Origin of the sequence: Brevibacillus sp. HB1.1, from assembly GCF_013332445.1 — a bacterium.
Taxonomy (GTDB): Bacteria; Bacillota; Bacilli; order Brevibacillales; family Brevibacillaceae; genus Brevibacillus; species Brevibacillus porteri.
Genome location: NZ_JABMIV010000016.1, coordinates 1 through 99,658, shown reverse-complemented (window position 1 = coordinate 99,658; position 99,658 = coordinate 1). Strand labels below are relative to the sequence as shown.

107 protein-coding genes, 2 tRNA genes, 1 other RNA gene, 1 pseudogene and 1 other annotated feature are annotated in these 99,658 nt (G+C 47.5%); of the genes and pseudogenes, 22 read left to right on the top strand and 89 right to left on the bottom strand.

Annotated elements, in window-relative coordinates; translation table 11 throughout:
* Positions 1-2: 2 nt before the first annotated feature.
* Positions 3-95, bottom strand: a tRNA-Ser gene (locus tag HPY27_RS27835).
* Between the two features lie 755 nt (positions 96-850).
* On the opposite strand from HPY27_RS27835, the gene HPY27_RS27830 reads away from it, so the two are divergent.
* On the top strand, positions 851-1,282 hold the full coding sequence (locus tag HPY27_RS27830) for a GNAT family N-acetyltransferase (protein WP_017246975.1): 432 nt from the start codon (positions 851-853) through the stop codon (positions 1,280-1,282).
* Here HPY27_RS27830 and HPY27_RS27825 read toward each other — a convergent pair.
* From HPY27_RS27825 to HPY27_RS27795, 7 genes are all read right to left on the bottom strand, one after another.
* Positions 1,277-2,044 carry a type III pantothenate kinase gene (locus HPY27_RS27825; protein WP_069852630.1) on the bottom strand — a complete coding sequence of 256 codons (768 nt, stop codon included), beginning with the start codon at positions 2,042-2,044 and terminating at the stop codon, positions 1,277-1,279. The two genes, HPY27_RS27830 and HPY27_RS27825, sit on opposite strands and share 6 nt — an antisense overlap.
* Before the next feature lie 12 nt (positions 2,045-2,056).
* Positions 2,057-2,905 carry a carboxylating nicotinate-nucleotide diphosphorylase gene (gene nadC, locus HPY27_RS27820; protein ID WP_174226459.1) on the bottom strand — a complete coding sequence of 283 codons (849 nt, stop codon included), beginning with the start codon at positions 2,903-2,905 and terminating at the stop codon, positions 2,057-2,059.
* Complete coding sequence (gene nadB / locus HPY27_RS27815; protein ID WP_174226458.1) at positions 2,892-4,514, bottom strand: L-aspartate oxidase; 1,623 nt, start codon at positions 4,512-4,514, stop codon at positions 2,892-2,894. Before nadB ends, nadC begins: the two co-directional genes overlap by 14 nt.
* A 115-nt stretch (positions 4,515-4,629) precedes the next feature.
* Positions 4,630-5,055 carry a Fur family transcriptional regulator gene (locus tag HPY27_RS27810; protein ID WP_016740938.1) on the bottom strand — a complete coding sequence of 142 codons (426 nt, stop codon included), beginning with the start codon at positions 5,053-5,055 and terminating at the stop codon, positions 4,630-4,632.
* 39 nt (positions 5,056-5,094) lie between these two features.
* A complete protein-coding gene (locus tag HPY27_RS27805; protein ID WP_007729939.1) occupies positions 5,095-5,934 on the bottom strand; it encodes a metal ABC transporter permease in 840 nt (279 codons plus the stop codon).
* A 35-nt stretch (positions 5,935-5,969) separates the two neighbouring features.
* Complete coding sequence (locus HPY27_RS27800; protein ID WP_007729940.1) at positions 5,970-6,740, bottom strand: metal ABC transporter ATP-binding protein; 771 nt, start codon at positions 6,738-6,740, stop codon at positions 5,970-5,972.
* A gap of 132 nt (positions 6,741-6,872) precedes the next feature.
* Positions 6,873-7,853 (bottom strand): metal ABC transporter substrate-binding protein, encoded by a 981-nt coding sequence (locus HPY27_RS27795; protein ID WP_017246971.1) that lies wholly within the window; start codon positions 7,851-7,853, stop codon positions 6,873-6,875.
* Between the two features lie 192 nt (positions 7,854-8,045).
* On the opposite strand from HPY27_RS27795, the gene HPY27_RS27790 reads away from it, so the two are divergent.
* The 3 genes from HPY27_RS27790 to HPY27_RS27780 all read left to right on the top strand — a co-directional run bounded on the left by HPY27_RS27790 (position 8,046) and on the right by HPY27_RS27780 (position 10,276).
* Positions 8,046-8,540 (top strand): PCYCGC domain-containing protein, encoded by a 495-nt coding sequence (locus tag HPY27_RS27790; protein WP_174226457.1) that lies wholly within the window; start codon positions 8,046-8,048, stop codon positions 8,538-8,540.
* A gap of 111 nt (positions 8,541-8,651) precedes the next feature.
* Positions 8,652-8,987: a PadR family transcriptional regulator gene (locus tag HPY27_RS27785; RefSeq protein WP_017246969.1), complete on the top strand. Its 336-nt coding sequence runs from the start codon at positions 8,652-8,654 to the stop codon at positions 8,985-8,987.
* Positions 8,984-10,276: an FtsW/RodA/SpoVE family cell cycle protein gene (locus tag HPY27_RS27780; RefSeq protein ID WP_174226456.1), complete on the top strand. Its 1,293-nt coding sequence runs from the start codon at positions 8,984-8,986 to the stop codon at positions 10,274-10,276. The genes HPY27_RS27785 and HPY27_RS27780 overlap by 4 nt, the downstream gene beginning before the upstream one ends.
* A gap of 63 nt (positions 10,277-10,339) precedes the next feature.
* Here the strand turns inward: HPY27_RS27780 and nadA are convergent, their stop codons facing one another.
* The 30 genes and pseudogenes from nadA to glmU form a co-directional block, all read right to left on the bottom strand.
* On the bottom strand, positions 10,340-11,284 hold the full coding sequence (nadA, locus tag HPY27_RS27775; RefSeq protein WP_017246967.1) for a quinolinate synthase NadA: 945 nt from the start codon (positions 11,282-11,284) through the stop codon (positions 10,340-10,342).
* A gap of 88 nt (positions 11,285-11,372) precedes the next feature.
* Positions 11,373-12,029, bottom strand: a complete 657-nt coding sequence (locus HPY27_RS27770; RefSeq protein ID WP_254613006.1) for an alpha/beta hydrolase — start codon at positions 12,027-12,029, stop codon at positions 11,373-11,375.
* Between the two features lie 110 nt (positions 12,030-12,139).
* Positions 12,140-12,511, bottom strand: a pseudogene (locus HPY27_RS27765) (ABC transporter substrate-binding protein); the annotation flags it as partial.
* A gap of 13 nt (positions 12,512-12,524) precedes the next feature.
* Complete coding sequence (locus HPY27_RS27760) at positions 12,525-13,934, bottom strand: helix-turn-helix transcriptional regulator (protein WP_174226454.1); 1,410 nt, start codon at positions 13,932-13,934, stop codon at positions 12,525-12,527.
* Positions 13,935-13,938: 4 nt separating this feature from the next.
* Positions 13,939-14,808: a Cof-type HAD-IIB family hydrolase gene (locus tag HPY27_RS27755; protein WP_017246963.1), complete on the bottom strand. Its 870-nt coding sequence runs from the start codon at positions 14,806-14,808 to the stop codon at positions 13,939-13,941.
* Positions 14,809-15,157: 349 nt separating this feature from the next.
* Entirely contained in the window at positions 15,158-17,116 is a 1,959-nt protein-coding gene (gene ftsH, locus HPY27_RS27750) for an ATP-dependent zinc metalloprotease FtsH (RefSeq protein ID WP_017246962.1), read from the bottom strand.
* 69 nt (positions 17,117-17,185) lie between these two features.
* Positions 17,186-17,725, bottom strand: coding sequence for a hypoxanthine phosphoribosyltransferase (gene hpt, locus HPY27_RS27745; protein WP_017246961.1), 540 nt, complete (start codon positions 17,723-17,725; stop codon positions 17,186-17,188).
* Positions 17,722-19,152 carry a tRNA lysidine(34) synthetase TilS gene (gene tilS, locus HPY27_RS27740; protein WP_173624220.1) on the bottom strand — a complete coding sequence of 477 codons (1,431 nt, stop codon included), beginning with the start codon at positions 19,150-19,152 and terminating at the stop codon, positions 17,722-17,724. Before tilS ends, hpt begins: the two co-directional genes overlap by 4 nt.
* Positions 19,130-19,576, bottom strand: a complete 447-nt coding sequence (locus tag HPY27_RS27735) for a threonine/serine exporter family protein (protein ID WP_017246959.1) — start codon at positions 19,574-19,576, stop codon at positions 19,130-19,132. The genes tilS and HPY27_RS27735 overlap by 23 nt, the downstream gene beginning before the upstream one ends.
* A 5-nt stretch (positions 19,577-19,581) precedes the next feature.
* On the bottom strand, positions 19,582-20,331 hold the full coding sequence (locus tag HPY27_RS27730; protein WP_017246958.1) for a threonine/serine exporter family protein: 750 nt from the start codon (positions 20,329-20,331) through the stop codon (positions 19,582-19,584).
* 15 nt (positions 20,332-20,346) lie between these two features.
* Complete coding sequence (locus HPY27_RS27725; RefSeq protein ID WP_254613005.1) at positions 20,347-21,282, bottom strand: serine/threonine protein kinase; 936 nt, start codon at positions 21,280-21,282, stop codon at positions 20,347-20,349.
* The gene (locus HPY27_RS27720; protein WP_017246956.1) at positions 21,272-22,033 is read right to left on the bottom strand and encodes a vWA domain-containing protein; all 762 of its coding nucleotides are present in this window, start codon (positions 22,031-22,033) and stop codon (positions 21,272-21,274) included. Before HPY27_RS27720 ends, HPY27_RS27725 begins: the two co-directional genes overlap by 11 nt.
* Before the next feature lie 139 nt (positions 22,034-22,172).
* Positions 22,173-24,647: a stage II sporulation protein E gene (gene spoIIE, locus HPY27_RS27715; RefSeq protein ID WP_106836629.1), complete on the bottom strand. Its 2,475-nt coding sequence runs from the start codon at positions 24,645-24,647 to the stop codon at positions 22,173-22,175.
* 285 nt (positions 24,648-24,932) lie between these two features.
* Positions 24,933-25,304 carry a S1 RNA-binding domain-containing protein gene (locus HPY27_RS27710; protein WP_017246954.1) on the bottom strand — a complete coding sequence of 124 codons (372 nt, stop codon included), beginning with the start codon at positions 25,302-25,304 and terminating at the stop codon, positions 24,933-24,935.
* A 41-nt stretch (positions 25,305-25,345) separates the two neighbouring features.
* Positions 25,346-25,654, bottom strand: coding sequence for an FtsB family cell division protein (locus tag HPY27_RS27705; RefSeq protein ID WP_017246953.1), 309 nt, complete (start codon positions 25,652-25,654; stop codon positions 25,346-25,348).
* A gap of 18 nt (positions 25,655-25,672) precedes the next feature.
* Positions 25,673-26,245 carry a spore cortex biosynthesis protein YabQ gene (yabQ, locus tag HPY27_RS27700; RefSeq protein WP_174226452.1) on the bottom strand — a complete coding sequence of 191 codons (573 nt, stop codon included), beginning with the start codon at positions 26,243-26,245 and terminating at the stop codon, positions 25,673-25,675.
* Positions 26,242-26,526, bottom strand: a complete 285-nt coding sequence (gene yabP / locus HPY27_RS27695; protein WP_007726414.1) for a sporulation protein YabP — start codon at positions 26,524-26,526, stop codon at positions 26,242-26,244. Before yabP ends, yabQ begins: the two co-directional genes overlap by 4 nt.
* Before the next feature lie 183 nt (positions 26,527-26,709).
* A complete protein-coding gene (locus HPY27_RS27690) occupies positions 26,710-28,743 on the bottom strand; it encodes a copper amine oxidase N-terminal domain-containing protein (RefSeq protein WP_174226451.1) in 2,034 nt (677 codons plus the stop codon).
* A gap of 258 nt (positions 28,744-29,001) precedes the next feature.
* A complete protein-coding gene (locus tag HPY27_RS27685; protein WP_174226450.1) occupies positions 29,002-31,137 on the bottom strand; it encodes a GDYXXLXY domain-containing protein in 2,136 nt (711 codons plus the stop codon).
* Between the two features lie 109 nt (positions 31,138-31,246).
* The gene (locus tag HPY27_RS27680) at positions 31,247-31,540 is read right to left on the bottom strand and encodes an RNA-binding S4 domain-containing protein (protein WP_012683879.1); all 294 of its coding nucleotides are present in this window, start codon (positions 31,538-31,540) and stop codon (positions 31,247-31,249) included.
* Positions 31,527-32,999 carry a bifunctional methyltransferase/pyrophosphohydrolase YabN gene (yabN, locus tag HPY27_RS27675; RefSeq protein ID WP_174226461.1) on the bottom strand — a complete coding sequence of 491 codons (1,473 nt, stop codon included), beginning with the start codon at positions 32,997-32,999 and terminating at the stop codon, positions 31,527-31,529. Before yabN ends, HPY27_RS27680 begins: the two co-directional genes overlap by 14 nt.
* 9 nt (positions 33,000-33,008) lie before the next feature.
* Positions 33,009-34,673 (bottom strand): putative polysaccharide biosynthesis protein, encoded by a 1,665-nt coding sequence (locus HPY27_RS27670; RefSeq protein ID WP_173624225.1) that lies wholly within the window; start codon positions 34,671-34,673, stop codon positions 33,009-33,011.
* 109 nt (positions 34,674-34,782) lie between these two features.
* Positions 34,783-35,325: a stage V sporulation protein T gene (gene spoVT, locus HPY27_RS27665; protein ID WP_017246947.1), complete on the bottom strand. Its 543-nt coding sequence runs from the start codon at positions 35,323-35,325 to the stop codon at positions 34,783-34,785.
* Between the two features lie 235 nt (positions 35,326-35,560).
* Positions 35,561-36,628 carry a peptidylprolyl isomerase gene (locus tag HPY27_RS27660; RefSeq protein ID WP_017246946.1) on the bottom strand — a complete coding sequence of 356 codons (1,068 nt, stop codon included), beginning with the start codon at positions 36,626-36,628 and terminating at the stop codon, positions 35,561-35,563.
* Between the two features lie 40 nt (positions 36,629-36,668).
* Complete coding sequence (gene mfd / locus HPY27_RS27655; RefSeq protein ID WP_017246945.1) at positions 36,669-40,217, bottom strand: transcription-repair coupling factor; 3,549 nt, start codon at positions 40,215-40,217, stop codon at positions 36,669-36,671.
* A 146-nt stretch (positions 40,218-40,363) separates the two neighbouring features.
* On the bottom strand, positions 40,364-40,594 hold the full coding sequence (locus HPY27_RS27650) for an anti-sigma-F factor Fin (protein ID WP_007726431.1): 231 nt from the start codon (positions 40,592-40,594) through the stop codon (positions 40,364-40,366).
* A 61-nt stretch (positions 40,595-40,655) separates the two neighbouring features.
* Positions 40,656-41,225, bottom strand: coding sequence for an aminoacyl-tRNA hydrolase (gene pth, locus HPY27_RS27645; protein ID WP_017246944.1), 570 nt, complete (start codon positions 41,223-41,225; stop codon positions 40,656-40,658).
* A gap of 106 nt (positions 41,226-41,331) precedes the next feature.
* The gene (locus HPY27_RS27640; RefSeq protein ID WP_017246943.1) at positions 41,332-41,940 is read right to left on the bottom strand and encodes a 50S ribosomal protein L25; all 609 of its coding nucleotides are present in this window, start codon (positions 41,938-41,940) and stop codon (positions 41,332-41,334) included.
* An 89-nt stretch (positions 41,941-42,029) separates the two neighbouring features.
* The gene (locus tag HPY27_RS27635) at positions 42,030-42,980 is read right to left on the bottom strand and encodes a ribose-phosphate diphosphokinase (protein ID WP_017246942.1); all 951 of its coding nucleotides are present in this window, start codon (positions 42,978-42,980) and stop codon (positions 42,030-42,032) included.
* Positions 42,981-43,002: 22 nt separating this feature from the next.
* Positions 43,003-44,388, bottom strand: coding sequence for a bifunctional UDP-N-acetylglucosamine diphosphorylase/glucosamine-1-phosphate N-acetyltransferase GlmU (gene glmU / locus HPY27_RS27630; protein WP_173624227.1), 1,386 nt, complete (start codon positions 44,386-44,388; stop codon positions 43,003-43,005).
* Between the two features lie 196 nt (positions 44,389-44,584).
* On the opposite strand from glmU, the gene HPY27_RS27625 reads away from it, so the two are divergent.
* On the top strand, positions 44,585-45,601 hold the full coding sequence (locus tag HPY27_RS27625; RefSeq protein WP_174226449.1) for a CobW family GTP-binding protein: 1,017 nt from the start codon (positions 44,585-44,587) through the stop codon (positions 45,599-45,601).
* Between the two features lie 47 nt (positions 45,602-45,648).
* Here the strand turns inward: HPY27_RS27625 and spoVG are convergent, their stop codons facing one another.
* The 11 genes from spoVG to metG form a co-directional block, all read right to left on the bottom strand.
* Positions 45,649-45,936: a septation regulator SpoVG gene (spoVG, locus tag HPY27_RS27620; protein WP_007719936.1), complete on the bottom strand. Its 288-nt coding sequence runs from the start codon at positions 45,934-45,936 to the stop codon at positions 45,649-45,651.
* A 192-nt stretch (positions 45,937-46,128) separates the two neighbouring features.
* A complete protein-coding gene (locus HPY27_RS27615; RefSeq protein ID WP_017246939.1) occupies positions 46,129-46,509 on the bottom strand; it encodes a RidA family protein in 381 nt (126 codons plus the stop codon).
* Positions 46,510-46,515: 6 nt separating this feature from the next.
* Complete coding sequence (gene purR, locus HPY27_RS27610) at positions 46,516-47,349, bottom strand: pur operon repressor (protein ID WP_007719934.1); 834 nt, start codon at positions 47,347-47,349, stop codon at positions 46,516-46,518.
* Positions 47,350-47,404: 55 nt separating this feature from the next.
* Positions 47,405-48,283, bottom strand: a complete 879-nt coding sequence (gene ispE / locus HPY27_RS27605; RefSeq protein WP_174226460.1) for a 4-(cytidine 5'-diphospho)-2-C-methyl-D-erythritol kinase — start codon at positions 48,281-48,283, stop codon at positions 47,405-47,407.
* Positions 48,284-48,498: 215 nt separating this feature from the next.
* Positions 48,499-48,678, bottom strand: a complete 180-nt coding sequence (locus HPY27_RS27600) for a small, acid-soluble spore protein, alpha/beta type (RefSeq protein WP_017246937.1) — start codon at positions 48,676-48,678, stop codon at positions 48,499-48,501.
* 117 nt (positions 48,679-48,795) lie between these two features.
* Entirely contained in the window at positions 48,796-49,068 is a 273-nt protein-coding gene (gene veg, locus HPY27_RS27595; protein ID WP_005830485.1) for a biofilm formation stimulator Veg, read from the bottom strand.
* 216 nt (positions 49,069-49,284) lie between these two features.
* Entirely contained in the window at positions 49,285-50,178 is an 894-nt protein-coding gene (gene rsmA, locus HPY27_RS27590) for a 16S rRNA (adenine(1518)-N(6)/adenine(1519)-N(6))-dimethyltransferase RsmA (RefSeq protein ID WP_017246936.1), read from the bottom strand.
* Positions 50,179-50,181: 3 nt separating this feature from the next.
* Positions 50,182-50,730 (bottom strand): ribonuclease M5, encoded by a 549-nt coding sequence (gene rnmV / locus HPY27_RS27585; RefSeq protein ID WP_017246935.1) that lies wholly within the window; start codon positions 50,728-50,730, stop codon positions 50,182-50,184.
* Between the two features lie 170 nt (positions 50,731-50,900).
* Positions 50,901-51,998, bottom strand: a complete 1,098-nt coding sequence (locus HPY27_RS27580) for a resuscitation-promoting factor (RefSeq protein ID WP_069852563.1) — start codon at positions 51,996-51,998, stop codon at positions 50,901-50,903.
* A gap of 359 nt (positions 51,999-52,357) precedes the next feature.
* Positions 52,358-53,128 carry a TatD family hydrolase gene (locus HPY27_RS27575; RefSeq protein ID WP_017246933.1) on the bottom strand — a complete coding sequence of 257 codons (771 nt, stop codon included), beginning with the start codon at positions 53,126-53,128 and terminating at the stop codon, positions 52,358-52,360.
* A gap of 27 nt (positions 53,129-53,155) precedes the next feature.
* Positions 53,156-55,183: a methionine--tRNA ligase gene (gene metG / locus HPY27_RS27570; RefSeq protein ID WP_017246932.1), complete on the bottom strand. Its 2,028-nt coding sequence runs from the start codon at positions 55,181-55,183 to the stop codon at positions 53,156-53,158.
* A 58-nt stretch (positions 55,184-55,241) separates the two neighbouring features.
* Positions 55,242-55,496, bottom strand: a binding site (T-box leader).
* 444 nt (positions 55,497-55,940) lie between these two features.
* Between metG and HPY27_RS27565 the strand changes: the two genes are divergently transcribed.
* Positions 55,941-56,189, top strand: a complete 249-nt coding sequence (locus HPY27_RS27565; RefSeq protein WP_007719913.1) for an AbrB/MazE/SpoVT family DNA-binding domain-containing protein — start codon at positions 55,941-55,943, stop codon at positions 56,187-56,189.
* A gap of 60 nt (positions 56,190-56,249) precedes the next feature.
* Here HPY27_RS27565 and HPY27_RS27560 read toward each other — a convergent pair whose 3' ends face one another.
* The 13 genes from HPY27_RS27560 to HPY27_RS27500 form a co-directional block, all read right to left on the bottom strand.
* Entirely contained in the window at positions 56,250-56,900 is a 651-nt protein-coding gene (locus tag HPY27_RS27560) for a class I SAM-dependent methyltransferase (RefSeq protein WP_174226448.1), read from the bottom strand.
* A gap of 131 nt (positions 56,901-57,031) precedes the next feature.
* Entirely contained in the window at positions 57,032-57,904 is an 873-nt protein-coding gene (gene rsmI / locus HPY27_RS27555; protein ID WP_174226447.1) for a 16S rRNA (cytidine(1402)-2'-O)-methyltransferase, read from the bottom strand.
* Positions 57,901-58,176: a GIY-YIG nuclease family protein gene (locus HPY27_RS27550; protein ID WP_017246928.1), complete on the bottom strand. Its 276-nt coding sequence runs from the start codon at positions 58,174-58,176 to the stop codon at positions 57,901-57,903. Before HPY27_RS27550 ends, rsmI begins: the two co-directional genes overlap by 4 nt.
* Complete coding sequence (locus HPY27_RS27545; RefSeq protein WP_017246927.1) at positions 58,151-58,918, bottom strand: tRNA1(Val) (adenine(37)-N6)-methyltransferase; 768 nt, start codon at positions 58,916-58,918, stop codon at positions 58,151-58,153. The genes HPY27_RS27550 and HPY27_RS27545 overlap by 26 nt, the downstream gene beginning before the upstream one ends.
* Before the next feature lie 108 nt (positions 58,919-59,026).
* Complete coding sequence (yabA, locus tag HPY27_RS27540; RefSeq protein ID WP_017246926.1) at positions 59,027-59,398, bottom strand: DNA replication initiation control protein YabA; 372 nt, start codon at positions 59,396-59,398, stop codon at positions 59,027-59,029.
* A 28-nt stretch (positions 59,399-59,426) separates the two neighbouring features.
* Positions 59,427-60,242, bottom strand: coding sequence for a PSP1 domain-containing protein (locus HPY27_RS27535; RefSeq protein WP_017246925.1), 816 nt, complete (start codon positions 60,240-60,242; stop codon positions 59,427-59,429).
* A 3-nt stretch (positions 60,243-60,245) separates the two neighbouring features.
* The gene (gene holB / locus HPY27_RS27530; protein ID WP_017246924.1) at positions 60,246-61,226 is read right to left on the bottom strand and encodes a DNA polymerase III subunit delta'; all 981 of its coding nucleotides are present in this window, start codon (positions 61,224-61,226) and stop codon (positions 60,246-60,248) included.
* 16 nt (positions 61,227-61,242) lie between these two features.
* A complete protein-coding gene (locus tag HPY27_RS27525; protein WP_007719898.1) occupies positions 61,243-61,689 on the bottom strand; it encodes a YaaR family protein in 447 nt (148 codons plus the stop codon).
* Between the two features lie 90 nt (positions 61,690-61,779).
* Entirely contained in the window at positions 61,780-62,109 is a 330-nt protein-coding gene (locus tag HPY27_RS27520; protein WP_007719896.1) for a cyclic-di-AMP receptor, read from the bottom strand.
* Between the two features lie 171 nt (positions 62,110-62,280).
* Positions 62,281-62,922 carry a dTMP kinase gene (gene tmk / locus HPY27_RS27515; RefSeq protein WP_017246923.1) on the bottom strand — a complete coding sequence of 214 codons (642 nt, stop codon included), beginning with the start codon at positions 62,920-62,922 and terminating at the stop codon, positions 62,281-62,283.
* A 39-nt stretch (positions 62,923-62,961) separates the two neighbouring features.
* Positions 62,962-64,434, bottom strand: a complete 1,473-nt coding sequence (locus HPY27_RS27510; RefSeq protein ID WP_174226446.1) for an aminotransferase class I/II-fold pyridoxal phosphate-dependent enzyme — start codon at positions 64,432-64,434, stop codon at positions 62,962-62,964.
* 104 nt (positions 64,435-64,538) lie between these two features.
* The gene (locus HPY27_RS27505; RefSeq protein WP_007719893.1) at positions 64,539-64,721 is read right to left on the bottom strand and encodes a sigma factor G inhibitor Gin; all 183 of its coding nucleotides are present in this window, start codon (positions 64,719-64,721) and stop codon (positions 64,539-64,541) included.
* Between the two features lie 60 nt (positions 64,722-64,781).
* Positions 64,782-65,771 carry a hypothetical protein gene (locus HPY27_RS27500; protein ID WP_174226445.1) on the bottom strand — a complete coding sequence of 330 codons (990 nt, stop codon included), beginning with the start codon at positions 65,769-65,771 and terminating at the stop codon, positions 64,782-64,784.
* A 209-nt stretch (positions 65,772-65,980) separates the two neighbouring features.
* Between HPY27_RS27500 and HPY27_RS27495 the strand changes: the two genes are divergently transcribed.
* Positions 65,981-66,508, top strand: a complete 528-nt coding sequence (locus HPY27_RS27495; RefSeq protein ID WP_174226444.1) for a hypothetical protein — start codon at positions 65,981-65,983, stop codon at positions 66,506-66,508.
* A gap of 16 nt (positions 66,509-66,524) precedes the next feature.
* On the opposite strand, the gene HPY27_RS27490 is transcribed toward HPY27_RS27495, so the two are convergent.
* The 10 genes from HPY27_RS27490 to HPY27_RS27445 all read right to left on the bottom strand — a co-directional run bounded on the left by HPY27_RS27490 (position 66,525) and on the right by HPY27_RS27445 (position 75,206).
* Positions 66,525-66,791, bottom strand: coding sequence for a pro-sigmaK processing inhibitor BofA family protein (locus tag HPY27_RS27490; protein ID WP_007719887.1), 267 nt, complete (start codon positions 66,789-66,791; stop codon positions 66,525-66,527).
* Positions 66,792-66,803: 12 nt separating this feature from the next.
* Positions 66,804-67,034 (bottom strand): DUF2508 family protein, encoded by a 231-nt coding sequence (locus tag HPY27_RS27485; RefSeq protein ID WP_012683849.1) that lies wholly within the window; start codon positions 67,032-67,034, stop codon positions 66,804-66,806.
* A gap of 15 nt (positions 67,035-67,049) precedes the next feature.
* Positions 67,050-68,027, bottom strand: coding sequence for a CPBP family intramembrane glutamic endopeptidase (locus HPY27_RS27480; RefSeq protein ID WP_069852540.1), 978 nt, complete (start codon positions 68,025-68,027; stop codon positions 67,050-67,052).
* Between the two features lie 59 nt (positions 68,028-68,086).
* The gene (locus HPY27_RS27475; protein WP_106836613.1) at positions 68,087-68,560 is read right to left on the bottom strand and encodes an SRPBCC family protein; all 474 of its coding nucleotides are present in this window, start codon (positions 68,558-68,560) and stop codon (positions 68,087-68,089) included.
* Positions 68,561-68,635: 75 nt separating this feature from the next.
* On the bottom strand, positions 68,636-69,232 hold the full coding sequence (recR, locus tag HPY27_RS27470; protein WP_017246916.1) for a recombination mediator RecR: 597 nt from the start codon (positions 69,230-69,232) through the stop codon (positions 68,636-68,638).
* A gap of 28 nt (positions 69,233-69,260) precedes the next feature.
* Positions 69,261-69,572 carry a YbaB/EbfC family nucleoid-associated protein gene (locus HPY27_RS27465; protein WP_026042919.1) on the bottom strand — a complete coding sequence of 104 codons (312 nt, stop codon included), beginning with the start codon at positions 69,570-69,572 and terminating at the stop codon, positions 69,261-69,263.
* 45 nt (positions 69,573-69,617) lie between these two features.
* Positions 69,618-71,321, bottom strand: a complete 1,704-nt coding sequence (gene dnaX / locus HPY27_RS27460; RefSeq protein ID WP_017246914.1) for a DNA polymerase III subunit gamma/tau — start codon at positions 71,319-71,321, stop codon at positions 69,618-69,620.
* A 140-nt stretch (positions 71,322-71,461) separates the two neighbouring features.
* The gene (locus HPY27_RS27455) at positions 71,462-72,895 is read right to left on the bottom strand and encodes a PAS domain-containing sensor histidine kinase (protein WP_017246913.1); all 1,434 of its coding nucleotides are present in this window, start codon (positions 72,893-72,895) and stop codon (positions 71,462-71,464) included.
* A 230-nt stretch (positions 72,896-73,125) separates the two neighbouring features.
* Positions 73,126-73,390, bottom strand: an RNA gene (gene ffs, locus HPY27_RS27450) — signal recognition particle sRNA large type.
* A 55-nt stretch (positions 73,391-73,445) separates the two neighbouring features.
* The gene (locus HPY27_RS27445; protein ID WP_174226443.1) at positions 73,446-75,206 is read right to left on the bottom strand and encodes an HD domain-containing phosphohydrolase; all 1,761 of its coding nucleotides are present in this window, start codon (positions 75,204-75,206) and stop codon (positions 73,446-73,448) included.
* A gap of 214 nt (positions 75,207-75,420) precedes the next feature.
* Here HPY27_RS27445 and HPY27_RS27440 point away from each other — a divergent pair, with 214 nt between their 5' ends.
* Positions 75,421-76,311, top strand: coding sequence for an EamA family transporter (locus HPY27_RS27440; RefSeq protein WP_017246911.1), 891 nt, complete (start codon positions 75,421-75,423; stop codon positions 76,309-76,311).
* Positions 76,312-76,428: 117 nt separating this feature from the next.
* On the opposite strand, the gene HPY27_RS27435 is transcribed toward HPY27_RS27440, so the two are convergent.
* Positions 76,429-77,088, bottom strand: a complete 660-nt coding sequence (locus tag HPY27_RS27435) for a DedA family protein (RefSeq protein ID WP_174226442.1) — start codon at positions 77,086-77,088, stop codon at positions 76,429-76,431.
* Positions 77,089-77,100: 12 nt separating this feature from the next.
* Complete coding sequence (locus HPY27_RS27430) at positions 77,101-77,700, bottom strand: class I SAM-dependent methyltransferase (protein WP_017246909.1); 600 nt, start codon at positions 77,698-77,700, stop codon at positions 77,101-77,103.
* 238 nt (positions 77,701-77,938) lie between these two features.
* On the opposite strand from HPY27_RS27430, the gene HPY27_RS27425 reads away from it, so the two are divergent.
* The gene (locus tag HPY27_RS27425; protein WP_017246908.1) at positions 77,939-78,247 is read left to right on the top strand and encodes a DUF4870 domain-containing protein; all 309 of its coding nucleotides are present in this window, start codon (positions 77,939-77,941) and stop codon (positions 78,245-78,247) included.
* A gap of 78 nt (positions 78,248-78,325) precedes the next feature.
* Here HPY27_RS27425 and HPY27_RS27420 read toward each other — a convergent pair whose 3' ends face one another.
* From HPY27_RS27420 to HPY27_RS27385, 8 genes are all read right to left on the bottom strand, one after another.
* Positions 78,326-78,958: an NAD(P)-dependent oxidoreductase gene (locus tag HPY27_RS27420; protein ID WP_174226441.1), complete on the bottom strand. Its 633-nt coding sequence runs from the start codon at positions 78,956-78,958 to the stop codon at positions 78,326-78,328.
* A 188-nt stretch (positions 78,959-79,146) separates the two neighbouring features.
* On the bottom strand, positions 79,147-79,536 hold the full coding sequence (locus tag HPY27_RS27415) for a rhodanese-like domain-containing protein (RefSeq protein ID WP_173624237.1): 390 nt from the start codon (positions 79,534-79,536) through the stop codon (positions 79,147-79,149).
* A 24-nt stretch (positions 79,537-79,560) separates the two neighbouring features.
* The gene (locus tag HPY27_RS27410) at positions 79,561-79,827 is read right to left on the bottom strand and encodes a metal-sensitive transcriptional regulator (RefSeq protein WP_012683835.1); all 267 of its coding nucleotides are present in this window, start codon (positions 79,825-79,827) and stop codon (positions 79,561-79,563) included.
* Positions 79,828-79,941: 114 nt separating this feature from the next.
* On the bottom strand, positions 79,942-80,427 hold the full coding sequence (locus tag HPY27_RS27405; RefSeq protein WP_017246905.1) for a DsrE/DsrF/DrsH-like family protein: 486 nt from the start codon (positions 80,425-80,427) through the stop codon (positions 79,942-79,944).
* 84 nt (positions 80,428-80,511) lie between these two features.
* Positions 80,512-81,300 carry a sulfite exporter TauE/SafE family protein gene (locus tag HPY27_RS27400; protein WP_017246904.1) on the bottom strand — a complete coding sequence of 263 codons (789 nt, stop codon included), beginning with the start codon at positions 81,298-81,300 and terminating at the stop codon, positions 80,512-80,514.
* 327 nt (positions 81,301-81,627) lie between these two features.
* Positions 81,628-81,852, bottom strand: coding sequence for a sulfurtransferase TusA family protein (locus tag HPY27_RS27395; protein ID WP_007719853.1), 225 nt, complete (start codon positions 81,850-81,852; stop codon positions 81,628-81,630).
* Positions 81,853-82,069: 217 nt separating this feature from the next.
* A complete protein-coding gene (locus tag HPY27_RS27390) occupies positions 82,070-83,221 on the bottom strand; it encodes an MBL fold metallo-hydrolase (RefSeq protein WP_174226440.1) in 1,152 nt (383 codons plus the stop codon).
* A 13-nt stretch (positions 83,222-83,234) separates the two neighbouring features.
* Complete coding sequence (locus HPY27_RS27385; RefSeq protein WP_174226439.1) at positions 83,235-83,816, bottom strand: sulfurtransferase TusA family protein; 582 nt, start codon at positions 83,814-83,816, stop codon at positions 83,235-83,237.
* A gap of 175 nt (positions 83,817-83,991) precedes the next feature.
* Between HPY27_RS27385 and HPY27_RS27380 the strand changes: the two genes are divergently transcribed.
* Positions 83,992-84,420 carry a DUF4275 family protein gene (locus HPY27_RS27380; protein WP_173624242.1) on the top strand — a complete coding sequence of 143 codons (429 nt, stop codon included), beginning with the start codon at positions 83,992-83,994 and terminating at the stop codon, positions 84,418-84,420.
* 388 nt (positions 84,421-84,808) lie between these two features.
* Here HPY27_RS27380 and HPY27_RS27375 read toward each other — a convergent pair whose 3' ends face one another.
* The gene (locus tag HPY27_RS27375; RefSeq protein ID WP_100169641.1) at positions 84,809-85,390 is read right to left on the bottom strand and encodes a DUF3238 domain-containing protein; all 582 of its coding nucleotides are present in this window, start codon (positions 85,388-85,390) and stop codon (positions 84,809-84,811) included.
* A gap of 435 nt (positions 85,391-85,825) precedes the next feature.
* On the opposite strand from HPY27_RS27375, the gene HPY27_RS27370 reads away from it, so the two are divergent.
* Positions 85,826-86,284 carry a hypothetical protein gene (locus HPY27_RS27370; protein ID WP_217368928.1) on the top strand — a complete coding sequence of 153 codons (459 nt, stop codon included), beginning with the start codon at positions 85,826-85,828 and terminating at the stop codon, positions 86,282-86,284.
* A gap of 434 nt (positions 86,285-86,718) precedes the next feature.
* Here HPY27_RS27370 and HPY27_RS27365 read toward each other — a convergent pair whose 3' ends face one another.
* Positions 86,719-87,072, bottom strand: a complete 354-nt coding sequence (locus HPY27_RS27365; protein WP_173624243.1) for a sigma-70 family RNA polymerase sigma factor — start codon at positions 87,070-87,072, stop codon at positions 86,719-86,721.
* 676 nt (positions 87,073-87,748) lie between these two features.
* Here HPY27_RS27365 and HPY27_RS27360 point away from each other — a divergent pair.
* On the top strand, positions 87,749-88,051 hold the full coding sequence (locus HPY27_RS27360; protein ID WP_026042918.1) for an ArsR/SmtB family transcription factor: 303 nt from the start codon (positions 87,749-87,751) through the stop codon (positions 88,049-88,051).
* A gap of 140 nt (positions 88,052-88,191) precedes the next feature.
* A complete protein-coding gene (locus HPY27_RS27355) occupies positions 88,192-89,397 on the top strand; it encodes an MFS transporter (protein WP_017246895.1) in 1,206 nt (401 codons plus the stop codon).
* Between the two features lie 489 nt (positions 89,398-89,886).
* Here the strand turns inward: HPY27_RS27355 and HPY27_RS27350 are convergent.
* Positions 89,887-89,975: transfer RNA gene (locus tag HPY27_RS27350), tRNA-Ser, on the bottom strand.
* A 158-nt stretch (positions 89,976-90,133) separates the two neighbouring features.
* On the opposite strand from HPY27_RS27350, the gene HPY27_RS27345 reads away from it, so the two are divergent.
* Positions 90,134-90,853 (top strand): pseudouridine synthase, encoded by a 720-nt coding sequence (locus HPY27_RS27345; RefSeq protein ID WP_174226438.1) that lies wholly within the window; start codon positions 90,134-90,136, stop codon positions 90,851-90,853.
* Positions 90,854-90,892: 39 nt separating this feature from the next.
* Here HPY27_RS27345 and tadA read toward each other — a convergent pair whose 3' ends face one another.
* Positions 90,893-91,375, bottom strand: a complete 483-nt coding sequence (tadA, locus tag HPY27_RS27340; protein ID WP_017246893.1) for a tRNA adenosine(34) deaminase TadA — start codon at positions 91,373-91,375, stop codon at positions 90,893-90,895.
* Positions 91,376-91,559: 184 nt separating this feature from the next.
* On the opposite strand from tadA, the gene HPY27_RS27335 reads away from it, so the two are divergent.
* From HPY27_RS27335 to nagE, 6 genes are all read left to right on the top strand, one after another.
* On the top strand, positions 91,560-92,057 hold the full coding sequence (locus HPY27_RS27335) for a ribonuclease H-like YkuK family protein (protein ID WP_017246892.1): 498 nt from the start codon (positions 91,560-91,562) through the stop codon (positions 92,055-92,057).
* 369 nt (positions 92,058-92,426) lie between these two features.
* Positions 92,427-93,284 carry a glucose PTS transporter transcription antiterminator GlcT gene (glcT, locus tag HPY27_RS27330; RefSeq protein WP_017246891.1) on the top strand — a complete coding sequence of 286 codons (858 nt, stop codon included), beginning with the start codon at positions 92,427-92,429 and terminating at the stop codon, positions 93,282-93,284.
* Between the two features lie 129 nt (positions 93,285-93,413).
* Entirely contained in the window at positions 93,414-93,911 is a 498-nt protein-coding gene (locus tag HPY27_RS27325) for a PTS sugar transporter subunit IIA (protein WP_017246890.1), read from the top strand.
* 30 nt (positions 93,912-93,941) lie between these two features.
* Positions 93,942-94,208 (top strand): HPr family phosphocarrier protein, encoded by a 267-nt coding sequence (locus HPY27_RS27320; protein ID WP_012683821.1) that lies wholly within the window; start codon positions 93,942-93,944, stop codon positions 94,206-94,208.
* A 31-nt stretch (positions 94,209-94,239) separates the two neighbouring features.
* Positions 94,240-95,952, top strand: coding sequence for a phosphoenolpyruvate--protein phosphotransferase (gene ptsP / locus HPY27_RS27315; protein WP_017246889.1), 1,713 nt, complete (start codon positions 94,240-94,242; stop codon positions 95,950-95,952).
* 152 nt (positions 95,953-96,104) lie between these two features.
* A complete protein-coding gene (nagE, locus tag HPY27_RS27310) occupies positions 96,105-97,544 on the top strand; it encodes an N-acetylglucosamine-specific PTS transporter subunit IIBC (protein ID WP_174226437.1) in 1,440 nt (479 codons plus the stop codon).
* Positions 97,545-97,562: 18 nt separating this feature from the next.
* Here nagE and HPY27_RS27305 read toward each other — a convergent pair whose 3' ends face one another.
* The gene (locus HPY27_RS27305; RefSeq protein WP_371814375.1) at positions 97,563-97,823 is read right to left on the bottom strand and encodes a hypothetical protein; all 261 of its coding nucleotides are present in this window, start codon (positions 97,821-97,823) and stop codon (positions 97,563-97,565) included.
* A gap of 13 nt (positions 97,824-97,836) precedes the next feature.
* Positions 97,837-98,049: a helix-turn-helix domain-containing protein gene (locus tag HPY27_RS27300; RefSeq protein ID WP_017246886.1), complete on the bottom strand. Its 213-nt coding sequence runs from the start codon at positions 98,047-98,049 to the stop codon at positions 97,837-97,839.
* 166 nt (positions 98,050-98,215) lie between these two features.
* On the opposite strand from HPY27_RS27300, the gene HPY27_RS27295 reads away from it, so the two are divergent.
* A complete protein-coding gene (locus tag HPY27_RS27295; RefSeq protein ID WP_026042917.1) occupies positions 98,216-98,572 on the top strand; it encodes a helix-turn-helix domain-containing protein in 357 nt (118 codons plus the stop codon).
* Between the two features lie 94 nt (positions 98,573-98,666).
* Here the strand turns inward: HPY27_RS27295 and HPY27_RS27290 are convergent, their stop codons facing one another.
* Entirely contained in the window at positions 98,667-99,014 is a 348-nt protein-coding gene (locus tag HPY27_RS27290; RefSeq protein ID WP_017246884.1) for a winged helix-turn-helix transcriptional regulator, read from the bottom strand.
* Positions 99,015-99,213: 199 nt separating this feature from the next.
* Between HPY27_RS27290 and HPY27_RS27285 the strand changes: the two genes are divergently transcribed.
* On the top strand, positions 99,214-99,624 hold the full coding sequence (locus HPY27_RS27285; RefSeq protein ID WP_017246883.1) for a DoxX family protein: 411 nt from the start codon (positions 99,214-99,216) through the stop codon (positions 99,622-99,624).
* Positions 99,625-99,658: the final 34 nt, after the last annotated feature.

Below are 99,658 nucleotides of genomic sequence, written 5' to 3'. Positions count from 1 at the left end.
GATGGCGGATGGAGTGGGATTTGAACCCACGAGACGGTTCGACACCGCCTACACGATTTCCAATCGTGCTCCTTCGGCCGCTCGGACATCCATCCGTATATTTGAAGTGGATCAAAGCGATCCGCTTGTTTGCCTTTCAGAATTCATATGTTAGCATGCTTTCATCTGAAACGCAAGAACTTTTTTAAAGAAACTTAAAAAGTTCAATGTGACATAACTTTTCTGCTAGGCACAATAGCCATTGTAGCGCGTGGAGCATGTGCTGTCAACGAAAAGTATTGAAAATCTCAACTTTTTTCTCTGTCCCCATCCACGGATGTGAAACACGTATATATCATTACCTGTCAGTCGCTATGTTACTCGCTGAAGGTCACTCTTTTTGTCGAGCCAGCTCGTAACTACACTAACAAGAGATCTCACCATAAGGAATGTTCAAATGGTATAATTTAACTCAAGACAAGACTGGCGGTGGAAGACCACGGCACAGCTTCCTGTAAAGGGGGTGATGCTGATGGTCTCGCTCGGCACGCTTTACCTTTTCCTAAAAGTACTGGCAACCTTGCTAAGCCTCTGGTTTAGCTGCAGGAAGCTCTACCGATGGATAAGAAAGTGGCGTAACAAGCGAAAACCCACCGCCTAAGGTTGACCGCCTGACGGTGGATTCGCTGTTTTAGTATCATGCGCGCCGTGGGTGTTCCACAGCTACTTGTCTCAGGAGCCTTGCCGCTGCAACGGTATTGGCTCCTTTATTATATGTCAGACATTCAATATCTCTACCAATAGTTTAACACCCTTTTTCCATTCCATACAACATTAGCAACGATTTACAAGTAGAAAGGATTTGAAATCGATGACCTCAATCCGTCTCGCTACTCCTCAAGACATTCCTGCTGTCTGTATGATTGATTCAAAGGTGCTCGGTTCAACCAGTCGTTCACCTGAACTTCAAGAAGCCATCGAGCAAGGGCATTGCTACGTGGCGTTAATCGATATGAATATCGTCGGTTTTGCCATCATCAATCAATCGTTTTTTAAGAACAGCTTTATTCACCTACTCATTGTTCACCCTCACTATCAAAAACGCGGGGTTGGCGAGGAGATGATGCACTATCTGGAAACGATCTCCCCTACGGAGAAATTGTTCACTTCCACTAACCTTTCCAACGAAAAAATGCAACGTCTCTGTCTAAAACTCGGATACGCTCACTGCGGAACCCTGACTCACCTAGATCCAGATGATCCTGAAATGTTTTTCTGCAAATACGTTCGTCATCCACTATGATTGATTCCGCTCATAAATCAAACGAAGTCCTTTAAGGGTAAGGTTCTGATCCACGACATGAATACAAGACGTCTCATTGGCAAAAAGCGCTGCCATCCCTCCCGTAGCAACTACGGTAGGTCGCGTACCGTATTCATCCATGATTCTACGTACAATGCCTTCGACCTGACCGATAAACCCATAGAAAATGCCGGACTGCATCGCCGCTATCGTATTACGACCGACTACACTTGCAGGCTTGGCGATTTCGATTCGCGGCAGCTTGGCAGCACGAGTGAAGAGTGCCTCAGTTGATATCCCAATACCGGGAGCAATCGCCCCTCCCCAATATTGTGCCCGCTCGTCGACATAGCAAAAGGTCGTCGCCGTACCAAAATCGACAACAATGAGCGGTGCACCATAATGATGAATCGCAGCAACAGCGTTCACGATTCGATCGGAGCCTACCTCTCGCGGATACTCATACTTGATGTTCAATCCCGTCTTGATACCCGGTCCGACAATCAACGCTTTTTGTTGCATGTACTTCCCACACATGCGTTCAATCGTGAGGTTTAGAGGTGGAACGACAGACGAGATAATAACGCCTCTCACCTGTTCAAAGCCAAGCCCCACGCTACCAAACAAGCTTTTGACGAGCATGCCGTACTCGTCTTCCGTTTTGTTACGATCTGTGGACACTCTCCAATGGTGTTGGAGCTCGTCGCCTTCATACAAGCCCAACACAATATTGGAGTTGCCTATATCTATCACCAATAACATCGAGCTCGCTCCTTATCGCTTGCGCGTATTCAGATCGAGGCTGATATCAAACGCTTTGACAGAATGAGTCAGAGCCCCTACCGAAATGATATCTACGCCCGTTTTTGCAATGTCACCAATCGTCTCCAGACTGACACCGCCAGAGGCCTCGACAATGGCTCGTCCATCGATAAACTGCACGGCTTCCACCATTTGATCGAGTGTCATGTTGTCGAGCATGATCGTATCTGCACCAGCGGCCAATGCTTCCTGAACCTGTTCGAACGATTCGGCCTCTACCTCTACTGTCATCGTATGGGGAATAACTGCGCGGGCCGCTGCAACAGCTTGCGCGATACCGCCCGCTCCTTTGATATGATTGTCCTTGATCATCACGGCATCATACAAGGCAAAACGGTGATTGTAGCCTCCCCCGACTCGAACCGCGTACTTTTCCAAAGCCCTCAGCCCTGGCGTAGTCTTCCGCGTATCGACAACTCGTGCTTTCGTCCCTGCGACGGCCGTTGCGTATTCACTCGTTTTCGTGGCAATCCCAGACAAACGTTGCATTAAATTAAGAGCAAGCCGCTCTCCGCTCAAAATCGAACGAACCGAGCCGCTGACTTCGGCGATCTGCTGACCAACCTCGACTCGTGCTCCTTCTTCTACTTTTGCCTCAAAGACGAGGGCAGAATCAACCGTGGCAAATACTTGCTCCGCAATCGGCAAGCCTGCCACGATTCCCGCTTCTTTCGCATATAAAATGCCGATACCCCGCTCCGATTCAGGAATCGTGCTCAGCGTCGTCACATCACCAAATCCTACATCTTCCTGTAGCCATTCCTCTATTTTTCGCTGAAGCTCCCGTTTATTCCACATCATGCTTCTCACACTCCTCTTGGACACCATCTTCTACGGACTGGATCAAATGCTTCCGCCATAGCAAGTCATCTTTATTCGGAAAATCAGTACGATAATGCCCGCCTCTACTTTCTTCCCGCATCAGTGCCGCTCTCGTTGTCAGGACGGCAGCATTCAGCAGATTGAAGAATTCAAACGTTTCCAGGCTCTCAGGCTCGTACTGATAGTATTGCTCCATTCGCGCAAGCTCTTCTAGTGCTTTCGTTAATCCTTTTTCGTCGCGCTTCACACTGACGTGCCGCAGCATGAGCTTTTGCATTTTCAATCGTTGTTCACGTGTATTGAACGTTTGGGGCAGTTTTTGCTTGGAAACAATCTGGAAGGGATGAATACTCTGCAAATCAGCCAGCTGCTTGATCCGCTCCGCTATCCGGTGACCGAACACAACCGCTTCCGATAATGAGTTGCTGGCCAGTCGATTCGCTCCGTGTACCCCTGTGCAGGATGCTTCTCCACATGCAAAAAGCCGCTTCGTCGAGGTCTCCCCGTTCAAGTCAGTCTGAACTCCGCCCATAATATAATGGCAAGCCGGAGCTACCGGAATCCAATCTGTCACCATATTGAGCCCGTATTGTAAGCAAAAATTATAAATCGTCGGAAAACGACGCTTAATAAGCTCTTCCGATTCGTGAGTGATGTCGAGATACACGAACGTAGACTTCGTCTGTTCCATCTCAGAAACAATCGCCCGGGCGACAATATCACGCGGCGCCAGCTCTTTTTGCGGATGGTACTTGTCCATGAAACGATCACCATTGCTGTTGCGCAAAATGGCACCCTCCCCACGAACGGCTTCCGAAATCAAAAAGCGCGGGGCTCCCGGATAGTAAAGCGCAGTCGGATGAAACTGGATAAATTCCACATCTTTAATGCGAGCACCCGCCCGATACGCGATGCCGATCCCATCTGCCGTAGCGATTTGCGGATTCGTCGTATAACGGTAAAGCTGACCTGCACCTCCTGTAGCCAGCACCGTTGCTTTTGCTTCCAGAAAAAACAATTCGCCATCCGGCTTCCGCACGAGGACACCCACGCATTCGCCATCCTGCGTGATGACATCCACTGCAAAATGATATTCCAAAACCTGAATGTTTGGCTGCTCCATCACACGCTTGGACAAAGCACGGACGATCTCTGCCCCAGTGGCATCTCCGTTCGCATGCAAAATTCGTCGTTTGCTATGCGCGCCTTCCTGTGTTAGCTCGTACTGCCCTTGTTCATCTCGGTCAAATTCCGTTCCATATGCAATCAGTTCATGCAAGCGATCAGGGCCTTCATGCACCAGGACTTCCACAGCGTTATACGAGCAAAGACCTGCTCCAGCGATTAACGTATCCTGTCGATGAAGGGCGGGGGAATCTGATTGGGCTGTTACAGCAGCGATTCCTCCCTGAGCCCAGCGTGTGTTACTATCATCGAGTCCCTTCTTGCTGATCAACACCACATCCGCATACTCACTCGTTTGCAACGCCGTATACAACCCAGCAATTCCTGCTCCAATAACAGCTACATCTGCCCTCATCCGAGGTAAGGTGTGCAAATCAAAGTCCACAATATAACGGGGAATCATGACTGTGTCCCTTCTCTCTTGTAACTGATGATTTTCCACCCATTATAGCAAATACACGCTTGAAGGAGATGCAAAAAAAGAGCGCCCGCAAAAGCGAGCACTCCCCTCTATCCGATTAATTCGAATGCGTTACACATTCCTTACACGTGCCATATACCTCGAACTTGTGCCCCGTCACTTGAAACTCTTCCGGTACCGCAGAAATGATATTCATCGGACATCCTGGCAAAGAAGAAGTCTTTCCACATTCCGTACAAATCACATGGTGATGATGGTGTCCATCTGTCGAACAGGCCAAACGGAATCTGCCTTCCCCGTCCAGCTCCGTCTCTTCCAGAATCCCCAGCTCAACAAAAGTGGAAATGTTGCGATAGACGGTATCGAAGCTGAGTGTTGGATACTGCTCCTTGATTCTCTCCATAATATCTTTGGCAGACAGGTATCGCTTCTCGGCCGCGCAGATTCGAATCATCTCCTCCCGCTTGCCGGTATACTTGAAACCATGTTCTTTCAATATTTGCAGCGCTTCTTCTACTTTCATCGACAAACACTCCTTCCTTTTGTCATATCCGGATAACTCTTACCGGAAAGCGACCCGCAGCTTCTTTACACCCAATACAACCAGCATAACCAGTACTGCCATCAGTACAATTGTACCACCAGATGCCCAATCAAGGAGATAGGCAAAATACAAACCGCTCAGCACGGAAAACTCCGCAAACAAAATCGACAAGAAAATCGTTTGTCGAAAGCTTTTCGCGATTTGCAAACTGGCAGCCACCGGAAGCGTAATCAGCGCCGAGATTAACAGGACACCGACTATACGCATGGAAGCCGCAATCGTCAGAGCGACGAGCACCATAAACCACAGGTTGATCGAACGCCTTGCCACGCCAGAGACGCGAGCGAATTCTTCGTCGAAGGAGACCGCGAAAAGCTCCTTGTAAATCAACAAAACTGTCCCTAAAACAACAACTGCCACACCAATCAGCGCATACAGGTCTTCGATGGACACTGTTACGATTTTTCCGAACAAGTACGAATACAAATCTGCATTAAAACCGTCTGCGATACTGATCAATACCGTAAATAGCCCAAGTCCCGCGGACAAAATAATCGGAATCGCCAAATCCTGATACGCTTTGTACACCTTACGCAGCCGCTCGATGAACAACGAACCGATCACCGCAAACAACATTCCGAAAAACAGCGGATTGACTGCGGAGAAGAAAGCGACCTTTTTGGAAATGAGCATCCCGGCAGCTACACCGGAAAGCGTGACGTGTGACAAGCCATCTGCCATCATCGACAAGCGACGAACAATAAGAAACGTGCCCAAAATAGGACAGATCAGACCAATTAAAATCCCTGAAAACAGGGTATACCGCAAAAAGTCATACTGCCACCAATCAGCAAGCATGTGCATATTCCTTCTTTCTTACCTATTTACAAAGCTTAATGATGATGAGACAGCAGTCTGACCGAATCACCGTACATACTTTGCAAGATTTTTTCTTGGTTATGCTCAAAATCGTGCGCTGTTCCGTGGAAGTGAATTTTCTTCTGCACACAAGCCACCTTGGTCACCCATTGCGACATGACTCCCACATCGTGGCTGACGATCATCATCGTCAATCCGTTCTCTTCCTTCAGCGAACGAAGCAAGCTGTAAAATTGATCGATCGATTCCTGATCGACCCCGACTGTTGGCTCATCGAGGATCAACAGCTCCGGTTCAGCTACAAGAGCACGCGCTATGAATACGCGCTGCAATTGCCCACCGGACAAGTTGCCGATACGTTGATCCAGCTTCTCCAACAAGCCGACTCGCTCCACCGCAGCTCGTACACTCTCATGGTGCTGTTTCGTCAGTCTGCGAAAAAGGCCTACTTTACCGACCAATCCAGATGACACGACTTCTCGTACTGTCGCCGGAAATCCACCCGCTCCATGCGCGACCTGTTGAGCGACGTATCCAATGCGATTCCATTCACGAAACTTGGATAGTGGTTGCCCGAACAGCTCTACTGTTCCTTTGTTTGGCGTCAATAGACCCAAAATTAGCTTCATCAGCGTAGATTTTCCTGACCCATTCGGCCCGACGATGCCCACAAAGTCTCCGCGCTCCAGTGTGAATTCAACCTCATCGAGAACCTGTTTGTCTTCATATTGAAAGGAGACGCCTGTGAGCTTAATGACAGGCACCTCTTGTTTATTTGGTTCCATGAAATATCCATCCCTTAAATCGGATTTGTTCTTATTTGATTCCTTTCATCGTACTACGATTTTGCCCGAACCACAAGCATCCTACTAACGAAAAAATGCCGCCTGGGAAGCGACATCTTTTCGAGGGAAAGCTTATTGGAGTGCAGTCTTTAATGTATTCATATTGTCGCGCATGATGGACAAGTAATCGCGACCTGCTTTCACGTCGTCTTCCGTCAAACCTTCCAACGGATTGAGCGTGGCTGTCTTCACGCCAGCTTCCTTCGCAATTACTTCCGCTACCTTCGGAGAAACCAACGTCTCGAACAGCACATAAGAAATGTTGTGTTCTTTTACATGCTCCACCAAGCGCTTCAACTCTGCTGTGGATGGCTCATCAGAAGGATTGACCCCAGAGATTGCTACTTGCTCCAGCCCGTAGCGTTTTGCCATATAGCTGAATGCGCTGTGAGAAACCATGAATTCTTTCTTTGGCGCTTGCGTAACCATATCTTTGAACTCTTTATCCAGCTGCTCCAGGTCTGTTGCTAGTTGTGTGTAGTTTTTTTCGTAATCGGCAGCGTGCGCTTGATCCTTTTGTACGAGCGTATTTTTGACCTTCTCTGCCTGTGCCTTCAGTTGCATCGGATCGAGCCATACATGAGGGTCCAGATCGCCGTGATCATGCCCTGCTTCTTCTGCGTGACTTTCTTCTGTGTGTCCTTCTCCTTCATGCTCATGTTCAGCTGCACTAATCAGCTCGAGACCTTCCGTCGCATTAACGATCGTTGTCTTGTTTTTATCGAGGTTGGTTACAGCCTTCTCTACCCACAGCTCCAAACCACTGCCGTTATAGGCGAAAATATCTGCTCCGGCCAGAGCAACCATGTCTTTTGCAGTTGGCTCGTAGTCGTGAGGCTCTACGCCAGCGGGAACCAGATTCGTTACCTCCACGTGTTCACCGCCGATTCGCTTCGCTACATATTCCAAGGGATAAATCGTCGTGTATACTTTTGGCTTCCCGGACGCGTCACTGCCAGTTTGCGGAGTACCAGCCGTTTCGTTCGCTGCTCCACATCCCACCAGCCCCACTGCCGTAATGAAACTTAGGGCTGCCAACATAGCTCTTTTCATATATATTTCCTCCTGCTCCAATTCAAAATGATTCCGATTTACGCTCTCGTCGTTTTTCATTATACGGAGAGGCGCCCAAAAAGTAAATAGGATTTATTCCGATTTAAACATCATAAGTGTTCATCTTCTCTCCCAGCTTCACAATTTCTCCATCTCATTATGATAAAATAACTGGCAGGAGGTATGTCCAAGATGAAACGTAACTCATGGTTAGCCATTACTTTTATCACCGCAGCTCTGCTTACTGCCGGCTGTGGCTCTACTGATCAAGCTGAACAGAATCATAGCGATCACACGCAGCACGCCCCCAATGGTGATTTGCAGGAATTGACTGCTTCCGCTGATCAGCTACCAAAATTTTTAGACAACCAAGACCCTGTCATTATCGGATCCTACAAAGTTGCTGCCGCAAATCGTGAGTTGCTCAAATCCATTCCATGCTATTGTGGTTGTGGTGAAAGTGCTGGACACGAGCATAATGGCAACTGCTTCATCAAAGAAGAAAAGTCTGATGGCTCCATTGTCTGGGATGACCACGGCACTCGTTGCGGCGTATGCATGGAAATCGCCGTTATTTCCGGCAAGATGAAAGAAGAAGGCAAATCTACAAAAGAAATTCGTACCTACATAGATCAAACCTATGGGCAAGGCTATGGAAAACCAACTCCTACCCCGATGCCTTCCTAAACACATATAACAAGACTTCCCGATGAGGAAGTCTTTCTTTTTTCCCTTTTATGGAATAGAATGATACATAGATATTCGAGGTATCGAAATCCGAGGTATAAGGAGGTAGCTATGGCAGTTAACAAAGAGTTGATGAAAGGCAGTACGGTCATTCTCATTCTTACCTTGCTGGAACAAAAGGCAATGTACGGCTATGAGATGATCAAGACGATGGAAACGAGCTCGAACGGTGTGCTGTCGCTCAAGGAAGGCACCCTCTATCCCATTCTTCATACCCTTGAGTCTGAAGGAAAGGTCGAGGCGTTTTGGAGCGAAGGTGAAGGAGAGCGAAAACGCAAATACTATCAAATCACCCGCGAAGGCAAGAAGCATCTCAAAGAGAAAAAACAGGAGTGGGAATCTTTTCGTACCGCTGTTGACTCCGTGTTGGGAGGGCAGGCAACATGAGCGAAAACAAGCGAATTGCGCGTTACATAGAAGAAGTTTGCGATCAGATCAAAAACAAAGAGGTTCATGCAGCCATTACGCTAGAGTTGGAGAATCATTTCGCCGAAAAGATCGCGGATTATCGTGAGGCTGGGTATGTGGAAGATGAAGCGACTCGAATTGCGATTGCGGAGATGGGTGATCCTGTCGATGTAGGGCGTCACCTCCATCAGGCGCATAAACCGCGGATGGAGTGGGGAATTGTTTCGATTGTGGGAATCCTGCTCGCTATCGGGCTGGTTACCCTGTATTCTCTTCATATTGCGGAAGATAATCGTAATTTGATCGGGAGACAACTAGTCGGTATCATGATCGGAACAGTCGTCCTCGTGGCGATTCTCTTTTGGGATTACAGTAAATTAAAGAGATATAGTAAGTTTCTGTATTACGGCACGATGATCTTACTCCTATATACACTGCTCACAGGGAGTCCTATAGCCGGTATCCAGTATCTGAACATCGGAGATTCTCCACTCCATTTCATTGGAATCAGTCCCTTCCTGTTCATCGTAGCCCTCGCAGGAATTTTCACAGAGTGGAAAGCGCACAATCGCTACACCATCGTAAAAGTGATTTCGTACTTCTTACCCCCTTGCCTTCTTCTCACGTTAGGCAAATACGAATTTGCCGTTCTCTTATATGTCGGTGGCTACATCGCGCTCGTGATTGCCGCTAAGCCTAGAAAGCTTGTTATACTGAGCTTCCTCACTATGATTTTCGCGTATGTCGGAGGGAGGGTTTACCTGTTCGCTAAACCTTATCAGCTAGATCGTCTGTTTTACTTCCTGAATCCGTACCTCGAGCCGGATGGAAGAGGATATATCATCATTCAATCCTTGAAAGCCATCCAGTCAGCTACCTTATGGGGACAAGGCTTCGGTGCCTCTCTAGATGCATTGCCCGCCCTTGAATCTGACTATATTTTTGCCTACATGGTGTATATCTTTGGACCAATTGTAGGGATAGCTTTTTTCATTCTGGGCGTTATGCTGTTGCTTCGTTTGCTCCATGCCATCAGACGAGTAAAAGATGTATACGGATCCTTGCTTTTATCCGGTATGGTTGTACTCTTTTTCACGCCGTTTTTCTGGGGTATTTTCATGACTGTCGGTCTGGCTCCCCCTATCACTGTGAATCTACCATTCGTTGGCTTTGGAATCGTGCATACCGTATTGCAAATGGCCTTGATAGGACTCGTCTTGAACATTTACCGACGAAAAGACATCCAGCCTTTGACCAAAGCCTCCTAATAGAAAAAGGGAGTAAAGCCCTCTGAGCTCTACTCCCTTTTTGCATTTTTATCAGACTGTCCCTTAAGCAGGAGCTACCGCAAGCATGCGCTCCAAGGAAGCGCGTGCCGCATCAGCAACATCCTTCGGAACAAAAATCTCCGGCTTCATATTCTCCAGCGCCTCGACGCACTTTTTCAGGTTGTTCACCTTCATATTCGGGCAAACGAGGTACTTGGAAGCGAAAATGAACGTTTTGTCCGGGCTGTCCTTTTCCAGCATGTAGCGTGTGCCGTCTTCCGTTCCGATAATAAACTCTTTATGCGAAGACTCGCGGCAGTATTTCAAAATTCCGGTCGTGGAACCAACGTAGTCAGCCAGGGATACCACTTCTGGGCGGCACTCCGGATGAACGACAACCACAGCCTCAGGGTGTTGCTGCTTCAACGTCATGATGTCTTCTACAGACAGTTGGTCATGCGTATTGCAGTACCCTTCCCAAATAATCATTTTCTTGTCCGTGAATTGGGATACATAGTGGCCGAGGTTTTTGTCCGGCACCCAAATGATCTCGTCACTGTCGATCGACTCGATCACGCGCTTCGCGTTGGACGACGTACAGCAGATGTAAGTTTCTGCTTTGACATCCGCAGAAGTATTGATGTAAGCCACTACTTTTGCATTTGGATGCTGTGCCTTGAGCTTGCGGAGCCCGTCTACGTTCACCATGTCCGCCATCGGACAGCCAGCCCGTTCATCGGGAATAATGACGGTCTTCTGGGGATTGAGAATTTTTGCACTTTCTCCCATAAAGTGAACGCCACAGAACAAAATCACATCGGCATCCGTTTCTTTCGCTTTTTGCGCCAATCCAAAGGAATCTCCAATGAAGTCAGCGACCTCCTGAATCTCGGGACGTTGGTAAAAGTGAGCAAGAATGATGGCATTACGCTCTTTCTTCAGCTGCAGCAGTCGTTCACGTAACTCAGCGTTGCGCTGGGCTTTTTTTTCTAACGCTAAAGCGTCCATGGAAAAAATCCCCCTACGGTGGTGTCATAATTTACGGTCATTGTAAGCGTATAACCTCACCTTGTCAACGTGGTACGTCTGAACGAGACTACTCCTCGTTGAACAACCATTGCAGTGCTTCTGGTACGTATTGCACACCCAAGTCAAACGAGTGGAAGTTGCTCTCATAAATTACCTGTCGGATCGAGTCCTCATGAAAACCATTTTGCAGCAAATATTGATAAACTCTTTTGCTATTTGGCACCATCCATTGCTGTCCGTTCGTTCGACCGGAGCCCTCCGCATGACCCAAATTCATGTAAAGGCGCTGGCCTGTATCACGAATGGTGAGCTGCTCGATCCAATCTACGATCCCCGGGAACCAGAAGGAGCCGGAAAAGCTGCCAACCCGTCCAAAAACATCGGGATAGCGTAACCCTATGTAGACGGAAATGAGTCCCCCAAAGGAAAAACCCATGATCCCGGTGTACTCTCGCTCCTGTAATGTGCGGTATTTGCTGTCGATGTACGGCTTCAATCCATTGGCGAGAAAATCGGCATAAACAGAAGCGTTTCCGCCAAACTGCTTGCCGGTCCCCGGCTCAAAAATATTCGGCGACACAAACGGCGTATACTCATCATTTCGGTCGAACGATTCAATACCGACAAATAACAAGCCTGGCAGTTGAGTTGTCGCGGTTAATTCTCTACTCTTCCGAAGAACATCACTATCTTTCGGGTCAATCAAATCACCGTCATCCTGCAAATAGACAACCGCGTAACGCTCTTCGCTTTGATAATAGCCCTTCAGGTAAATAGATTGTGAGCTTGCGGTTTTGGAACTGCTCCACGATAGGTTGCATTCTCCCTTCCTCCTCAAAAGCTTTCGTTGGTGGACATGTATTCGAGTACCCTATTCGTCGCATACTTGATCGCCAACGGTCCTTTCGTACTAATCGATACATCCAACGGGAATACATGCTTTTCTTTTACGGCTTTTAACGATTGCCATACTTTGCTTTGGTTTAACTCCGCCATCGTTGTATCCATTCTGTCCGCATGATCGACCACGAAAATATAATCTGGATTAAGAACCGTGACACCCTCCAGTGAAATCACATCGCCCTCCAGCTTGTACTGCCCCGGAGACTTCATTCCCAAGCCTGTTTCTTGGTCGTATGCATACGAAACGTCATTGTCGTCCAGTACATAAAAAGTGCTTCCATCACCTGCCGCCCGTAAAAACGTTACGGACTTGTCTTTATGCTGGCTTCAACGTTTCAAAAGTAGTCAGCATGCGGTCAGCAAGTGTAGACGCAATCGGTGGCGTTTCTAACGCAAAAAAGTATTCCATCATCCCGAAATGAGTCACGACAATGCGCTTCGGCTCTTTGGGAATCACTACTTCTTTTCCGAGTGCATCCACATACGTTCGCGGCCATTGTTGCTCTGTCGGTTGTGAAGTCGCCTCTGTCGCCGAAGTCGCAACGGGTGTAGCATGCTGCGTTCCACTACTTCCTGTCGTTGTACCTGAACATGCACTGAGTAACAAAGCAAGCCCCAGCACGAGCTTGTGCATTCTTCCTTTCACGTCTATTCCCCTATCCCTCTGAGAATAATTTTCAACAACAATCAGATTGTATGTTTCATTCGATAGGAAGACAAGTTCTGATCTTAGCCTTTTCATAGGATATTCTGAGCCTTCATCAACGTACAATGCTTGCTCCTTGAATTGTCCGGGAGTCAGACCCGTATATTTTTTGAAGGCTCTGATGAAATAGGAGAAATCCGTATACCCGACACCTTCCGCCACTTCCTGAAGAGTGGCATCCGTACGAACCAACAAGTCCTTTGCCTTTTCGAGTCTCACACCAATCATATAATCGATCGGACTATGACCCGTCTGACGCTTGAACTGCTTCGACAAGTACGGAATGCTGTAATTCAACGTCTGAGCGATTGCCTCCAGCGTGATTGGTTCCACATAGTGTTGATGGATGTATTGCTTCGCAAGGAAAACGAGATCATGTTGGGTAATCCCCTCTTCTTGCTCATCCATCTGATCAAGCAGCTCGCAAATAAACAGATGAAACCATCCTTTGGCCCGCAATTGTCTCAATTCATCCTCATCCCCGCTGTTCCAAACGGACCGTAGATGATCCAACTTGTCCAACAGAGTGATAGGCTGCTGTGGCACAATAGAATAAGGAGACAAAAACCAGTTGCGGGATTTCAGGAGATTCATGATTTCCTGACGACTTGGCAACGGAATGATTGCTTTATAGAAAATGATGTAGGATTCCCATTCGTTATCCGTAACGCTTACGTTGAGAGTCAGCCCTTTGCCCCCATGAATCACATGAAATGTATGGACCGGGTACATCACATCATTGAGCTGCACGACTGCTCGACCTCGAACCGTAAACAAAAACACGCTGGCCGGGAGCTGATAAGCCGTTATTTTTTCACCTGGCTGCACGATCTGATGGCGTACATCCAATACTTTCACGGATGCATGGTTCCACAAAATCATAAGCTCTTTGCGCATCATCGTTGCAATCACTCTCCACTTGCCAGTATTTATATGACCAATATAATTGATAATAATTCTCAATAACAACGAGAAAAAAGCAGAAACCGGCCTGTACAGACGCAGTTTCTGCTTTTTCATTCTCTTACTCGCCTTTATCTCCGAGAACGCGCTCCCGAATAAATCGGGCAACGCCTTCCTCATTATGGTGTGGGGCGATATATTTGGCCACTTGCTTGATCTCGTCAGAAGCGTTTTCCATTGCGACGGAATATCCTGCGCCTGTTAATGCCTCACGATCGTTTTCTGCATCGCCAAATGCCATTACTTTCTCTGGGGAGATTCCCCATTTCTCACAGAAGTATTGAAGCCCTTCCCATTTGGAAACCCCTTGAGGAATCACTTCGACATTCTGCTTGCCAGATGAAGTGATCGTCACTTGCTCGCTCCAAGGCCTCAGTTGCTCTTTCACCCACTCAAGACGATCCGGGTCTTGATGCCAGATGAAGAACTTGACGATTTCTACTTCCCCGGACTCTACTTTTTCCAGCATCTCTGCCAATGGCTCTACGCGAGCGAGCCTGTAGTAAGGAAATTTCAAGATCGAGAAGCCTTCCACAGATGCGTCCTCACTCAGAGTCGCTTCCAAGCGTTCACGGTCTTCTTTGATCATCCAGCGATTGCTGTTGGTATCATGAAGCTCATAATATATCGTTTCTTGCCTCAATGCATGGATCGCACCGATTACCATCTCAGTAGGAAGGAGCCATTTACGGACCAACGTGCCATCCCCTTCGAAAACAGCACCCCCATTGCTACAGACATACCCGTCAAAAGGAAAGGATTCGATCGGAATTTGAGCGGAGCCATACATCCTGCCCGTAGACAAAACGAGTTTGCAGCCTTGCTGTTGTAATTGGCGAAGTGCTTCTTTGGTTCCTTCTGTCAGCTTTGATTCGTGAGTCAGTAAGGTTCCATCCATGTCAAATGCAGCCATACCCGGTGTAAGCAACATATCCAATCCCTCTCATTCGCTTTGGATTTGCCATTGAGTCAACATAGTGAAGGAGAAGAAAAAGCACAGTTCTCTTCGACTCTGACACGCCAGCAGGGGGGATTCACTGGCCGTCTCCACTTTAAAAAGGGGCCCGTCGAGCCAAAGCCACCCTACGGGCGGAGGTTTCTCAAAGAAGAAGTGTTCGACAAGCGTGGTCCCCTTTTTTAAGTTCCGACTAGGTAGGCGTTGTCAAGGTCTGCGAGCCCTGTGCTTTTTCTTCTCACCAGCTTTATTGGTTCATCGATACCTTTTAAAAAGGTAACCTAATACATTCCGATATTGCAAAAAAGGGCACCTGAGGCGCCCCTTATTGTTTCGGTTCTTCGTTTGTATCTTCTTGCTTTGGTTCTTCTTTTACTTCTTCTTTTACTTCTTCCAGCTTCGGTTGAATGTTCACGACCACATCTTTATTTGCGTCTGGATCGTTATCCATTTTACCTGTTTCGATCAATTGCTTGATCTGCTCAGCATCGAGAGTCTCTACACGGAGCAGCGTGTTCGCAATCAGATCGAGCTGATCACGGTGCGTCGTCAGCAATTCTGTACACTTTGCGTAGCACTCGTTGATAATATTTTGCATTTCTTGATCGATCTCGTATGCAATCTGATCGGAGTAGTTACGCTCATTGCCATAGTCGCGGCCCAGGAATACCTGTCCTTGACTCTTACCGAACTGCATCGGTCCGAGCTTGCTCATTCCGTATTCGGTAATCATGCTGCGAGCGATAGCAGTCGCGCGCTGGAAGTCATTATGTGCGCCGGTACTAATGTCCCCAAGCACTATTTCCTCCGCAACACGTCCACCCAACAGACCGACGATTTTGTCGAGCAGGTCCGTTTTGGTAGCAAAGAAACGGTCTTCTTTCGGCAGCATCACTGTGTATCCGCCAGCTTGGCCGCGCGGAATGATTGTTACCTTATGTACCATTTCTGCATTTCTCAGATGGTATCCGATGATTGTATGACCAGCTTCGTGGAAGGCTACTAGGCGTCGTTCGTCTTCGCTCACTACGCGAGACTTCTTCGCTGGACCAGCAATTACGCGGTCGATCGCTTCATCCACTTCTGTCATGGTAATTTGCTTTTTGTTTCTACGGGCAGTCAAGAGAGCTGCTTCATTCAACAAGTTCTCCAAATCTGCACCCGTGAAGCCCGATGTACCCCGAGCAATCACGTCCAGCTTCACGTCTTCACCAATCGGCTTGTTGCGGGCATGAACCTTGAGCACCGCTTCACGGCCTTTGATATCAGGACGATCTACTGTAATTTGACGGTCAAAACGTCCCGGACGCAAGAGAGCCGGGTCGAGAATGTCAGGTCGGTTGGTCGCAGCGATCATGATGATCCCTTCGTTTCCACCAAAACCGTCCATCTCTACGAGCAACTGGTTGAGAGTTTGCTCGCGCTCGTCGTGGCCGCCGCCGAGTCCAGCTCCGCGTTGACGACCCACAGCGTCAATCTCGTCAATAAAGATAATGCAAGGAGCATTTTTCTTCGCATTTTCAAACAGGTCACGTACGCGAGATGCACCCACCCCAACGAACATTTCCACGAAGTCAGAACCAGAGATACTGAAGAACGGTACACCAGCTTCGCCTGCAACAGCGCGAGCGAGCAAGGTTTTACCAGTACCTGGAGGTCCTACAAGCAGTACCCCTTTTGGAATACGAGCACCAACCGCGTTGAACTTACGGTTGTCTTTCAGGAAGTCAACGACTTCCTCCAGCTCAGCCTTTTCTTCGTCCGCTCCTGCTACGTCGTCAAAGGTAACGCGTTTCTTTTCTTCGTTGTAAAGCTTCGCGCGGCTTTTACCGAAGTTCATGACTCGGCTTCCGCCACCTTGGGCGTTGTTCAGAAGAAAGAAAAACAGGATGAAGATGATGACAAAAGGAATGATAGAGGTCAAGAACGTGAGCCAAATGCTGTTGCCCTCCGCAGGATTGAACGCTACATTCTTCACTTTTTGTGCATCGATTTTCTCTTCGACTAGCTTCACAACATCTGAATCATACAAAGGAACATTGGTAAAAAATTTGTTGCTTTCCTGTCCCGGAATAGCTTTTGCCAACGTACCCTCAACCCTGTAAGTACCATTCTCTGGTCGAAGCGCCAACTCAGTGACGTTGTCAGCTTTTAGCTGTATCCGGAATTCCTGATATGTAAGTTTCCCAACCTTATCAGTACCGGAGAGGATGAAATTCACGATCCCGACCGTGACAAGAAAAATCAGTAGGTAGAACCCGGTATTACGAAAAAAGCGATTCATTCCTTACCTCCTCTCACGAACAGACACTTTTCACATTTTATCATAGAAAGCACAGTCTCCACAACAAACCTACTTTGTGTAGACCTCAGGCTTCAATACACCGATATAAGGCAGATTACGGTAGTGCTCGTCATAGTCCAAGCCGTATCCCACAACGAATTCGTCTGGAACATCGTAACCCTTATAGTCTGGTGAAATATCCACCTTGCGACGCTCTGGTTTGTTCAAGAGAGTCACCACTTTTACGGAAGCAGCTTCCCGATGGCGCAACAGCTCTACCAAGCGGCTCAGCGTCAGCCCACTGTCCATGATGTCTTCTACAACCAGCACATGTCTGTTTTGCACAGATGTATCGAGATCCTTCAAGATTTTCACCATGCCGGAGGATTCTGTCCCGCTTCCGTAGCTGGAAACAGCCATGAAATCCATTTCGCACGGAATATCCATGTGACGGATCAGATCAGCCATGAAAACGACTGCACCTTTCAGCACGCAGATGACCAATGGATTTTTATCCTTGTATTCTGCAGCCAGCGTCTTGCCTAATTCTTGAACTTTTACCGCGATATCCTCTTCTGATAGCAAAATCTTCTCGATGTCTTGATTCATGAAAAAACCTCCCGCCAATCTTCTCCAAACTCTACCCGCACGTGTAGAAAACGCCTGGTCTGTCCACTGACAGGCGCTACGGCGGAACGGCGCACACCTGGTATCAAAATCACCTCATCGCCCGCCGTCAAAAGCGGAAGTTTGTCACGCCATGCTCGCGGAAATTTGGCATCAATCAATAAATCCTTTAGCTTCTTCTTTCCATCTGCTGAGCCAAACAGGGTGATGCGGTCTCCAGGTTTTCGGTTACGCAAATACAGCGATCCTGGCAACTGATCGGCATCAAAGACCGCTTCATTCGCCGGGAGTCGCTCCCAATCCATGGGACCTTCCAGGTAAGTAATATGTACCGTGGCCTTACTCTCGTCGATCCAGGTTACACCGGGAACGGCGAGCTCGTAACTATACGTATGTATGCGATCCTGTCGCTTTCTACGACGAAAAGTGATTCGCTCGTACACCCGGTCGACTACCAGGTCATTGGGCAAATGTAATTCCGCAGAAGGGCGACTTCCCCCTAGCATGTGCAAAACGGTCTCCACATGTTGCGAAGACCATTCGGTATGTTTTGAGAGATAACTTAATATTAGAGTAATCATTCTCCTTTGTAAAGCAACGTCACAAGTTTGAAACTTGTCATTGTCCATCAAAAATGCTTCGGGTTTTTTCTCAATCGTTACCTCGTCCAACTGCTCAATCGCCAGCCTCATTAAAAGCGCTTCGTCCTGCCGGATTGCCTCTGCGGTAGCCAAGATATGCTCCCGATACTTGTCATTCACTTTTTCCAATAAGGGCATGACATCCAGACGCAGCAGATTGCGCGTATACTTGCGCGATTGGTTGCTGCTATCCTCACGAGGGACAAGTTGATGTTCCCGACAGTAGCCTTCCAGTTCTTGACGCGTTTTATGCAAGAGCGGACGCACGAGCTCAATCGGGCAATCCGCAAGCATTCTTCGCTTCGGCATCCCTGTCAGTCCATGCAACCTGCTGCCTCGCACAAAACGAAAAAGAATCGTTTCCACCTGATCGTCAGCATGATGGGCCAATGCCAGCTTGGTCGCTCCTTGCGCCAGACCTACTTCTCGATACAGCCGATAGCGAATGTCGCGACTTGCTTCTTGCCCGCCCAGTCCCGTTTTTTCCATATAAGCGGGGACATCATACTCAAACAGGTGGAAAGCCACGCCGAGTTCACGACACAGCTCTTCTGCATAGAGTGCGTCCTGCCTTGCTTCTTCCCCACGAAAGCCGTGGTTCAGATGGACAGCATGCAGCTTCCAATTATACTGGTATTGTTGATTGAGAGAAGCCAATATATGCAACAGTGCGGTAGAATCGTTGCCACCGGAAACTCCGACAACAATGGTCTCACCTGGAAGCAAAAGCCCCTCGGACTCAATCTCATTGCGCACGCTTGCCAGCATAGCGGGCTCCTTTCCAAATCGTCAGAACCGAAATTCCAAATATAAGTCCAGAAGCAATCGCGCCAGCCACCATCAAAGTCTTGGTCGCCAGTGTAATCCCTCCGACATAATCGTTGTTCACAAAAGCAAGCATGGCTTTGTAAGCCAACGATCCTGGTACCAGTGGAATTATGCCCGCGACACTAAAATTCGTAGAAGGAACTCGCAGTATAATAGATAAGAGCTGACTGAGCAAAGAGACAGCCGCCGCCGAAACAAACGTCGACAACAATACCTCTGCACCGTAGATAGGAAGAATCGAGTAGACGAGAAAACCGACCACTCCAGCAAAACCACCCGCTACGATGGTTCGAACCGGCACATTGAACAGCACACACCACGCTACTGAAGAGGCGAAGCTAAGCGCCAATCCTTGTATCAACATCGTACTCACCTCGTAAACGAAAGAATAATGGCTGTGGCTACCGCTACGGAGACAGCTGTCAGCATGGCTTCTACTCCGCGTGAAACACCTGCAACCAAATCACCAGCCATCAAATCCCGAAGCGAGTTGGTGATGGCGATCCCCGGAAACAACGGAAGCATCGCACCAATAATAATGATGCTTAAATGCAACTGCGGAAAGATCGTCACGGTCAACAACGCGAAAAGTCCCCCTAGTAAAGCGGCAGAGAACTCCGTAAAAAACTTCATCCGGACAAACTGTTCTAAATATTCCTGGCTCAGATTCACAATCAACCCTGCCATCGCAGAAGGAATCAGACTACCCCAATCTCCCCCTGCAAGCATAGAAAAGGAGCCGCTGGCCGTAGCGGCTGCTAGATGCTGCAACCATTTCGGATAGATCTGCTTTTTTTGATCGATCTCACGCAGCGTCCGATAGGCTTGCTCCAAATTAATTTTCCCACCGACAAACTGTCGGGAAACATCATTCACCAGCGTAATTTTATTGAGATTGGTCGTACGTTTGGGGGTGCGAACCATTCTTGTATGATCCAGTCCACTGCAACGAAAGGACAAGATGATGCTCGTGGGCGTAGCAGAGCTGTTGACATCATCCATCCCCGCAGCCTTCGCAATCAATGCCATTGTCTCTTCCGTCCGATATGTCTCCCCACCGTTTTTCAAAATAATCGAGCCTGCCAACAAGCAAGTATCCATCACCAAATCTGAGGACACGAACCGTCACATCCTTCACATAAACCATGCGTAATACAAAGTGCCAGCCAATAGGAGTAACGAGGCGACAAAAAGACCGCTAATGCCCGCTCCTACATTCCCTTTCGTCCGCGCTTTCTTTTGCGTCTTTTGCGGTTTGGCGCCCATGCTATCTCGCAAGACTGCCAACAGCTCCGCTCGCATTTCTTTCGCGGTCGCAAACTTACCGTGAAACGCCTTCAATAAAGGCTCCCGGTAAGGGTACAGGCTGTCACTTTTTCGTATTATATCACAGAGCAATATCGTGTGACGTGGGTCACCAAGGCTGTTTTTCCACGTTTCCGTTCCAACCGTCAGACGCACCATCATCACGGCTGTCGAGAACAGATCATAGCTTACTTCAGCCCGTCTATCACCTGCGTGCCAAAAAGCTCGATCATACTCTTCTGTAAACTGCCGAACGGCGTTGCCCAGCTTGGTCACTCCACCGAAATCAATCAAGCGTACCTGCTTGTCCGTTTGGGTAACCATCACATTCTGTGGTTTCAAATCACCAAAAATATAGCCATGCTGATGCAAAACATCCAGTCGCGCCAGCAATTGAACCATCATCACGGCCACCCAGTCCGTACCCTCTTGCTTGATATATTCATCCAATTGCAAGCCTTGAAGATACTCCATAGCATAAAACGTACAGGCCTTCCCGTTTACAACGAGATCGTCCACGTCGCACAGGAGCGGTCCCACTTTGGAATCCCGCCCCTGCTGTGTGCTTTTCAACACATTCACTTCCATTAAAATGTCTATGCCTTCCACACCGATCTTAACCGCGCGCTGTACGCCACCTTGGGATACCAAGTACACGGTCCCGTTTGCACCACGCCCCAACTCCCGTAAGACGTGATACGATTTTTTGTTCCATTTGCCAGTAAAGTGCTTGGGCAGGTCGGGGGTGGCTGCCTTAAAAGACATGGTCACGCAGCATTCCGTTCGAGTCGTCCTCTTCGTCTTGGTCGATGTAACGCTCTTGCAGCGAGCGTGGGAGCTTGTCCTGCTCAAACAGGGCAATTGCCTCTACGATGGCGGGGCCAGTAGGAGTAGTTCCGCTCATCGCCAAATCACTCGTAATTTGATGAGCCTGCTCGACCTTTTCTGTCCACGGAATGCGGATATCGAGATGCTTTTGTTTCCCCGGAAATGAACCGACCGCCATTCTGCTTTGTCCACTCCGCGAATGCAGACTGATACTGAAATCGTGTATCGCTTGCTGAACAGCCGACAGCTTTGGCTTCATACTTCCTGAGGTATCCACCAGCATCACGACGTTCAAGCTGCTTTTTTCACCCAACTCGTCAACCATTCCGGCCACCTGCACTCTTTTATCAGGTGCCAGCTCCTCTATTCCGGAATCGCCCAAAATCTCTTTTAATTCTTTATTGACCACTTGATGAATAGTGCGCGTCATTGCTTTTCGCGTCAGCATTTGTACCGTTTGCGCAAGCTGTTGGGGGAACACGATGTCGCAGAGTCCACCACCTGCTTCCGCAATATCCCTGATTTCCTTCTCCCCTTTTTCACCCAACTCACTCTTGTCGATTACACCAATGACATTGACTGTAATCCCTTGCTCCCGTGCCAATGCCGCTGCAGCAACGGGACTCATTCCCGAGTTGGAGCAGCCGTCTGTCACTACCAGTATTTGACGAAGTGTCGCTTCTTTCACAATAATCTCCCCATTCGATCTGTTTTTATTGCCTCAACTATTGTTGAGGTTCCCTGCTCCGCGCAGCGACCATACATCCACTTCACTTCGCAGGATATTTTTAGCAACAGTATCGACGGGTAATAGAGAAAACATACTCCTAACTCACAATCCGTGGACGCTCGAGCTTCTCCATCCCATGCACTGCGATGGCAGCCCACTGTGGTACAAAGCGGTCAATTCGCGCCACCAACACGGTCATGTCATCGACAATTTGTCCGGAATGCTGGCGAATGACTTTTTCCAATAGTAAATCAGCAACCTCCTGCGGATCATTCGTCTCCAGTTCGCTGATGATTCGCTTCATCCACGCTTGCCTATTCTCAATATGACGTGGCGCCTCATAGATGCCATCGGACATCATTACGAGCAAATCACCTGGCTTGAGCATACGAGATACGACATCCACCTCGATTTCTTCCAAAATCCCTACTGGCAGGTTGTTTGCGGTGATTGTGATGACGTCTTTATTTCTTTTGACAAAGCTCGGGGTGGAGCCGATTTTTACAAAACGCGTATGAGCAGTTTGCAAATCGATCAGAGCCAAGTCCACCGTCGCGAACATTTCCTCCTTGGAGCGCAGGGCGAGCACGGAATTAACGGTTTTGATCGAAATTTTTTCGTCCATACCAGATCGCAGAAGCTGCTGGAGCATATCGAGGGCGGATTGACTCTCTATGGATGCCCGCTCGCCATTTCCCATTCCATCGCTGATCGCCAGCGCCATTTTTCCATTACCCAAATCCATCGTGCGGAAGCTGTCACCGGATAATAGCTTACCGTCTTTGGCCGCACCTGCGACCCCGATATCGATTTCATACGTTTTGGCGGAAGCAAGGCACATCGTGCATGAGCCGTCTTTTTGCGCTTCACAATGCCGCTCGCGAACCACAATGTTTTCTCCCAAAATCTCCGTGAGCATGGGAGCCACGATCTTCGCGCATTCGTCGCGGCCATAGCAAGTCGGCTGACTGATTTCGATATCGACCTTGCCTTCTTCCAAGCTGTGTATTTCTACGCGGCGTACCGACAGACCCAAACCCTCCAATGCTTGTGAGACCTGCTTTTCCTGAAAGCTCAGCTCCATGCCCTCTCGTTGTATTTCCCGGGCAAAATCACTCATGACACGAGAAACTCCCGATAGCTGGTCAGCTACAAGCATCCGGCTTTCCTTTACCTGCTTTTTCAGTTGGTCAAACGACTGCTGGCGATCGTATTCTTGCTCCATTACAGTCATGACCTTTTCGGTTTTGACGCATTTGCGCTCCCAATCACGCGGCGGAGTAACACCTGCCAAGGTACCGTGCTCATACACTTTTTCCCTTAAAAAGCGCATTCCCTCATAGGTCGATTGCGTATCTTTTTCCCAGCATTGTTCTTTTTTCCAGCATTTCTGGCAGGTGAATTCAGATACGCGGCTGAGAAAAGCATCGGCCTGTTCTTCTATTTCTTCAGGATCGGCTGTCTGGGCAAAGCTATGGGAGAGTTGCGTAAACAAATCGGAGAATTGCTGGATTTTGCCCGCAGTCACATCGCGGACTCTGCGCATGTATTCTTGATGGGATTGTAGATTCTCGGGGGTCCCAGGGATAAATCGAGCCACTTTTTTCCAAAGAGCAGCAGGGGTCAGAATGAAGAGCACAATGGCCAGAGAGGTTTCAATCAAGGAGTAGTAGAGTGTCTCTTCTGCTCCACCGTAAATCGCAAGAATAGCCGTACCAATCAACAAGCCTGCGGATACGCCGACTTTGCCGCCTTCCTTCAGCAAGCCTGCCAAAAGACCAGAAAAAGCGAGCAGATTGATTTGTAAAAGAGCACTCACATTAGCCAGACTGAGGATGAGACCTGTGACCACACCAACAGCCGCACCGATCGTGCCACCACCGACAAAAGCAAAGACGAGCAACAAATAGCGTGTAAGTACATGCTCCATCGAAATGCCTTCGACCATCCAGTCCACAGTACCCGTCATCAAGGAAGCCAGTAATATGACTAACGAAACGATCTCTTCATTTTTGAGAGGTTCGTAAGGCTTCGCCAAATGAATGATTGATAAGGACTGGATGAAGATGAGCGTCAGTACAAAGCCAAGAATCGCTTCCACTGCTACCATCACAAGCTCGTAGGTCGTTACCTGATTGGTCAGAACCGCATACAACAGACGACTGATGAAAATCGTCCCGACGACCAGCAAAGGCGTCCGTGAAAAATCTTTCTTGCGCATTTTATTCATCAATTTGCAGGCAAACAAGGCAAGTATCACGCTCAACGCTGTTTCCAGTCCAACAGGCACCGACTGGGTAAAAGCGCCGATAATAAGAGCCATCCCCGTGACAAGCAAGCAATCTCGGCGAATATAAAACATGACAATGAAATACGGTATAGCAAAGGGGGTTAGCTCTTCCACGATCAGAGCTCGTCCTAATAAGAAGCCCATGAGAATGGGGAGAACATTCCACTTTTCTATGAAATCTGCTACTTTTTCTCCCCACGTCTGGGCAGTGGTACCCATTCGATCGGACACTTGCCGCGTCCAAGCTTGTCCGGCCTGTGTTACGTTTTTGTTCGCAATCATTTCGCTCCACCCCGTTCTTGGTCAATGTGTTTCTCCATTATACGGAGGGGGCATTGTAAAATTTGTCAAAAATCCAATGAATATTCACAGAATCGTGCGACAAATTCAGTAACGAAAACGGACAAAAAAAACCGACGTTATGGCGGATAACGTCGGCTGACAGGTGATTCGCGCTTTGCGAAACGGGCTTAGGATACTTTATTCGTCAAGACTTTGAAATGACCTTCCTATTTTTACAGTCAAAATGCGCTTTTCACAAAGAAAGAAAAGTCACAATTTTCCGAATCAAAAAGACCGACCGCGGCCCTTTTTCTCTACGCTTTTCTTCAAGGAGGACTGCCTGTCTTCACTTTCTTTCAAAAAGCGGTTCAGCTTTTCTTCAAAACCTTCACTTCGCTCCCGCTGATAGCGGGGTGGCCGTTCCTTTTCCATTGTTTTTTTGATAGAAAGCCCGATCTTGCCCTCACGGAGGCTGAGGACTTTTACCTTTACCGTGTCTCCCATTTTTAAAAATTGATGGATGTCCCGGACGTAGACGTCAGCAATTTCACTAATATGCACCAGTCCGGTCACATCGCCCGGCAGTTGAACAAACGCTCCGAATTTGGTGATACCCGTGACTTTCCCTTCCAGTATGCTCCCGACCTCGATCTCCATGACGTGGAATGCCTCCCTCTCGTTGAAGATCAGATGTATACTCAATCTGGAATGATATAGATGCTTTCGCCCTGCTTGGTAAACAAAATTCGCTTACGGACCAGCTCTGCCAAGTACTCCTGATCGTTTAGCCGGCTTGCTTCATAGGTCAGATCTTCTTGCTTTTGCTGCAAGATCGCTGATTCTTGCTTCAGGGCTTCCAGCTCTGTCTCCTTCTTGGACAACTCGCCACTTTGCAAAAACAAGGTATAGCTAGTCCAGACGAAAAAGCACAGGATCACAAAGAAAAAGAGACGCATTCTCCTTCTTTGCCCTTTTCGGTTAATGGAAGAGGTTCTTGCTTCCTTCATCAGTACGCCACCTCGAATCTACTCCCGCTTTCTCTTTGAGTGAAACCAATTCTTCCAATTGGTCCAAATTCCTGTTGTTTTTCCGTACATTTTTTTCCACAAATGTTGACCCCATCTGGCAAAAGGGGAGGTGACAAAACGCGTCACTTTCCACAAAAAGCCGAGGATCGCGAGCAACACGGAATACAAAAATGTCAGCACCATGATGATCACTCGGAAAAGAAAGAGCACAGGACGTACAAGCAGGATGTCTATAATTTTTATGACCGTACGGTAAAACCACTGACAGAATTTTATCACGCGATGCAAGAAAAGGATATACTTCTTACTACCTAATAAGAAGTAAAGCCACGCGCCAAATAGCATTCCAAAAAATATCGGAAACCGAATAATCCCGTCGTTCACTTTCACCAAAATCAAGAAGACAGCGCCCATACTGCCCACCCAAAAAAGGATATCAAAGAAAAAGACTAACCAGAGTGGCAGTCTGGCCTTGCCCTTAAATACATGGTACGTATCGAATCCCATACCCATCAGTGCACCACACGTCGACATGGCCAATACCGTCTGTAACTGGATGGCGATGTTCACTTGAATAACTTGCCGAAGAATCCTCTCGACCGATCGCCGGCCTGCCCTTGCTCCAGATAGGCCATCTCGTGAACGAGCCCCTCGATCGCTACTTCTCCGGTTTCCAGACTCAAATTTTTCATATGCAGGTTTTGGCCTCGTATGGTTAAAAAGCCGCCGTCCGTCTCCAAGAGGAATTCTTCGCTATCAAAGCTTTCGACGTTTTTTACTCCCGATATAGCTAAGCTGCGACGATTAATCATCACGACTTCATGACGTGGCCGTCTCGTGTGATCGTTCATGATTACTCCCTCCTCACGTACCCTTCTTGTACTATCATATGGGGAGGGATGTCCTGATAGAACAAAAACGGTCAATACCGTTTTTGTTGACTGCAAGCGGCCGCATTAACTCTAATGAATAACATTTCGATGTTTTCTACAAAAAAAACCCCGTATGAATACGGGGTTTTTGCCAGACTGTCCTTACTTGTAAACGGTGTAGTTCCCGTTCACATAGATGATTTTGTAACCGGTACGCTCCGTGATGGTTTTAAGAGGCAGAGTAGGAACGTTGTTTTTCAGCTGAACCGCTGCAGGCAGCGTTACATTTTTGCCATTGATGGTCGCTACGTTTGAACCGACCTTGAATTGCATGACCGTATTGCCGCTCACGACTTTGGCAGTCGTTTTGGTGTAGCTGATCGAAAACCCGAGTGCATCACGGAAAAACGTAGTTGGCATCAGCGTGTTGCCATTTACGGTATACGGTGCCACTGCGAGTCCGGTTGTTTTACCAGCCTTCGTAAAGGAAGCGACGTTCTGCTTGAAGCTGACGCCATTTAGAGACACGATGGTCGCTGGACGAGAGAAGAGTAAGCCCCTCTCCTCGGAGTTGTAGACACCAATGTTGTACACACCTGGAGTAGCCGGATTCACAATACCAGCTGTCTCGGCGATATTGACCTGAGCTGCTGTTTTTGCCGGAATATCCTGGGCAGGAATAATAATCAGATTTTGTCCGCGCACACCAACAAAGCTAGCGGCCACACCGTTCACCGTTACTGTGTTTGCTGGCAAATAGGCTGGAACACGGAAGCCAACAGGGAGTACGACTTCAATGAATCCCTGATTGCGAACAATCGGAGCACCCATGGCTTTGATACCGATTGAAATTCCAGCAGGAGTAGAGGCAGTCGCTCTCGTCAGCCCAACCGTTGCCAATGCGTTGTCCACGGCGACTGGTGGCGTCGTTCCTGTAATTTGGAATTCCTTCGACTTATAGGACTTGTTGTCGATCTTGGCCGCCACGGTATATGTTCCCGCTGTTTTCGGAGCGGTCAAGTAGCCTTCGAATGCAAACTTGATGCTCGCGCGATTTGTGCCATTGAATCCGTATGGCGTGCGGAAATAAACCTTATTCCCCAACACGCTTACATTCGTCACTTGAGAACCATTGACGGTGACGCTATTGCTGGTAAGAATCGGCGGAACAGTTACCTCACTTGGGAATTCAACTTCGATTTCTGCGTTCGACCCCAGCTTGGAGGAAAGATCCACTTCAAACGTATAGCTCGTGCGCGCCCCAGCTGCACTGTCCGACAAAGAAACGGTGAATGGCGTATTACTTATGCCTGTAATTTCAACATCTTTTGACTTGTATTTCTTGCTGTCATATTCAATTTCATACGAATAGTACTTGTCTGCTTTGGATGGGTTTACAATCCCCGCTGAGGACGTAAACTCCAGCTTTATGTAGCTATCGCCGTCTGCACCACTCGGAACCTCAATCCGAATCGAGTCGTTGTCAACGATCGTGACGTATTCTGCTTTGTACCCGTTTACAGTCACATCAGACTTGCTGATGCTCTTTGGCAGCATGTCTTTGGAAGGGAAATCGACATAAATGTACTTGCCATCTTTCAGCTTGCTCTTCGAGGAAAGATTAAATTTTCCGAGCGTTAAGGAGATTCCGTCCTCGGCATTTTTACTGCTATGGGAGGCCTCGAAGTCGCCCTTGCTGCTACTACTGCTACTGCTCGAAGATTTGCCGATGGTGATTTTTTTACCCTTGTAGCTGTTTTCCTCACTCGTTTTTACTTCGATCTCATAGCTGCCCTTGTCTTCCGGGTTGGTGATGTTATCAATAGTCAATGTGAGAACAGTGCCTTTTTTGATCTTTTCATCGACTTCAATCTCCACTACATTTTTGCTGACGGATACGCTGTCGATCGAGATCTCATCATCATCGTCATCTTCAAGCGTGATGTCTGATGTTCTCAGCTTTTTATCTACCGAATAATCTGAAGGGAATCTAACGTAAATACTATCCCCTGCTGTTAATTCCTTATTGATTTCAAACTCAATCGTATATTCTGTTTCCTCGTCTGCATCTGTATCGTCTGCAGAAACATCCTCAATAGAGAGAGCATAAGCCGCTTTTGGCTCGAGCATCAGTGGACTTGCCAAAACCGCAGTGGCCAGCAGCACTGAGATCCCTTTGTTTACGCTTTTTTTCAACGGTAACGCCTCCTTCTCTACAATTTCCTTACTATGATAGGAAATGTTCGGCAAGAAAGGGTTACAGACTGGTAACGAATGATTTAACCCACAGTTTGGAAAAGTCGATCCATCCAAACGAATCGACCGCAATTTCTGGGGATCGTAGGCGTTATCCTCACCCGCTCGATCGTGTTGCAAATGGATTCCAAAGAACGTTTACTTCCCCACACAAAAGAAGCTGCCCGATGACACAGGCAGCTTCTTCTTTTGTAATGTCTACTGGTTCGACAGGCTCTCCAGGATGGCATCGCCTCTCTCACCAATTTTCACAATAGCGTATTTGGCATTCCGCTCGACTTCAAGTCCGGTTCCTTCTGGGACAAAATAGCTTTCTATGCCGTATTCCACCTGATTGCCACCGATTGAACTTCCATTAATCACCACATCCGATGACTGAGGATCGTAGGCTCGATTCCATCGACCATCGATCTCATAATAGCCACTGTAGCTGTGCAAGCCATCCGCTTGTTGGCGGAGTACGACTCGAATCTTATCCCCTGAGTCAACCTGTTCCTGGTCCAGTGTAGAAATGGTGTAGCCAAGTCTGACGTAATCACCTTGCAGTAACGAACGCGGATCGATTGGAACCAGCTCCAGCTTCACCGTTTTTCCGTTGGCCAGGATCGTCTCACTGCTCCATACTTGATAGCCAATCAAAACAAATTGCAGCAAAATGACAGGAAGCAACACAAACGCTTTTCTCACAAAAAGGGAAGGCTCGCTTCTCGGCCACTCAATTTTCGACCTTCGATCCCACCACAGGGTAGCGATGAAAAACACCAGGCTGAGCAAAAGCAGGCTCAGTGACTTGTGCAGCAAGCTCCATAGCATGTCGTAGTACTTCATGAGGAGAAAGGCAAACCAGAAACCGAGTACAATACCGAATCTCACCTTATTTTGCTGATGCAATGTCCGATACAACAAATACGTGCTGACTGCGAAAAAAGCCAGATTCACTACCACATTCATGGAGCCCGATTGAAACCCTTCCTCTGTCAGGATCAAAAGCGAGAGTAAGGCGTACACCAACGAGCTGTTTTGCAAAACGACTGGCAATTGCTTTACGTAATGCATCGCCAACTGCGTAGCAAATATGATCAAGAGTACATATTCAAAGGAAGGCAGGTACTCATCCAGCTTCGTAGCCAGGACGACTAAAAAAGTCAACTGTGTCAAAAGCCGCGCCGGAATGGCAGGAACAGCTTTCCATACGTATAACAGTACCAACAGGAAAACGATCCAGTAAGCTCCTTCTAAAAACAGAACAGAACCGACACCCAATATATACCCCATTGTGAGCAGCGTATATCGTACCGTTGCATTCATCCCGCTCATAAACACCACAGGGCCAATAAAGCCAATTAAGGAAAGGAAAAACAGCAAATCAATAACCGTTTCCTCTTGAATGATCAGAAAAAGCAGACCTGCTATCGAAATAGCTCCAATAGATGCGGCAATGGTCGTAACGAGAACCGTAAATGCCTCTTGAAAAAACACAACCCATTTGCTTTTTTGATACGCTGATTCCTTGCGCAGCCAATTAATCCCTGCAACTGCTCCCCAAATAATGAGTACGGTCAGCAGCAGCATCAAAATAAAGAAGCCTTCTGAATAATACATCACCATGTAGGATATGAATTTAACGAGCACAAACAGCGAGAGCAGCGAGGCTGTCACAATCAGAAGCCCGCGACTCGGCACCCACTTTAAAAACGTGACAAACAGGATGCCCCCGGTAAGGACATATAAAAGCTCAGGAAACGAACCGTATACATCCGTGAAAGCTGACCAGAAAAGACTGACGGAAAAGGTCAGAAAAGATAAGTAGTAAATCGGTTTAGAATGTAACCTTCCTGTCGTAGTTAGCCAGAACAAGACCATATTTCCCAAAGCAATCAACCAAAAAATCATGAACCACCACTCGTCTTCGCGCGCTACATGAATGACTGATGGATGGAGAAAGAAGTAAATGGCCAAATGAGCGAGGACATAGCTGATGACATAGAACGGCTGATAGCGCGTGAAAATCGCAAATAACAAATTCGGAATGAGCCATACGACGAACAGCATGTAGCTATCGGCGTGACTATTGTATATTTGCCCCAACAAAGCCACGCTGATGCCAAAGGCCAAGCCACCAGCCACCAGAAGCCAATTGCTCAAAAACGTATGACGTTTGATGAAACGCAGTCCATAGGATAACAAATAAAAAAGAACGAGGATTGCCACACTGACGCCGATCTTTTGCTCCCTGACCATAAGCGGCCAGTTCGAGGCAAAAAAGTACAGGATAGATGATAACAGAAGCGAAATAGACAAAAAGTAGCCCGTTCGAACTCCGTTTTGTTGCACACAGCACACATCCCTTCGGAAATGCCTTCAGGTACTCTCATTATATCCTTTGCTTGGAAAAAAAGCCTAAAAAAAGACTGCCATCTCGGCAGTCTCTTTTCGTTGTACATTACCCTTTGAGGTAGGCGTCTTCTTCTTTTTCATCACGCGGAACGGGAACTTCGCCAATGACTGTATACAGCGAAGCCGCTTCTTCCTTGCGCGGGTTTTCCTTAATGTCCTCTACTTTTACTGACACGATTTTTTGTCCGAAACGGATCGCCAGCTTGTCGCCGATTTTTACGTTACTGGACGCCTTTGCAGGGCGATCGTTGATTTCCACACGCTGTTTGTCGCACACTTCTTTTGCGAGCGTGCGCCGCTTGATCAGTCGAGACACTTTCAAATATTTATCGAGTCTCATGTTTGGCTTCCTCCCACCATTTGTCCATCTCTTGCAGGTCTGTCTGCTCGAAGGTACGACCCGCCTCTTGCAGCTTGCCTTCAATATAGGAAAAGCGCTTCTTGAACTTGTTGTTGGTCAACGCGAGGGCTGCTTCCGGATCGAGCCCCAGGAAGCGCGCCAGATTGACTACCGCAAATAGCAAATCACCCAGCTCGCCAGCGCGTTCTTCTTCTGATGCTTCTTGCAGCTCGCGGTACTCCTCTTCTACCTTTTTGTACACGTCTGCAATATCATCCCAGTCAAAGCCGACTTGGGCTGCTTTTTTCTGCAGCTTGTAACCATACATCAGTGCTGGCAAATCACGTGGTATTCCCGCCAACTGTGATTGAACCGTTACATCGATACCTTTTGCTGCTTTTTCCTGTGCTTTGATCTCCTGCCAATTCGCCAGTGCTTCCTCGGAATCATTCGCGCTCTTTTCCCCGAATACGTGCGGGTGGCGGCGAACTAGCTTTTCATTCAATGTCGCGACAACATCATCTACCGAAAAATATCCGTCTTCGGCTGCCATCTGCGAATGCAGCATGATTTGCATCAACAAATCACCTAGCTCCTCACACATCGCATCTGGATCATCGTCGTCGATCGTCTCCAAAACCTCGTACGTCTCTTCAATCAAGTTTTTGCGGATGCTTTGATGTGTTTGCTCGCGATCCCACGGGCATCCATCCGGACTGCGCAGGATCGCAACGATCTCCTTCAAGTAGGAGAATTGGCGGTACGATACCTTCTCATCCTTCGTCGGCGGTACATACACCAGGGACAAATTCCCGAAATGATCGAGTCTGTCCAGTTCATACAACGGCACTGTCTCAATGATTTCTTGCCCCGCTACCCCTACGGCAGTCGCTACCGTCACCTCGTAATCGTCCGGCAGCACTTCCATCAAGGTCAGCTTCACATCAGAAGCCACAAAGGCATCGTACACTTGCGCGATAATCGTATGCAGACCCGGAGATACTTGATGAGCAGCGAGCGCCGTCCCATCTAGCAAAGAGAATCCCTCGATCGGGTCGATATGTAGGCGGGCAAACAACGGATCGATAAAGCTCTGTCCACCGCCAATTTCGATCTCTACTCCACGTTTTGGTCCCTCTGCCAACAACAGCTGCACAGTACGTTCCGCCACCAAAGGATGGCCAGGCACGGCATAGACAAGACTGCCTGCTTCGTTTACCTGTGAAAAAAGTCGCTCCACAATATCGGTGTACACATCGGAAAACGTATCGTGCTGCTCATATACAGCATCAAAGGACTCAATCGCGATGCCTTCTGCGATCAGATCGGCTACGACCGGATGCTCTTTCGTGCGCAAATACAGCTGTTTGGCAGCTTTGAGTGTACGATAGATGCCATAAGGGAGCTGGTCCAAATCTCCGGCACCAAGACCGACCACGGTAATGGTCTTATTCTTCATTTCCACTCGTCACGCCTCCTTTTCGTTCATTCTCGCTTTCTCCGCTGGGAGGAGCTTATATTTCGTTAACAGCGAAGCAATTCGCTTTCCTTTTGGCAAAAATTGAATATCATTTCTCGTAAGTCCACCCGTTTTCAAAAGTGCCAGCAAATAGACCAATGCTCCTGAACCGACAGCAATCAAGCCTACCAGCGTATGGAACAAGCGATTTGAAAGTCCGGTACTGCCGAGCACTGTATTAGCGAGCCACTCGACAAGCAACACGACAATCGACATCACCACGACGGAGATGAATGGCTTTTTCACCGTTTGGCGGAATCCGATTTGTGCCCCCGTGTATTTGCTTACCGCAAGAACGTTCAGTCCCATGGCGACCAAATAAGCTAAAACGGTGGACACTGCTGCACCAGAGATGCCCCAGAACGGAACGAGCGCCAGATTGAGGATGAGCTTCACCAATACACCAATAAACAAGTTGCGGGCAGGTCGCATTACACGTCCCAAGCCTTGCAAAATCCCCGCGCTGGCAATACTCACCGTGGCGAAAATAATCGTGAAGGACTGTACAGCGAGGGCCTCGGTACCGTTGCTGTCTCCGTAGAGCATGACGTTGATCGGCTCCGCCAACAGAGCAAGTCCAAAGGAAGCAGGCAATCCTAACAGGAAGGTCAGTCGAATCGCTACTTCGGAACGATGAGAGATCAATTGATGCTGGCGCTGGGCAACAGCTTCACTGATCGCAGGCACTAATGCCAGAGACAAGGACGTGGCGAAAAACGTACCAAACTGAATGAGTGGCTGACCACGGTCAAATGCACCCTTCAAAAGCTTGGCTAAGTCCTCCGGGGTCCCGCTCCATTGCAGCATATTGACGACGGTCATCGAGTCTACAAGCGGAACAAGCGGCAAAACCAGTGCCCCCATACAAATCGGAACGGCATAGGTCAAGAGATGACGTAATATCTGGCGATTGGTCCACGAATTCGCGGTTGATTGCTGCACTTGATTGATGGTCGTTAGCCCCATCTGCTTGTCTTTTCTCCAATACCAAAGCAAGACGAGAATAGCAGCAATGGCACCTGGAAAAGCAGCAAAAACGGCACCTGTACCAGCCATGTACGGGTCCTGATACATGTTCATCGCCCAGAATGCAGCGACCAGGATGAAAATCACGCGAATGAACTGCTCAGCAACCTGAGAGACGCCAGTCGGCATCATATTTTGATGCCCCTGAAAATAGCCGCGCAAGATCGCAACCATCGGCACCAACGGGAGTGACCACGCTACTGCTCGGAGCGGGGTAATCAAATGCTCATCACCCATCATACGGGCAATCATAGGTGCCCCTCCATATAACAGGAAGAAGAAAAAGATCCCGAGAACAACCAGCGATATACTGGCTACTCGAAACGCCCTGCGCGCCCCGATCGCATCCCCGACAGCGACGCGCTCTGAGACGATCTTGGAGATGGCGATGGGAAAACCCGCCGTCGCCAGAATCAACAACGTGGTGTACAGCGGGTATACTTGCATATATACGTACAAGCCGATATCTCCGGCAATGTTTTGGTATGGGATGCGGTATACAGCGCCTAACAGCTTGGAGACAAGACCGGCAATTCCAAGTATCGCCGCGCCTTTCACAAATTGAACGGAAGCCTTTTCTTGAGCCATGTGCGTGAAATTTCTCCTCTCCAACCTAAAACTTCGTTCATTATACCACAAGGCCATAGGCACAAGAAAAACAGCCCCGGGGTACGAGGCTGTTTTTGCTGATCCTATCCTACTGCTCCATCTGCTTTGCCAGGAAACCGGCCGCTGTTTCCGACATTTTGATCTCCAAATCACTCATCTTGGTTGACTCGTTTTTGTTGAGGAGGATCACGGACCCGATTGGATCGCCTCCTGCCACAATGGGTGCAACGACGAACGATCCATATGTTTCGTTCATATCACGACAAATTTCATAAGAGCCTACGTTTTTCTCCAGTCGGGTTTTTCTTTCCTCCAAGCATTTCTCAACAATACTACCAATGGGTTTCTCCAAGTATTCCTTTTTGGAGGCACCTGCCACAGCAATGACAGTATCCCTGTCTGAAATCAGTACGGTATGATTCATGCTTTCATACAAAGAGTCGGCGTACTCTTTTGCAAAATCACCCAATTCTCCAATTGGTGAATACTTTTTGAGAATGACTTCTCCGTCACGATCCACAAAAATCTCAAGCGGGTCGCCCTCACGAATGCGCAGTGTACGACGAATCTCCTTAGGAATCACGACCCTACCGAGGTCGTCAATTCGACGAACGATACCAGTTGCTTTCATGTCTTGTTGCCTCGCTTTCCCTGAGAAGTGGGTAGTGAATAGATGGTGGTTGGTTAGTTGTATTTTTTCCTCAAATTCTAATTTTAACTATGGGTGATGGTATCAATTTTTACCAGTTACCTCAATTACTCTCCCCCGGGTGGTAGCGAGTGATAATAGTATTTGCCCATGTTTGAAGAATATGCGAGAAAACGAAAAAACAGGGAAACGAATTCCCTGTTTTTCTTCGGACTTCTTATTTCTTCGCCGGAGCGTCGTTTTTGGACTGCGGGATGTTGAATTTCGTAATGAGCTTGTCCAGCTCGTTCTTGGCGAAAGCATCGTAGGCTTTCTCCAAAGAACTCGCGCGGAGCTGTTCTTTCATCTCATCAAAGGTCTTTTCTTTGCGATTCTCGACCTTAATAATATGGTAACCAAAATCAGTTTTTACTGGCGGGCCAACTTCACCGACTTTTTGTGTCAGGGATGCTTCTTTAAATTCTGGTACCCATTGCGTTACATCCGCATTTTCGTACAAGCCGCCAGACTCCTTACTGCCTGGGTCATCTGTAAACTCTTTTGCCAGCTTCGCGAAGTCTTCACCCTTTTTCAGGCGCGCTACCAAGTCGTTGGAGATTTTCAACGCCTCTTCTGGTGTGCGCTTTTCGGTAGAGATCAGGATGTGGCGAACAGAAGCAACGGTACGGGAAGCTTTGTCCATTTGATCATAGGTTTGCTTCATCGTAGCATCGTCGATATTCTTTTTCATCACATTGATGGACTGGTTGATCAGGTTCATCTGATTGACGATCATGTCCTTCGTTACGCCTTGACCTTCCAAGAGCTTGGTGAACTGAGCTTCATCCTTGCCCAAAAAGCCCATGTACTGCGTTTTGATTTTCTCGAAGGTTTTCTCAGCGAGTTCTTTGGCCTCTTTTTTCATGGCATCGTCAGAACGGCTAGCCAAAACCTTGGTAGCTGTATACTCACGCGCAAAAGCTTTCAGTGAGTTGCTATCTGCCATTTCAATCATGGTACCTTGTTGTGGGTTCATGAAGTTAATGACACGCAGGAACTCTTCGAACTCATTTCCTGTTACAGTTCCTCCTTGATACTCCACAATGACCGCTTTCGGGTCTGCTGCGTAAGGCAGAGTGAGTTTAGGGAATTGTACCAAAGGATCATTAGCAGCTTGATTGCTGCCATCTGTCTGATTCGCTGGAGTTTTTGATTCTTGTTTCGCTTCTTCTGCTTTTCCGCCGCAACCAGTCATGAGTGCAACGACCAGAACAGCCGAAGATAGAATCGCTACAGAACGTTTCATAAATAAGGTTCTCCCTTCCCGGGCAAGCCCATTTTGTCAGTTAAGACACGGGGCTTTCCGTACCGGTGTCTCTTCGCACCTGGTGAAATTGACGCAGCAGCTTTTCAACCAACTGCACGCCCTCATCTTCTTTTAACCCCTTTACTTTAACAGCAATCGTGATCTGTTGTCCACCCGACAGCCCAACCCTCTTGCTCCAGTTACTGGTAAGTGCAAACAAGGCTCCACCATCGATGTTGTTGTTCTGACTAGGGTGCAGGAACAATTTAATCTCGTCTGGATTCTTTTGGCTAATTTCGGTGATGTGATGCTTCAGGGCATACACACGCAAACGGGAAATGGTCAACAGATTATCAACCGGCTTCGGAACTGGTCCAAAACGGTCTAGCAGCTCCTCTGCCAAATCGTCGACGTCTTCCAATGTAGACACCGCGACAAACTTTTTGTACATCTCGATTTTTTGTCGGCTGTCCGTAATGTACATCGACGGAATATAGGCATCCAGTTGCAGATTGATCTCCACAGGTGTGACAATTTCGTGTTTGACTTCGCCCTTTAGCTCATCAATGGCCTCTTTCAGCATCTGGCTGTACAAGTCGAATCCGACCGTATTAATAAAACCATGCTGCTCCGCGCCCAGCAAATTACCGGCTCCACGAATGGACAAGTCTCGCATCGCGATCTTGAAACCAGAGCCGAGCTCGGTAAATTCCTTGATGGCTTGCAGACGTTTTTCCGCTACCTCTGTCAGCACCTTGTCCCGTTGATACGTAAAGTAAGCGTACGCAATTCGGTTGGAACGACCTACACGTCCACGCAGCTGATACAGCTGGGACAAGCCCATTTTATCTGCATTGTAAATAATCAGCGTATTGACGTTCGGGATGTCCACCCCGGTCTCAATGATCGTCGTGCTGACCAATACGTCAAAATTCCCTTCCAAAAAGTCGAGAATGACGCCCTCCAGCTCACTTTCGTTCATCTGCCCATGCGCCACAGCGATGCGCGCGTCAGGAACGAGCATAGAAATCTGCTCCGCCATCTGTTCGATTCCTTGTACTTGGTTGTAGAGGAAGAACACTTGACCATCACGAGCCATCTCACGCTCAATCGCTTCGCGAACCAAAGCAGGACTGTAATCCATCACATACGTCTGCACCGGAAAACGATTTTCTGGCGGAGTTTCGATAACAGACAAATCACGCACACCGAGCATCGACATGTGCAAGGTACGTGGAATCGGCGTAGCGGTCAGTGTCATGACATCCACATTCGTTTTGATCTGCTTGAGCTTTTCCTTGTGGCTCACACCGAAGCGCTGCTCCTCGTCTACGATTAACAGACCGAGCTCGCGGAATGTCAGGTCTTTGGAAAGGAGACGGTGCGTACCGATGACGACATCGACTGTGCCTTCCTTCAGTCCTTTTAACGTGGCATTCTGCTCTTTGCGCGAACGGAATCGACTCAATACCTCCACGCGGATCGGATATTCCGCAAAACGCTCACGGAACGTCTCGTAATGCTGCTGAGCCAGAATCGTAGTTGGAACCAAAACGGCTACCTGTTTTCCGTCCATGACAGACTTGAAGGCAGCACGAATCGCAACCTCTGTCTTCCCGTAACCCACGTCCCCACAAACGAGGCGATCCATCGGACGTTTGCGCTCCATGTCCGCTTTGACTTCAGAAATCGCGCGGAGCTGGTCTTGTGTTTCCTGATACGGGAACATCGCCTCAAATTCACGCTGCTCTGTCGTGTCGGGAGAGAATGTATGACCGACAGCCGCTTCGCGTGCTGCGTACAGCTTGATCAAATCTTCAGCGATATCCTTTACAGACGACTGGACTTTATTTTTGACCCGTTTCCACTCGCTGCCGCCCAAGCTGTAAATCTTCGGCTGTGCCTCTTCGCTCGCCACGTACTTCTGCACATGGTCGATTTGATCAATCGGAACAAACAGACTGTCTCCTGCTGCGTATTGAATATGAAGGTAATCTTTATGAATTCCGAGAATTTCCTTGGTTTCAATTCCGAGGTATTTCCCAATCCCGTGATTGACGTGGACGACGAAATCACCGGGCTTGAGCTCAAGGTAGTTTTTGATACGCTCGGCGTTGTTCATCGTCTGTTGAACTTTGCGTGCCTTGCGCTGTTTTGCTGTAAAAACTTCGCCTTCCGTAATAACGACCAGCTTGTTTAATGGCAGCTCAAAGCCTGTCTGGAGATTTCCTAAAATGATCGTAGGACGCCCCGGAGGCACCGTTTCCACTGCATCAGTTAAAACATCCGCTTCCATTTCGTAGTCATGCAGGACACGCTCCAGTCGCTTTGCACGCTCCAAATCAGCTGCGACAAAGACGATCTGATCCTGGGACTTCTTCCAACGAGCCAGTTCTGTTTTCAGTACGTTCATCTGTCCATGGAAGTTTTGCATGGTACGACAAGTCAGATTCACGATGTTTTGCGGCTGAGTCTTTGGTGATTGTCTCAAAAATAGGGAGAGGTAAACGATCTGGCGCTTTTTCGTCGACACGATCTCGTCGTACGTGCGCGACAGGCTGAGATTGGACATGTATTCGCCCTGGATGATGCGTCCTGTCAGCCATTCCCCTTCTTCTTTTTGCAATTGCGCTGCCGTATCCAACACACGGGAAGGCTCATCAACAATCAGCAAGGTATCGGAAGGCATATAGGACAATAAGGTATCACCCGTCGGGTAAATGACAGAGATGTACGAATACAGCTGTGCAAAACGCTGTCCTTGCTTCATTCTCTCTGCATCAGAGCCGATTCGCTCCATGACTTTTTCCTTGGCAGCCCCATCCTTCAAATTGGCGATGGTTTCTCCCAGCTTTTGTTCCAAGCGAACAGCCGATTCCTGCAATAACGGAGTCGAAGCGATCATTTCTTTTGCCGGACCGAGAATATAAGTCTGGACGGATTCCAGTGACCGTTGGGAGAGCATGTCAAACGTACGGATCGAGTCGATCTCCACATCAAACAGCTCAATCCGCACCGGCCACTCCGAATCGATCGGATACAAATCGATAATTCCACCGCGAATACTCATTTCTCCCTTGCGCTCGACCATGTCCACTCTCTCATAGCCAAGCTCAATACATCGGAGTAAAAAGGAATCAATATCGAGCTCATCACCGACAGATAACTGAATTTGTGCTTCCTTCCATACTTGCGGGGGAACGACTAAGCGACGCAAGCCAGCAAAAGGTGCAACCAAAAAACCCGTAAAGCCTTGGGCCAGACGGTTGAATACATGAATTCGCTGCGCCAGCATTTCAGGGCTGGCAATGGCAAGCTCAGAGCCAATCAGCTCATTACCGGGATAAAGCAACACCTGATCAGAGGGAACCAACTCGATCAAATCTTCGTATACTTTTTGTGCTTGGTACATGTTATGCGTCACTACGCAGACCGGACGATCTGACATTTGTTGCAATGACGCCATCAATACTTGCCGGGCGGAACCAGCTAAGCCAGAGACAAGCTGCTCATGAAGCCCCTTCTCCAAACCAGCCACGATTGTCCCGACATTCGTGTCCTGTTTCATCGGGTTAATGATGACTTGCATTCACTAATCCCCTCTCTAATTCTTCTGTCAACTAAAAGCAGAGCCTCGCTCACGTTCACAATAACCGCAGGTCAGCCATGCGAAAAGAAGCCTTAGCTCCCCAAGCTAAGGCCTTGTCAGTGCAAGCCTTCCTAATGCGTATCCACTTATTGAAGTGGGTTTCCGACTAGCGAAAGCTCTGGATGCTGAATCAGCGCTTCACGGCAATAGTCGCACGTGATGCTGACGACCGTATCTCCACTTTGTTCTCTCGATATTATAAGAGCACGTTCCTCCGGGGTCAAGGAATCAAACCCGAGCTGCGCTTCTGTTACTTGCGATTCGTCAAATTCTGCAATCTTCATGCCGCAGCAACGACATGTATAGCGTATGCTCATGCACATACCACCCCCATACTGTTCCTATCGGTTAGTATGGACGATTGGGTGGGAAATCATACTACTTCTTCAAGCTGTTGTAATGGTTCATGACCTTTAAAAACGACTCTCTTGTCCACATGGCGCATGCTTCAGCAGCCACGCTCACCGCTTCTTGAATGTCGGCTCTTTCCGCCACTGGAAACGTATTCAAAACATAGTCGCTGACGCTCCGCCCTGGTTCAGGACGACTGATACCTACCTTGATTCGTTTAAACTCCTGTGTGCCCAAATGCTGAATCATCGACTTGATGCCGTTGTGCCCACCAGCGCTGCCTTTTTCTCGCAGACGAAGATGTCCGGTCGGCAAATCAAGATCGTCGTAGATGACAACGAGATCGTCTGGAATCAGTTTGTAAAACTTGAGGACTTCCGCTACCGATTCACCAGAGAGATTCATGTACGTCTGCGGCTTCACCAGCAGCACCTTCTCGCCTTCGATTCGGCCTTCGCCAACTAGTGCACGAAACTTGTTTTGCGTAACAGGAATTCCCCATTTGTCGCTAATCTTATCTATGGCCATAAAGCCAGCATTATGTCTGGTGTCTTCATATTTTTTGCCGGGATTACCCAATCCAATTATGACTTTCACGCTTATTCCCTCCCACTCTCTCCCCATTGTACTCGAATGGTTACGTGAACAAAAGTAGAAGGGCAGAGATGAAATCACCTCGCCCTTCTTTTTTTAAGCCATGATTTTATTCGTTAGCGGTTCCTGCTTTTTCGGCCACTGCCTCTGCTTCTTGCTCCGCATCAATCGATTCTTCGGACTTGACCTTAACTGGCAGGACACTGATCAGCACTTCCGTGGAATCAAGCCCTAGCTCCACTCCTGGCGGGACTGTCAGATCCGCTACCAAAACGACATCCCCGATGTTGAACCCGTCTACATCGACTAGGAACGATTCTGGTATATTACCTGGCAAGCAAGTCACTTCCACACTATGGCGGACAAGAGTAGCCACACCCAACTCCGGATCTCCTGTCATGAGGACAGGTACGGACGTGTGTATTTTTTCATTCATATTGATCTTCTTAAAATCTGCATGCAAAATGTTTCCCTGCAAAGGATGCCGTTGCAGCTCATAAACCATGACATCGTGCGTGTCCCCGTCTACACTCAACCGAAATGGCTTATTCGTCGTCTGATGACGCAGGGCCGCATCCAGTTCTCTTCCTTTGAGCTGAATCGGCTTATTGCCCACTTCGCTGCCGTACATAATACCGGGAACCCAGCCTTCCTTGCGCAGTACCTTTACAGCATTGCCTGTCTTTTTTTCACGAGACTGTGCCTGTAATTGTTCCACAAAAAAACCTCCTTCGGACTGCTAGTAAAAGTTTCCTCACTAGCTTGTCCATCGGAGGTTTAGTTCAATCCCCTACAGGGGATTGTATATTAATCGAACAACTTGCTTACGGAAAGCTCTTCGTGAACACGAATGATTGCTTCACCAATGATTGGCGCTACGGAAAGAACGGTAATCTTATCGATAATTTGTTCTTCTGTCAGCGGGATCGAGTTGGTCACAATCAGTTCCTTGATCGTCGAGTTAGCAATACGCTCGATAGCAGGACCAGACAGAACTGGGTGCGTGCAGCATGCATATACTTCACGTGCGCCTGCTTCTACAAGTGCACTTGCAGCCAGTGTGATCGTTCCAGCGGTATCGATAATATCGTCGATGATGATCGCTGTTTTGCCTTCGATGTTACCTACGATGTTCATTACTTCGGCTACGTTTGGTTCTGGGCGGCGTTTGTCAATAATGGCAATAGGCGCTTCCAGACGTTCTGCCAATTTACGAGCACGAGTCACTCCACCGTGGTCTGGAGATACGACAACGATATCTTTCAGACCTTTTTCAGAGAAGTGTTTACCCAAGATAGGCACACCCAGCAGATGATCAACTGGAATATCGAAGAAGCCTTGGATTTGTGTTGCGTGCAGATCCATCGTAATCACACGTTGTGCACCTGCAGTCTCGATCAGGTTAGCAACCAGCTTGGCTGTGATTGGATCACGTGCACGTGCTTTGCGATCTTGACGAGCGTAGCCGTAGTAAGGAATTACCACGTTAATACTCTTAGCCGAAGCGCGCTTCAATGCATCGACCATGACCAAAAGCTCCATCAGATGCTCATTAACGGGAGCAGATGTTGGCTGAATGACAAATACGTCACAACCGCGAACGCTTTCATTGAGTTTGAGTTGGCATTCGCCATCACTAAAGCGCACTACTTGTGCGTTTCCGAGTGGTACACCGATGTGTTCGGCGATTTCTTTTGCCAGTTCCGGGTTTGCGTTGCACGTAAATACCTTCAGTTTTGGGTCGCGGTAGTTAGCCATGATCTTCTCAAGAACCTCCCGTTTATGATTGCTTTTTGCCCTTGCGAGGCATTTTGTTCGCGTAATCGATCTTATTGACTTGACGCTCACGTGCGATCGCAAGCGCATTATCCGGCACATCTTGGTTAATGGTCGAGCCAGCAGCTACATAAGCACTTTGTCCAACTGTAACGGGCGCCACCAGATTGCTGTTGCAACCGATGAATGCGCCGTCTTTTACTGTCGTTTTATGCTTTACTGCCCCATCGTAGTTGACGGTAATCGTTCCACAGCCAATATTGACTCCGTCTCCGATCTCCGCATCTCCTACATAGCTGAGATGAGGAACCTTCGTACCGTCACCAATTTTCGCATTTTTCAATTCCACGAAATCACCGATTTTAGCATTGCTTCCAATCTGTGTTCCTGGTCGAACATAAGCAAATGGCCCAACAGAAGACTCGCTTTCCACACTCGAATCAACCATTACCGAGTAAGAAATGGTCACGCCACTCGCTACTTCCACATTCGTCAGATCCGCTTGAGGTCCGATTACACAATCAGCTCCCACGGTTGTTTGTCCACGCAGGAAAGAACCTGGGTGGATCACGGTATCTGCCTCAATCTTCACATCAGTTTCGATGTACGTAGAAGCTGGATCGATGATTGTCACACCATTTCGCATGTGACCAATCATAATACGTTTTTTCATGTAGGCTTCTGCTTCGGATAGCTGTACACGATCGTTCACACCCATCGTTTCCTCCGGGTCAACCGCTTCGTACCCAACTACCTTTTCACCTGCCTCACGCAAAATACCGACAACGTCTGTTACATAGTATTCGCCTTGTGCGTTGTCATTTTTCACTTCCGCCAAGGCTTTCCATAATTTTCGGTTGTCATAGCAGTATATGCCCGTATTAATTTCTCTGATCGCCCGTTCCGCTTCTGTAGCGTCCTTATGTTCCACGATTCGCAATACTTCGCCCGCCTCATTGCGCACGATACGCCCATAACCTGTTGCATCAGGTAATACGGCGGTTAATACAGTTGCAGCCGCTTGCTGCTCCTCGTGATAGGTCAGCAAGGCCGACAACGTAGTCGCTGACAAGAGGGGAACGTCGCCATATAAAAGAAACGTAGTTCCTTCTTTATCCTGTAAAAACGGCGCTGCCTGCGAAACGGCATGTGCCGTTCCCAACTGTTCTTCTTGCAGTGCATAAGTGATATCCTCGCCTAGCTTGGCGCGGACAGCGTCAGCACCATGACCTACGACGACAACGATATCCTGAACCTGCATGGACGCCATCGTATCGACTACATGCTGAACCATAGGCTTTCCGCACACAGGGTGCAGGACTTTGTACAGCTTCGATTTCATCCGTGTACCCTGACCAGCAGCCAGAACCACGGCATGGATCTTAGACATGTCAACCCTCCATCGTAGAAGTTCCACAATGACTATATCCTAATTCATATGTGAATTTCAAGACAATCGATACAGGATTATCCCCGATTCCTTGCATTGCCAGTAGTTAGACACAAGGCAGACAACATTTAATTTTCTGACAGAAATGTGATATATTGTTGGGCGAAAGGGGTTATTTTGAAGGAGGTAGGATTAGATGAGCGCAGAGGTATACTTGCTGACTGGGTATTTAGGAAGCGGAAAAACCACCCTTTTGCAACAATGGCTGACTCATTTGCGCATCACAGACCAGAAAGTAGTCGTCTTGATGAATGAAATGGGGGAGGAAGATATTGACGGGGAACAATTGCAAGGCTTCGGCTTTCCTGTCAAAAAAATGCTCGATGGCTGCATCTGCTGCTCGATCAAGGGCGAGCTGACGGAGGGTTTGAAAGATATTATGAACGCCATTGCGCCAGACCGAATCCTCATCGAGACTACTGGCGTAGCCGATCCACTTGATGTCATCGATACGATTACCCATCCAGAGCTGTATGATCGACTGGAGTTAAAAGGGACCATTAGTGTTGTCGACGCCTCTCGCTTTCTGGACCTCAACTCCCGATTCTCCTCGACTGGCACTCTGGTCAAAACGATTCGAAACCAAGTGCGTTACGCAGACTTGCTTCTTTTGAACAAAACCGATTTGACCAGTCCTGATGTCATAGAGCGGGTTCGTCAAAAGCTCAGTGAAATCAATCCCACTGCACCCATACATGCTACTGTTAAGGCGGAAATTGAAGTCTCCCGGCTTTTGTCTGTCAAACGCACCGTTCATGAGCGACCGCTCGACAACGAGACAAACCGCCCTATTGCCGTACAGAAAAGCATCGGCCGAATGTCCACGATGGACAGGCTCAAGCAATCCCTTGGCCTAAAAACAAGCCAGCCCTCTCTCTACAATAGTATCGAAACATTTTCCTATGTATTCACCGGACCAGTAGACGCGAAAAAATTCGAGGACTTCCTATACGATCTCCCCAAAAACGTCTATCGGGCAAAAGGTTACGTCCAGTTTCACGGAAAGCCCGAGCTGATCTCGTTTCAACATACCGATAATCAGGTGCTCCTGTTCCCTTTTGAAAATTTCGGACCAAAAATGGTGGCTGTTTTCATCGGGGAAGGCATGGACCGAGAAATTATTTTGAACGACCTAAAAAAATGTTATGGTTAACGGACGCCGAAGCACCCTGCCGCAAGTGACAGGGTGCTTTGTGTGTTTTAAGCACCAGCTTCGATAGTGCTTTCTTCCTCTTGACCTACGCGGTCGTATTCTGTGAGAACTGCTGCCTGGATTTTTTCACGGGTAGTCGAAGAAATCGGATGGGCAATATCACGGAATTCTCCATCTGGTGTACGCTTGCTCGGCATAGCTACAAACATACCATTGTTTCCGTCAATGACACGGATATCATGAACCACAAACTCATGGTCAATTGTAATGGATGCAATCGCTTTCATCCTACCATCCGTATTCACTCGGCGCAGCCTTACGTCTGTTACTTCCATCTAGTTCACTCCCTTTATCTATGTAACGCGTTTAGGATTATTTCCACTCGCTGGGTAAATATTCCTGCTTACCATTATGCAATATTTGAAAAAATATATAAATATGTTTATATGTCATTTTTTGGAAATTTTCTACAATCACACAAAAAAATAGCCTAACGCGCGTGGCATCAGGCTATTTTCCAATTTTTTCTATTCGATATAAGCTACAATTTCGATCTCGACTTTTACGTCGCGTGGCAGACGTGCCACTTCCACAGTGGAACGAGCTGGCTTGTGATCGCCGAAATAGTGGCCGTACACTTCATTCAGTTGGCCAAAATCATTCATGTCTTTGATGAATACAGTCGCCTTCACTACGTTCGTCAGGTTGCCACCGGCTTCTGCTAGTACTGCTTGAATGTTGGAAAAAACCTGATGGGTTTGCTCCACGACGTCACCTTCTACCAAAGTGCCGTCAGCACGCAGCGGAATTTGACCCGATGCAAAAAGAAATGGACCTACCTTCGCAGCTTGGCTGTAAGGACCAATAGCGGCAGGAGCCTTGTCAGTTGAAACAAAAGAGATTGCCATACCTATCTACTCCCCTCTATTTTCAAAAAAACTGCCTAGCTCTATTTCAATTTGCTTGCCCTTGAAGTCTACATCCTGCAGTTTTGCAAGCGATACATATTCATCTACCAAACGCTCAGAAACATCTGCTGTTGTTTCTACCAGTACGCCGCACCCTACTACGGTTGCACGGAATTCCTGCAACAGATCAATCATGCCCCGCAATGTCCCGCCAGCTTTCATAAAGTCATCCACAATGAGGACGCGAGACTGCTCGGCCAAACCGCGGCGAGCGAGTGACATGGTTTGAATTCGTTTACTGGAACCCGATACATAGTTAATGCTCACTACTGAACCTTCCGTCACCTTGTTGTCACGGCGCACAATCACAACAGGCACATTCAAAAACATAGCCGTCGCATACGCAAGTGGAATCCCCTTTGTTTCCACCGTCATAACGACATCCACATTTTTATCCGCATAAGCGGTTGCAAAGAGCTTTCCGATCTTCGCCATCGTTTGTGGATTCCCGAGAATGTCGGACATGTACAAGTATCCACCTGGCAAAAGTCTCTCTGGATTAGCGAGTTGACCGATCAGTTCGCGCATGAAGTGAAGGGCCTCTTCCGTTTTGACCTGTGGAATATACTTCACTCCGCCTGCCGCTCCCGCCACCGTTTTCAACAAGCCTACCCCTTGGACTTCAAAAGCCTCTTTGATGATAGACAAGTCTTCACTGATGGATGATTTCGCTGCGCCGTATTGTTCCGCGAACAGAGTGAGAGGAGTCAGCGTATGGGGATGGGCGAGCAAGTGCTGCGTCATATCAACCAGACGTGCACTTCTGCGCAATTTCTTCATGGCTCTTCCTCCAAAACCGAATATTATGCTGATAATGTATCATTTCCATACGGGTTTATGCAAGTATTTCCCCATCTTGAGAGCCTAACATTCGGACAACAAACACATCTTTGACAAAACCTCGCAACGCGTTGTAGATCCGATGTACTTTCGCTTCCTTTTGCACAAGAGCAAACACAGTAGGACCACTACCAGACATCAGGACACCATCTGCCCCCGAAGCGACCATGAGATCCTTGATCTGTCTTACTTGTGGATGGAGCGATAGCGTGACGTTCTCCAACACATTCCCAAGAGATTGGCACATGAGTGAAAAGTCTTGAGTCGCGATGGCTTGCAGCATTTGTTGGGTATCGGGATGATTATCGATCTGGGCCACACGCAGGTTTCCGTATACATCCGGGGTAGATACTCCGATAGGCGGCTTGGCTAGAATGACCCAGCACGGTGCAGGCGCACCCAGATGCGCAATCTGTTCGCCACGCCCTGTCGCCAGCGCTGTTCCTCCATAAACGCAAAATGGCACATCAGAGCCAATTTCTGCTCCGATTTTGGCCAGCTCATCTCTGGTCAACCCGAGATTCCACAATTGGTTCAAGCCGCGTAGTGTTGCTGCTGCATCACTACTGCCACCTGCCAGTCCAGCCGCAACCGGAATTTGCTTGTCGATATACAAGTGTACGCCCTGGCGTACTTGAAATTTTTCTTTCATGAGCGTTGCCGCTTTATATGCGTGGTTACGGATATCATCCGGTACGAAGCTGGCAGAACAGTCCAGCGTAATCTCACCATCTTCGCGTAGAGTCATGTCCACACGATCTGCCAAGTCTACGGTTGTCATCACCATTTCCACTTCGTGATAACCGTCCGGCCGTTTGGCAAGCACGTCGAGAGTCAAATTAATTTTGGCCGGAGCTTTGACCGAGATACGCACGTAATTCACCTCTGCCTACTTTCTAAATTTCCTAGTCTCTTATTGTAGCATAGGCAAACTCTCCCATGCCACTTGATCAATTAAAAAGAATAGGATCGAGATCATTATGGGTATTTCGAAAATTCAGCTCTCTTTACAGAAAAAAAACCGGGTTGCCCCGGCCTTGTCAACGAGTGTTTATATGGTGAGAAACGTCCGTACGATCAAACCAAATGCTACAATCGCTTAGCGGCTAATGCTTCCTCAGCAAGCTGAACAGCACGCTTGACCATGTTACCCGCATCCCGTGTCGTGATGCCTCCCCAACCCTCGGCTTTTACTGTATCGTAAAACCCAAGCTCTTTGGCCAGTTCCATCTTAAACTGCTCTGACATCAGTCCTCGTCTGCGACCCATAGCACCCTCCTTCTCGTTGACAGGCTTAGTGTGCTCTATGCTGCTCTTTTTATTGCCTCAACCAAATGTTCAGAGCTTTTCGATATAAAAAACAAAACAGTAGAACCCAAAAGGGCTCTACTGTTGTACAAATGTGATGCGGATGTGCTCGTTTTCGCGGCACACCGTCAATTCTACTGTTTCCGTCAAGATGTCAGCATAGCTGTAAGATACCCGCTCAAAGAGTTGGTCGTCATCCAGCTTTACCACAAACACAGATGGGTAAGTTTCTTCGAGGATGCCACTACGTTCAACGGTTTTGCGGCGACCGCCATTAGCCTTCAGCAGGATGCGCTCACCGATGTGTCCGTCTAAACTGCGTTTAATGTCAAGTAACGCGTTTCTTGCCATTGTTCCATCCACCTCGCTTACATCTATTATAACAGCTCACTTATATTTTGTCAAAGAAATAAAAAATTATAGCAACCCTGTAGATATTTTGTCAACGGGGTTTTTTTCATAAAAAACGTAGATATTTGTCAAAAGATATGCATAAAGGGCATAAATACACAAAAACCCCCATTCTTGGGTGATCTCGCCCAAAAACAAGGGGGTCGTCTACACGATTTATGTAATCAGTCCGCGGCGCATACCTTCGTTCGCTAGGCGGGCAAATTCGTCCAAACTGAGTGTTTCACCACGTCGAGTCGGATTGATCCCGATGTCAGTGAGCATCTGTATTACTTCATCCTTTTGGGTTTTAGGAAACAGTCCGTTCATTAGGTTGTTCAACAACGTCTTACGGCGCTGCGCAAACGAGCTGCGTACCACCCGGAAAAACACATCCTGGTCGTCTACTTCCACTGGAGGACGATCCCTTACCTTTAAGCGAATCACTGCCGAGTCGACATTCGGACGCGGAATGAACACACTTGCAGGCACAATCATCGCTACTTCTGTTTCTGCATAGAATTGAGCTGCGACTGAAAGAGAGCCATAGTCTTTCGTTCCTGGTTTGGCTGCAATTCTCTCTGCCACTTCCTTTTGAATCATGACCACGATGTTTTCGAGGGGCAATCTCTCTTCCAACAGCTTCATCAGGATGGGGGTCGTCACATAGTAAGGCAGATTCGCCACTACGCTCAGCTTTTCCACTCCTGTCATCTTTTCTTCTATTAACTTCTTCAGATCCAGCTCCAGTACGTCCCCATGAACGACTTCAATATTTTCATAGGGTGACAGCGTGTCCTGCAAAATAGGCAAAAGACGCTGGTCGATTTCGATCGCCATTACTTTTTTGGCTGCTCGTCCCAATTGCTCCGTCAGCGCACCGATACCGGGCCCAATTTCAATCGCTCCCTTTTCCTTGGTAAGGTCTGCCTCTGAAACAATGTTATGTAAAATGTTGGTGTCTATCAGGAAGTTCTGGCCCAGACTCTTCTTAAAAGAAAAGCCGTACTTCTCCAATATTTCTTTTGTACGCGTAGGTGTCGCAATATCCTTGCCCGCTATTTGGGTCATGGCTTACTCCCTCTCTTTGTTGATAGCCGTAATGGCCGCTTCGAATTCTGCTCGACTGATTTGGAAGGCATTGAGCCGCTGCAGCATTTGCTTGGCGTTGGCGTATCCGATCCCCAATGCTTCTCCCAGCTTAATTCTGCGATCTTTAGCATCTACTCCGGACGTAAGGCCATTTGCCAACAGATCGTCTGAGGTAATCTCTCCAGCCGTTTCCGCCATTTCGGTACGTACCTCTGAAAGCGCACGAATAATCACGTCAGGTGACGCGTTCTCAACGCCGATGTCGCCCTTTTTGGTCCCGTCCTCCTGGGTAATAAATGCGTGCTTGCAGCCTGGAACCGACTTGCTGATAATTTTTCGGATGCGCTCCCCTTGATAATCAGGGTCTGTAAAAATAATAACACCGCGTTTTTGTTGCGCCAGCCTGATTTTTTCAATCGTTCTTTTATGAATGGCAGAACCACCAGTTTCAATCGTATCGGCATTAACCGCACGCTTGATTGCTGCGGTATCGTCTCGTCCTTCCACCACGATGACTTCCTTGATCTTCATCATGTGCTCCCACTTTCGTACAAAGTCGGTACGATACTAGTGTTCCAAAAAAAACCGTACCCAAAGCCAAAAATACATGTAACATTTGGTAAAAAGGATCGTCTAACTAACAAACAGCTTATCACAATAACCATGTAGGAAACAGAAGAACAGGAGCAATCGCTCCTGTCCTAAGGCTTCTGTGGTCCAATGATATATACAGTTTTGTTTCGCTTGCGACCGAATTTCCTCGCCTCGGATTCCGTGCCTACGAATACGTCGATTTTGCCACCTTTCATGGCACCACCCGTATCTTCAGCTCGACGATACCCAACACCTTCAATGTACACCCACCATCCATACGGAATGACTTTAGGATCTACAGCGATTGTGTGACCTGTCTTGGCTTTTACCCCTGTCGATGTGCGTCCATATCCCGGAGAGCTTGGGTGTTTGCCACCTCCCGAAGGAGTATAAGCAGTCAGGGTAACCCCGTTCAGTACTTTTTTCGGCCTAAACACTTTTCCACCACGTGATACCGGACCCGCTGCTGAAGCAACCAGGACCCGATCTGGTTGACCCTTTTTCTGCAACGTTGGGACTGCGGTACCCACGGCTACGACATTATCTTTCTTCGGTACAAGTACATCTTTTTTGACCAGATCACGGGAGACTTCTTTTCCATCTTCCATGACTAGCTTATAGTGTGCAATTGCCTTACCTTCTTGCCCGCTCTGTAATACGCGGGTCTTACCTTTTTCCAGCGCTGGATCATTTTTGCGTATTTCTTGAAAGGTGACTCGCTCATCGACTTTTACCATTTTCTCAACAACCCGCTTTACGCTGATCGAGGAGTCCTTGGTAAGTGTAGCGGTCAATACCGGTTCTACCCGGTCCTTCTCACCTAGCACGATGCCGCCGTCCTTCAACGCACCAGCAACATCACGACTAAGTGTCTCTATCGTTTTTTTCTGCCCGTCAACCTGGATTGGTATGGACCAGGTTGTATATAAAGTAATGAGTGCTCCGTCTTTTAGCTTCGTCTCGGGGGTCGGTTGAAGGGAATCCTTTTCCGTTACCGTAATGTTTCGCTCGGTTAAGAACTGCTCAACGGTCTTGGCTTTTGTAGCGACCGTCTTGCTTTCTCCGTCCAACGAAAAAGTGACCTGTTTTGGCTGAGTAGCCTGGGCAGAGAAATAGCCAATCATGGGAACGAGCACAAGAGCAAGGCAGCCAAACATGACTAGCCCACGATTCTTATACCTTTCCCATATCGCGCGTAACTCCATTTCCCACACTCCTTTTCCTAGAAAAGCGCAAGGCTCTTCTTGTCTAGCCAGGTAAGGGTCGATGTAATTGCACTAATATTCTGGAAGTGGCCGGTACTTCACAAGGTCGGCTTTGATTGTATTTCACTTTCCCGGCTTTGTCAAATTTACCCTCCCTTTTGGCTGAAGCGATAATGGTACCAGACTAGCAAAATAGGCATGGCGAATGGTAGCAGAAACCTGTCGAGAAGCCATGTCGGATGGACAATAATCGTTCGACACATTGTTCATCGTATGCGTCGACAAAATAGAGTAGAACCCGGTTACATAACACAAAAAAAACGGGAAATCACGTAATCAATCGTGATTTCCCGTTTTTATTAACCATTCATGCGAAAAAGACGTCTGGCGTTGTCTGCGGTAATTTGTGCCATTTCCTCGTAAGACAAACCATGAATGTTCGCCATTTCCTCACAGACGTAGCGCACATATCCACTCTCATTTCGCTTCCCGCGGAAAGGATGCGGAGTGAGATACGGGCAATCTGTCTCTATCAACAGCTTGTCTAGCGGTACCTTCGCTGCTACTTCTTTTGGCTGCTTGGCATTTTTGAATGTAAGCGGACCACCGAACGAAATATAAAAATTCATATCGAGTGCCTGCTTCGCTGTTTCCCAGCTGCCAGAGAAGCAGTGCATGATGCCGCCAACATCTGCTGCCTTCTCTTCCTTCAGGATCGTTAAAACGTCTTGGTGCGCATCGCGATTGTGGATGATGATCGGCATGTCGAGCTTGCGAGCCAGACGAATCTGCTTGCGAAACACCTCTGCCTGCACATCACGTGGCGACGTATCCCAGTAGTAGTCCAAGCCCATTTCACCCAATCCCACTACTTTCGGATCACGACTGAGCTCCTCGATCCATTCTAGGTGTTCGTCTGTCATGTCCTTGGCGTCTTGTGGATGCCAACCGATGACGGCGTAAATAAAGTCATACGCATGAGCCAAATCCATGCAAGTTGGAATTGTTTCAGCGTTGAATCCGATGTTCACAATTGTACTGACGCCATTTTCTTGCGCACGAGCAATGACCTCTGCACGATCTTCATCGAATTCCTTCGCATTTAGATGAGCATGGGTTTCAAATAACAAGATGGGTCCTTCCTTTCCTTGCCCTCGTTACTTCACGATTGCTCCATTTGGCATACTTGGGTCAACAGTCGCAAGTGTCAACTGATCTCCTGCCGATGCTGCCAAGATCATCCCTTGAGACAGCTCGCCGCGAAGCTTCACTGGCTTCAGGTTAGCTACGAGGATCACTTTTTTGCCGACCATATCTTCTGGGGAGTAGTATTTCGCGATACCAGAAACAACCTGGCGCTTCTCGTAGCCAAGATCCAATTGCAGAACCAACAGTTTGTCAGCATTTGGATGCTTGGCACATTCCACTACCTGTGCGACGCGCAGCTCTACTTTTCCAAAATCGTCGATGCTAATTTCTTCTTTTGCATCAGCTGGTTTGTCCGTTGCTGCTTCTGTTTGGTTAGTGTTTGTCTCACTCACAGGTGCTTCCCCTTTCAAAGCTGCTTGCTTTTTCTTGTTTTCCTCTGCTTGGCGACGTGCCTCTGCTGTCGAATCGTCGATGAAAGCCAGTTCTGCTTGAACATCCAGACGAGGGAAGAGCAGTTCCTTGCGGCTAACGGTGCTTCCAGCAGGCAATCCACCCCATACACTTGCAGATTCCCAGCTTGTTGCTTCTTCATTGCCCAAAATACCCAGTTGGTCCCAAATTTTCGCTGGTGCTTTGGTCATGAACGGTTGGATCAGCACGGAGCTAATGCGGATGCTTTCCACCAAATTGTACATAACGGTTGCCAGACGACCTTTGGTTTCTTCGGTTTTTGCCAAATTCCAAGGCATGGTCTCGTCGATGTATTTGTTTGTACGTCCCACCAGTTCCCAGATGTGAGCCAGTGCATTGGAGAAGCGCATTTCTTCTATGTGCTCTTCCACCAGCGCTTTCGTTTTCATCGCGAGGCCGATCAAGCTGTCATCCGGCTCTCCTGCATCCTGTGGCGCTGGAACGATACCATCGAAATATTTCTCAATCATCGTAGCGGTACGGCTCAGCAGGTTTCCGATGTCATTAGCCAAGTCGTAGTTCAGGCGCTGTACGAACGATTCTGGCGTGAAGATGCCATCCTGACCGAAGTTGATTTCACGAAGCAGGAAGTAGCGAACGCCGTCAGAACCGTAACGGTCGATCAAAACCTTCGGATCAATGACATTGCCCTTGGATTTTGACATTTTTCCATCTGGCATCAGAAGCCAGCCATGACCAAAAATTTGTTTTGGCAACGGGATATCCAGTGCCATCAACAGGATTGGCCAGTAGATCGTATGGAAGCGCAAAATGTCTTTTCCAACCATATGAACATTGGCAGGCCAGAAGTTACGATATTTGCTGTCATCCTCGGACAAATAGCCGAGAGCAGAGATATAGTTCGTCAATGCATCGATCCATACGTAAATGACGTGCTCTGGATCGCTTGGCACCTTGATTCCCCAGTCAAATGTACTACGGGATACAGACAAATCCTGGAGACCTGGCTTCAGGAAGTTGTTGATCATTTCGTTGCGGCGGCTCTCCGGCTGAATAAATTCAGGGTTTGCTTCGATGTGCGCAAGCAGTCTGTCCTGATACTTGGACATGCGGAAGAAGTAGTTTTTCTCCTTCACTTTTTTCACTTCGCGACCACAGTCTGGGCAAGCATACCCGTTGTCCGTTTTCGCTTGGGTTTCTGTCCAGAAAGCCTCGCAAGGTACACAGTAGAAGCCCTCATACTCGCCCAAATAAATATCACCTTGGTCGAGCAGGCGCTGGAACACTTTTTGTACAACCTCTTTATGACGAGGCTCTGTGGTACGGATGAAATCGTCATAAGAGATGTCGAGCTTTTGCCACAGGTCCTTTACCCAATCGACAATCGGGTCGATGAATTCCAGCGGTTGTTTGCCATCCTCGGCAGCACGCTCTTGGAGCTTTTGACCATGCTCATCTGTCCCTGTCAGGTAATACACATCATAGCCGCGCAAACGCTTATAACGAGCCATAGCATCACACGCGATTGTGGTGTAGGCGTTACCGATGTGGAGTTTGTTACTCGGATAGTAGATCGGTGTTGTGATGTAATAAGTAGGTTTCATTGCAACTATTCCCCTCCTGTTTACGTTTATTAAAATAAGGAAAAGCCCACCCCAAAAAAATTGGGGCGAGCTCTATCTCGCGGTACCACCCAAACACTCCGTCCCCTCACGGAGAACAGACTTGGTGAGTCAAAACATGACTCTACCCGTAACGTGGGCATACGTCACAGACTACTAGGTACGGTCAATGCCGTCACTGTTCATCTGCAAGACTCAGGGTCCATGTTCAGCTTGCTCACTTATACCGGTTTTCAGCTACCCCGGCTCTCTGAAATAAGGAGGATCGGCTTACTCTTCCCATCATGGTCGTTTGGTATCATTTGCTGCATTTATCCTCTATTGTACACGACCAACCTGTTTTGTAAACATCCTCGGCAAGCCCATTTTCCTAAGGAATTTTATCGCTTGCTTCATACCAGCTTTACAAATTACAAGAAGAAAAGAGAAAACTTGGAGTTTTTGTCGAATCGCCTTGATGTGTTTCGACATTCATCGACTTATTCGACACCCAATAATCCCAGTAAATTTTATCCATAAAAATTTCCATATCGCTTCCAATGCTTTGATAAACACTGATTTAACGGCATTTTCGTTTTGAAAAAACATTTTGCTTTTCAAGGAATTGTCAAAATCATGTTGACACCTTTGGGAATGGCTGGTATGATTATCCCAACAGAAAATGTCGAATATTGACGATAAATGATGAGTGTATAACAATAGCATCGACATATACAGTTTTTGGGAGGAGATTTTAACTATGATGAAATCAACCGGTATCGTTCGCAAAGTAGATGAATTGGGTCGTGTTGTTATTCCAATCGAATTGCGCCGCACTCTGGGTATCGCTGAGAAAGATGCTTTGGAAATCTACGTTGACGGAGAGCGCATCATCCTGAAAAAGTATGAGCCTGCATGTATCTTCTGTGGAAACGCTGACAAAGTATCTCACTTTAAAGGTAAAATCGTGTGCCAAGATTGCCTGACAGAAATGCCTGTTAAACGCTAATATCATTTGATTACATAAACATGCCTTTGTGGGACGAGCCTCACAAAGGCTTTTTGTTTGCTATTTTTTCTTCAACAGCGCTCGGAAGAAGAACAGCCTAGGCGCATACAAATCAGAATAGACCACATCAGCCGGCATTTCAAAGGATACATCGCTAGAAAACTGTAGCCCAACCTCCGCCAAAACTTGCTGTAGTCGCGCTAAATTGATCAGCGGGTAATCAAAAGTGAGTACAAGCTGCCCATCGTCTTTTAGCACTCTGTGAAATTCGCGGAATGCTTGCACCATAATCGGGTCTTCGAGATGCTCGAGAACAGAAATACAAAAAACCGTATCAAACTTTTGATTCGGGTACGGCAAGTAGGTCAAATTGGCTCGACAATAATGAATACCGTCAAAATAATGCGCAGGCAAGCTGTCTGCTACTCTTTTCCCAAATACGTCCACAATATCTTGATAGATCGCTTCCTTAGACAGAATCCGATTCTCAAGATCACAAGCGTGTACTTCTCGACAATGATCAGCCAAATAAAATTTGAATGGATGGCATATCCCGCATGCCGAATCAAGCACAACATCATTCGGATTGGCAAATTGCTTGGCCCAGGCATATTCGTACGGTCTACTGTTCCATGTAACCGGCAGTGTAAATATGAAGTGATCGTCTTTTTCATCTGTATTCACAATAAAACGAGAATCACGTATACTCACTGCTGATTCCCCCTTCCTTTCCTTCCGAAAACACCGTCAACGCTCATTACCATCGTATTCACGTACACCGTCGACATGACGAAAAGAAAAAAAGCCGACCGTATCGGCCAGCTTTGCTCACTCATTGCCTTCTATTCACGATGATATTCGTTGTAAACATCTCGTTTGGATACGTTTCGATCATCGGCTGCTTGCTTGATGGCTTCCTTTTTCCCCATACCTTGTGCGCAGTAATGATCCACGTGCTCCACGATACTCAGCGATTGCCACCATGTATCATCGACTTCCGCTTCCAGTGGGCCGGTGTTCCCTTCGACAATGACACAAAACTCACCGCGCACCTCGCCGCTTCTGAGCCATTCCAGCAGCTCGTCCAACGTCCCACGCACAAATTCCTCGTAGCGCTTTGTCAGTTCTCTTGCCAGGACAGCTCTCCGATTCCCCCACGCCTCCTGCATGGCAGCAAGCGTCTTTTCCACTCGATGGGGAGCTTCATAAAAAATGAGCGTTTCTGGATATCGCTTCAATCGTTCCAGCTCTTCGCGTCTTTCTTTGTTTTCGCGGCCTATAAATCCGCAAAATACGAAGCGATCAGTAGGAAGACCGGAAGCAATCAAAGCTGTCAACGCCGCATTGGCACCTGGAACGGGGATAACAGGAAATCCCGCTGCGGTCGCATCTCGTACCAGCTCCGCACCCGGGTCGGAAATAGCCGGCAAGCCAGCGTCGCTTACCAAGGCAATCTTCTTGCCCTCGGCAAGCCACTGCAACAGCCCATTTCCACTTGCTTCCTTATTATGCTCGTGATAGCTGACCGTACGTTTTTCGATTTGAAAATGATTCAGCAGCTTTCTTGTCTGGCGCGTATCTTCACACGCGATGACATCGACTTCACGCAACGTATTTAGACACCGCACCGTGATATCATCGAGATTGCCGATAGGTGTAGCCACCAAATAAAGGACTCCTGCTTCTTCTGACGCAAAACTGCGTTGCACATTCATTCGGAAGCCCCTCCAATCAATTCTTCTTTTTTCTTGCGCGTTAATCGTTTGATGCTCTCTTCACGCTTGAGACCCCAGGAACGGTCTGCTCCTTCTTCCCAATAGAGCAGCTTCACTGGCCCGCGGCCTCTCGTATACTTGGCACCTTTTCCTTCATTATGAGCAGTCAAGCGGCGGATCAGCTCTGTCGTATATCCAGTGTAGAGTGTCCCATCCGCACAAGACAGGATGTAGACATAGTGACTCTTACTCGAGGGAATCTCGTCTGCCATAATAGATTTCCTGTAGTTCTTCACAGTATTGCTCTCCATTTTCATACACAATCAGCGGCGGCTGAATTCTCAGCTCCGGCTTTCCACCCCTTATTCCCTCGATCAGAACCATATTCGGCTCTGCTTCCTTGCGCGGGTAAACCAGACGCATCCGTTTCGGCTCGATGCCGTATTGGCGCATAAGCGAAATGATGTCGATCAAACGTGTGGATCGATGCACGAGCGCCAGCTTTCCACCGTTTTTTAGCAACTGACTCCCCACGCGAATGACATCCTCCAAGGACAGCATAATCTCATGCCGGGCGATCGCAAAGTGCTCGCTGATGTTTTTCTCCCCGCTCGTCGCAGGCATATACGGCGGATTGCACGTGATCAAATCGAAGTTCCCGTGCCCGAACAACGACACCGCATCCTTCACATCGCCATGATGCATCGTAATTCGTTCGTTCAAACCATTCAACGTCACATTGCGGCTTGCCATGCTGAACAAACGCTCTTGAATTTCGATTCCATCAAAACTGGCTTCTGGCGTACGCGTGGTCATAATGAGTGGTATCGCCCCATTGCCCGTGCACATATCCAATACTTTTCCGCGCTTTGGCACCGATGCGAATCGCGCTAAAAGAACCGCGTCCATCGAAAAGCAAAACACTTCGTGGCTCTGGATTATTTTCATTTCATGTGTCAATAAATCATCGATGCGCTCTGTTTCGTAAAGCGGCACGTTGGTGACAGGTTCCATCTACGGCTCGTACTCCCTTTTGTTCTTGTCTTATTATTCCTATCCGGAAAAAAGCGACCTGACACGTGGCCCAGGTCGCTTTTTCATGTGGTGCTGGTTACTCACCGCTTATTTTTGAGGGCCGCCGCTCAGGAATGAGAGACAGAACAGGCAATCCCCTTCTTTTCGCAGGCTGCCGAAATGCACATTGCAAATATGAAATCCTTCCGCGTACAAACGGGCGAGGTTGTCATATCCTTCTCCGACCACTGCCTTTTTGGCTTTTTCCTTCGCGACAGGGCTTGTTCCCTTTTGTTTTGCTTGGGCGCCGGTCTTTTTCCTGTCTAGTCGGTTGCGAAGGTGCTGGTTTTCAACGAGTAATTGGGCGTTTTCCTCCATCAAAACAACGATGACGTCTTTCAGTTCACCAATTTCTTTATAAAGGTCACCAATACGTTCTTCAATGCTCGCCATCTTGACGAAGATTTCCCGTTTGTCCACTAGCTCACCTCTCCCCTACCCCCACGCTTTATTCAAAGGTGGGGAGACCTATCGCAATCTCATCCAATCCAAATTCGGTGACACGCTTGTCGATTGAAAGCTCTACTTGGACAGATTGATCAAGTACGTTTACGGAAACGACTCGTCCATTTCCCATCGGGGTGGTGACCATTTTGCCAATGTCCGGCATCTCATCCTTCGAGCTTTCATAGTTGTCGTTCTCGTATTTTAAACAGCACATCAACCGGCCGCATAGACCAGAGATTTTGGCTGGATTCAACGAAAGATTTTGGTCCTTGGCCATTTTGATCGAGACAGGCTCGAAATCGCCGAGGAACGTCGAACAGCAAAGCAACCTGCCACAAGGCCCGATCCCGCCAAGCATTTTGGCTTCGTCACGCACACCGATCTGGCGAAGCTCAATTCGGGTACGGAATACGGAGGCGAGGTCTTTTACCAGCTCACGGAAATCAACCCTGCCGTCAGCGGTAAAATAAAAGATAATCTTGTTGCGGTCAAACGTGTATTCCACATCGACCAGCTTCATATCGAGCTTGTGCTCTTTGATCTTCGTCTGACATACAGCAAAAGCATTCTTGGCGGCTTGCTTGTTTTCATCCACCTGTTTTGCATCTCGCTCGTCTGCCATCCGAATGACCTTTTTCAGCGGCAATACGACATCAGACTCAGCTACTTCTTTTTTGCCAATGACGACCTTACCAAACTCGACCCCTCGCGCCGTTTCAACGATGACGGTGCAATCTTGCTCAATCGGCAGTCGGTCAGGGTCGAAGTAATATATTTTGCCCGCTTTTTTAAAGCGGACCCCAACAACCTCGTACAAGGGTTATCCCTCCTGGAATTGAAGAACCAACCGCTCAAGAGCCAACTGTGTGTTGGCATTTCGCTCTATCCGATTTTTCGTCTCCATGACCAAATCTATCCCACGCAAGAGCTCAGCTTTTGTCCATACCAGTGCTTGTCCTTGCAGCACATCCTGTTGGTCGCTGTTAATGAGATGGGCATGCCTGCCTACTTGCAAATACAGGATATCGCGCAGCCAAAGGATGAGCAAATCTAAAAAGAGGGGTAGTTCCTCTTTACTTTTGTCGCTCTTTTGCAACATATCATGGATCGTTAAGAGTGCAGATGAATTGCGCTGTTTGCACTCCTGCACCAATTGTATCACTAGATTTCTTAGCTGTGCAAACGATTCTGATTGGCTGAGTGTCATGGCTTCTTCCACATTTGTCGTAATGTGGGAAGCAACCTGCGCCATTCCCGCTAAAACGCCCTCTGCACGCAACTTTTCCGCAATCAATTCTGCAGAAAGTGGTGAAAATTGAACGATTTGGCATCGAGATAAAATCGTAGGAAGAATCGCATGGCTGTGCTCTGTCAAAAGTAGTGCCAGTACACCGGCGGGCGGTTCCTCCAGAAACTTGAGCAGACTGTTGGCAGCCTGTGTCGTCATTTTATCGACGTGCTCAATGATATATACCTTGCGTGACGACTCGACAGCGCGCATCGCCATTTCTTTTTGCAATGAACGGATCTGGTCGATTTTAATCGAAGCCCCATCAGGCGTAATAAACAACACATCCGGGTGATTGCCACCCTCTATGCGCCTGCATGTAACACAGGCCCCGCAGGCGTCTGCCTCCCTTTCCGAACAAAAAAGGGACTTCGCCAGATGCAGGGCCATCTGCTTTTTACCTGAACCTTTGGGACCCGCCAGCAAGTAGGCGTGTGCCAGTCGTTCGTTGCGCAAACTATGATACAGCAGTTCCTGTGCTCGTGGCTGCTGAGAAAATCGGGTCCATGTCATGATGGTTTCACACCCACTAAAAATACAAATTGATCAACATGCCGCGGATTTCGCCAATCCTGGCTAACAAATCAATCGTTGGTGCCTGCTCGCTCAAGAGCTCATCTGTCAGTTTGAGCAGCTCTGCATCCACCTCTTTGACGATTTTGTACAGCCTGCTACGGCCACGCCGATTCATTCCTCGTCTATCGTCCAAGGCAATGCCAAACTTCACAGCCTCTTCCATGAACTGCTTGACGAGATTTTTATAAGCATAGAAGTCACGAACGGCGCGGGAACGAGCAAGAATCTGTCCCTGCCTGTCTATGTCTGTCAGTAGCCGGGTAAGCTTCTCCTGAGACATACGTTCGTCTTCTCCTTGAATCATCGTGCCAAAATTCAGCTTTTCCAGTTGAGGATTCTTACGTGAATCCGTCGTTTTAATCAAGTCCAGTTTAGGCCGTAACCCATCACTGATTTTCATATCGCCACCTCCGTCGCCCGATCCAATACAGGGTTTATCCCCGTGAGATCAAGTATATACGAAAGTTGCAAAAAAAGAGAGAAGGAACCACTAAAATGAGTGGAACTCTCCGACATCCAATACGAATACTGCCGCACCACCCACCTGTACTTCCAGCGGATATGGCATGAACGAGTCTACAGCATTACTGAGTGGAGAGACGGGAGTGACCATTTGTTTGCGGGATTTGCAATTATGCGCAATGATGTCGATTACTTCCGGCACGCTTTCGTCAGACGTACCGATCAAAAAAGTTGTGTTACCGGCGCGTAAAAAGCTACCCGTACTAGCCAGCTTCGTAGCACGAAAACCTTTTTTCACCAATTGTTGAGACAGACGACCACTGTCTTTATCTTGGACGACCGCAACTACCATTTTCATCGGCTATCACCCTTTCTCCCATGATCCATTCCCAATTTGACTTCTTCATTGTATGAAAAACACGTAGGCTTGGTACGTTATTTCGCTTAAACATATTATACAGCATGTACATCATCCTGCGGTACAGGGAACCTTACAGCTTGATCAAAAGACGACTTTTTGAACAACCATTTATAACCTGTCTAGCAGTGCCTGTAGGGCAGATTGATATACATGTTCCATCGGCTGCTCGGCATCAATCACGACAAAACGTTCTGGGTCGCGTTCCATAACCAGCTGATACCCTTCCCGAACAAGCTCATGGAAACGCATCCCTTCCAGATCGAGACGATTCACTTCGCGTCCACGGGAGGCATTAATCCGCGCCAATCCGATTTCAGGCTGTACATCAAAGAACAAGGTCAATTCCGGCATGCAATCACCAACAGCAAATCGGTTAATCTGGTAGACAGCATCAATGCCCAATCCCCGCGCATGTCCTTGATAGGCAAGACTACTGTCGATAAAACGGTCGCACAGTACCAGCTTGCCCTCTGCCAAAGCAGGTAACACCTTTTCCGCTAAATGCTGGCCACGGGCTGCCGCATACAAGAGAGCCTCGGTTCTTTCATCCATCTGTGTGTGGGCCGGATTCAAAATAATTTCCCGGATTTTTTCGGCGATATCAATTCCACCGGGCTCACGAGTCAAAAGTACATCGACTCCACGCGCCTTCAGCTCTTCGTACAGCTTGGCGATGACGGTGGATTTTCCGGCCCCTTCTCCGCCTTCTATCGTAATAAATCGGCCTTTCTTTCCTGTTGCCACTTCCATACTCCTTCCACCCCTGTTGTAGCAGGCCAGTTGCTTAGATTATCGTAAAACCTGTATCGTTTGTAGCTGGTCGTCCTGTACGCCATGGAATCGCGTTTGTCCTCTCGCCAATTCCTTCAGCATGATCAGACTTTCTTCATCGATCCGCTCGCCTGGCACCAACACTGGAATCCCTGGCGGATATGGAATCACCATCTCTGCCACAACGCGTCCCAGAGCCTGCCCCAAAAGAATCGACTCCCTTGGGCAGTCAACGGCTTCATGCATCGGCAATGCCTGCTCGCGCAAATAATGGGAAGACACAACTCCCGTCAAAAGAACGCGTTCCTCCCCTGGTTTTACTTGTGGCGCCATCGATTCAAAAAGTCTCCACAAAGCGTCCAAGTCACGGGAGGATGTCCCTGTCGAGGCTGCAAGGAGTACATGAGAGTCATCCGCCAGCTCCGAGAAAATCCCGTGCTTTTCCATCCACTTCTGCAACTCAAATCCACTGAATTGGGCCGTTCGCAAATGGAAAAATAGCTTCAACGGGTCAAGCGTAGCGTATACGCTATTCGTGGACAACCGCGGCCAATCCAGCCAGTCCAGTCGATCGAGTCGCTCTCGAAACTTGTCCAAAAGTGGCAACAACCTGTTCCACTCTTCGGTCGCCGCAAGCGCCATATGACGTCTGGCTAAATCGAGTGAAGCCATCAGCACATACGACGGGCTGGAAGACTGAAGCATAGCGAGATGACGGAACAACCGTTCACGATCAATCCGCTCCCCCTGAATATGCAACATCGAGGACATCGTCATCGCTGTTCCCATTTTGTGTGTCGATTGGACCGAAGCATCCGCACCTTCTTGCATAGCAGAACGCGGAAAGGCAGGATGAAACCCGTAGTGGGCACCGTGAGCTTCGTCTATCAAGAGCGGTACATCAAACCGATGAACCGTAGCCGCCATTTTCGCCAAATCGATACCCATTCCATAGTAGGTAGGATTCGTCAAAAACACTGCCTTGGCATCGGGGTGTGTAAGCAACGCACGCTCTACATCTTCGCGCCTTACACCCGCAGCGACTCCTGTTGCCAGATCGACAGCAGGTACTAAAAAGATCGGGGTTGCTCTTGCCATCATAATGCCGTTGAATACAGACTTATGGCAATTGCGTTGTACGAGAATCTTGTCGCCCGGTCTGCATACCGTCATGATGAGAGCGATATTTCCTACTGTACTTCCCCCGATCAAAAACTTGGTCTGTTCCGCATGGAAGGCTTGCGCCGCCAAATCCTGCGCTTCTGCAATGACACCTTGTGGCTGATGCAGGTCATCTGTCCCGCTAATTTCCGTTACATCCAGCTCCAATATGTCTTGAAAGCGATTTTTGGCATGGTTGTCAAAGCTGTGGCCCATTTTATGTCCTGGCACATGAAACGGATGCGGCCGATGCTTGGCGTGCCGTTCAAGCTGTTCATAAAGGGGCGCACGCTTTTGTCGCTCCCGAAATTCAACATCTCTCTCCAACACGCGCGACTCACGTCCTTTATTTTTATTCCCCTATTTTAGCATGATTTGGACACGCATGAGGCCAGCAAAAAAAAGACACCGGAATGCACCGATGCCTTCTTTCTTCACGCATCTTTTCGCAACCAAATGCGTCTCATCTGATGAATAAAAAATGGATACTTTTCATCCTGTACATCGGTATTGACCATTTCCTGTTCGCACCGTTGACAGATAAACTGCTCACAAATGGCGATTCCGTCATTCTGCTCCTGTTCACAGACGATACATCGCTGAGCAACTTTTTCCATAGTGAAAACGCCTGCCCTTTTCCTCAATATATCAACCATTATACCCTATTATAATCAGCATCATTCCCAAACGTTCGTGTTTTCGCCGATAGCTCGGTAGGCTTGGAAGTAGGACTGGGCTTCCTGCACAGGGAAGCAAGCTGCCGCATCAATGACGTAGGACTGCCTCATCGCGTCAACCAGCTCGGGTAACGGCAGCTCTGCAATGGTCGTTCCCGCGGCATTTCCGATCACGAGCAAATCCGCATCCTTTACAGCATCCTGCCACGAATCGTATAGCGTCCAACCCATCATCCTTTTGTTCGGAATTGGCTTGTCCTCTCCGGTGTACACCGCAACGTCTTTTTCAGCCAACCAGTCAGAAGACATATGCTCCCATAGCCAGTCCTCTCCCCAAAGTACGATCCGCTGTATATTCACTTTTTGTAGAACGAGCCTGCATTCTTTTTCAAGCCATCGAACGATGAAGGAAGAGTCTTGACGGGAAGGGTAGAGCCAGCCCTGACCGATTCGTTTGTCCATACCGAGCGCGCGACTAACTTGTAGCAGAGAAATTCCTTTCTCATCGCAACTGGCACCAAGTTCGATGTAGAACTGCTCCTTCCACGCCAAATAGCGCGGTAATTGCCGAAGCACTTCATCCACCTCACGCATCCCGCATACCATCGATACCAGTGAGTAGCGAGCGAGGTGTTTACAGAGAAACCGCATCCATCTCCCATTGGGTTCCCCTCCAAGCAAAGCACGCTCGTGAGTAAATAACGCCATGCGAATGACCTCATGCTCCCCGGTGTGCTCGTATTGGGCATGTAAAGTATTCGCCCAGTCGTATGGCACGTCGCTTCCGTAGACAAGTGTGAGCCATGGCCCCGTTCCCAGCTGTTGCGTCCTTTCCTGCAAAAGCTTGCCATCAGTCTCTTTTGTCAGTAAAAACCCATCAGCGACTTCATCTGAGGAATCTGTTTGGTAAACAGACAACTCAATCCCACACGCTCCGAACTCATTGCCGAATCTGTTTACGACCTCCTCTGAAATGACCCATAGCCTCACGCTTTCCTTCCCTCCTCATCACACCCTACCGAATCAGTTTCCATATCGTTCCTTTTATCCTACCCATAACAAAAAGCCGTCAGTCCAGTCATGCTAGACAAACGGCTTGTTTCATTCCTTGTATGAGCTTTCTCAAGATTTGCGACTGTGCGATAATGGAAACGCAGACTTTCATTCATCCAGACCGCTTTAAAAGGAAGTGACTTCTCATGAAGGAAACCGCCGCCCATACGATCTATAGCTACAAGCTACTCCATCGTTTTCGCTGGCGATTCGTCGGCTACCTTTTTCAACTGTTGTTACTAGGCTTGTCCCTTATTTCGCACTCTTTCATACTACAAGTACCCGCTTATACGCTGATTGTGACGTTAGCGATTCTACCTGTAATACCGATCTGTCATTTGGTTTTATTTCGACTGTATGCCCTTCTACGCGGCCATAAGCCAAAGACAACTGCCGATATGCTCGTCTCTCCGTGGTGGGGTGCAGGCTATCCACTTCCCATCCCGCTATCTGTCTATCGGGGCAGTGAGCTCACGGTAATCGTGGGAAGTATGGCGATAGCAGCCGGGGCTTATGTGTGGCTTTCGAAAGGATACGCGCTCACCTTGATCACCGGAACGTTGATCGTTGCGCTGCCACGCCTCCTCGCCCTCCTTGCTTCCTTTCGTCAGCCAGGTCGTAGCCGGGTGAAATACGAGGATCGCGGCGTTGCTTTTTTGCTTACCGATGGATAAGCGAATCGATACACCTTTACATAACCCATAGCTTGATGACAATCAACGCCGCCAATCCAGGCAAGCGGAGAAGTCCGACGAGCAGAGCCGTCACCGGGTTGATCGGGATGTGGAAGTTAGCCAACTCTCCAACCAGATTGGTGAAAAACAGCAATAGTGCGCCAATTACGACTTGCATGATCCCAAATCCAATCCACCTGATTGGGCCCGTGACAGATTTGCTGGCGGCAATCACCAGCAAAATCCCAACTACAATCAGTGCTATAACCCACCCTGTAGTCATCGGCTTTTCCTCCTATGCCTGTTGGCGATTCCTCTCGCGCTTTGCTTGCGCGAGCAAATACATATACCGCTTTTCGGTCACATGCAAATAATAAATGACATCATCCAAACCGCCATCCGGTTCACTGATCTCCACAAGATGGCGAGCATGCTGCCAGTCCATTCGCGCCTGATTGACTGCCACATCCAAGCTCGCTTCATTCCATTCCACCACGAACCGCGCTTTTTTTCTCCACCTACTCACCTGCAAGCTTCCCCCTCAGTGAAAGTAGTAAAGTACTCCTGTCATATTGTTCACTGCATGCAACAAAACAGCTCCCCAAATTGATTGGTACCGATGTCGAACGAATCCGAGTAGAAGTCCAATGACAAAAAGCGGAGCGAACAGAGCGATATCCATATGAAGGAGCCCAAACCAGAAACTGCTCAGGAAGATACCCATAATGGGCCCGATTCTCCGAACCAGATAAGTCTGAATCACGCCGCGAAACAAAATCTCTTCCGCAATCGGAACCAATATGCCAATGACCAGAAGTGAGGTGAGCGCCGCCAAAATATCCGTTTCTTTCGCCTGCACAATCTCTTTTTCGATCAGCTGCTCTCGCTCTGATGACAGAGACAGTCCAAACCAGTCCGCAATTGGGTTCGTCACCACCGCATCCAGCACCAGTGCAATCAAAAGAAACAGAGCAGCGAGCATCAACAGCATCCGGCCTAGTCGTACAGGTCGGCGAACGCCGATTTCCCCCAGTCTTCCACGAAACCACAGCGGAATCAAAATCAACAGGAACAGTTGAAAAATAGCTGATTCCAATATCCCTCCGATCGTACCGGTGGAAAAGAAGGTACCTTCCAGTAAAAACCCATACAACAGTAGTACGCCTGTTTGAAACACATGCAGCCAAGCAACAATATGCAGTACATCATTCCCTGTGAGTTCGTCATATTGCCATAGCCATGACGTCTTCTGCCGTCTTTCTCGGAGCAAGCTCACAATAAAACCAACGGTCGCAATGAAGCTAAATACCGTCACTGCAAATGCAAGTAATCCTAGCCATACCTCCGGTTGCCCGATGGTGGTAGCGACCCACTTTCCGTCTTCCCCCTTGTGAAAACGTATCATGGATAGCTCCGCAGCAAACATGAGCCAATACCCAATAAACAGCATGATCGCCCATGGAGTGGACTTTTGTCGCCGTATCCCACTCGCAAGCGACAGTCCTGGTCCTGTCAGCATCTCCTCACGCTCCTATTTCACTGTATGTCTCGTCCATTCAAAAAAGTCCGGCATTTCTATCAGGATTGCAAAGCTTTTATCTGTGCTTCTGCTACTTGCTTGAGATATTCATTGCGCGTCCGCAAAAACCGCGTCATATACGCCTCCAAGAACAACCAATCCGCGAGCTTCCCCAAAATACCCAGCGGAGATGTGTAGTCAAAAATATCGATCATCCTCGTCTGATTCTCCGTTATCGGAATGAACTCATGCGTGTGATGAAACCGTTTGAATGCGCCAGAAACCATCTCATCCACGAAATAGCGCGGTTCCTCCATCTCTGTGATTTTCACCGTCAAATTCTGCTTGATACCGAAGTGAATGGCTTCCCAGGTAACCGTCTCCCCCAGGTTTATCAGTCCGCTCGTTACTCCCCCAATCGCTTTCTCCTTTGTGCTGGCGGTCGATTCCATATGCAAATCAATGCTTCTGGCAGCATCGAAGCAGTCCTGTCGCGGAGCATCTATCAAAAACTCCATACGAATAACCGGCATACTGCATCCTCCTCTCGAAACGAAAAAAAGACAGGCAGCCCCCGTCTTCTTTTCGTTTCGACTTTTTCAATTTCCTTACAGGTCGCGTCTGCCTTCCAATGCTTTGGTCAGCGTGACTTCATCGGCGTACTCCAAATCTCCACCGACTGGCAAGCCGTGCGCGATACGCGTCACGCGAATGCCAAAAGGTTTAATCAGCCGGGAAATGTACATCGCTGTCGCTTCCCCTTCGATATTCGGATTGGTCGCCAAAATGACTTCCTTCACCTGCTCGTCACCGAGGCGCTTCAACAGGTCGGGAATGCGAATATCCTCCGGACCGATCCCATCCATAGGAGAAATCGCCCCGTGCAAAACGTGATAATACCCTTCAAACTCTCTCGTCTTCTCCATCGCTACGACGTCTCGCGGCTCTTGCACCACACAGATGACTGAGCCGTCACGACGTTTGTCCCGACAAATATGGCATGGATCGAGATCGGTAATATTGTTGCAGACCGAGCAGTAATGAAGCTGACGCTTGGCATTAACCAATGCTTTTGCCAGATCAAGCACGTCGTCCTCTTTCATATTGAGCACAAAAAAGGCAAGCCGCCCAGCCGTTTTTGGACCAATGCCGGGCAATTTCATAAAACCATCAATGAGCTTTGAGACCGGTTCTGGATAAAACATCGCCTACTCCTCTTTTCCTGCCCAATTTTTAGAACAGGCCTGGGATGTTCATGCCTCCGGTAAATTTACCCATTTCCTTACCTACCATTTCATCTGCTTTGCGCAGTGCATCGTTCACAGCAGTGAGCACCAGGTCTTGCAGCATTTCTACATCTTCAGGGTCTACTACTTCTGGCTTGATCACGATGTCTTTAATTTGCTTATGTCCATCGATTTTCACAGTGATAGCACCGCCACCAGCAGAGCCTTCCACGATTCTCTCTTTCAAGCCTTCTTGCGCTTTTTGCATATCTTCCTGCATTTTTTTCACTTGCTTCATCATTTGTTGCATTTGCTGCATGTTTTTCATTGAGGTATCCTCCCTAAATGGTTATGAGTGTATGATTTAGTCTTTGACTTCAACAAGACCTTCTCCGACGAGCTTGATGGCTTCCGCCAAAAACGGGTCCTCTTCCGGCTCATCAGAAGCGTCTTTTTGACCAACCTGCTGGTCTACACTTTGCCACTCTTCCTCCATGACAGACAAGAGCTGCAGGGGCTTGCCCAGCACCGTAGACATAACGCGCTCGATCACGCTCCGAAGCTCTGCCTCCATCGTCTTATCGCAATGGATGGCACTGTTGAAGGTTACGACAACAGCATCATTGCCGGCAGCTACTGGTTGACCATTGACTAGCCAAGCCTGGTACTGGATCTTGATCTTTTTCAGTTCAGTCAAAATTTGACTCCACTGCCCGCGCACCTGTCTCGCCAAATTCTCATCCATGGCCTTCGCGACTTCCCTGACTCTATTCATCGGGGTTCGTGAACCACCAGAAGCCGCGGCTATGCGCCTTGGCTCGTTCTTGCGCGTTTCTTCGGCCTTTTGTTGGCCGGGAATGCTCACCTGACCTTGCATCACTTGAACCAAACGCTCTTCCAAAACGCGGATGCGATTGGACATCGCGGTCAGTTCCTCGCTGTTAACGGGTGAGGCTCCCATAGATTCCGTCGCATTCGCATTCGCATTAGGCTGACACATTTTGGCGAGGGTCAGTTCAACCAACACCCTTGCATAGGTCGACCATTTTAATTGCGACAAAGCCTGGTTGCAGGTCTCAATCGCTGCGTAAAGCACCGGAAACGAGTACAGCTTTGCAACCTCTGCAAACTGATCATCAATCATGGTCCGCTCGACAATCTCTTCCAACTGCGGCGCTGTCTTCAATAACAGCATATCGCGGTAATAGTAGAGGAAATCGTGCAGGAACTGCTCTGGGTCCTTCCCTTGCACCATGACTTTATCAAATTGCTCCATGACCTGTGCAACATCGTTTTCGGCAATATGTCGCGCAAGCACAGAAAAGTAAGATTGGGCAACTGTGCCCGTAATCTGCATAATATCACTAGCACGAACCTCGTCCTTGCTATAGCTAATCGCTTGGTCCAACAAGCTAAGAGCATCACGGGCTCCACCTTCAGCCATCTTCGCTACGAGCTGCAGGGCCTGCTCCTCCACCTGCACCCCTTGTGATTGGCAAATCTTTTGCAAAAGATCGACCATCACTCTCAGTGGAATTCGGTGAAAATCAAAGCGCTGGCAACGAGAGATAATCGTCGCTGGCAGCTTGTGCGGCTCTGTTGTCGCCAAAATAAAAATGACGTGGGACGGCGGCTCTTCGAGGGTTTTTAACAAAGCGTTAAATGCCTCTGTCGTCAGCATATGCACCTCATCGATGATGTACACTTTATACCTGACGTCGCTCGGGGCAAATTTCACTTTGTCGCGAATGTCGCGGATCTCTTCAACACCACGGTTGGATGCCGCGTCGATTTCCAGCACATCCGTTACAGAACCGTTGGAGATGGCTCTACACGTATCGCATTGATTGCATGGTTCGCCATCTATGGGCTGCTCGCAGTTCACTGCTTTCGCCATAATTTTGGCTGCACTTGTTTTTCCCGTACCTCGGGGACCGTTGAATAAATAGGCATGGGACAGCCTATTTTCGCGTAAAGCATTACGCAAGGTTGTCGTAACATGCTCTTGTCCGACTACGTCTTGAAAAGTCTGCGGTCGGTATACGCGGTATAGCGCGGTATAAGCCATGTTCGTGTGACACTCCCCATCTGCACAGTCCTCTTCTATATCCTATTCAGTATACACGATTGCCACCGTTCGTACAAAGTGAACGGACATGTCTCACAGAAAAACGCCCCGTTCACAATTGTGCGGGACGCATTCTGCTCCTAATACGGTAGCATGATATGGAAGGTCGTCCCAAACCCTTTGGAGGAGACACGGATTTGACCGCCAATATCGTGAATGATTTTTTGGCAGACAGACAATCCGAGCCCTGTCCCTTCCTCTTTTGTCGTAAAAAACGGATCAAAAATCTTATCAATAATGTAAAGCGGGATGCCCGGACCTGTATCGTGAATATCGATACTCACTTTGTCGCCATCCTGATCGAAATGATGGGAAATCCGAAGCGACCCTTGCTCTCCCATTGCTTCTATTCCATTTTTGCATATATTAATGAACACTTGCTTCAATAGCTCGGTATCCCCGACGACCATCGGAAGCTTACCCCGAGAGGCAAACTGGACATCAATTCCGTACAGATTCGCCTGTGACTCGACGATCGGCAAAATTTCCTCAAAAACAGTATTTAAGTCGACCATAGAATATTGAATATTACGCGGCTTGCTCAATAGTAGGAATTCACTGACTAAAGAATTGATGCGATTGATTTCGGTGAGCATGATTTCGGTGTACGTTTTCTCCCTGTCCATGCCGCTGTCACCGAATAACCTGAGGAACATTTGCAGAAATCCTTTGATTGAGGTAAGCGGATTGCGAATCTCGTGTGCTGTACCAGCAGCAATTTGCCCGATCATCGCCAAGCGTTCATTCCGCTCGAGCTTTTGAGCGAAGGATCGAAGGTTTGTTATGTCTTTGAAAAGAATAAACGCCCCTACTGTTTTCCCTGACTCGTCTTGGAGCGTATTTGCGTCGACAATCAGCTCATAGCGTTGGTTGTCATTGGTCCAGGAAGTCGCGACATTTTGCAGCTTTACGCCTTCCAACAGTTCTTTTTTAATGAACCGATGCGGTTCGGGGATGCCGCTAAATACTTGATCAACGTGTTTATTGATGACGTCCAGTCTCTCCATACCCAGTAGCTTGCACGCCGTCTGACTGGCTTCGATAATGATCGATTTCTCGTCGAGGATAAACAAGCCCATGCTTGTATCATAGGTCAGTTTGGTCAGCAATCGTTGCGACAAAAGCTGGTCGCTTTCTTTTGCGAGTTGGGGAAAATGGATCATGTACAGAAGTTCTTCTGCTTGCTGTGCCATGATCATGACAGATGTGCTCCTGCATCCCCCCTGTTTATCACACCATTCCAGTTCGACCTCGCCTTTGGTTCCCACTTCTTCTTCCTTTCGCAAATATTCCTCATACAGGTGCTCCATGGAACCTCGATGGGGAAGAAGAGAGCTGATAGGCTGATTGATAAGTTGATCGCGTGAATATCCGGTTACACGAAGCAGTTGTTCGTTGACCTCCACGATACTACCCGCTTGATTCACCAATAAAACGGCAGTAGGCAGTTGATGCATGAACCGCTGCAATCGACCGGACGAGCCAACGAGATGTAACGAAGAAAGAGCACTCATAGCTTGTCCCTCCTGGCCTATGACGTATTTTGAAAGGAAAGAAACCAAATCCTTTCCGCCTATTATGAAAATTCGTGAAAATACTCATAAAACCTTCATTCTATCCACTTGAAAAGCACGGAAATGTTTCGCTAGTTATCGTCAATTTCCAACAAAAAATAATTGGATCGCAAAATAAAAATAGCATGCTTCCCTTCGGAAACATGCTATCTGTACATGCGTGATAAGTACCGTGCACCTATCTTCGATAATCCTTATCCGAGCGTTACTTATGGTAGCAGCTCAGAGCAGGCTACCCTGCGGCACACGCGATGATCCACTTATGGCTGCTTCCTTCCGGACCTGACCAGGTTCATGGGTTCGCGTTGCACAGGACCCGCTCCTCAACACCGCCGCCATAAGGCAGCCTCACATAAGAAAACCTAGGATAGGAATTCAACCCTGCTATTGCGGATTGCAGGTTACAGGGCACCGCAACCTCCCCGTCTAGCACGGTAGAACTAGAATACCAAAGTTAGTAACCGATAGCAAGGAGTAAACCTATCCAGTGCTAGGAAATCTCTCTATCCTTACTAACTCTTCCCTTACAATCCGCCGATTGTATAATCTGAATAGCTCCATCCTCAAAAGCCATCTTAAAAATCGAAACAATGGAGGGGTCGAACTGAGTTCCTTCACATCGCAGAATTTCTTCGTATGCCTCTTCTGCTGACGTGGCTTTGCGATAGGAACGCGTAGAAGTCATGGCATCAAATGTATCTGCTACGGCCAGAATACGGCCAATCAGTGGAATTTCTCCCCCTTTGAGCTGATCAGGGTAACCTTTTCCATCCCAGCGCTCATGATGATGCCTTACCCCTGAACTGATATGTGACAGATTTTCTATCTGCTCCACAATTTCTCCACTGATGATGGAATGAGTTTTCATGCATTCATACTCGTCAGGTGATAGCTTTCCTGTTTTTAAAAGGACGTGATCAGGAATGGCTACTTTTCCGATATCATGCATTAAGCCAGCATAACGTAAATCATCTCGTGAAAAGGCAAGCTGCTCCTGTTGCTGTAAATAATCGTAAATGATAAGGGCATAGTGCGTAACTCGTTCTGTATGTCCTGCTGTATAAGGGTCCTTCATCTCTACGGCTAAATAAAAGCTGCGAACGATTTGATCCAAGCTCTGTTGGGAATACTCCCGCTCTCGAGTAATTAATGCATGCATCTGTTCTGCCATCGTGTTGAACTTATTCTCCAGTAACGTTATTTCTTTCATCCCCTGTATCGGGACGCGTATGGAAAAATCACCTTTCAACATCGAGTCCGTGGCGGATACCAAGCTATAGATCGGCTCACCAATCCATTTTGATAAACGATGAGCCACATAACAGGCAAATAAAACAACAATAAAAAGGGTGAAACAAAAGATGAGGTTCAATCGTTGTAATCGTTCGTTTATCCCCTCTCTCGGCAACCATTCAAAATAAGCACCACCGCTTTTTTCTGATACTTGACGGTATACGTAAATGTCCTTGCCTTGGATGAGCAACGAAAAGAGGCCATTTTCATTGGATTGTTCCCACTGACTGCGTGCCATTTCATAATGAGGAAGCGCCGAAACATGATTTCCAATCATAGCTTTATCGGTGTGAATCATAATGGTTCGGGAGGGGGAAAGGACCATCATGCCATACTCTTTTGGAACCACATAGGTACGGATCCAGTCAGTCAGTTTATCCAGATTGATTTCCACCAATAAAAGTCCCGTAGCTTTTGGATTCGAACTCTCCAGGCGCTTCTCGAGAAAAAATGATCTTGGGCGCTCCTCTTGCTCCCTTTTGGTAAGAAAATCCACCCTGTTTTCTCCGGCTCCCCATTGCTCTCGTTCCATAAATTGATTATCCGCACTCCAGCTCTTATCTTCGTGTAATGAGAAAACCCTTCCATCCTCACCGAGAAAAACAATATTTCCTACCACGTTTTGGTTGCGGGAGAAACGCTCGAATAGATTTTGGACTTGTTCCTCCGATGTCCACTCACGCCGAAAGCCATTCTTCTTTCCTTCGTCAAAAGATGGTTCCTCTGTGATACGCATGGCCAGTCTATTCGCCAATTCATCGGTATCCTTTTGGATAGACTGAAAAAGGGACAAAAGCCGTTCATCGACGAGCCCTATATTCGCATCCATGTTCGTCTTGTATAGTTCAAACACTGCCTCTGTGGACTGATCATAAAAAAGGAAGCAAACAAGAATAGTTGGTCCTAGAATCAACAATAAAAATGTAGAAAATAATCGATCCCTCCACTTCTGGTACACAAGCCTCCCCCTTTTATCTAAGCTGTTCACCAAGTCAATAGCTACACCATTTATAGTGGGTACGATTATATAGTGTCATTTCACTATTTCCCGCTGGGATCAAACATAAACCTTTGTTCGAACTAAAAATGGAATCTTCTTCATCCATAGACAAACGGACGCTGTCGTAATATCCTAGCTAAGAATTATTATCGTATGTGAGGAGATGCATCAGATGAGATACATCCTCCTGGTTTTTCTCGGAGCATGTAGTTACGGCATACTATCAACCATCGTAAAGCTTGCCTACAAGCAAGGCTATTCGCCCGCAGAAGTAATTGGTGGGCAAATGTTTTTGGGTTTTGTGCTGACTTGGATACCCGCTCTTTTCTTCCTGCGGACCAAGCCTCCCCTCCGCCAGTTGTTTTTATTGGTCGCCGTAGGTCTGTCTGTCGGCTCCACGGGAATTATGTACTACAATGCCCTGCAATATATCCCTGCCTCGATCGCCATCGTCCTTTTGTTTCAGTTCACATGGATGGGCGTACTGGTTGAAGCTGTGATGACTCGCCGAATGCCGGGGAAGGAGACGATTTTTTCCCTCCTATTGCTGCTGACAGGAACCCTTCTTTCAGGAGGAATTTTTGAGAGCGGCGGTTTGGCCCAATTTCATATCCTTGGTGTCGTCTTCGGTCTACTCTCAGCCGTTTCTTTTACATTGTTTATTTTGTTCAGCGGGAAAATTGCCATTGCAATTAATCCGTGGATTCGTAGTTCCAGCATGGCGACTGGCTCTTTTCTGTTGGCCAGCCTGATTTACCCACCCGCTTTTCTATTCAACGGAGCATTGTTGGACGGGTTGTTTCCATACGTATTTTTGCTCGCCTTCTTCGGTATTTTTATCCCGACCGTTTTTTTCAATTATGGTATGCCCCATATAGGGCCGGGGATGGGAGCTATATTAGGAGCAGCTGAGCTACCTATGGCTGTACTCTCCTCCTATGTCATTCTGAATGAATCTGTCTCTCTACTCCAAGTGAGCGGTGTCGTGATCATTTTACTCGGAATCATCTTGCCGGAATGGCTGCGCCAGCGAAACATTCGAAGAAACAAGGCTACCTCTTAATCGTTGTCCAAAGCCCCTCCATTGTGCCACTGCCGCACATACGGACGGGGTTTTTTTATGATAAAAAACAAAAAAACCTCTGCTCCACGCAGAGGGTTCGTTATGATTACATTCAGATTACTCTTGCCGATCACGATCGATCATCAGAGGCTGTGGTGCAGCTGCGATGCTTTTTTGTTTTTTCCAAACAGTAAATCCATAATAAGTAGCAGCAATGAGAACCAGTACACCTAAGACAGAGAAAATCACGGTTCGATTATTCAACAAGGCCACATAAGAAGTAAGCATCTCCACCTTATTTCCCATGAAATGACCAAGCAAAAACAAGATCAACGTCCATACAAAGCCGATGGTATACGAAAACAGGGCGTACCGTGGAAACGTCATTTTCCCGATCCCGACCAAGTAAGGAACCACATGTCTGACGACAGGAAAGAAATAGCTGATACATAGAGCGTAGCTTCCGTAACGATCGAGCAGCGACTGTGCTTGATCTACGTACTTGTTCATTCCTTTTTTGCGACTAATCCAGTTCAGTGCAGGTGCACCTAGCCATCTCCCGAGCACATATCCCAATGACAGCCCAGACACGACACCCAAATAGGTCGCAATAAATGCAGGAACAACATGCAGAATTCCCATCGAGGTCAGCACTCCTGCAGACAGCACGATCACCTCGTCAGGAATCGGCATACCAACAATCCCTAGCCATAACATAAAGAAAAGAGCAAAATAGCCAAACTGACCCACAGACTCGGACAGCATATCGACAATCATGTAGAAATCCTCCTAGCCGACACCCTTGCTATCATCCTTCCGGCAAATGTAGACAAAGGCAGGTGGCAGATTCAATGGAACCATCTTCACCGATACTTGCTCAAATACAGAGGAAAGCTGCTTTTTCATTTGCAGCGAATATTGAAAGGCGACAAATACTCCACCTGGTTTTAGCGCATGATATACCTGATCCATAATTTGATCACGCAGCTCTTGTGGGAAGTTGGCAAATGGCAGTCCTGACAAAATACAGTCGGCTTTGCCCAATCCCGCGTCCGAAAGAACCCGATTCAAATCTACCGCATCTTCGTGGAATCGTACATCGGGAAATAGTGGTTCCAACCTTTTGCGCATCTTGGTCTCCTTTTCAAAAGATACCAGTACGGCTTCCGGTTTTTTCTTTTGCTCGATCCACTTCGTAAAAATCCCCGTTCCTGCTCCTAATTCTACAATTGTATGTGCGTGCTCCCAGTCGATGGGCGCAACCATTTGTTTACAAAGCGCACGGGAGCTAGGAGTAATACTGCCTACCTGGCCAGGTGACCGCAAAAAATTATAGAAGAACATCATCCGATCCTTCATGCTGGACGGATGATGACAATCGATCATCATGTCTATATGCTCCCTTCTCAGTTCTTGCTTATCCATTTATCATATCCAAAAAACATTACGAATTATCTACCAAAAACGAAAGATTTTCTTACTACTATAACAGTAAACGAATGGAAATAAAAATTCCTCCGTCTATAGTCGGATCAAATAATCACGCTTATGATGGTTTTTTGAGTGATATCCATACGTTACAATGACAGTAGATCAAGTTTTACATCTAATCAAGGAGGACTTATTTATGGATTATAAAGGTGTAAAAGTCATAACGCACGCTAGCACATTTTTTGCACCGATCCTTGTGCCCATTCTTGTCTGGCTGCTCGTACAAAATCGTGACGCCAAAAATATGGCGCTGCAAGCTTTGTTCTTCCACATCATTATGACGGTGCTCATCGCTATTTCCTGGTTCTTCACCTTCTTGTTGATTGGGATTCCGTTCCTGATTGTGTTTGGACTGATGGCGATCTACTACCCGATCAAAGGTATCATCTATTCCTTAAATGGACGCCCGTTTTCCTACCCATTCGTCGGTTGGATTGGCAGATAATCTCGATACACAACAAAGACCAGCTATCCTTTTGTAGGAAGCTGGTCTTTTTGTTAAGGAGCCTAATTCCATTCGAGATTAGGAGCCTACTGTGAAGCGCTCATTGCGATGCTTCGGATTTTCGATTTCATCGAGCATGGCTACAGCATAATCGGGATAGCTCACATAGCTCTGTCCGCTAGCGTTCACTAACAGATGGTCTTTTCCGAGTCGGTACGCGCCTGTTCTCTCCCCTGCTGGGTCAAAAAAGGCAGATGGACTGATATACGTCCATTGAATGCCGTTTGACTCTTCCAATACATGCAAGTACTCTCCATGCTTTTGCGCAGTTGCCAAGTAAGCCTTAGGGAAATCAGGAGTTTCTACGAGACGCAGTGTTTTGGCTTCGTCTACAAACAGACTACCTGCACCACCTACAACGAGCAAACGTGTAGAAGGAGCACCCTTCAAGGCTTCAATCAAAGCCTTCCCTGATTCTACGTGCAGATGTTCTTGACCTGCTGGTGCTCCAAAGGCATTCACGACTACGTCAAAGCCGTTCAAATCTGCCGCTGTCAGGTCAAACACATCTTTCTGAATCACAGCTACGTCGGCTTGCTCGATTTTGGATGCATCACGCACAATCGCTGTCACTTGATGGCCACGATCCAGCGCTTCTTTCATAATTACCTTACCTGCTTTACCGCTTGCTGCTACAATTGCAATCTTCATGATGATATTCCTCCATTTTGTATGTTGTAGATGTAACCGAATTAGTTACAACTCTTTCAAAAAGAATAGGCGCTTACCGCATCGCCTTGTTGTAATCATTGTAGTTACAACGAAACGAAATGTCAACCCTGTTTTTTATCGCATGAAAAAAGCACCCAGGTATTCAAACATACACCAGGTGCTAGCTGTTATTTCTTTTTCGTCGGACCACTCCAAGTAATGAACCCGCCTTGTAGATGGGCCATCTGAGGAATGCCGTGTTTCTTTAAAATTTTTGCTGCCTGCTTACTACGCATCCCGCTCCGGCAGTATAGCAATATATCGTTTTTGCTGGAAATTTCCTTTGCACGATGATCGAGCTGAGACAAAGGGATGTTCACCGCTGATGGAATGTGACCCGCTTTATATTCGTGCGGCTCGCGTACGTCGATGAGCAGCACCCTGCTTTTTTGGTTGACCCGTTCCTTGAACTGATCTGTTTTGAGATTTTCTAATCCTTTCACAGGAAGGAAGCGAGAGACCAAATACCAAATGATGATCGCGTAGGCTAACAGCAAAAGAATCGTAGTGAAACTCATAGGAAGCTCCTCTCCAAAATCGGTTTAACGGCTCTTGACCAAAAGCTCTACGGCTTCTTTCACCAGCTTGCTCGTGTCTCCTCCAGCAGCCTGCTCTTCTAACAAACAGCGTTGCAGGTTTTCCGCTACAATCTGGGCAATAGCCTTATCTGAAGCGTTGCGAACAGCGGAGAGCTGCGCTACTACGTCTTTGCAGTTTTTCTGCTCGTCCATCATTTTCAGCACACCGCGGACTTGTCCTTCGATTCGTTTTAAACGTCTTTTGATATCGTCACTGTAGTTGTAATCCATATGAATTCCTCCTGTTTCACGACAAGGCATACGTATCAATCTTGGAACTACCTTACATACAGGTATCTTATGCGAAATCCAGGTAATGTCAAGCAAGCTGCCTACGCGTGCTGTTTAAATGAATAGGTTTACTTTTGCCTGTGTCGCATCCCCCAAATAAGCGGCCACACCTGCATACTCCATTCCGTCGAGCAATTCCTCCTGTTTGAGACCGAGCAAGTCCATCGTCATCGTACAAGCGACCAGCTTCACTCCCTGCTCCTGAGCCAGCTCGATGAGTTGTGGAAGCGTCAGGGCATTGTGCTTTTTCATGACATGCTTGATCATCTCTGGCCCCATGCCCATCATATTCATTTTAGACAGTCCGAGCTTCTTGGCGCCTCTTGGCATCATCCAACCGAACGCTTTTTCAAGCCACCCCTTTTCTACTTTCACGATCTCGTCCTTGCGCATGGTATTCAGTCCCCAGAAGGTGAAGAAAATCGTGACATCATGATCATAGGCCGCAGCTCCGTTCGCAATAATAAAGGCTGCAATCGCTTTATCCAAGTCACCGCTGAACAACACAATCGTCGTTTTTTCTTTTTGTTGTTTTTCCATGTAAGAACACCTCTCCTATATACTTATACTTGTATGGGTATAGAAATAAACGAAAGAAGCTTTTGCAACGAAAAGCATCTTTCCTTATAGAATGTCACTCCAAATCTTGATGGCCGTTCCACAAATCAGCACAATTAGGCCATAGCGCAAATATTTCACATCGCTCTTGGCGCTGATCATACTGCCCACCGGTGCACCCAAAACACTTCCGATGACCGTATACAAAACGGGCAAGAGCGGAATTTGCCCACCCGACAGCTTCCCGATCACACCACCTATTGCGGAGATGAATACAATAGCCAAAGATGAGGCAATCGTCACCCGCGTGGGTATTTTCAACACGGTCAGCATAATCGGAATGAGGATGAACGCTCCCCCTGCACCGACAATCCCGGATACGATTCCTACGGCAAACGCAGCACCAGCAGCAATGAAGCGGTTATATGCGACCTCCCCTGCTGCCGCTTCTGTCCCCCTATTTTTCACGAGCATCAAAATCACGGCGATTATCGCCAGTATCCCGTACACCACATTGATGTTTTCATTCGACAAGTATCGGGAGAGAGCCGCACCAATCAGGCTGCCCGCCAAGATGCTTACCCCCATATCTCTGACGAGTCCTTTATGAATCAGGGGCGAGTTTTTTCCGTTTCTTTTGCGGAAAGCCAGTACGCCAGACAGCGACGCGAAAAATACTTGAAACATCGATATCACCGAAACTTCCTGGGCGGAAAACTGCGCCACACCTAGTGCCGGTGGTATAAACAGGAGCATCGGGTAGCTGATGATCGCTCCGCCGATCCCGAGCAATCCGGAAAAAAAGGAGCCGACAAAACCGAGAGAGACCATGAGCAGAAGCAGTAAAACGTCCATATATCCTCCTCGCATTCCTACCTAACACATCGGAATGCTCAACCCTCTTTTCAAATGAACCTTCTTCAAGTAAAATTAATTCCAAGTAAATAACTGTGAATAAGGTGATTTAAATGGTCCGCTTTTTCAAATCCATTTTTCAGCATCGGTGCCCCACCTGCCAAGAACCTTTGCGCTCACACAAAAATGCCTTGTTCAGTGAAAAGCAATGCCCCAATGGCCACTACAAAGAAGAAATCTATACGCACCTTGGCGTACGTATCGTTTATGAAAATCAGGAGTAAGCGAGCACTACAAAAACGGTCAAAAGTGCTCGCTTCTGTCTCCTTACAGCTTTTTCACTAAAAATTTGTACACACCGTTCTCAACCTCATGGGAAACCAGCTCATTCCCTGTTTGTTTGACCCAAGCAGTGAAGTCGTTCAGAGAGCCTTTGTCCGTCGAGAGTACTTCCATGGTTTGACCGGATTGCATTCCGTCCATGGCTTTTTTTGCTTTGACGATTGGCATCGGGCAAGCCAGACCTTTTGTATCTACCACAATATCCGCCATTTTTCATTCCTCCTGTTATATAGATGAATATAAATGAGTGTTCAAAAAGTCGGCTTTTCAGCACCGAGAAAGTGGCGAGAACCTGAAAAAGGAGGAGCGGAGTGTAGGGGACCTACATGAGCACCGGACTTTGAAGGTGAACGCCAATTTCGATGCCGATTCAACTTTTCAGGACTACTTCGTGATCAAAAGACGATTTTTTTGAACAACCTTTTCGTTATTTATCGTGAATGGCGCAGCGATTTGGCCCTACTTCCATCTCTTGTTGTTCCTCTTCGCTCGGTTTTAATTTCCCCATATTCACTTGACGAATCTCTTGATACGCATTCGGCTGCGGCGGCAAATGATGCGTAACGATATGCCGGAATTCACTTTCATCCGCAATCGTTAGTCCTGGATTGTTGCGATACAGGTCACCCAAACGGGCAGATACGGCACCCATTGGCCCCATCTCCATGTAGCTGCCAAAATGAGCAGGCAACACGACTAAATGCTCGGGAAGCTCTTTATATCGATTATACAAGGTGTTGTGCAGGTCTCCCACCCAATCTTCTGCTTTCCCAGCCAAATCCGGGCGTCCGATCGAAGCGACGAACAGACTGTCTCCCGTGAGAAAATACGTATCATCAACAATCAGTGACGTACTCCCGATGGTATGTCCAGGGGAATAGATCGGCAGGATCACAATTTTGGTGGTACCCACTTGGATTTCTTGCCCTTCCTCTAGCTTACGATAGGAATACGTAACTTCTTCCGCATCTTTTTCTGGGAGCCAATACGATGCATCGAGCCGATCTGCCAGCTTCTTTCCACCGGAAATATGGTCGGCATGCAGATGAGTATCGATGGTGTGCTTGATCGTCCACTGATGCTTTGCTGCAAATGCTTCGTACACATCCGTCATCCGCAACGTATCGACGACAGCCGCCTCCCCTCCTGATACGATCATGTAAGACAAGCAGCCTTTTCCAATGCGGACAAACTGATAAATCGCTCCGCCATCACGGAGGTCTCCCACCTTCACTGGCTCCAGATGCTCACTCCACGTCTTCATTCCTCCTTGCAGGTAAGAAACATCCGTAAAGCCCGCTTCTGCTAGCATCTCTGCGACAAAAATGGAAGAGCCCTCTTTTGCACAGACGACCAACACCTTCTGTTTTACAGGGATTTTCTCAAGAACAGCCTCCACCCCATCCAGCAAATCAAAGTAAGGGATGTTCATGCTCACTACTCGATGCCCTTCGATTTGCCAAGCCTCATAATCGCTCGTATTGCGAACGTCGAGAATAAACAATTCCTCCTGCGCAAAAAGAAGCTGCGTTAGCTCGTGTGCTGTCATCGCCTTCACACTTGTTTGTTGTTCCATCATCTTTCTCTCCCCCTTATTGTTTTTCTGCCGGGCCATTCCAGCCAGACATACCCGGTACTACATTGGTGATTTTGGTAAAACCTTTTTCGGCCAGCAACTGACAAGCCATGTCGCTGCGTTTGCCGGATCGGCAGATGATGTAGATGTCGTCATCGGGCTGTAGCTCATCCAAGCGCTGCTCTAATACTCCCAGGGGTATTGAAATGGCTACAGGAATGCGGTGAAAAGCGTATTCTGCCGGCTCTCGCACATCAATGAGTGTCAGCTTCTCGTTGGCTTCCAGCCTTTTTTGCAGTTCTTCATTGGAAATGGTCCGTAGGAAGTTCGTCTCCTCCTTCACCTCATGGGTACTCGCTTTTCGCAGGAAATGCTTGAATACTTCCCCCTCCTGAATCGTGCCCAGAAATTCATGCCCGGTATTGTTTGCCCAGCTTTTCAAATCGGCCATTGAGCCTTTATCAGTCGCTTGTACCTCCATCACTTGACCCGGTAACATCTCTTCCATCGTTTTTTTTGTGCGTACGACAGGCATTGGACATGCCAAGCCTTTGCAATCTAACGTTTTATCAGCGTTAAAATTCGGTTGTGCAGACATTTTGTCTACCTCCTATGTTTTGAGTGGAAATGTGATTGATCAACTTTATACGTATACCCCTATGGGTATTATAATATGCGCCTCGTTTTTCTTTGTCAATAGGTGAGACGTGACCGACTCACTCATTCATACGTATTTTCTTAGAAATGATCTTGTGTCAACATGGAGGCGCCCAATGAAACTAGCTGATCGGATGAAGGAGAAGAACACGAAGACAACAGAGCTGTCTATTTGGGGACCGTACTTACGGGAAGAATGGGAGAAGCATTTTGCGAGCCATCTGACCGAAGAAGATAAAGAGAGGATTTTTCTCAAAAATAAAGACGGCTACCAGGGGTATCTGTGGCATTTATTCAGCAATAAGCTGAGGGATTGTCTTGAACGCGAGGAAGCGGATGAAGCCTTTCAGAAAGTTGCCCATGAGTCGTACTATGTGTTTTACCAGCTTTCCAATGAAGTGTTGATCTTGGAAAATGCTGCGGTGTTTTCTGTCGCGGACTTGGAAACGGAATACGATGTGTATGTCGTGGATAAGGATTTTACGTGGACGTATGTGAAGACCCATGAAACCCAATGGTGTGGGCCTTATTTTTGTAGGAAGTAGGATGGGGAAAACAAAAAGAGGAAGCATCCGGATACCTTTAGGGGTATGCCGCGATGCTTCCTTTTTTGATGGAGTGACCAATCATTCTAAACGGCTCTAATGGGGTAAATTTCGATTTTTCAATGACTATCCAATCCCTTCCACCTACACCTAGAATAAAAACGCATAAAAGGGCCTTTGTAGCTCGTTTGGTAAGGGGTCTAAACATAACCGGTAGCAAAGGAATTTGGCCTGATCAAGATGTTGATCGGGCTATTCGTGTTGGGTTTAGCCTTCACAATCGTCTATCTTCTTCGAGAATAACCGCCGTATACCGAAAGGTACGTACGGTGTTGTAGAAAGTCGGCTATCCATTAGTTGGATAGCCGACTTTCCGATTCTCTGAACTTTATTTTGAAAAATTCACTTCAACATCCATTGGATCAACCAAATGTCCAGGTGTCTTCTTATAGAATCTATAAAGTTCTACTGGAGTCCCTTTATCAATTCGTTTATAAATCTCATGATTAGGGAAACCATCGTGTCTTCCGTTAAAACTTACACGTCCAGTTTTTCTATCAACAGAAATGTTGTACTCCCAGTCAATCGCAGGGGAAAGTTCCGGCAAAGCAGAATTTCCAGCCGAACCTTTGATATATAGGGACGCAGTCGTTGGGGTTAAAACTGTATTCTTATATGTGATATCCTTGTCGCTTGTCAACGGATATTCTTTAATATATTCCTTTCCGGTTGCCCTATTTTCAATTTTCGTTCTAGTTGGTCCCACCGCTTTGTATACGTCAATTGTGGAAGTATTCCAATTAATCACAATGTGTTGAGCCATTTTAAATAGCTTATTCTGATTTTCCGTCCAGTAGGTAAAATCACGGTTGTTTCCTTCACCATAATAATTGTTATAAGGATCAGCAGTAACTAATAACCATTCATCAGGGATAAACGCTGCTACACGCAATTCTACAATGTTTGCCATTTATATCCATCTCCTATAGGAATTGTAAGATGAATGATAAGGGCGCATAACATAAAGGTCGCCCAACCTTCATGCTATGTTGATATCAATCACCTTCACCCATATAGGTAATCAGGATTGGTTTTCTACAACCGAACGTTAAACTTTTTGATAAAGGTCCTTCAATTAAAGGAATCTCGGTCATTTATGCCACGACATCGAAAATCTCAGAATAGGTCAAATCTACTGGGCCAAGTAATTAACATTCAAGCATAAGTAGCGAAAAACGCTTAAATAACAAAGAGATCGCGATCCACTAATGAAGTGCATTTGATAATATGTGGAATTTATTGATAAATAATAATAATATTGAAACTAATTCAATTGGGGGAGGGAGCGACCATTTGTATTAAAGTGCGCTCTACGTTAGTAGGTCTTATTTACGGTTTGGTGACTATGTTTTTTTTGAGTTTTATCATTTCTTTTCTCGGGGATTTCGCAGCTGGTGGCATGTCGGTTGGGGGAGCATCGTTTGGGGGATGGTTATGGTTTTTTGTGACATCCCTATTTCCTGTATCTGTTATTTCTGGTATTTCAGGTTACTTCCAGGCATTCAGGAACATTCGCCTATGGGTATATTGGGTTTTATGTGCTTTTCTAGGTTTTATAATCCCCCTTTTCATGGGGTCAGTTGGTGCTACGCTGATGCTTATTTTAGAGTATGGCTTTGAGCGTGTAATGACCCCGTCAACAGAGATTACAGCGAATGATATCATGCATGACTATTTTAAATTAGCACCCCTATATGCCCTGATAGTACTACCAGTTACGACACCCTTTTTGGCTCTTTGGCTTAAAGGAATGCAAGCTTTTCTAACCTATGTTGAAAATAAGCGGAAAAAGGAGACCTTGTGATCTGTAAGGATCGAATCTCCTTCGAACCGACCAGATCATTATGAGCGTCAATAGGCTAGTAAATGGGGTACCGCCAGCAAAGTAACCAGAAACCCACGTTAAGGGAAAAAATGGCTTATTTGTCATTTGGTTGGCGGTCGCCCAAACAAGAGCCTCAACTTTTTAGTTGGGGCTCTTGTTATAAATTAGAGCGTGATCGGGTTCTTTTTTGATGGAGTGACCAATCATCTGAACGGTTCTAATGGGGTAAATTTCGATTTTTCAATGACTAGCCAACCTTACACCTAGAATAAAAACGCATAAAAGGGCCTTTGTAGCTCGTTTGGTAAGGTGTTTAAACATGACCGGTAGCAAAGGGATTTAGCCTAATCAAGACGTTGATCGGGCTATTCGTGTTATAAAAAATTTTAAAAAAACCCTCCATTTGGGAGGGCCTACGACTTAACTGCTTGCAGGTTAGACTCTAATTTTTTTCGAAGTATCCCTAAATATTTCCGTTTGTATTTGTTTACGCCTTGTTGAGATATGCCTAAATGCTGTGCAACTATTTCTTCTGCAACTCCATTGATCACTACTTGCTCAATAACAAATCTTGCTTTATCCGGAAGGGAGTTCAACATTTCTTCTAAGTGTAACTTAGAATCTACAGAAGACATTTGATTCTGCCCACAGATATTTTCTATGATCGGAAGCTCTCGGGTGGAAATCTTCTTTGCTTGATACTGCAACCGCCAAGCGATCCTTCTTAAAACTCTTCTACACTCCTCTATTAATAACTCATCGTTCATGCTTTTCACCGTCCTACCTTATAGGTAAAAAAAGAAGGTAAAAAACAACCGTTTTTTATAAATTATTCCATTCGTTTTTGCACAATTTCATTGCGTTTTCGTATCATATTAAGATTTTTTTTGGGGGCATTGGTTGTAAAAAAACCTCATTTTTCTTCTATATGTATGAAAGCGACAAAGTGACCCATTTCGAAGTTGCTTTTAAAAAACATATCGGAGCTAATATTATATGGCACCATTCCATGAACCTGGTCGTAAAAATCTTCTCGTTGTGTTGCATTGTGAAATACAATCTTGAGGCTAAATTGTGTTGCGTAAAGCTCTAAAAAGAGTAAGATTCACCCTCATGGATACAACATAATTGGTCTTGTGCTGCATGCCTTATTGTGGTTAAAATCGGCGTTTTTAGCTGTCCGCATCCCCTTAACGTTGTTAATCCGCGTTTAACTTAACTAGTCAGAATGGGTGACTTTACAGTATTCAATGTAGAGTTACCCATTCTTTTTATTTCTTTAAATACTTGATATCTATATTTGGTTTTATAGTATTCATAGTACATTGAGTTAGGTTAGGGGTACAGCCAACGAAATGACATAAAACCCGCGCTAAGTTATTCATACAGCCGCCGCAGCTTTTTCATGTTGACACATCGATAATTTGCGATATTATAATGTGTATGGAACCGATTGAAATCTTTAAAGCACTGTCCAACGAGTCGCGATTGCAAATTTTGCATTGGTTGAAAGAGCCTGAAAAACATTTTACGCCCCACGAAGGGATTGATATGAGGAAAGTCGGGGTATGTGTTTGTCAAGTCACGGAAACGCTGAAGATGACACAGTCTACAACTTCCCAGTATTTATCGATACTCCAACGGGCAGGTCTGGTCACAGCGGAACGGATCGGTAAGTATACGTACTTCAAAAGAAACGAGGAAGCGATCCGCGAAATCGGTTCATTTTTCAATAACGAGATTTAATGACAACAAGCTGAATGCTCTCTTGAGGATTCGGTTTGTTTCAAGCTTACATATCGATATATTGAGATGTGTAGATTTTTAATGCGAAACACATCGATAATTCATTATATATAGATGCGAAAAAATTAGGAGTGGTGAAATTGAAGGGGAGTACTTGGAAGGTTTATTTTTTGGCGATTGTCAGTTTTTTGGTTGGGACATCCGAGTATGTCATTTCAGGTATTTTAGACAAGATCTCGGATACGCTTGGGATCTCCATTACTTCGGCAGGGCAGTTTGTGACCGTTTTTTCCTTTGTATATGCTATTTGCACCCCCATATTGATGGCTTTGACGGCAAAAATTGAAAGGCAAAAGCTGCTCGTTGGTGCACTGGGACTTTTCGTGTTTGCCAACATTTTGTCTTTTGTACTGCCGGGATTCGGACTTTTTGTGCTTGCGCGCGTGTTAATGGCTTTAGGCGCTGGAATGGTTGTTGTTACCGCCTTGGATATAGCAGCGAAAATCGCGCCAGAAGGTAAACAGGCGAGTTCAATTGCAACCGTAGTGATGGGGTTTACTACATCATTAATTATCGGGGTTCCTCTCGGACGCATGATCGCTGAGGCATACGGCTGGAAATCAGTATTCGGTTTCATTGCCATAATGGGTCTTCTTGCCATCTTTGTTCTGTATAAAACGATCCCGCAAGTAAAGGGGGATGCCCCCGTACCTTTAGCCAAGCAACTTGCTCTCCTCAAAAGCAGAAAAGTGGCTCTTGGACTCTCGATCACTTTCTTTTGGCTCGGTGGCTACTCTATAGCATATACCTACATTTCTCCTTATCTACTCAAGGTTGCGGGCTTAAATGAAGAAGTGCTCAGCGGAGTATTGTTGGCGTTCGGCGTGGCCAGCTTAATTGGTTCCAAATTCGGCGGCTACAGTACGGATAAATGGGGGGTAGCCCCCACCTTGACTTGGAGTATGTTGCTGCATATCGCCGCCTTGATTTTACTCACGGTTGCCGTCATATTCACGCATTCATGGTTGCCGGTTGTAGCCATCCTTATGCTGTGGTCGTTCGCCGCCTGGTCTAGCGGTCCTACACAGCAGTATAATTTGGTACGGATCGAACCCAATTATTCAGGCATTATGCTTAGTCTCAATCAGTCCACGATGCAATTATCGATGGCAGCAGGAGCGGGAATCGGCGGCCTCGCCGTGGATCGGATATCCTTGTCATCCATCCCGTGGTTCGGGACGATCGGTGTGGCAATTGCAGTCGCGGCCTCGTTATTATTATTTTCATGGATAAGACAAGAGGCAAAAAAAGAAGGCATGCCGCAAGAACAGGCTTTGTCAGACTGATTCAGGTGCTACCTCCTAGTCTACAACTTTATTTTCTTTAAACAGCACTAGCTACAAAGGAATCAAAATAACAAACCCTTAATTAAACTTAACAACCTCGATTTCCTGTACGCTAAGGAAATCGAGGTTGTTATTGCATCCAAATCCTTAATGTGGGTATTATGTCATTTGGTTGACGGTACACCGGTTATTAGATGGGGGGTGTAGCCCGAGCGAAGGCGCGGGTAGCAATCTTTGGCTTGGTCTACGAAAAGTTCTGAGATAATTAAACTAATTTAAAACTACTTTGAATACATGTAAACAATGTGACAACCATGATTTAATAGTGATTGTCACATTGGAGTTAAGATAACCACGTTTTGCTGGCGGTACCCGTTATTAGACGCAAAATTAAAATTTGCTTACAGTTTTTGTGATATAAAAAAAGAAGCACACCTCTGCCACACTGGCAAAAATATGCTTCATTCTCTTCGATCCGAAAAATCTAAGCGGAGAGAGTGGGATTCGAACCCACGCACGCCTCACGACGCCTAACGCATTTCGAGTGCGTCCCCTTATGACCACTTGGGTATCTCTCCATATTTAGTTTGTCAGAAACATTATTTACTATAGCAAAATACAGTCAAAAATGCAAGACTCATTCCTTTGCATTCCCCTTGATTTGCGCGGCTCATTAGGCCAAACTAATAACAGCACACACGATTGTATCCGATCAGAAGAAAAGCGAGGAACATATATGAAACGTGAACGTTTGGACAAGGTGCTGGCCAATATGGCAATCGGCACGCGCAAGGAAGTGAAAGCCTTAGTGAAACAGCGACTGATCGTCGTGGACGGCGTTGTCGCAACAGACCCGGGGATGCATGTCATTGCCGAGGAACAGGAAATTCTTGTGGATGGAGAACCGCTTAACTTTAAGCGCTGGGTATACGTTTTACTGAATAAGCCGCCTGGAGTCGTTTCTGCTACAGAGGACAATGTCCATGAAACCGTAGTGGACTTGCTCCCGTACGAGTGGGCTATCAAGGTGCATCCGGTAGGCCGACTGGATATTGATACAGAGGGTCTCTTACTCTTGACCAATGACGGTCACCTCTCCCATAGTCTCTTGTCCCCGAAAAAGAAAGTGGACAAGGAGTACTTTGCCCGTATCGATGGCCGAGTTACTGAGCACCATGTACAGGAGTTTGCCAAAGGCGTGGAATTGGAGGACTTCACTACACTGCCAGCCAAGCTGGAGATTAGCTCTTCAGGAGAAACATCAGAGATTCGCGTCACCATCATGGAAGGAAAGTTCCATCAGGTAAAACGGATGTTTGCTGCTTTCGACCTGCAAGTCACCTATCTGCAACGGATTCGTATGGGCCCGCTTCACCTTGACCCGTCACTCGCCCCTGGTGAGTATCGCGAACTGACCGAAGAAGAGCTGCACATGCTGCAAAACGTAAACAAATAAAAACCGCCTGCATGCAGACGGTTTGTCCAGACAGCCCGGTCATTCCTGTACCGGCTGTCTTTTTTTTCGCAATCCACGAAAGAAGTCCTTGAGCATCTGCCCGCATTCCTCTGCAAGAACACCCTCTAAGACTGGCACCTGATGATTGAAGCGTGGTTCCGCGAGCAGGTTCATTAATGTCCCGGCACAGCCAGCCTTCGGATCGCGAGCGCCATACACGACCTGTTCGATACGGCTTTGAACGATTGCACCTGCACACATCGGACACGGCTCCAACGTCACGTACAGCGTACACCCGATCAAGCGCCATCCACCCAAGCGTTCGCTTGCCTCCCGTATCGCGATCAATTCCGCGTGCAAGGTAGGGTCTTTTTGTGTTTCCCGCAAGTTGTAGCCGCGACCTACGATTTCCCCGTCGCGCACGATGACCGCACCGATCGGAACCTCGCCAATCGCAGCGGCTTTCCGGGCCTCTTCCATGGCTTGTTTCATATAATAATCATGTTCATTTGCTTGTATCACGTTTCCCTAAAGCTCCTTCAAAAACAGTCTTTCGTCCCGAACAAACGGACCATTTTACCTAAAAAAGTTGATTCAAGAAGTTTTTGTCCCTACCCGTTCACATACTATCTGCGAGATTACATACATTAATGATGTAAGGAAGAAGTATGCAAATCATTGTTAGCCTCTTTCAGGAGGGATGTGAGTGGGCTTAACCTCTGCAAATACGTTATTTGATCGCTTTCACAGTCCGACTAGAGGTCTACTGGCAAAAGAAGAAGTGTTTTCCCACATCGAACATACCATCTCATCAATAGGTGGTCCATTTGAAATTATTGTGGGGGCCGACTCTCAATTAAAAAGCCGCGGGACTTTTTTTGCTCTTGTGATCACAGTGATTCGTCCCGGCCATGGGGGCACCTTCTTTTATCACAAATTTCAAGAACGCCGGTACGCATCCTTGCAACAGCGTATATTTCAGGAAGCGATGTACGCAGTCGGACTTGCCACAGAAGTACGCCAATATTTGCGGGACCACCACTTAGATACTCCCATCCGCCTGCATTTTGATATCGGTACGAATGGCCCTACCCGTAAGTTTATCCAGTCTTTATTGAGCTTAGCAGAAACCAATCACTTTCGTGCCGAAATCAAACCGAACTCCTTCTGTGCATCTACGATTGCCGACAAGTACACCAAGTAACAAACCAGGCGGATTGCTAATGAGGCGTCCGCTTGGCTTTGTTTTGCCCTTATCCTGCTTGGTTCAAACAATTCGGGACAGGCTTCTGCTTCTCCTGCCCACCGTGTTTTTTCCCGTTAACAGGGTGATTGACAATGTACGAGACGTGAGCTATTATAAGCTTTAATTGAAGCGTTTTCACAAGGCGTGTTACTGGTAATGCAGGCATGAGCCGAGAAGATCTTTTTCTTGTTAAAAAGGTTTTTTCGGCTCTTTTTTCTGATTAATGTCATGGTTCATCGACATTTTTCATTAAATTGGATGTGACCGCTTGCGGTAAGCAAATACGGTCATGGACCGTTTTTGTCTATCTAAAGGTGGTGGAATGGATTGTCCCGTGAAAAGGAAAAAACGTACGCAATTACGCGTGTGTTGAACCATAACGTCGTACTCGTGGAAGAACCCGGACCCGGACAAGAAATTGTCCTGTTCGGAAAAGGAATCGGATTTGGCGCAAAACCCGGGAATACCATCCCCGCCCATGACTCGCGTGTGGAAAAGCGCTTCAGGCTCGAAAATGAGAACCATCAGAAGCAGTATCAGAACATCTTGAGCCAAGTAGATCCTGCTGTCGTAGGAATTGCGGAAGAAATTATCGCTCTCATTGCGAGTGAGATTACGCCAGAATTGAACGAACACGTCCACGTTGCCTTGCCTGACCATATCCAGTTTGCCATCTATCGGCTCAATAACGGCATGGAAATCGTGAATCCGTTCTTGTTCGAAATCCAGACGCTGTACACGAAGGAGTACGCGCTGGCGAACCGGGCAGCGGATATGATCAAGAACGCATTCGACCTGGACATTCCCGATAGTGAAATCGGATTTCTGGCCTTGCACATTCACTCCGCGATCAGCTACGTCCCAGTAAAAAAGGCTGTCCAATTCACCAACATCATCACGGATTTGGTAAGCCTGATTGAAGAGCGAACAGCTATTACGATTGAACGCAGTACCATTGACTACGTTCGCCTCATTACCCATTTGCGCTTTGCCGTTGAGCGCATCCGTCAACAAAAGTTCATCAAGAACCCGCTTCTGGACCGAGTCAAAACCACCATGCCAGAAGCCTATCAATTGGCAACAGAGCTGGCTGAATACATCTCCACCCGTCTCGAGATCGCTGTACCAGAAGACGAGGTTGGTTACATGGCTCTGCACCTTTATCGCTTATTACAACAAAATTAAATCATAATCCTGCGTGTTACTAGCTCGACTAGGCATGAGCGGTGAGATCATACGGACATAGTAAGTATGTCGTCGTATGAATTCAACCGTCTCATGCCTTTTTTGGTTCAGACGCAAAAGGAGGATACTATGCTACGCAGTCTTTTTTCCCGAAAAAAACAACAACAAGAGGTAACCTTTCTTGCACCTTTAACAGGTACCGTACTCCCCCTGTCCGAAGTTCCTGATCCTGTATTCGCAGGAAAAGTCGTCGGTGATGGAGTAGCGATTTTGCCAAGTGCAGACACTCTCGTCTCCCCTGTCGATGGAAAGGTAACGCATCTTTTCCCTACTCACCATGCTATCGGGCTGTCGACTGAAAGTGGTCTTGAGATATTGATGCATATTGGAATCGATACCGTGAAATTAAACGGGAAAGGCTTTACCCCATTTGTCTCCGTTGGCGATCAAGTGAAAGCTGGCGACAAGCTCATCCAATTCGACAAGAGCGTACTGGAAGAGGCGGGTTGTCCGATTGTAACACCGATCGTTATTACAAACGGTGATCGGGTTGCTGAAAAAAATGTGGTGGCAAAAGCAACTGTGCAAGCAGGTCAAGAGCCACTGATGACTGTCGTCTTAAAATAAAGCGAAGCGCATGGTTGAAGGAGGTACAACATGGTTCAATTTGAAGTAACCGTCAATGTAGAGGGTGGGCTCCACGCGAGACCAGCAGCTCTACTCGTGAATTGTTCGTCGCAATCTCAGTCAAAAATTACGCTGAGCAAAGGGACAAAACACGCAGATGGCAAAAGCATTCTCGGCATCATGACGTTGGGTGTTTCCCAAGGCGACACCCTGACCGTTCAGATCGACGGCGCGGATGAACAAAACGTAGCCACTGCGATTCAGCAGCTATTGGAGCAATCCTCGTCAAACATATAGTGTAAACGACGGACAGGAAGGTGAAGGATGTATGTTAAAAGGAATCCCAGTTTCCGCTGGCATTTCGATTGCCCCTGTTTTACGCCTCACACACGAAACAGCCATCGCGCAGGCAGAGTCCACCACTCCAGTGGATACGACGCAGGAGCTAGGGCTACTTAGCAAAAGCGTAGAGCAAGCACGCGAACAACTGGAAAAGCTAAAGGAACAGACAGAGGAACAATTAGGCTCGGAAAAAGCGGCCATCCTCTCTGCTCATATCGCCTTTTTGGATGACCCGGCATTTGTCGGGGAGATGAGTGCGCTCATCGAAAATCAACAACTGGCGGCATCTGCCGCCGTCTCGCAAGTAGCCGATCAATTCATTGCTCTCTTTGAGAGTATGGACGATGCCTACATGAAAGAGCGTGCGGATGATATTCGTGATGTGAGCCGCCGTCTGATTCGAAATATTTCGGGCGGTGACACCGTCATCTCCTACCCGGAAGAGCCTTTCATCCTGGTTGCATGGGACGTCACCCCATCTGAGACGCTTCAGCTTCCACTCCAGCATGTACGAGGAATTGTCACGGCCAAAGGTGGCGCTACCTCTCATGCAGCCATATTGGCACGCTCTCTCGGTATTCCCGCTGTCATGGGTGCAGGCGATACCTTAATGGAAAAAGTAGACTCCGGAAGTTTGCTGATCATCGATGGAACCTCTGGACAGCTGATTGTTTCGCCTGATGCGGATACACTGGCAGCCTATCAGGAAAAAGCCGCGCAGGAAGAAAAGGAACGCAAAATGTACGAAGCCATTAAGGAGATGCCTGCCGAAACAACCGATGGGCACCGCGTTCACCTGATGGCAAACATGGCCGTGCCAGAAGAATCGGATGCACTGGTCGCATCTGGTGTAGAAGGAATCGGGTTGTTCCGCTCCGAGTTTTTGTTCATGGATCGCAGCACCCTTCCCGATGAGGCCGAACAATTTGCTGCATATAAGCATGTAGCCGCTGCTTTTGGCGACAAGCCAGTCATCATTCGCACCTTAGATGTTGGCGGTGACAAGCATTTGCCAGCACTCGCGCTTCCACAGGAGGAAAACCCGTTCCTTGGCTTCCGCGCCATGCGCATCTCATTAGCCAGACCGGAATTGTTCCTGGTGCAATTACGCGCTCTCTTGCGTGCCAGTGCATTTGGTCGCCTGCTGATCATGTTCCCGATGATTTCCCATCTGGAGCAGCTGCGTGAAGCCAAACGATTGTTAGAGCAAGCGAAAGCAGAGCTTCGGGCAGAAGGAATCGCTTTTGACGAGAAGATCGCAGTAGGCATGATGATGGAGATTCCGGGTGCTTGCCTGCAAGCAGATGCGTTTGCGAAAGAGGTAGACTTTTTCAGCATCGGCACGAATGATCTCGTTCAATATACGCTGGCCGTAGACCGGATGAATGCCAATATTGCCGAGCTGTACAGCTACTACCATCCGGCCGTATTACGATTGATTTCCCAAGTCATCGAGGCTTCCCATCGGGCGGGCATTTGGACTGGGCTGTGTGGAGAAATGGCGGGAGATCCGTTGGCAACAAAGCTCCTGCTCGGATTGGGACTCGATGAGTTCAGCGGTGCCGCTTCGGTGATGCCAAAAGTCAAAGAACGTATCCGCTCCACCAGCGTAGAAGAAGCGAAGCAACTGGCCGAACACGTTCTTACACTCTCTACTGTAGACGAGGTTGTTCACTATCTGAAAGACAAAGCCTTATAAAAGGTTTTGTCGCCTGAGTAGTGTAAGCGCTTTCAATATATCGATCAGAATGGTCTCTCTCCGGCTTATTCCTTGTGCCCTCATCATTTTGCCATTCATCCGGAGAGCGGCTTCCCTGATAAATTCATTTCATTCCAAGGAGGTTTTATCCTATGCTCGCTTTTCTGCAAAAGATTGGGAGAGCCCTCATGCTCCCGGTTGCAACGTTGCCAGCCGCAGCGATTTTGCAAAGCTTTGGTCTTCTCAAATTCGAGAAGGACCTCAATCTCGGCGCCTTTGGTGCATTCATGGACTCCTACATCGCTCCGCTTTTGGCTGCTGGTGGTTCAGCCATTTTTGACAACCTGGCTTTAATCTTTGCTGTCGGTGTTGCCATTGGATTGGCGGGAGATGCTGTTGCTGCTTTGGCTGCTGTCATCGCCTACGTCGTATTAACGAAAGTACTTGCAGCTGTTCCTGCTGCCTTGCCTTTCATCGCGGATGATATAAAACTGAACATGGGTGTCATCGGCGGTATTATGGCGGGTGGTATGGCAGCGTTTTTCTACAACCGCTACCATTCGATCAAGCTACCAGAATGGCTAGGCTTCTTCGGTGGAAAACGCTTCGTCCCGATCATCACTTCTCTTTCCATGGTTGTCATCGGTTTGATTTTCGGGATCATTTGGGGGCCCATCCAGATTGCCCTTGACTCATTGGGCACTTGGATCGTAGGTCTCGGCGCAACAGGTTCTTTCTTGTTCGGATTCTTCAACCGATTGCTCGTTCCATTTGGTCTGCACCACGTACTCAATGCGATTGCCTGGTTCCAAATCGGTGACTTTACCGATGCGACAGGAAAAGTCGTACACGGCGACTTGCATCGTTTCTTTGCGGGAGACCCATCAGCAGGAATGTTTATGACTGGTTTCTATCCGATCATGATGTTCGCACTTCCTGGAGCGGCTTTCGCTATTATTCACTCAGCGCGTCCTGAAAAACGCAAAGTAGTTGCTTCTATGTTTATCGGTGCAGCTCTCGCTTCGTTCCTGACCGGGATTACCGAGGTAGTTGAATTTGCGTTCATGTTCGCTGCTCCACTCCTGTATTTTGTTCACGCGATATTGACGGGTGTGTCCGGGTATATCGTGACCTCTCTGGGTATCAAGCACGGCTTTGGATTCTCAGCGGGTCTGATCGACTACGGCATCAACTACCACCTCTCTACGAATGCTTGGATGATCATCCCGATTGGTCTGGCATTCGCCGTGGTCTACTACGTCCTGTTCCGTTTCCTGATCGTGAAGCTGAACCTCAAGACGCCAGGACGAGAAGATGACGAAGAAATGACAGTTACAGCTACAGGAAGGAACAATTCAATGCAGGATAAAGCGATCCAAGTGCTCACTCACATTGGTGGAAAAGAAAACGTCGTTAGCGTAGACGCTTGCATCACTCGTTTGCGTCTCGTCTTGAAGGATGACAAGAAGGTCAACGACAAAGCCTTGAAGGACCTCGGTGCAGCAGGTGTTATGCGACTGGGTCAAGGAAGCGTGCAAGTCGTCTTCGGAACCCATTCGGAGCTGCTAAAAGAAGAGATCAGCAAGCTATAAAATACAACGAATGCCCGGTCACGGTGAAGTCCGTACCGGGCTTTTTTCTGTTTCCTGAACGGGTAACGGACGCGACCCGGCATCATTCCCACCATGTGTCGTACGATATGGGCATCCCGCGTTGTTTTCCAACTCCTTTTCAAATAGTAACAAGCGCTCGAGAAATCCCTCGCAAGCCGGCATACTCTGTGGCGCCATCATTTCAATTTCGTAAGCGACGGTTTTTCTCCATATTTCCAGCTGCCTTCTATTTGCCTCCCAAGCGTTCAAGCCCCCCACCCCTTTTGCTAAATCAGCAAACCATTCGGATAAAAAGATCAAGCATGTTACATCGTAGTTTTTTAGCCAACACTGGCAAATGATTAGCCTTGAAGTCATATTCTCCCTTCTCGTACTTCAAGTATGTCGAAGCATTTCGAAACCCGAGTGCTTCCGCCATCTCTTGCAAGGTCAGCTTGCACTCATTACGTCGTTGCGCGATAAACGGGAGGTTGAGTCGTTCCACCAGTTATCCCCTCCTGATTTGCAAAAATGGCAAATATTTATAGTTACATCATATCCTTTCAATTTTAGCAAAGTCAATACAGATTTTGTCATATTAGCAATCTTGTTTTTTCCGTTTTGGAAAATTGTTAGAATGGAATTGCCAAAACGATAAAGGTGGTCTCACGATGTCCATAATTGGTCAACGCATAAAATGGCTGCGCGAACAAAAACAATGGTCTCAACTTCAATTAGCTGAAAAGCTGGGCATACATAATACCGTACTTTCGCGGATCGAGTCAGGCGAAAAGAAGGGCGTCGATTTTCATCTGATTTCCAAAGTCGCAGATTTATTTGAAGTATCCACCGATTTTCTCCACGGGCGCACGGAGGAACCAACCTGGCAACGCGGTTCTGTCCGGGAAACACCGGCGACCTTCTTAGATGTCGATGGCCTGTCAGAGGACGAGCTGGTTGAGGTCAAGCGCCATATTGAATTTTTAAAGTGGAAGGCTTTGCAAGAAAAGAACGAAGATCCTTCGTAAGATGGACAGATAACAGAAAAACCCCTGTCTCCAGGGGTTTTCATCATGGCAAGCGTCAGGCGTACTCACCTGATGCTTTTTTATATAGGCTGTGTTATTCTTCGCTGTCGTTAGCCATTTCGTCTGCATTCAACTCGATCCAGCTCTGCGACCAGGTCTCAATCCCTTTGAGCACTGGAGTCAGAGCTTTCCCCATCTCCGTTAAGGAATACTCTACGCGGACAGGTGCAGAATCAGTAAACACCTGCCGATGCACGAGTCCTTCCTTCTCCAAATCCTTCAAACGCTCAGAAAGTAGCCTTCCGCTAACTGGCAGTGCCCCTTCCAATGCACAAAATCGCTGTGGTCCCGACAACAACTGGTATAGGATTAGACCTGTCCATCGCTTTCCCAACAACTGCATACCTTTTTCGAACTTCGGACAGAGGGTAGACTCTTTCATAGGTATCACCTCATTCTCCTTTCAGTATACCGCTCTTTGTTCAATCCATCAAAACCAATGATGCGAATCAACCTTGAAAATTGCACTTGCCAACCGTTGGGATTTTAATCGAATGACTTGACTTAAGAAATTATTATTGTATACTTACTAACGAAAAGTAACTTTGTTACACATTTAAATTTATCGGAGGGATTCATACATGTCAAATCGTTTTGAATGGAGCGCACTTATTCTACGTGTGATTGCTGGTCTTACTTTTGCCATTCATGGAGTGGCTAAATTCCAAATGGGGCTGGAGAATGTCGCTGGTTTCTTCGGAACCATGGGACTTCCTGCATTCATTGCTTATCTCGTAGCCTTCTTGGAGGTAGTCGGTGGTATCGCCTTGATTCTGGGTCTGGGTACTCGCGTGTTCGCAGGTGCTTTGTCTGTTGTTATGATTGGTGCCATCTTTACAGCCAAGCTCGCTGCTGGCTTCTTGGGCGGTGAAGGTGGAGCTGGTTATGAATTGGATCTGGCCTTGCTTGCGATGTTGGTTGCTCTTGGCATCAGCGGCAGCTCCAAGTTCGCACTGGACACTATTCTGTTTGGAAAAAGCTCGGTTGAGTAATTCCATTGTTACACGTATAAAAGCCAGTCTGAAG

Bases quoted from the DNA above. Each gene is read 5' to 3' on its own strand.
- HPY27_RS27830 (WP_017246975.1), top strand. From the start codon at position 851: ATGACCTCAATCCGTCTCGCTACTCCTCAAGACATTCCTGCTGTCTGT.
- HPY27_RS27825 (WP_069852630.1), bottom strand. From the start codon at position 2,044: ATGTTATTGGTGATAGATATAGGCAACTCCAATATTGTGTTGGGCTTG.
- nadC (WP_174226459.1), bottom strand. From the start codon at position 2,905: ATGATGTGGAATAAACGGGAGCTTCAGCGAAAAATAGAGGAATGGCTA.
- nadB (WP_174226458.1), bottom strand. From the start codon at position 4,514: ATGATTCCCCGTTATATTGTGGACTTTGATTTGCACACCTTACCTCGG.
- HPY27_RS27810 (WP_016740938.1), bottom strand. From the start codon at position 5,055: ATGAAAGTAGAAGAAGCGCTGCAAATATTGAAAGAACATGGTTTCAAG.
- HPY27_RS27805 (WP_007729939.1), bottom strand. From the start codon at position 5,934: ATGCTTGCTGATTGGTGGCAGTATGACTTTTTGCGGTATACCCTGTTT.
- HPY27_RS27800 (WP_007729940.1), bottom strand. From the start codon at position 6,740: ATGGAACCAAATAAACAAGAGGTGCCTGTCATTAAGCTCACAGGCGTC.
- HPY27_RS27795 (WP_017246971.1), bottom strand. From the start codon at position 7,853: ATGAAAAGAGCTATGTTGGCAGCCCTAAGTTTCATTACGGCAGTGGGG.
- HPY27_RS27790 (WP_174226457.1), top strand. From the start codon at position 8,046: ATGAAACGTAACTCATGGTTAGCCATTACTTTTATCACCGCAGCTCTG.
- HPY27_RS27785 (WP_017246969.1), top strand. From the start codon at position 8,652: ATGGCAGTTAACAAAGAGTTGATGAAAGGCAGTACGGTCATTCTCATT.
- HPY27_RS27780 (WP_174226456.1), top strand. From the start codon at position 8,984: ATGAGCGAAAACAAGCGAATTGCGCGTTACATAGAAGAAGTTTGCGAT.
- nadA (WP_017246967.1), bottom strand. From the start codon at position 11,284: ATGGACGCTTTAGCGTTAGAAAAAAAAGCCCAGCGCAACGCTGAGTTA.
- HPY27_RS27760 (WP_174226454.1), bottom strand. From the start codon at position 13,934: ATGAAAAAGCAGAAACTGCGTCTGTACAGGCCGGTTTCTGCTTTTTTC.
- HPY27_RS27755 (WP_017246963.1), bottom strand. From the start codon at position 14,808: ATGTTGCTTACACCGGGTATGGCTGCATTTGACATGGATGGAACCTTA.
- ftsH (WP_017246962.1), bottom strand. From the start codon at position 17,116: ATGAATCGCTTTTTTCGTAATACCGGGTTCTACCTACTGATTTTTCTT.
- hpt (WP_017246961.1), bottom strand. From the start codon at position 17,725: ATGAATCAAGACATCGAGAAGATTTTGCTATCAGAAGAGGATATCGCG.
- tilS (WP_173624220.1), bottom strand. From the start codon at position 19,152: ATGCTGGCAAGCGTGCGCAATGAGATTGAGTCCGAGGGGCTTTTGCTT.
- HPY27_RS27735 (WP_017246959.1), bottom strand. From the start codon at position 19,576: ATGTTGATACAAGGATTGGCGCTTAGCTTCGCCTCTTCAGTAGCGTGG.
- HPY27_RS27725 (WP_254613005.1), bottom strand. From the start codon at position 21,282: ATGTCTTTTAAGGCAGCCACCCCCGACCTGCCCAAGCACTTTACTGGC.
- spoIIE (WP_106836629.1), bottom strand. From the start codon at position 24,647: ATGATTGCGAACAAAAACGTAACACAGGCCGGACAAGCTTGGACGCGG.
- HPY27_RS27710 (WP_017246954.1), bottom strand. From the start codon at position 25,304: ATGGAGATCGAGGTCGGGAGCATACTGGAAGGGAAAGTCACGGGTATC.
- HPY27_RS27705 (WP_017246953.1), bottom strand. From the start codon at position 25,654: ATGAAGGAAGCAAGAACCTCTTCCATTAACCGAAAAGGGCAAAGAAGG.
- yabP (WP_007726414.1), bottom strand. From the start codon at position 26,526: ATGAACGATCACACGAGACGGCCACGTCATGAAGTCGTGATGATTAAT.
- HPY27_RS27680 (WP_012683879.1), bottom strand. From the start codon at position 31,540: ATGAGACTCGATAAATATTTGAAAGTGTCTCGACTGATCAAGCGGCGC.
- yabN (WP_174226461.1), bottom strand. From the start codon at position 32,999: ATGAAGAATAAGACCATTACCGTGGTCGGTCTTGGTGCCGGAGATTTG.
- HPY27_RS27670 (WP_173624225.1), bottom strand. From the start codon at position 34,673: ATGGCTCAAGAAAAGGCTTCCGTTCAATTTGTGAAAGGCGCGGCGATA.
- spoVT (WP_017246947.1), bottom strand. From the start codon at position 35,325: ATGAAAGCAACTGGTATCGTTCGTCGAATTGACGACCTCGGTAGGGTC.
- HPY27_RS27660 (WP_017246946.1), bottom strand. From the start codon at position 36,628: ATGAAACGTTCTGTAGCGATTCTATCTTCGGCTGTTCTGGTCGTTGCA.
- mfd (WP_017246945.1), bottom strand. From the start codon at position 40,217: ATGCAAGTCATCATTAACCCGATGAAACAGGACACGAATGTCGGGACA.
- HPY27_RS27650 (WP_007726431.1), bottom strand. From the start codon at position 40,594: ATGAGCATACGCTATACATGTCGTTGCTGCGGCATGAAGATTGCAGAA.
- HPY27_RS27635 (WP_017246942.1), bottom strand. From the start codon at position 42,980: ATGGCTAACTACCGCGACCCAAAACTGAAGGTATTTACGTGCAACGCA.
- glmU (WP_173624227.1), bottom strand. From the start codon at position 44,388: ATGTCTAAGATCCATGCCGTGGTTCTGGCTGCTGGTCAGGGTACACGG.
- HPY27_RS27625 (WP_174226449.1), top strand. From the start codon at position 44,585: ATGAGCGCAGAGGTATACTTGCTGACTGGGTATTTAGGAAGCGGAAAA.
- spoVG (WP_007719936.1), bottom strand. From the start codon at position 45,936: ATGGAAGTAACAGACGTAAGGCTGCGCCGAGTGAATACGGATGGTAGG.
- HPY27_RS27615 (WP_017246939.1), bottom strand. From the start codon at position 46,509: ATGGCAATCTCTTTTGTTTCAACTGACAAGGCTCCTGCCGCTATTGGT.
- purR (WP_007719934.1), bottom strand. From the start codon at position 47,349: ATGAAGAAATTGCGCAGAAGTGCACGTCTGGTTGATATGACGCAGCAC.
- HPY27_RS27600 (WP_017246937.1), bottom strand. From the start codon at position 48,678: ATGGGTCGCAGACGAGGACTGATGTCAGAGCAGTTTAAGATGGAACTG.
- veg (WP_005830485.1), bottom strand. From the start codon at position 49,068: ATGGCAAGAAACGCGTTACTTGACATTAAACGCAGTTTAGACGGACAC.
- rsmA (WP_017246936.1), bottom strand. From the start codon at position 50,178: ATGACCCAAATAGCGGGCAAGGATATTGCGACACCTACGCGTACAAAA.
- rnmV (WP_017246935.1), bottom strand. From the start codon at position 50,730: ATGAAGATCAAGGAAGTCATCGTGGTGGAAGGACGAGACGATACCGCA.
- HPY27_RS27580 (WP_069852563.1), bottom strand. From the start codon at position 51,998: ATGGAGTTACGCGCGATATGGGAAAGGTATAAGAATCGTGGGCTAGTC.
- metG (WP_017246932.1), bottom strand. From the start codon at position 55,183: ATGAAACCTACTTATTACATCACAACACCGATCTACTATCCGAGTAAC.
- HPY27_RS27565 (WP_007719913.1), top strand. From the start codon at position 55,941: ATGATGAAATCAACCGGTATCGTTCGCAAAGTAGATGAATTGGGTCGT.
- rsmI (WP_174226447.1), bottom strand. From the start codon at position 57,904: ATGAATGTGCAACGCAGTTTTGCGTCAGAAGAAGCAGGAGTCCTTTAT.
- HPY27_RS27550 (WP_017246928.1), bottom strand. From the start codon at position 58,176: ATGGCAGACGAGATTCCCTCGAGTAAGAGTCACTATGTCTACATCCTG.
- HPY27_RS27545 (WP_017246927.1), bottom strand. From the start codon at position 58,918: ATGGAACCTGTCACCAACGTGCCGCTTTACGAAACAGAGCGCATCGAT.
- holB (WP_017246924.1), bottom strand. From the start codon at position 61,226: ATGACATGGACCCGATTTTCTCAGCAGCCACGAGCACAGGAACTGCTG.
- HPY27_RS27525 (WP_007719898.1), bottom strand. From the start codon at position 61,689: ATGAAAATCAGTGATGGGTTACGGCCTAAACTGGACTTGATTAAAACG.
- HPY27_RS27520 (WP_007719896.1), bottom strand. From the start codon at position 62,109: ATGAAAATGGTAGTTGCGGTCGTCCAAGATAAAGACAGTGGTCGTCTG.
- tmk (WP_017246923.1), bottom strand. From the start codon at position 62,922: ATGGAAGTGGCAACAGGAAAGAAAGGCCGATTTATTACGATAGAAGGC.
- HPY27_RS27505 (WP_007719893.1), bottom strand. From the start codon at position 64,721: ATGGAAAAAGTTGCTCAGCGATGTATCGTCTGTGAACAGGAGCAGAAT.
- HPY27_RS27495 (WP_174226444.1), top strand. From the start codon at position 65,981: ATGAAGGAAACCGCCGCCCATACGATCTATAGCTACAAGCTACTCCAT.
- HPY27_RS27490 (WP_007719887.1), bottom strand. From the start codon at position 66,791: ATGACTACAGGGTGGGTTATAGCACTGATTGTAGTTGGGATTTTGCTG.
- HPY27_RS27480 (WP_069852540.1), bottom strand. From the start codon at position 68,027: ATGCTGACAGGACCAGGACTGTCGCTTGCGAGTGGGATACGGCGACAA.
- HPY27_RS27475 (WP_106836613.1), bottom strand. From the start codon at position 68,560: ATGCCGGTTATTCGTATGGAGTTTTTGATAGATGCTCCGCGACAGGAC.
- recR (WP_017246916.1), bottom strand. From the start codon at position 69,232: ATGTTTTATCCAGAACCGGTCTCAAAGCTCATTGATGGTTTTATGAAA.
- HPY27_RS27465 (WP_026042919.1), bottom strand. From the start codon at position 69,572: ATGCAGCAAATGCAACAAATGATGAAGCAAGTGAAAAAAATGCAGGAA.
- dnaX (WP_017246914.1), bottom strand. From the start codon at position 71,321: ATGGCTTATACCGCGCTATACCGCGTATACCGACCGCAGACTTTTCAA.
- HPY27_RS27455 (WP_017246913.1), bottom strand. From the start codon at position 72,895: ATGAGTGCTCTTTCTTCGTTACATCTCGTTGGCTCGTCCGGTCGATTG.
- HPY27_RS27440 (WP_017246911.1), top strand. From the start codon at position 75,421: ATGAGATACATCCTCCTGGTTTTTCTCGGAGCATGTAGTTACGGCATA.
- HPY27_RS27435 (WP_174226442.1), bottom strand. From the start codon at position 77,088: ATGATTGTCGATATGCTGTCCGAGTCTGTGGGTCAGTTTGGCTATTTT.
- HPY27_RS27430 (WP_017246909.1), bottom strand. From the start codon at position 77,700: ATGATGATCGATTGTCATCATCCGTCCAGCATGAAGGATCGGATGATG.
- HPY27_RS27425 (WP_017246908.1), top strand. From the start codon at position 77,939: ATGGATTATAAAGGTGTAAAAGTCATAACGCACGCTAGCACATTTTTT.
- HPY27_RS27420 (WP_174226441.1), bottom strand. From the start codon at position 78,958: ATGAAGATTGCAATTGTAGCAGCAAGCGGTAAAGCAGGTAAGGTAATT.
- HPY27_RS27415 (WP_173624237.1), bottom strand. From the start codon at position 79,536: ATGAGTTTCACTACGATTCTTTTGCTGTTAGCCTACGCGATCATCATT.
- HPY27_RS27410 (WP_012683835.1), bottom strand. From the start codon at position 79,827: ATGGATTACAACTACAGTGACGATATCAAAAGACGTTTAAAACGAATC.
- HPY27_RS27405 (WP_017246905.1), bottom strand. From the start codon at position 80,427: ATGGAAAAACAACAAAAAGAAAAAACGACGATTGTGTTGTTCAGCGGT.
- HPY27_RS27400 (WP_017246904.1), bottom strand. From the start codon at position 81,300: ATGGACGTTTTACTGCTTCTGCTCATGGTCTCTCTCGGTTTTGTCGGC.
- HPY27_RS27395 (WP_007719853.1), bottom strand. From the start codon at position 81,852: ATGGCGGATATTGTGGTAGATACAAAAGGTCTGGCTTGCCCGATGCCA.
- HPY27_RS27390 (WP_174226440.1), bottom strand. From the start codon at position 83,221: ATGATGGAACAACAAACAAGTGTGAAGGCGATGACAGCACACGAGCTA.
- HPY27_RS27385 (WP_174226439.1), bottom strand. From the start codon at position 83,816: ATGTCTGCACAACCGAATTTTAACGCTGATAAAACGTTAGATTGCAAA.
- HPY27_RS27380 (WP_173624242.1), top strand. From the start codon at position 83,992: ATGAAACTAGCTGATCGGATGAAGGAGAAGAACACGAAGACAACAGAG.
- HPY27_RS27375 (WP_100169641.1), bottom strand. From the start codon at position 85,390: ATGGCAAACATTGTAGAATTGCGTGTAGCAGCGTTTATCCCTGATGAA.
- HPY27_RS27370 (WP_217368928.1), top strand. From the start codon at position 85,826: ATGTTTTTTTTGAGTTTTATCATTTCTTTTCTCGGGGATTTCGCAGCT.
- HPY27_RS27365 (WP_173624243.1), bottom strand. From the start codon at position 87,072: ATGAACGATGAGTTATTAATAGAGGAGTGTAGAAGAGTTTTAAGAAGG.
- HPY27_RS27360 (WP_026042918.1), top strand. From the start codon at position 87,749: ATGGAACCGATTGAAATCTTTAAAGCACTGTCCAACGAGTCGCGATTG.
- HPY27_RS27345 (WP_174226438.1), top strand. From the start codon at position 90,134: ATGAAACGTGAACGTTTGGACAAGGTGCTGGCCAATATGGCAATCGGC.
- HPY27_RS27325 (WP_017246890.1), top strand. From the start codon at position 93,414: ATGCTACGCAGTCTTTTTTCCCGAAAAAAACAACAACAAGAGGTAACC.
- HPY27_RS27320 (WP_012683821.1), top strand. From the start codon at position 93,942: ATGGTTCAATTTGAAGTAACCGTCAATGTAGAGGGTGGGCTCCACGCG.
- ptsP (WP_017246889.1), top strand. From the start codon at position 94,240: ATGTTAAAAGGAATCCCAGTTTCCGCTGGCATTTCGATTGCCCCTGTT.
- nagE (WP_174226437.1), top strand. From the start codon at position 96,105: ATGCTCGCTTTTCTGCAAAAGATTGGGAGAGCCCTCATGCTCCCGGTT.
- HPY27_RS27295 (WP_026042917.1), top strand. From the start codon at position 98,216: ATGTCCATAATTGGTCAACGCATAAAATGGCTGCGCGAACAAAAACAA.
- HPY27_RS27290 (WP_017246884.1), bottom strand. From the start codon at position 99,014: ATGAAAGAGTCTACCCTCTGTCCGAAGTTCGAAAAAGGTATGCAGTTG.
- HPY27_RS27285 (WP_017246883.1), top strand. From the start codon at position 99,214: ATGTCAAATCGTTTTGAATGGAGCGCACTTATTCTACGTGTGATTGCT.